The 115,343-nt window shown below is 65.7% G+C and carries 99 protein-coding genes and 1 other RNA gene (1 of these 100 running past the window's edge); 22 read left to right on the forward strand and 78 right to left on the reverse strand.

Annotated elements, in window-relative coordinates; translation table 11 throughout:
* From M3A49_RS19010 to rplM, 4 genes are all read right to left on the reverse strand, one after another.
* A partial coding sequence (locus M3A49_RS19010; RefSeq protein WP_266230463.1) for a transposase domain-containing protein occupies positions 1-203 on the reverse strand: 203 nt, incomplete at its 3' end.
* 126 nt (positions 204-329) lie between these two features.
* Complete coding sequence (erpA, locus tag M3A49_RS19015) at positions 330-695, reverse strand: iron-sulfur cluster insertion protein ErpA (RefSeq protein WP_028201951.1); 366 nt, start codon at positions 693-695, stop codon at positions 330-332.
* Between the two features lie 224 nt (positions 696-919).
* Positions 920-1,312, reverse strand: a complete 393-nt coding sequence (gene rpsI, locus M3A49_RS19020; RefSeq protein WP_028209425.1) for a 30S ribosomal protein S9 — start codon at positions 1,310-1,312, stop codon at positions 920-922.
* 11 nt (positions 1,313-1,323) lie between these two features.
* On the reverse strand, positions 1,324-1,752 hold the full coding sequence (gene rplM, locus M3A49_RS19025) for a 50S ribosomal protein L13 (RefSeq protein WP_028201949.1): 429 nt from the start codon (positions 1,750-1,752) through the stop codon (positions 1,324-1,326).
* A gap of 637 nt (positions 1,753-2,389) precedes the next feature.
* On the opposite strand from rplM, the gene M3A49_RS19030 reads away from it, so the two are divergent.
* Positions 2,390-2,812, forward strand: a complete 423-nt coding sequence (locus tag M3A49_RS19030; RefSeq protein WP_027795839.1) for an OsmC family protein — start codon at positions 2,390-2,392, stop codon at positions 2,810-2,812.
* A gap of 69 nt (positions 2,813-2,881) precedes the next feature.
* On the opposite strand, the gene rnpB is transcribed toward M3A49_RS19030, so the two are convergent.
* From rnpB to pyrC, 3 genes are all read right to left on the reverse strand, one after another.
* An RNA gene (gene rnpB, locus M3A49_RS19035) (RNase P RNA component class A) lies at positions 2,882-3,292 on the reverse strand.
* 70 nt (positions 3,293-3,362) lie between these two features.
* Positions 3,363-4,238, reverse strand: coding sequence for a DUF3025 domain-containing protein (locus tag M3A49_RS19040; RefSeq protein WP_266230465.1), 876 nt, complete (start codon positions 4,236-4,238; stop codon positions 3,363-3,365).
* A 71-nt stretch (positions 4,239-4,309) separates the two neighbouring features.
* The gene (pyrC, locus tag M3A49_RS19045) at positions 4,310-5,365 is read right to left on the reverse strand and encodes a dihydroorotase (protein WP_266230192.1); all 1,056 of its coding nucleotides are present in this window, start codon (positions 5,363-5,365) and stop codon (positions 4,310-4,312) included.
* 367 nt (positions 5,366-5,732) lie between these two features.
* Between pyrC and M3A49_RS19050 the strand changes: the two genes are divergently transcribed.
* A complete protein-coding gene (locus tag M3A49_RS19050) occupies positions 5,733-6,641 on the forward strand; it encodes a class II glutamine amidotransferase (RefSeq protein ID WP_266230193.1) in 909 nt (302 codons plus the stop codon).
* Between the two features lie 67 nt (positions 6,642-6,708).
* Here the strand turns inward: M3A49_RS19050 and M3A49_RS19055 are convergent, their stop codons facing one another.
* From M3A49_RS19055 to M3A49_RS19080, 6 genes are all read right to left on the reverse strand, one after another.
* Entirely contained in the window at positions 6,709-7,434 is a 726-nt protein-coding gene (locus M3A49_RS19055) for an amino acid ABC transporter ATP-binding protein (protein ID WP_028201946.1), read from the reverse strand.
* A complete protein-coding gene (gene gltK, locus M3A49_RS19060; protein WP_133182383.1) occupies positions 7,431-8,108 on the reverse strand; it encodes a glutamate/aspartate ABC transporter permease GltK in 678 nt (225 codons plus the stop codon). Before gltK ends, M3A49_RS19055 begins: the two co-directional genes overlap by 4 nt.
* Positions 8,108-8,848 (reverse strand): amino acid ABC transporter permease, encoded by a 741-nt coding sequence (locus tag M3A49_RS19065; protein WP_254352448.1) that lies wholly within the window; start codon positions 8,846-8,848, stop codon positions 8,108-8,110. The genes gltK and M3A49_RS19065 overlap by 1 nt, the downstream gene beginning before the upstream one ends.
* A gap of 88 nt (positions 8,849-8,936) precedes the next feature.
* Positions 8,937-9,830, reverse strand: coding sequence for a glutamate/aspartate ABC transporter substrate-binding protein (locus M3A49_RS19070; protein ID WP_028201943.1), 894 nt, complete (start codon positions 9,828-9,830; stop codon positions 8,937-8,939).
* 246 nt (positions 9,831-10,076) lie between these two features.
* Entirely contained in the window at positions 10,077-11,363 is a 1,287-nt protein-coding gene (locus M3A49_RS19075) for a Glu/Leu/Phe/Val family dehydrogenase (RefSeq protein ID WP_254352449.1), read from the reverse strand.
* Positions 11,364-11,564: 201 nt separating this feature from the next.
* Positions 11,565-12,521, reverse strand: a complete 957-nt coding sequence (locus tag M3A49_RS19080) for a LysR family transcriptional regulator (RefSeq protein WP_266230195.1) — start codon at positions 12,519-12,521, stop codon at positions 11,565-11,567.
* Between the two features lie 381 nt (positions 12,522-12,902).
* On the opposite strand from M3A49_RS19080, the gene purB reads away from it, so the two are divergent.
* The gene (gene purB, locus M3A49_RS19085; protein ID WP_254352451.1) at positions 12,903-14,291 is read left to right on the forward strand and encodes an adenylosuccinate lyase; all 1,389 of its coding nucleotides are present in this window, start codon (positions 12,903-12,905) and stop codon (positions 14,289-14,291) included.
* A 95-nt stretch (positions 14,292-14,386) separates the two neighbouring features.
* Here the strand turns inward: purB and M3A49_RS19090 are convergent, their stop codons facing one another.
* The 4 genes from M3A49_RS19090 to edd all read right to left on the reverse strand — a co-directional run bounded on the left by M3A49_RS19090 (position 14,387) and on the right by edd (position 19,195).
* Positions 14,387-14,896, reverse strand: a complete 510-nt coding sequence (locus M3A49_RS19090) for a gluconokinase (protein ID WP_028201938.1) — start codon at positions 14,894-14,896, stop codon at positions 14,387-14,389.
* A 79-nt stretch (positions 14,897-14,975) separates the two neighbouring features.
* Entirely contained in the window at positions 14,976-16,337 is a 1,362-nt protein-coding gene (locus tag M3A49_RS19095; RefSeq protein WP_266230197.1) for a GntP family permease, read from the reverse strand.
* 297 nt (positions 16,338-16,634) lie between these two features.
* Complete coding sequence (eda, locus tag M3A49_RS19100) at positions 16,635-17,276, reverse strand: bifunctional 4-hydroxy-2-oxoglutarate aldolase/2-dehydro-3-deoxy-phosphogluconate aldolase (protein WP_266230199.1); 642 nt, start codon at positions 17,274-17,276, stop codon at positions 16,635-16,637.
* 2 nt (positions 17,277-17,278) lie between these two features.
* Complete coding sequence (edd, locus tag M3A49_RS19105) at positions 17,279-19,195, reverse strand: phosphogluconate dehydratase (RefSeq protein WP_266230200.1); 1,917 nt, start codon at positions 19,193-19,195, stop codon at positions 17,279-17,281.
* 290 nt (positions 19,196-19,485) lie between these two features.
* On the opposite strand from edd, the gene M3A49_RS19110 reads away from it, so the two are divergent.
* Positions 19,486-20,343: a MurR/RpiR family transcriptional regulator gene (locus M3A49_RS19110; RefSeq protein ID WP_266230201.1), complete on the forward strand. Its 858-nt coding sequence runs from the start codon at positions 19,486-19,488 to the stop codon at positions 20,341-20,343.
* A gap of 129 nt (positions 20,344-20,472) precedes the next feature.
* Here M3A49_RS19110 and M3A49_RS19115 read toward each other — a convergent pair whose 3' ends face one another.
* The 9 genes from M3A49_RS19115 to M3A49_RS19155 form a co-directional block, all read right to left on the reverse strand.
* Complete coding sequence (locus M3A49_RS19115) at positions 20,473-20,895, reverse strand: CopD family protein (RefSeq protein WP_254352455.1); 423 nt, start codon at positions 20,893-20,895, stop codon at positions 20,473-20,475.
* 75 nt (positions 20,896-20,970) lie between these two features.
* Complete coding sequence (locus M3A49_RS19120; protein ID WP_254352456.1) at positions 20,971-22,242, reverse strand: glutamate-5-semialdehyde dehydrogenase; 1,272 nt, start codon at positions 22,240-22,242, stop codon at positions 20,971-20,973.
* Positions 22,243-22,439: 197 nt separating this feature from the next.
* Positions 22,440-23,654 carry a DNA polymerase III subunit delta gene (gene holA / locus M3A49_RS19125; protein ID WP_266230203.1) on the reverse strand — a complete coding sequence of 405 codons (1,215 nt, stop codon included), beginning with the start codon at positions 23,652-23,654 and terminating at the stop codon, positions 22,440-22,442.
* A 43-nt stretch (positions 23,655-23,697) separates the two neighbouring features.
* Positions 23,698-24,261: an LPS assembly lipoprotein LptE gene (gene lptE / locus M3A49_RS19130; RefSeq protein WP_266230205.1), complete on the reverse strand. Its 564-nt coding sequence runs from the start codon at positions 24,259-24,261 to the stop codon at positions 23,698-23,700.
* A gap of 101 nt (positions 24,262-24,362) precedes the next feature.
* Positions 24,363-26,957, reverse strand: coding sequence for a leucine--tRNA ligase (leuS, locus tag M3A49_RS19135; RefSeq protein ID WP_266230207.1), 2,595 nt, complete (start codon positions 26,955-26,957; stop codon positions 24,363-24,365).
* Positions 26,958-27,111: 154 nt separating this feature from the next.
* Positions 27,112-27,543: an ExbD/TolR family protein gene (locus M3A49_RS19140; protein ID WP_028201927.1), complete on the reverse strand. Its 432-nt coding sequence runs from the start codon at positions 27,541-27,543 to the stop codon at positions 27,112-27,114.
* A gap of 12 nt (positions 27,544-27,555) precedes the next feature.
* Positions 27,556-28,284 (reverse strand): MotA/TolQ/ExbB proton channel family protein, encoded by a 729-nt coding sequence (locus M3A49_RS19145; RefSeq protein ID WP_254352461.1) that lies wholly within the window; start codon positions 28,282-28,284, stop codon positions 27,556-27,558.
* 53 nt (positions 28,285-28,337) lie between these two features.
* The gene (gene dapB, locus M3A49_RS19150) at positions 28,338-29,135 is read right to left on the reverse strand and encodes a 4-hydroxy-tetrahydrodipicolinate reductase (RefSeq protein ID WP_266230210.1); all 798 of its coding nucleotides are present in this window, start codon (positions 29,133-29,135) and stop codon (positions 28,338-28,340) included.
* A 171-nt stretch (positions 29,136-29,306) separates the two neighbouring features.
* Complete coding sequence (locus tag M3A49_RS19155) at positions 29,307-30,245, reverse strand: outer membrane protein assembly factor BamE (protein ID WP_266230212.1); 939 nt, start codon at positions 30,243-30,245, stop codon at positions 29,307-29,309.
* A 136-nt stretch (positions 30,246-30,381) separates the two neighbouring features.
* On the opposite strand from M3A49_RS19155, the gene fur reads away from it, so the two are divergent.
* Positions 30,382-30,810: a ferric iron uptake transcriptional regulator gene (fur, locus tag M3A49_RS19160; protein ID WP_069268417.1), complete on the forward strand. Its 429-nt coding sequence runs from the start codon at positions 30,382-30,384 to the stop codon at positions 30,808-30,810.
* Positions 30,811-30,911: 101 nt separating this feature from the next.
* Here the strand turns inward: fur and M3A49_RS19165 are convergent, their stop codons facing one another.
* The 3 genes from M3A49_RS19165 to M3A49_RS19175 all read right to left on the reverse strand — a co-directional run bounded on the left by M3A49_RS19165 (position 30,912) and on the right by M3A49_RS19175 (position 33,868).
* Positions 30,912-31,424, reverse strand: coding sequence for an ureidoglycolate lyase (locus tag M3A49_RS19165; protein WP_266230216.1), 513 nt, complete (start codon positions 31,422-31,424; stop codon positions 30,912-30,914).
* A gap of 13 nt (positions 31,425-31,437) precedes the next feature.
* Positions 31,438-32,457 carry an allantoicase gene (gene alc, locus M3A49_RS19170; RefSeq protein WP_266230218.1) on the reverse strand — a complete coding sequence of 340 codons (1,020 nt, stop codon included), beginning with the start codon at positions 32,455-32,457 and terminating at the stop codon, positions 31,438-31,440.
* Positions 32,458-32,524: 67 nt separating this feature from the next.
* Complete coding sequence (locus tag M3A49_RS19175; protein WP_266230220.1) at positions 32,525-33,868, reverse strand: C4-dicarboxylate transporter DctA; 1,344 nt, start codon at positions 33,866-33,868, stop codon at positions 32,525-32,527.
* 265 nt (positions 33,869-34,133) lie between these two features.
* On the opposite strand from M3A49_RS19175, the gene M3A49_RS19180 reads away from it, so the two are divergent.
* Positions 34,134-34,859: a FadR/GntR family transcriptional regulator gene (locus M3A49_RS19180; RefSeq protein ID WP_266230222.1), complete on the forward strand. Its 726-nt coding sequence runs from the start codon at positions 34,134-34,136 to the stop codon at positions 34,857-34,859.
* 53 nt (positions 34,860-34,912) lie between these two features.
* Here M3A49_RS19180 and gap read toward each other — a convergent pair whose 3' ends face one another.
* Together gap and tkt are read right to left on the reverse strand one after the other, a co-directional pair.
* Positions 34,913-35,923 carry a type I glyceraldehyde-3-phosphate dehydrogenase gene (gene gap / locus M3A49_RS19185; RefSeq protein ID WP_028201919.1) on the reverse strand — a complete coding sequence of 337 codons (1,011 nt, stop codon included), beginning with the start codon at positions 35,921-35,923 and terminating at the stop codon, positions 34,913-34,915.
* 137 nt (positions 35,924-36,060) lie between these two features.
* Positions 36,061-38,103: a transketolase gene (gene tkt, locus M3A49_RS19190; RefSeq protein WP_254352468.1), complete on the reverse strand. Its 2,043-nt coding sequence runs from the start codon at positions 38,101-38,103 to the stop codon at positions 36,061-36,063.
* A gap of 390 nt (positions 38,104-38,493) precedes the next feature.
* On the opposite strand from tkt, the gene speE reads away from it, so the two are divergent.
* The 3 genes from speE (at position 38,494) to M3A49_RS19205 (ending at position 40,634) form a co-directional block, all read left to right on the forward strand.
* Positions 38,494-39,357, forward strand: coding sequence for a polyamine aminopropyltransferase (gene speE, locus M3A49_RS19195; protein ID WP_266230224.1), 864 nt, complete (start codon positions 38,494-38,496; stop codon positions 39,355-39,357).
* A 103-nt stretch (positions 39,358-39,460) separates the two neighbouring features.
* The gene (locus M3A49_RS19200) at positions 39,461-39,874 is read left to right on the forward strand and encodes a VOC family protein (protein ID WP_254352470.1); all 414 of its coding nucleotides are present in this window, start codon (positions 39,461-39,463) and stop codon (positions 39,872-39,874) included.
* A gap of 19 nt (positions 39,875-39,893) precedes the next feature.
* Complete coding sequence (locus tag M3A49_RS19205) at positions 39,894-40,634, forward strand: 16S rRNA (uracil(1498)-N(3))-methyltransferase (RefSeq protein ID WP_254352471.1); 741 nt, start codon at positions 39,894-39,896, stop codon at positions 40,632-40,634.
* 99 nt (positions 40,635-40,733) lie between these two features.
* Here the strand turns inward: M3A49_RS19205 and M3A49_RS19210 are convergent, their stop codons facing one another.
* From M3A49_RS19210 to M3A49_RS19220, 3 genes are all read right to left on the reverse strand, one after another.
* Positions 40,734-41,291: a barstar family protein gene (locus M3A49_RS19210; protein WP_028201914.1), complete on the reverse strand. Its 558-nt coding sequence runs from the start codon at positions 41,289-41,291 to the stop codon at positions 40,734-40,736.
* Between the two features lie 7 nt (positions 41,292-41,298).
* A complete protein-coding gene (locus tag M3A49_RS19215; protein WP_266230227.1) occupies positions 41,299-41,730 on the reverse strand; it encodes a ribonuclease in 432 nt (143 codons plus the stop codon).
* 271 nt (positions 41,731-42,001) lie between these two features.
* On the reverse strand, positions 42,002-44,296 hold the full coding sequence (locus tag M3A49_RS19220; protein WP_266230228.1) for an NADP-dependent malic enzyme: 2,295 nt from the start codon (positions 44,294-44,296) through the stop codon (positions 42,002-42,004).
* Positions 44,297-44,483: 187 nt separating this feature from the next.
* Between M3A49_RS19220 and thiL the strand changes: the two genes are divergently transcribed.
* Genes thiL through M3A49_RS19245 form a run of 5 tightly spaced genes read left to right on the forward strand, consistent with a single transcriptional unit; the run spans position 44,484 to position 50,539 of the window.
* Positions 44,484-45,473: a thiamine-phosphate kinase gene (thiL, locus tag M3A49_RS19225; protein ID WP_028201912.1), complete on the forward strand. Its 990-nt coding sequence runs from the start codon at positions 44,484-44,486 to the stop codon at positions 45,471-45,473.
* Positions 45,463-46,047, forward strand: a complete 585-nt coding sequence (locus tag M3A49_RS19230) for a phosphatidylglycerophosphatase A (RefSeq protein ID WP_266230230.1) — start codon at positions 45,463-45,465, stop codon at positions 46,045-46,047. Before thiL ends, M3A49_RS19230 begins: the two co-directional genes overlap by 11 nt.
* A gap of 37 nt (positions 46,048-46,084) precedes the next feature.
* Complete coding sequence (locus M3A49_RS19235) at positions 46,085-46,585, forward strand: CinA family protein (RefSeq protein ID WP_110385379.1); 501 nt, start codon at positions 46,085-46,087, stop codon at positions 46,583-46,585.
* 55 nt (positions 46,586-46,640) lie between these two features.
* Positions 46,641-47,189 (forward strand): cupin domain-containing protein, encoded by a 549-nt coding sequence (locus M3A49_RS19240; RefSeq protein ID WP_254352474.1) that lies wholly within the window; start codon positions 46,641-46,643, stop codon positions 47,187-47,189.
* 29 nt (positions 47,190-47,218) lie between these two features.
* Positions 47,219-50,539 carry an ATP-binding protein gene (locus M3A49_RS19245; RefSeq protein WP_266230234.1) on the forward strand — a complete coding sequence of 1,107 codons (3,321 nt, stop codon included), beginning with the start codon at positions 47,219-47,221 and terminating at the stop codon, positions 50,537-50,539.
* Between the two features lie 99 nt (positions 50,540-50,638).
* Here the strand turns inward: M3A49_RS19245 and pyrF are convergent, their stop codons facing one another.
* From pyrF to M3A49_RS19315, 14 genes are all read right to left on the reverse strand, one after another.
* A complete protein-coding gene (gene pyrF / locus M3A49_RS19250; RefSeq protein WP_254352476.1) occupies positions 50,639-51,454 on the reverse strand; it encodes an orotidine-5'-phosphate decarboxylase in 816 nt (271 codons plus the stop codon).
* A 175-nt stretch (positions 51,455-51,629) separates the two neighbouring features.
* Positions 51,630-52,706, reverse strand: a complete 1,077-nt coding sequence (locus M3A49_RS19255; protein ID WP_051481161.1) for an aldose 1-epimerase — start codon at positions 52,704-52,706, stop codon at positions 51,630-51,632.
* A 417-nt stretch (positions 52,707-53,123) separates the two neighbouring features.
* Positions 53,124-54,029, reverse strand: a complete 906-nt coding sequence (locus M3A49_RS19260; protein WP_254352478.1) for an SMP-30/gluconolactonase/LRE family protein — start codon at positions 54,027-54,029, stop codon at positions 53,124-53,126.
* Positions 54,026-54,838, reverse strand: a complete 813-nt coding sequence (locus M3A49_RS19265) for an SDR family NAD(P)-dependent oxidoreductase (RefSeq protein ID WP_266230236.1) — start codon at positions 54,836-54,838, stop codon at positions 54,026-54,028. Before M3A49_RS19265 ends, M3A49_RS19260 begins: the two co-directional genes overlap by 4 nt.
* 33 nt (positions 54,839-54,871) lie before the next feature.
* Positions 54,872-55,900, reverse strand: a complete 1,029-nt coding sequence (gene araH / locus M3A49_RS19270) for an L-arabinose ABC transporter permease AraH (RefSeq protein ID WP_254352480.1) — start codon at positions 55,898-55,900, stop codon at positions 54,872-54,874.
* A gap of 23 nt (positions 55,901-55,923) precedes the next feature.
* Positions 55,924-57,435 (reverse strand): L-arabinose ABC transporter ATP-binding protein AraG, encoded by a 1,512-nt coding sequence (gene araG / locus M3A49_RS19275; protein WP_254352481.1) that lies wholly within the window; start codon positions 57,433-57,435, stop codon positions 55,924-55,926.
* 112 nt (positions 57,436-57,547) lie between these two features.
* On the reverse strand, positions 57,548-58,549 hold the full coding sequence (locus M3A49_RS19280) for an arabinose ABC transporter substrate-binding protein (RefSeq protein ID WP_266230239.1): 1,002 nt from the start codon (positions 58,547-58,549) through the stop codon (positions 57,548-57,550).
* 152 nt (positions 58,550-58,701) lie between these two features.
* Positions 58,702-59,481: an SDR family oxidoreductase gene (locus M3A49_RS19285; RefSeq protein WP_266230241.1), complete on the reverse strand. Its 780-nt coding sequence runs from the start codon at positions 59,479-59,481 to the stop codon at positions 58,702-58,704.
* Positions 59,478-60,155 (reverse strand): 2-dehydro-3-deoxy-6-phosphogalactonate aldolase, encoded by a 678-nt coding sequence (locus M3A49_RS19290; protein ID WP_266230243.1) that lies wholly within the window; start codon positions 60,153-60,155, stop codon positions 59,478-59,480. The genes M3A49_RS19285 and M3A49_RS19290 overlap by 4 nt, the downstream gene beginning before the upstream one ends.
* A gap of 88 nt (positions 60,156-60,243) precedes the next feature.
* Positions 60,244-61,269: a 2-dehydro-3-deoxygalactonokinase gene (locus tag M3A49_RS19295; protein ID WP_266230245.1), complete on the reverse strand. Its 1,026-nt coding sequence runs from the start codon at positions 61,267-61,269 to the stop codon at positions 60,244-60,246.
* Positions 61,266-62,213, reverse strand: a complete 948-nt coding sequence (locus tag M3A49_RS19300; protein WP_266230247.1) for an IclR family transcriptional regulator — start codon at positions 62,211-62,213, stop codon at positions 61,266-61,268. Before M3A49_RS19300 ends, M3A49_RS19295 begins: the two co-directional genes overlap by 4 nt.
* 539 nt (positions 62,214-62,752) lie before the next feature.
* The gene (locus M3A49_RS19305; protein ID WP_266230249.1) at positions 62,753-63,142 is read right to left on the reverse strand and encodes a RidA family protein; all 390 of its coding nucleotides are present in this window, start codon (positions 63,140-63,142) and stop codon (positions 62,753-62,755) included.
* An 84-nt stretch (positions 63,143-63,226) separates the two neighbouring features.
* Complete coding sequence (locus M3A49_RS19310) at positions 63,227-64,708, reverse strand: N-acyl-D-amino-acid deacylase family protein (RefSeq protein ID WP_266230250.1); 1,482 nt, start codon at positions 64,706-64,708, stop codon at positions 63,227-63,229.
* A gap of 22 nt (positions 64,709-64,730) precedes the next feature.
* Positions 64,731-65,669, reverse strand: a complete 939-nt coding sequence (locus tag M3A49_RS19315) for a MurR/RpiR family transcriptional regulator (protein WP_266230251.1) — start codon at positions 65,667-65,669, stop codon at positions 64,731-64,733.
* A 127-nt stretch (positions 65,670-65,796) separates the two neighbouring features.
* Here M3A49_RS19315 and M3A49_RS19320 point away from each other — a divergent pair, with 127 nt between their 5' ends.
* A complete protein-coding gene (locus tag M3A49_RS19320) occupies positions 65,797-67,077 on the forward strand; it encodes an amino acid deaminase (protein WP_254352489.1) in 1,281 nt (426 codons plus the stop codon).
* Positions 67,078-67,100: 23 nt separating this feature from the next.
* On the opposite strand, the gene M3A49_RS19325 is transcribed toward M3A49_RS19320, so the two are convergent.
* Both M3A49_RS19325 and M3A49_RS19330 read right to left on the reverse strand, forming a co-directional pair.
* Positions 67,101-67,574 carry a MarR family winged helix-turn-helix transcriptional regulator gene (locus tag M3A49_RS19325; protein WP_266230252.1) on the reverse strand — a complete coding sequence of 158 codons (474 nt, stop codon included), beginning with the start codon at positions 67,572-67,574 and terminating at the stop codon, positions 67,101-67,103.
* Positions 67,575-67,649: 75 nt separating this feature from the next.
* Positions 67,650-69,245: an MDR family MFS transporter gene (locus M3A49_RS19330; protein WP_266230253.1), complete on the reverse strand. Its 1,596-nt coding sequence runs from the start codon at positions 69,243-69,245 to the stop codon at positions 67,650-67,652.
* 122 nt (positions 69,246-69,367) lie between these two features.
* Between M3A49_RS19330 and M3A49_RS19335 the strand changes: the two genes are divergently transcribed.
* Positions 69,368-70,243, forward strand: a complete 876-nt coding sequence (locus tag M3A49_RS19335; RefSeq protein WP_266230254.1) for an EcsC family protein — start codon at positions 69,368-69,370, stop codon at positions 70,241-70,243.
* Here the strand turns inward: M3A49_RS19335 and M3A49_RS19340 are convergent.
* The 3 genes from M3A49_RS19340 to M3A49_RS19350 form a co-directional block, all read right to left on the reverse strand.
* The gene (locus M3A49_RS19340; RefSeq protein WP_266230255.1) at positions 70,213-71,181 is read right to left on the reverse strand and encodes an alpha/beta hydrolase; all 969 of its coding nucleotides are present in this window, start codon (positions 71,179-71,181) and stop codon (positions 70,213-70,215) included. The two genes, M3A49_RS19335 and M3A49_RS19340, sit on opposite strands and share 31 nt — an antisense overlap.
* Positions 71,182-71,323: 142 nt before the next feature.
* Positions 71,324-71,758, reverse strand: a complete 435-nt coding sequence (locus M3A49_RS19345) for a CHRD domain-containing protein (protein ID WP_254335749.1) — start codon at positions 71,756-71,758, stop codon at positions 71,324-71,326.
* Positions 71,759-71,961: 203 nt separating this feature from the next.
* The gene (locus tag M3A49_RS19350; RefSeq protein ID WP_266230256.1) at positions 71,962-73,092 is read right to left on the reverse strand and encodes a porin; all 1,131 of its coding nucleotides are present in this window, start codon (positions 73,090-73,092) and stop codon (positions 71,962-71,964) included.
* Positions 73,093-73,546: 454 nt separating this feature from the next.
* On the opposite strand from M3A49_RS19350, the gene M3A49_RS19355 reads away from it, so the two are divergent.
* Positions 73,547-74,491: a LysR family transcriptional regulator gene (locus M3A49_RS19355; protein ID WP_266230257.1), complete on the forward strand. Its 945-nt coding sequence runs from the start codon at positions 73,547-73,549 to the stop codon at positions 74,489-74,491.
* A 171-nt stretch (positions 74,492-74,662) separates the two neighbouring features.
* Here the strand turns inward: M3A49_RS19355 and M3A49_RS19360 are convergent, their stop codons facing one another.
* The 6 genes from M3A49_RS19360 to M3A49_RS19385 form a co-directional block, all read right to left on the reverse strand.
* Entirely contained in the window at positions 74,663-79,240 is a 4,578-nt protein-coding gene (locus tag M3A49_RS19360) for an ATP-binding protein (protein WP_266230258.1), read from the reverse strand.
* Between the two features lie 21 nt (positions 79,241-79,261).
* On the reverse strand, positions 79,262-79,993 hold the full coding sequence (locus M3A49_RS19365) for an aquaporin (RefSeq protein WP_266230259.1): 732 nt from the start codon (positions 79,991-79,993) through the stop codon (positions 79,262-79,264).
* 239 nt (positions 79,994-80,232) lie between these two features.
* Positions 80,233-80,916 (reverse strand): response regulator transcription factor, encoded by a 684-nt coding sequence (locus tag M3A49_RS19370; protein WP_266230260.1) that lies wholly within the window; start codon positions 80,914-80,916, stop codon positions 80,233-80,235.
* Positions 80,917-80,942: 26 nt separating this feature from the next.
* Positions 80,943-81,731 (reverse strand): response regulator, encoded by a 789-nt coding sequence (locus M3A49_RS19375; RefSeq protein ID WP_416338978.1) that lies wholly within the window; start codon positions 81,729-81,731, stop codon positions 80,943-80,945.
* Positions 81,728-82,369: a response regulator transcription factor gene (locus tag M3A49_RS19380; protein WP_266230261.1), complete on the reverse strand. Its 642-nt coding sequence runs from the start codon at positions 82,367-82,369 to the stop codon at positions 81,728-81,730. Before M3A49_RS19380 ends, M3A49_RS19375 begins: the two co-directional genes overlap by 4 nt.
* A gap of 214 nt (positions 82,370-82,583) precedes the next feature.
* Positions 82,584-83,906 (reverse strand): MFS transporter, encoded by a 1,323-nt coding sequence (locus M3A49_RS19385; protein WP_266230262.1) that lies wholly within the window; start codon positions 83,904-83,906, stop codon positions 82,584-82,586.
* A 138-nt stretch (positions 83,907-84,044) separates the two neighbouring features.
* Between M3A49_RS19385 and M3A49_RS19390 the strand changes: the two genes are divergently transcribed.
* Positions 84,045-84,920 (forward strand): LysR family transcriptional regulator, encoded by an 876-nt coding sequence (locus M3A49_RS19390; RefSeq protein WP_266230264.1) that lies wholly within the window; start codon positions 84,045-84,047, stop codon positions 84,918-84,920.
* A gap of 6 nt (positions 84,921-84,926) precedes the next feature.
* On the opposite strand, the gene M3A49_RS19395 is transcribed toward M3A49_RS19390, so the two are convergent.
* The 6 genes from M3A49_RS19395 to M3A49_RS19420 form a co-directional block, all read right to left on the reverse strand.
* Positions 84,927-85,898, reverse strand: a complete 972-nt coding sequence (locus M3A49_RS19395; protein WP_254352501.1) for a threo-3-hydroxy-L-aspartate ammonia-lyase — start codon at positions 85,896-85,898, stop codon at positions 84,927-84,929.
* A complete protein-coding gene (locus tag M3A49_RS19400) occupies positions 85,895-86,563 on the reverse strand; it encodes a helix-turn-helix transcriptional regulator (RefSeq protein WP_254352502.1) in 669 nt (222 codons plus the stop codon). Before M3A49_RS19400 ends, M3A49_RS19395 begins: the two co-directional genes overlap by 4 nt.
* 157 nt (positions 86,564-86,720) lie before the next feature.
* Positions 86,721-87,743: a 2Fe-2S iron-sulfur cluster binding domain-containing protein gene (locus M3A49_RS19405; protein ID WP_266230267.1), complete on the reverse strand. Its 1,023-nt coding sequence runs from the start codon at positions 87,741-87,743 to the stop codon at positions 86,721-86,723.
* Entirely contained in the window at positions 87,740-89,428 is a 1,689-nt protein-coding gene (gene hcp / locus M3A49_RS19410; RefSeq protein WP_266230269.1) for a hydroxylamine reductase, read from the reverse strand. The genes M3A49_RS19405 and hcp overlap by 4 nt, the downstream gene beginning before the upstream one ends.
* A 297-nt stretch (positions 89,429-89,725) precedes the next feature.
* A complete protein-coding gene (locus tag M3A49_RS19415; protein WP_266230271.1) occupies positions 89,726-90,268 on the reverse strand; it encodes a single-stranded DNA-binding protein in 543 nt (180 codons plus the stop codon).
* A 151-nt stretch (positions 90,269-90,419) separates the two neighbouring features.
* A complete protein-coding gene (locus tag M3A49_RS19420) occupies positions 90,420-91,595 on the reverse strand; it encodes an MFS transporter (protein WP_266230273.1) in 1,176 nt (391 codons plus the stop codon).
* A gap of 220 nt (positions 91,596-91,815) precedes the next feature.
* Here M3A49_RS19420 and uvrA point away from each other — a divergent pair, with 220 nt between their 5' ends.
* On the forward strand, positions 91,816-94,707 hold the full coding sequence (gene uvrA / locus M3A49_RS19425) for an excinuclease ABC subunit UvrA (protein WP_254352507.1): 2,892 nt from the start codon (positions 91,816-91,818) through the stop codon (positions 94,705-94,707).
* A gap of 111 nt (positions 94,708-94,818) precedes the next feature.
* The gene (locus M3A49_RS19430) at positions 94,819-95,904 is read left to right on the forward strand and encodes an AI-2E family transporter (protein ID WP_254352508.1); all 1,086 of its coding nucleotides are present in this window, start codon (positions 94,819-94,821) and stop codon (positions 95,902-95,904) included.
* Positions 95,905-95,934: 30 nt separating this feature from the next.
* On the opposite strand, the gene M3A49_RS19435 is transcribed toward M3A49_RS19430, so the two are convergent.
* From M3A49_RS19435 to M3A49_RS19495, 13 genes are all read right to left on the reverse strand, one after another.
* Positions 95,935-96,630: a response regulator gene (locus M3A49_RS19435; RefSeq protein WP_266230275.1), complete on the reverse strand. Its 696-nt coding sequence runs from the start codon at positions 96,628-96,630 to the stop codon at positions 95,935-95,937.
* Positions 96,631-96,702: 72 nt separating this feature from the next.
* Positions 96,703-98,721 (reverse strand): type IV pili methyl-accepting chemotaxis transducer N-terminal domain-containing protein, encoded by a 2,019-nt coding sequence (locus tag M3A49_RS19440; protein ID WP_266230277.1) that lies wholly within the window; start codon positions 98,719-98,721, stop codon positions 96,703-96,705.
* A 268-nt stretch (positions 98,722-98,989) separates the two neighbouring features.
* Positions 98,990-99,673 (reverse strand): respiratory nitrate reductase subunit gamma, encoded by a 684-nt coding sequence (gene narI, locus M3A49_RS19445; protein WP_254352511.1) that lies wholly within the window; start codon positions 99,671-99,673, stop codon positions 98,990-98,992.
* Positions 99,670-100,362 (reverse strand): nitrate reductase molybdenum cofactor assembly chaperone, encoded by a 693-nt coding sequence (gene narJ / locus M3A49_RS19450; RefSeq protein ID WP_266230278.1) that lies wholly within the window; start codon positions 100,360-100,362, stop codon positions 99,670-99,672. Before narJ ends, narI begins: the two co-directional genes overlap by 4 nt.
* A 15-nt stretch (positions 100,363-100,377) precedes the next feature.
* Entirely contained in the window at positions 100,378-101,931 is a 1,554-nt protein-coding gene (gene narH / locus M3A49_RS19455) for a nitrate reductase subunit beta (RefSeq protein WP_266230279.1), read from the reverse strand.
* Positions 101,928-105,653, reverse strand: a complete 3,726-nt coding sequence (locus M3A49_RS19460) for a nitrate reductase subunit alpha (protein WP_266230280.1) — start codon at positions 105,651-105,653, stop codon at positions 101,928-101,930. The genes narH and M3A49_RS19460 overlap by 4 nt, the downstream gene beginning before the upstream one ends.
* Positions 105,654-105,822: 169 nt before the next feature.
* The gene (locus M3A49_RS19465) at positions 105,823-107,217 is read right to left on the reverse strand and encodes a NarK family nitrate/nitrite MFS transporter (RefSeq protein WP_266230281.1); all 1,395 of its coding nucleotides are present in this window, start codon (positions 107,215-107,217) and stop codon (positions 105,823-105,825) included.
* A 45-nt stretch (positions 107,218-107,262) separates the two neighbouring features.
* A complete protein-coding gene (locus tag M3A49_RS19470) occupies positions 107,263-108,588 on the reverse strand; it encodes an MFS transporter (RefSeq protein WP_266230282.1) in 1,326 nt (441 codons plus the stop codon).
* 243 nt (positions 108,589-108,831) lie between these two features.
* Complete coding sequence (gene purU / locus M3A49_RS19475) at positions 108,832-109,701, reverse strand: formyltetrahydrofolate deformylase (protein ID WP_254338633.1); 870 nt, start codon at positions 109,699-109,701, stop codon at positions 108,832-108,834.
* A 75-nt stretch (positions 109,702-109,776) separates the two neighbouring features.
* Positions 109,777-110,646 carry an NUDIX hydrolase gene (locus M3A49_RS19480; protein ID WP_266230283.1) on the reverse strand — a complete coding sequence of 290 codons (870 nt, stop codon included), beginning with the start codon at positions 110,644-110,646 and terminating at the stop codon, positions 109,777-109,779.
* 18 nt (positions 110,647-110,664) lie between these two features.
* Entirely contained in the window at positions 110,665-111,279 is a 615-nt protein-coding gene (locus M3A49_RS19485) for a LysE family translocator (RefSeq protein WP_266230284.1), read from the reverse strand.
* 32 nt (positions 111,280-111,311) lie between these two features.
* The gene (locus M3A49_RS19490; protein WP_266230285.1) at positions 111,312-111,878 is read right to left on the reverse strand and encodes an adenine phosphoribosyltransferase; all 567 of its coding nucleotides are present in this window, start codon (positions 111,876-111,878) and stop codon (positions 111,312-111,314) included.
* A 110-nt stretch (positions 111,879-111,988) separates the two neighbouring features.
* Positions 111,989-114,004, reverse strand: a complete 2,016-nt coding sequence (locus M3A49_RS19495; protein ID WP_254352521.1) for a cation:proton antiporter — start codon at positions 114,002-114,004, stop codon at positions 111,989-111,991.
* A gap of 223 nt (positions 114,005-114,227) precedes the next feature.
* Between M3A49_RS19495 and kdsD the strand changes: the two genes are divergently transcribed.
* Positions 114,228-115,214, forward strand: a complete 987-nt coding sequence (kdsD, locus tag M3A49_RS19500) for an arabinose 5-phosphate isomerase KdsD (protein ID WP_028201866.1) — start codon at positions 114,228-114,230, stop codon at positions 115,212-115,214.
* Positions 115,214-115,343, forward strand: partial view of a KdsC family phosphatase gene (locus M3A49_RS19505; protein ID WP_266230286.1) — the 5' end (the start) only. The gene runs 425 nt beyond the window's last position; only the first 130 of its 555 coding nucleotides appear in the window; it begins with the start codon at positions 115,214-115,216; its stop codon lies off the right edge, out of view. The genes kdsD and M3A49_RS19505 overlap by 1 nt, the downstream gene beginning before the upstream one ends.

Genomic DNA, 115,343 nt, shown 5'->3' on the forward strand with positions numbered 1-115,343 from the left:
CTGACCGACTGATGCCGGTACAGCGCCAGCGCGATCACCAGCCACACCACCTGCTGCGCTGGCAGGCGGCGCCGCCGGATGCTGGCGCTGCCGCTGGCCTGAACTGCCTGTTCAATCCATTCATATGGCAGATGCTGGCCCAGCCGATCCCATTCGAACGGCGGGTGCGCATCGACAAGAAGAGGAAGGTCGTCAACCAGCATGGCGACGAAAGTTAACACCGTCGCGCCCTGTTTACAACAGGCGCTCGCCACAAACAAAAATGCCGTTCAGTTGCTTAACTGAACGGCATTAGGGCCGAAGCCCCGTTTTTTATTGCAGCAAATCGATCAAACCGAGAACGACGAGCCGCAACCGCACGTAGTGCTCGCGTTCGGGTTCTTGATGACGAATTGCGCACCGTTCAGATCGTCCTTGTAGTCGATCTCGGCGCCGACGAGGTACTGATAGCTCATCGAGTCGATCAGAAGCTGGACGCCGTTGCGGTTCATCACGGTGTCGTCTTCGTTGACCGTTTCGTCAAACGTGAATCCGTACTGGAAGCCCGAGCAGCCGCCGCCCTGCACGAATACGCGCAGCTTCAGCTCCGGGTTGCCTTCCTCGTCGATCAGTTGCTTGACCTTGTCAGCCGCTGCTTCGGTGAAAACGAAGGGACCGGGCATTTCGGTCGCGGTAGTTTCGGTGACAGCGCTCATTCGAACTCTCCAAAAAAACTTCTAGCCGCTATTGTAGGGCTCTTCCCGATATCGTGCTTAAGCCCGCGAATTCAAGGGTTTCTCCAGACTGTCGCAGCTTGCGCGCCACACGTGGGACACGCCGACAAAAAACGAAAAAAGCCGCCCGGCGCACGAAGCGCGGACGGCTTTTGCAGCAGCGCTGCGCCCCGCGAGGGGCGCAGGCGCAAAGCGCCAATGTGAAATTAACGCTTCGAGAACTGCTTGCGGCGACGTGCCTTGTGGAAACCGACCTTCTTACGTTCCACTTCACGTGCGTCACGGGTGACGAAGCCAGCTTGCGACAGTGCCGGCTTGAGCGTTGCGTCGTAGTCCATCAGCGCGCGCGTGATGCCGTGGCGAACTGCGCCGGCCTGGCCGGTTTCGCCGCCGCCCGTCACGTTCACCTTGATGTCGAACGTCGTGCCGTGGTTCGTGAGTTCCAGCGGCTGACGCACGATCATGAGCGACGTTTCGCGCGAGAAGTAGTCGGCGATGGGCTTGCCGTTGACGACGATCTCGCCCTTGCCCGACTTGATGAAGACACGAGCGACGGCGCTCTTGCGGCGGCCCGTACCGTAATTCCAGTTACCGATCATATGGGCTCCCCTTAGATCTCGAGCGCCTTCGGCTGTTGCGCCGAGTGCGGGTGCGTTGCTTCTGCGTAGACCTTCAGCTTCTTGATCATCGCGTAACCGAGCGGGCCCTTCGGCAGCATGCCCTTCACGGCCTTCTCGAGCGCGCGGCCCGGGAAGCGTTCCTGCATCTTGCCGAACGTCGTTTCGTAGATACCGCCCGGGTAACCCGAGTGACGGTAGTACTTCTTGTCGGTGGTCTTGTTGCCCGTGACCTTCAGCTTGCCGGCGTTGATGATGATGATGAAATCACCAGTGTCGACGTGCGGGGTGAACTCAGGCTTGTGCTTGCCGCGAAGACGGCGTGCCACTTCGCTGGCGACACGGCCGAGAACCTTATCCGTCGCGTCAATCACGTACCATTCGCGCTGCACTTCATGTGCCTTGGCGGAAAAAGTCTTCATGATCGATCCAAAAAAAATGCTGTGCCCTGTTTTGGTCCTGCTTGTATGGTGACGCTCGTTGACGTCGGCGCAGGCTCTCCCTGGTTCGAGTTTCCCCGACTCCGCGCAGGCATGGATGCGGAGAACCTACGATTATAAAGGGAAATTTGACCGTGAGTCAAAAACTTGCTTGCGGCGAGGGCAGAGGCGGGGCAAAACGAGGCCGGCAGACGAAAAAAAGCCCGAACGCGTTTGTTCGGGCTTAATCCACTCTTTGGAGGAGGGTGGAGGAGACATGCTGAGGTATCGTGAAGCACGACCACCAGTGAGACCGATTATACAGATGGGCCTTGTGCGGCGCAAGGGGATTTGCATTGCGAAATCTGACACCATAATGTGAAATTCAATGAAATCAGCGCATCGGTAGAAAATTTCTTAAAAATCAGCGCATTGGAAATCCGATATGCGAAGAGCGTGCGGGACAACTAGAGCGAAACCCCTAATTGCACAACGGAAATCCGGCTTGTTCACAGGATGTCGCGACGCAACATTCAAGCACGTGGCATAAGGCGCGCGCCGCCGTGTCCCCCCGGACATACCAGTAAGGCGCGGGCTACAATGCCGTCTGAATCAAGAAACCGCGCAGGGGCATACGCATATGGAATGCAAAGTTAGCTGGATGGGTCAGGACGGCATGGCGTTCGCAGCCGAAACGGGCAGCGGCCATCTCGTCAACATGGACGGCGCACCGGAAGGCGGCGGCCACAACCTCGCACCGCGGCCGATGGAAATGGTGCTGCTCGGCACGGGCGGCTGCACGGCCTACGACGTGGTGCTGATCCTCAAGAAGAGCCGTCAGGAAGTGAGCGGCTGCAGCGTGACGCTCAAGGCCGAGCGCGCGAGCGAAGACCCCAAGGTCTTCACGAAGATCCACTTCCACTTCACCGTGACCGGCAAGAACCTGAACCCGGCCACCGTGGAGCGCGCGATCAACCTCTCGCACGACAAGTACTGCTCGGCGTCGATCATGATCGGCAAGACTGCCGAGATCACGCATACGTTCGAGATCGTCGCGGCCTAAGGCCTGCGGCAAAAGAAAAAGCCGGCGCGGTTCTTCGCAGAACCGCGCCGGCTTTTTGCATGAATGAGGCTGCAAAGCAGGCCGATAAGCCGGATTCTGTGCACGCGCCGCATCCGAAGACGCGCCGCGCGTGGCAGCCATTCCTCTAGGCGCGCCATTGCTGACGCGCTCAAGCTTCCTACCCGCAGACGGAATGGGGGCCCCATCCTGCATCCCGAAGATGCGCGCCTGCCTACTTGGAATTGCTCCGGGTGGAGGTTACCGTGCCGTCTACGTCACCGCAGACGCGGTGCGCTCTTACCGCACCGTTTCACCCTTACCTGATCCCGACCGAAATCGGGCCATCGGCGGTCTGTTCTCTGTTGCCCTGTTCCGCGTGTCGCCACGGATGGCCGTTAGCCATCACCCTGCCCTGTGGAGTCCGGACTTTCCTCGCCTCTTTGGCCGAAACCTCGGAGCCGCGACTGCCTGGCCTGCTTTGCGAGGCGCGATCTTAGCACGTGCGCGCGCACCGCGCCGGGGGCCGGATCGATTGCCGCCCGCCTGGCTTTTAGCGCGCTCGACGGCCAGTGCGAAAGACTGTGGCGTCGTCGTAGAACGTCGGGTCCTCGTTTTGCGCCCACCAGCCCGGAATGCCGAGCACCGGCAGCGGCGCGAAGCTGCGCCCGTTGAGCGCATCAGGCGTGGCGTCGGCGTCGAGCGTGACGCTCACCGTCTCGTCCAGATACGCGTCGCGTCGCGCGCGCGGCCACGTGAAATATGCGTGCGGCACCTCGACCACCCATGCGTGCGCCGTGCACGCCGCATACGGCGAGATCATCTTTTCGAGCAGCGCATGGCCGAATACGCGGACTTCGCAGCGCGCCTCGCCGATCGCCTCCCCGACAGCCGCTTCCCATCCCGCGCGCTGCGCCACGAACAGCGTGCGCCAGTCGAAGCCGCGCAACGCCGCTACCAGCGTTGCGTCCGATGAGGCAAAGAGCACCGCGTTCTCGTCGAACAGCGTGAGCGCGTCGCGCACGCCGCCGCGCTTGGGGCCCACGCCAAGTACGTCGATCGCCGCGGCCTGGCGCGCGTTCAGCGTCGCCTTGATGCGCGGGAACGCGAACCAGGCGAGCGCGTTGAAGAAGTCGTGGAGGTTGTGGCGCGTCGGCACGCAGCCCGTCGCCGCGATATGCGTCTCGTAGGCCGAGCCCTCAGGCAGGTCGTCCTGGGCGATGAAGCGCAGCGGCTGGCCGCGGCCCGTGCTTTGGGCGGCAGCCAGCGCATCGGCGTTCAGTTCGGCCAGATACGCCGCGTATCCCGCCAGCGCGGCCCGCTGCCAGCGCCGGCCGCGCGTTTCGTGTTGCGCGAACCACGGGCGGGCCCAGTCGATGTCGGTGAAACTGCCCAGCGGCATGGTCCGGCGCGGGGCGCTCGCGGGCATCGGTGCGGGCGCATCGACTGCGCCGGCCGGGCCGACCGTTGCGCCCGCAGCCACACCCGGCCCCGCCTCGTTCAAGCGAGTTTCCAGCCGATCGTCTCGCCGCCGCGCAGCGGCACGACGGGCGTACCGCCTGCCTCGACTTCGGCGGGCAGCGTCCAGCTCTCACGGCGCAGCGTGACCGTTTCGGTCGCACGCGGCAGGCCGTAGAAGTCCGCACCATAGAAGCTCGCGAAGCCCTCGAGCTTGTCGAGCGCGCCGGCGTTGTCGAACGCTTCGGCGTAGAGCTCGAGCGCGTGCAGCGCCGTATAGCAGCCCGCGCAGCCGCACGCGTGCTCCTTCAGGCCCTTCGGGTGCGGCGCGCTGTCGGTACCGAGGAAGAAGCGATGATCGCCCGAGGTCGCCGCGTCCACGAGCGCCACGCGATGCGTCTCGCGCTTGAGTACGGGCAGGCAGTAGTAGTGCGGACGAATGCCGCCCTGGAAGATCGCGTTGCGGTTGTAGAGCAGGTGATGCGCGGTGATCGTCGCGCCGAGCAGGCCGGGCGCGGCGTGATCGGCGCGGATGTAGTCGACGGCGTCCTTCGTCGTGATGTGCTCGAACACCACCTTGAGACCCGGAAAATCGCGGCGCGTCGGAATCATCACGCGGTCGATGAAGACCTTCTCGCGGTCGAACAGGTCGATGTCGGCGCTCGTTACTTCACCGTGCACGAGCAACGGCATGCCCACTTCTTGCATGGCCTCAAGCGTCTTCGCACACTTGCGGATGTCGGTCACGCCGGCGTCCGAATTCGTCGTCGCGCCCGCCGGATACAGCTTCACGCCGTGCACGAAGCCGCTCGCCTTCGCGCGGCGGATTTCCTCGGGCGGCGTGTTGTCGGTGAGATAGAGCGTCATCAGCGGCTCAAACGTCGAGCCCGCCGGCAGCGCAGCGAGAATACGCTCGCGGTAGGCGGCGGCCTGCTCTGTCGTCGTGACCGGCGGCTTGAGGTTCGGCATGATGATCGCGCGGCCGAACTGGCGCGCCGTATGCGGCAGCACGGCCGCGAGCATCGCGCCGTCGCGCACGTGCAGGTGCCAGTCGTCGGGGCGGGCGAGCGTGAGAGTCGTGAGGGAAGAGGCGTTCATGGCAAGAGTCAGGCGCGGTAGTGAACCAACAGCGGTATGAATGAACGGCGGCAAGTTCGCTTAGAACGCGCTCAGGCTGCCGGAAATTCCGGGCATATCACGGGAAAAAGCGCGGCGTCGATCGATGCTGGTCGATGCTAGCCCACGCGCACGCATTGCCCGCACCGTCGCGTGCACACGACAATCCGCGCTGCATCGACCCCGGCACGCGCCCTTCTACGCAAGCCTGCAATGCATCCGACAAATTTCGTATTGGCGACCCGCTGGCCGGTGATATGCTTGGAAAGTCATTATTGTAACGGGTCGACGGCGGGTCCCGCCTACCACTGCAGCCGCTGTCCCAGTCGCGTTACGCACCATCAGCACCATGTGCCAACTTCTCGGAATGAATTGCGCCGCGCCGACGGACGTCACGTTCTCCTTCACAGGATTCGCGGCGCGCGGCGGCGCCACCGATCACCACGCCGACGGCTGGGGTATCGCGTTCTTCGAGGACAAGGCCTGCCGCCTCTTCATCGACAACGAGGCCTCGGCGCGTTCGCCGATCGCCGAGATGGTCAAGCACTACCCCATCAAGTCGCGCAACACCATCGCCCACATCCGCAAGGCCACGCAAGGCAACTGCGCGCTCGAGAACAGTCATCCGTTCCAGCGCGAATTGTGGGGCCGGCACTGGATCTTCGCGCACAACGGCGACCTTCAGGACTTCAATCCGGTGATGTCGGGCGTCTACCAGCCGGTTGGCACGACCGATAGCGAGCGCGCGTTCTGCCAGCTGCTACAAGGCTTGCGCAAGGCGTTCCCCGGTGCGCAGCCGCCGCTCGCCGAGCTGTTCGCCGCGCTGGAGTCGCTCACGCGCGAAGTCACGCAGTTCGGCGTCTTCAACTTCCTGATGTCGAACGGCCAGGCGCTGTTCGCGCATTGCTCGACGCACCTCTACTATCTCGTGCGACGCTGGCCGTTTTCGACAGCCCATCTCGTCGACGCCGATGTCTCCATCGACTTCGCCAAGTACACGACGCCCGAGGACCGCGTGGCCGTGATTGCCACCGCGCCGCTCACCGACAATGAGGTCTGGACGCGCTTCGCCCCCGGCGACCTGCTGATGTTCCAGCACGGCGACGTGATCGCCCAGGCGAGCGTACCCGTGCCGCAGAAGGTGCTCGACAAGCTCGCCAACCCCTCGCTCGACGCTTCGGCCAGCTCACCGTGCGCCGGCCTGCCGGGCGAGATCGACCCGGAAGCCTTGGCCGCCCTGCAGACCTGGGGCGAGTAAGCCGGGCAACGCCCAAAACGAAAAAGCCGCGCATTGAGCGCGGCTTCTTTTCGAATCGTGCGAAGCCTCAGTGCAGGATCTTCGCCAGAAAGTCCTTCGCGCGATCCGACTTCGGGCTCGCAAAGAAGGCTTCCTTCTGGTCGTCTTCCACAATGGCGCCCTTGTCCATGAAGATCACGCGGTGCGCGACCTTCTTCGCAAAGCCCATTTCGTGCGTCACGCACATCATGGTCATGCCTTCCTGGGCAAGCTCCACCATCACGTCGAGCACCTCGTTGATCATCTCCGGGTCGAGCGCCGAGGTCGGCTCGTCGAACAGCATGGCGATGGGGTCCATCGACAGCGCGCGTGCAATCGCCACGCGCTGCTGCTGGCCGCCCGAGAGCTGCCCCGGGAACTTGTCGGCATGCGCGCGCAGGCCCACGCGGTCGAGCAGTTTCAGGCCCTTTTGCGTGGCCTCGTCCTTGCTGCGGCCGAGCACCTTGATCTGCGCGAGCGTGAGATTCTCGGTAATCGACAGATGCGGGAACAGTTCGAAGTGCTGAAACACCATGCCCACCTTCGAGCGCAGCTTCGAGAGATTGGTGCGCTTGTCGCCCACCGACTCGCCGTTCACGAGAATCTCGCCCTGCTGGAACGGCTCGAGCCCGTTGACGGTCTTGATGAGCGTGGACTTGCCCGAGCCCGAAGGCCCGCACACCACCACCACCTCACCCTTCTTCACTTCCGTCGTGCAGTCGGACAGCACCTGGAACTGACCGTACCACTTCGAAACGTTCTTAATTGAAATCATCTTGCGACCTTTTTCTGAAGACCTTTCACAAGGCTCGACGCGATCACACAAATCACGAAATAACACGCGCCCGCGAACAGTACCATTTCGACCATCGTCCCGTCACGGTCGCCGATATTGGTGGACGTGCGGAAGAAGTCGGCGAGGCTGATCACGTACACGAGCGAGGTGTCCTGAAACAGCACGATGGCCTGCGTGAGCAACAGCGGCACCATCGCGCGGAACGCCTGCGGCAGCACCACGTATTGCATGGCCTGGCCGTAGCGCATGCCGAGCGCGAACGCAGCGTTCACCTGCCCGCGCGGCACCGCCTGAATGCCCGCACGAATGATCTCCGAATAATACGCGGCCTCGAACAGCGAGAACGCGATCATCGCGGAAGCGAGGCGAATGTCGATGTCGGGGGAGAGACCCAGCACGTTTTGCAGCACCTGCGGCACGATCAGGAAGAACCACAGCAGGACCATCACGAGCGGGATCGAGCGGAAGATCGTGACGTAACCCTTGGCGAACCATTCGAGCGGCTTCACGCTGGAAAGGCGCATGAGCGCGAGCAGCGTGCCCCAGAGAATGCCGACCACGATCGCGCACAACGTGATCTTGAACGTGATGATCGCGCCCGTCCACAGCGTGGGCAGCGCGCCCGGAATGCCGCTCCAGTCGAAGTGATGCATCACTTGCCTCCGATGTAGCCGGGCAGACGCGACTTCGCCTCGACCCAGCGCATGAGCGTCATGACGACGAGGTTGATGAGCACATAAGCGAGCGTGACGGCGATGAACGACTCATAGGTCTGCGCCGTGTAGTCGACGAGCTGACGCGCCTGGGCCGACAAATCGAGCAGGCCGATCGTCGAGGCGACCGCCGAGTTCTTGAAGATGTTGAGGAACTCGGAGGTGAGCGGCGGCACGATGATGCGATACGCCACCGGCAGCAGCACGTAGCGGTACGTCTGCCACTGCGTGAAGCCCATGGCGAGGCCGGCTGCGCGCTGGCCGCGCGGCAGCGCGTTGATGCCCGAGCGCACCTGCTCGCACACGCGCGCCGCGGTAAAGAGCCCAAGACACACGACCGACGCCGTGAAGAACTGCAGGCCCGGCGGCGACTGCTTGAACGCATTGCCGAGCGCTTGCGGCAGGATTTCCGGCAGCACGAAATACCAGATGAAGAACTGCGCGATAAGCGGAATATTGCGGAAGATCGCCACATAAACTGTGCCGACGCCCGCGAGAAACCTGTTTGGCACCGTGCGCAGCACACCAAAGAACGACCCGACGATGAGCGCGATCACCCACGCGCACAGCGACACCGAGACCGTCACCCAGAGGCCGGAGAGGATCCAGCCGAGGTACGTGGTGGGTTCGCCCGTCGATACCGGGCTGAGCAGAATGCCCCAGTTCCAGTGATAGGACATCAGAGACTCCAAGAAAAAGAACGGAAGAAGCGGCGCTTCTTCCGTTCCGTGCTAAACGCTAAATGCGGGCCGACCGGCCGGGGCCGTATTAATCGATCGCCTTGTCGTTCGGATTCTTGAACAGCGCTTTCATGTCTTCGCTCATCGGGAAGTTCAGGTTGAGACCCTTCGGCGGAATCGGCGACTCGAACCACTTCTTGTAGATCGTTTCGCCTTCGCCCGAGGTCTGGACCTTGGCGATGGCGTCGTCAGCGACCTTCTTGAACTCGGGGTCGTTCTTGCGCATCATGCAGCCGTACGCCTCACGCGACTGCGGCTGGCCGACGATCACGAAGTCGCCCGGATTGTTCGACTTGGCACGCTCGCCCGCGAGCAGCGCGTCGTCCATCATGAACGCCACTGCGCGGCCCGTGGAGAGCGTCATGAACGACTCGCCGTGGTCCTTCGCGCTGATGATGTTCATGCCCATGCTCTTGTCCTGGTTCATCTTGCGCAGCAGGCGCTCGGACGTCGTGCCCGCCGTCGTCACGACGGTCTTGCCCTTGAGGTCGGCGAAGTCCTTGACGCCCGAATCCTTCTTCGTCATGAGGCGCGTGCCGATCACGAAGATCGTGTTCGTGAAGGCGGCCTGCTGCTGACGTTCGGCATTATTCGTGGTCGAGCCGCATTCGATGTCCACCGTGCCGTTCTGCACAAGCGGAATACGGTTCTGCGACGTGATGGGCACCATCTTGACCTTCAGGTTAGGCATGTTCAGCTTCTGCTTGACTGCCTCGACGATTTTCATCGCGTAGTCCTGCGAGTAGCCGATCACATTCTGCTTGTCGTCGTAATACGAAAAAGGAATGGACGACTCGCGGTGCCCCAGCGAGATGACGCCCGTGTCCTTGATCTTCTTGAGGGTGCCCGCGTCCTGCGCGAAAGCGCTGGTGGCGACGAAACCAAGGAGTGCGAGCAGTGCGGCGGTCTTTTTGATTTGCATTGTTTTCTCCGGTACAAGAACCGCCGCCAGTTTATCAAAGTAATTATTCTGAAAGCATTAAGAGTGACCCTGGCACAACGCCTGAATGTGCGAAAGCGGACGCCCCCTTGTGGAGGACGTCCGCTTTCTATGCGCCTTGATGTGCAGCGCAAAAACCTGTCACCGCGCAGTCATTGTTTCGTCACTTCGCGGCGCGCCTTGCCTGGCATGGCGTGCAACGTCGTCACGCCTGCCAACCGGGCGCAATCAGGGATACAGACCGCGCATTTCGCGCGCCATCAGGATGCGCTTACATGCCACGATGAACGCTGCGGTACGCATCGAGACCTTCTGCTCGCTCGACACTTGCCACACCGCCGTAAAGGCTTCGCGCATCACGCGTTCGAGGCGTTCGTTAATTTCGTGCTCGGTCCAGAAGAAGCTCGAGAAGTCCTGCACCCACTCGAAGTACGAAACGGTTACGCCGCCCGCGTTCGCCACCACGTCGGGGATCACGAGCACGCCCTTGTCGTGCAGGATGTCGTCGGCTGCCGTCGTGGTCGGGCCGTTGGCGCCTTCCACGATGATCTTCGTGCGGATCTTGCCCGCGTTCTTCTCGGTGATCTGGTTTTCGAGCGCGGCCGGAATGAGGATGTCGGTTTCGACGCTCCAGAATTCGTCGTTCGCCATGACTTCAGCGCCCGCAAAGCCCGCCACGCCGCCCGTCTTCGCCACGTGCTCGAGCAGCGCTTCCGCGCTCATGCCGCTCGAGTTGTAGAGCGAGCCGGTATGGTCTTGCACGGCGACGATCTTCGAGCCGGCTTCCTGGAACAGGCGCGCAGCAATGCCGCCCACGTTGCCGAAGCCCTGCACCGCAACGCGTGCGCCGTCGATCGAAAGACCCGTGCGGCGCGCGGCCTCGCAGCCGACCACGAACACGCCGCGGCCCGTGGCTTCGCGGCGGCCGAGCGAGCCGCCGAGCGAGATGGGCTTGCCCGTCACAACGCCCGTGGCCGTCTGGCCCTGGTTCATCGAGTAGGTGTCCATCATCCACGCCATGATCTGCTCGTTCGTGTTCACGTCCGGCGCAGGAATGTCCGTGTTCGGTCCGATGATGATGCCGATTTCGCTGGTGTAGCGACGCGTCACGCGCTCGAGCTCACCACGCGACAGCGTGCGCGGATCGACGCGGATACCGCCCTTCGCGCCGCCGTACGGCACGTTCACTGCAGCGTTCTTCACCGACATCCACGCGGACAGCGCCATTACTTCGGAGAGCGTAACGTCCTGGTGATAACGCACGCCGCCCTTGCCGGGACCACGCGACACGTTGTGCTGGACACGATAGCCTTCGAAGTGCGCAACGGTGCCGTTATCGAGTTCGATGGGGCAGTCCACGATCAGGATACGCTTCGGACGCTTGAGCGTTTCGAGCCAGCGCGAGAGCGAGCCGAGATACGGCGCCACGCGGTCGACCTGACGAAGATAGTTGCCCCAGGGGCCGAGATCATCGGCGTGGAGATAGGAAGGAACCGACTGCAGTTGGGATGACATGAACGCTCCGATCGAACAAGTGGTGCCATTGTCAGAAAACGCCCATCTGAAATCCAATGCCGTTTGATCATCCCGTTATGCTTTTCGTGCATAACGTCCCCGAAGTCGAAAAAACATGTCGCGGGCGCCGCGTGCCAAGCCTTACAGACTGAAATAGCCTGACTGTTTGCGCCGCTGTTGTGAGTGCAGCTTGCCGCTTCGTCAGCGCCTGCCCTGCGCAAGTTCCTCGCTGACCGCCTCCCACAGCTCGCGCACGAGCGCCTGGCGCGCGTCGTCGCCCTGCGTCGCGAGCTTGTCGCGATAGAGGCGGATTTCCATGTCGAGCGTGAACTGGCCCTCCGGCACGCCGCGCGTGCCGCGATCGAGGCGAATCAGCTCGCCCTGGGCCACGGCGTCTTCCACCGCGCTGTGCGGCAAGAAAGCGATGCCGTGACCGGCCAGCGTCATCGCCTTGAGGCCTTCTGCCATGTCCGTTTCGTACACGCGGTCCAGATAGAGCCGCACCGGTGCATTGGCAACGATCACCTCGGTCATGCGGCCGAGATACGCGTTCGGCGTATACGAGAGATACGGTGCGGGCGCATCGGGCGTGCCGGGCAGCGTGTAACGCGCACGACCCGCGCGCTGCGGCGCCGAATACGGGCTGATCGACTCGATGCCGAGCGTCAACGTGTCGTAACGCGCGGGGTCGAGCGTCACGGGGTGACTCGGGTGGTGATAGCCCATCACGAGGTCGCAGCCGCCCTCCACCAGCGAGAGCACGGCGTCGTGCACGTTCAGCGCGCGCAGCCGCGTGTGGATGCGGCCGAGCTTCGCCTCGATGCGCTGCAGCCAGCGCGGAAAGTACGTGAGCGAAAGGGTGTGCGGCACCGCGAACTCGATCGTCGCGGCGGGCGTGGCCGTGTGGCCGCGCAACAGGGTGCGCGCCTCGTGAAACTGAGAAAGCATCGCGAGCGCCTGCTCGTAGAAGACCTGGCCCGCCGCCGTGAGGCGCGTCGGATAAACCGAACGATCGATCAGTTCGGTGCCGAGCCACGCTTCGAGCGCCTGGATGCGGCGCGAGAAAGCCGGCTGCGTCACGTGACGCAGCTCAGCCGAGCGACTGAAACTATGCGTCTCTGCAAGCGAAACGAAGTCTTCGAGCCATTTGAGTTCCATGCGGGGCCAGCGAGCGGATGAGAAGACCGCATTCTAGGCCCGCGGGCGCGCACCTGGGCGCTGGTGCGGCGAATATCGCGCGGCGCGCCGGCCGCATGCCTGAGGGCCCCCGGAAAGCGCGGCTTCCAGTTCGGCGACCACGCCGCGCCAGTCGGCGCTGCGCGGCGAGCACCACCCATACCGGTTTGCCCAGAGCGCCGGCGAGGTGAGGCTGGCGCGACGAAATCGCTGAGGGCAAGTGTCGGACCGCACGCTCAGCGTGCTGAAAGCGCCGGCCTCGGCCCCTGTCGGCAAGGTGATAAAATCTCGGGTTCCCGCCGTCTCGAATCTGACTGCAACCGACTGCCAACTGAGCGTAACGCGCCACGTTACGTCCCCATCATGTCCGACACTCGTCCCGATACCCTCTTCGCGCTCAACGCGCTCTCCCCGCTCGACGGCCGCTACGCCTCGAAAACCGAAGCGCTGCGCGACTGGCTCTCGGAAGCCGCGTTCATGCGCAACCGCGTGACCGTGGAAATCCACTGGCTGATCGCGCTCTCGCAGGCCGGATTCGCGGAAGTGCCGCGCTTTTCGGCAGCCTCGGAGCAATTCCTGCTCAAGCTCGCCGAGAACTTCACGGCGCACGACGCCGCGCGCATCAAGGACATCGAGCGCGTGACGAACCATGACGTGAAGGCCGTGGAGTACTGGCTCAAGGAGTCGGTGAAGGGTCAGCCGGAACTGGAGCGCGCAAGCGAGTTCATCCACTTCGCCTGCACCTCGGAAGACATCAACAACACGTCGCACGGCCTGATGCTCGCGGGCGCACGCGAGCACGTGATCCTGCCGGCGCTGCGCTCGGTGCATCAACGTCTCGTCGCGCTCGCGCACACGCACGCCGAGCAGCCGATGCTCTCGCGCACGCACGGCCAGCCGGCCAGCCCCACGACGCTCGGCAAGGAAATCGCCAACGTCGCGGCGCGTCTCGCGCGTGCGATCCAGCGCATCGAGAAGGTCGAACTGCTCGGCAAGATGAATGGCGCAGTCGGCAACTTCAACGCGCATCTCTCGGCGTATCCGGAATTCGACTGGGAAGCCTTTTCGAAGGAAGTCGTCGAGCAGCGTCTGAAGCTCACGTTCAACCCGTACACGATCCAGATCGAGCCGCACGACTACATGGCGGAACTGTTCGACGCCGTCGCGCGCGCGAACACAATCCTGCTCGACCTCGACCGCGACGTCTGGGGCTATATCTCGCTCGGCTACTTCAAGCAGAAGACGAAGGCCGGCGAAATCGGCTCGTCGACCATGCCGCACAAGGTCAACCCGATCGACTTCGAAAACTCGGAAGGCAACCTGGGCCTCGCGAACGCCACGCTGCGCCACCTCGCCGACAAGCTGCCCGTTTCGCGCTGGCAGCGCGACCTCACCGACTCGACGGTGCTGCGCAACATCGGCGTCGCGCTCGGCTACTCGCTGCTCGCGTACGACGCGCTGATCCGCGGTCTGGACAAGCTCGAAGTGAACCCGCAGCGCCTGAACGACGACCTCGACGCCACGTGGGAAGTGCTGGCCGAGCCGGTGCAGACGGTCATGCGCCGCTACGGCATCGAGAATCCGTACGAGCAACTGAAGGAACTCACGCGCGGCAAGGGCATTACGCGCGAAGCGCTGCAGACGTTCGTTAGCGGCCTGGCGATTCCTGAAGACGCGAAGAAGCGTCTGCTGGAAATGACGCCTGCGTCGTACGTCGGCCTCGCGGTCGAGCTGGCGAAGCGGATTTCGTAATCGCGATACCGCAAGGCATAAAAAAAGCGCTCGATTGAATCGAGCGCTTTTTCGTTTACCGCCGCACGATCGCGTGATCGTGCCTGGCCGCGAGATCAGGAGGCCTGATTGCGGCGCGTTTCCATCTGCTTCATCACCTCGTCGACGATCTGCTCGGGCGTAAGCTCGATGCTCACCTCGATCGCCTCGTCCGCGCCCGGCGCTTCGAGCGTGTCGAGCTGGCTTTGCAGCAGCGACGGGTCGAAGAAGTGGCCGGTGCGCGATGCGAGGCGCTCGTGCAGCACTTCGAACGAGCCCTTCAGGTAGACGAAGCACACGTCGCGATCGTTGCCGCGCAGGATGTCGCGATACGAGCGCTTGAGCGACGAGCAGGTGAACACGGCCGTTTCGTGGGCGCGCTGCTTCTCCTCGATCGCCGCGCGAATCGTACGCAGCCAGGGCCAGCGGTCGTCGTCGGTGAGGGGAATGCCGTCGTGCATCTTCTTCTTGTTGGCTTCGCTGTGGAAGGCATCGCCGTCGGTGAAGGTGCACTTGAGGCGCTCGGCGAGCAATTCGCCGATGCGTGTCTTGCCTGCGCCCGACACGCCCATCGCTATCAAAATCATTTACTGCTCCTGTCGAACGGAGTTAGCGCTTTAGCGCTGACTCCGGTCCCATGCAACATGACTGCAACATAGTTGCGCGTTACACCACCGCTGCAAGGGCGAAAGTCAAGCCAAGGCCCAGCAGCGAAATAATGGTCTCCAGCAATGACCATGTCTTAAACGTCTGCACGACGCTCATGCCGAAATACTCCTTGATCAGCCAGAAACCGCCGTCGTTGACGTGCGAGAAGATCAGCGAGCCCGAGCCCGTGGCGAGCACGAGCAGCTCCGGCTTCACGGTCATGGCGCTGGCCGATGCGATCGGCGCGACGATGCCGCAGGCCGTGGTCATGGCGACCGTGGCCGAGCCCGTTGCGAGACGGATCAGCGCGGCGACGAGCCAGCCGAGCAAGAGCGGCGACAGATGCTCGTTCTGCGCCAGCTCGACGATCTGCTTCGACACGCCGCTGTCCATCAGCACGCGGCCAAAGCCGCCGCCCGCGCCCACGATCAGCGTGATGCCCGCGATCGGCGCGAGACAGTCACCGCAGAACTTCTGGATCTGCTCGCGCGTGAAGCCGCGTTGCGCGCCGAAGGTCCAGAAGCTTACCAGCACGGCGATCAGCAGCGCGACGTCCGAGGTGCCGATAAAGTGCAACAGATTGTTCGGCAGCGTCTTGGGCGCGAACACGAGATCGGCCCAGCTGCCGATCAGCATGAGGATCACGGGCAGCAGGATCGTGAAGAGCGTGACGCCGAAGCTCGGCAGTTCGCTATCGGGCTTGGGATCGGCCTTGCTCACGAACTGGTCGGCAAGCGGATTGCTCTCCGGCAGCTTGATGTAGCGGTGAATGAAGAGCGCGAAAAGCGGCCCGGCGATGATCGCCGTGGGCACGCCCACGATCAGGCCGTAAGCGATGGTCCTGCCGATGTCGGCGTGATACGCCTGCACGGCCAGAAGCGCGGCCGGGTGCGGCGGAATCAGCCCGTGCACGACCGAAAGGCCCGCCACCATCGGCAGGCCGATCAGCAGCAGCGACTTGCCGGTGCGCTTCGCGACGTTGAACGCGATCGGGATGAGCAGCACGAAGCCGACTTCGAAGAACACCGGCAAGCCGACGATGATCGCGACGACCATCATGGCCCAGTGAATGTTCTTCTCGCCGAACCAGCGAATGAGCGTCGTGGCAACGCGCTCGGCGCCGCCCGACTCCGCCATCATCTTGCCGAGCATCGTGCCGAGGCCCACCACGATGGCGATGTGGCCGAGCGTGTTGCCGTTGCCGGTCTCGAACGACTTGACGATCTGATCCATCGGCATGCCGACGGCGAGGCCGAGCAGCAGCGAAACGATGATCAGGACGAGAAACGGATAAACCTTGAAGCGCGTGATCAGCAGGATCAGCGCGGCGATCGCGACGAGCGCGTAAATCAGCAGCATGCTGCCGTGGGCCACTCCCATGAGGCTCCTCTCCAGGTAGTTGTTCGAAGTCCTTTTGCCCTGTGCGGCGACGCATGGGCGCAGCGGCGGCCCACGCGGGACAAAAACCGGCCGTCGCCGGGCCGGGGATTGTAGAGCTTATAACGACTTTTGGTGCAGCGTACTTAAAAGACGCGCGAGCCGCGCAAGCGCGCGCCCGAAAGGCGCCGTTTGCGCGGCTCGCTGCACGCCCTCCGTACATGCGGGGCGCGGCATTCCGGTCTTCGTTGCGCCGCAACATGCAGCGCGCGCGTCAGAGCAACAAGCAGACGCGCTCCATTAGCGCACCGGGCGCGACAGCTCGCTCGCGGCGTGCGCAAGGCGCGAGACTTCGTCCCAGTTCTGCGCGGCGATGGCCGCCTTCGGCGTGAGCCACGAGCCGCCCACGCACACCACGTTGGGCAGCGCGAGGAAGGTCGGCGCGGATTCGGCGCTGATACCGCCCGTCGGGCAGAACTTGAGCGTCGGGAACGGGCCGTGGAAGGCCTGCAGCATGTTCAGGCCACCGGCCGGAACCGCCGGGAAGAACTTGACGATCTCGTAGCCCAGTTCCATCGCGACGATGATGTCGGTCGGCGTCATCACACCCGGTAGCAGCGGCAGGCCCGCGTCGAGCGAAGCCTGATGAATCTCGCGCGTGAGGCCCGGCGAAACGCCGAACTGTGCGCCGGCCTGCTTCGCGAGCGCGCAGTGCTCGGGCTTCGTGATCGTGCCCACGCCCACGACGATGTCCGGCGCGATCTTCGCGGCGCGCTCGATCGCTTCGAGGCCGGCCTTCGTGCGCAGCGTGATTTCGAGCACCTTCACGCCGCCCGCGTGGAGTGCGCGGGAAACGTGCTCGCCCTGCTCCGGCGTGTCGAATGCGAGCACCGGGATGACGGGACCGAGGCGAACGATGTCGGCGACTGTGCTATTTGCCATGTTCAGGCTCCTTGATGATGAATTGAGTTCGCGGCGTGGGCCGGCGCGTGGGCGGCGGCCGCAGCGGCCGGTGCGGGCGCGGCCTGCTCGCCCACGAGCGGACCGAACACCGTGGCGCCCAGCTCCGCCGGCGCGGCGGTGGCGCGGAACACGCCGAACAGCTCGCGGCCAAAGCCCACTTCATTGAGTTCCTGATGCGCAGGCTGCGCGACCGGGCGCGCGTCCCACTCGGCGGCATCCACTTCAATGTCAAGCACACCTTCCACCGCGTCGATCACGATCGTATCGCCGTCGCGCACCTTGCCGATCGGGCCGTGCAGCAGCGTTTCCGGCGAAACGTGGATGACCGCGGGCACCTTGCCCGACGCGCCCGACATGCGCCCGTCAGTCACGAGCGCCACGTGAAAGCCCTTGTCCTGCAGCACGCCGAGCAACGGCGTGAGGCGGTGCAGCTCCGGCATGCCATTCGCGCGCGCGCCCTGGAAGCGCACGACGGCCACAAAATCGCGCTCGAGTTCGCCGCGGTCGAACGCTTCCTGCACGGCTTCCTGCGAATCGAACACGATGGCGGGCGCACGCACCTTGCGGCGCTCCGGCGCGACAGCGGAAACCTTAATGACGCCCCGGCCCAGACGCCCCTGCATCAGGCGCAGGCCGCCGTCCGGCTGGAACGGCGTCGGCAGCGGACGCAGCACGGTTTCGTCGGCGCTCTTCTCGACCGCCGGCACCCAGGTGAGCTTGCCGTCGATGAGCTTCGGCTCCTCGGTGTAATGACGCAGGCCATGGCCGGCAACGGTATTCACGTCTTCGTGCAGCAGGCCGCCGTCGAGCAGCTCGCGCACGAGGAAGGCGATGCCGCCCGCCGCGTGGAAGTGATTCACGTCGGCCTTGCCGTTCGGATAGACGCGCGCGAGCAGTGGCACGGTGTCCGACAGCACGTCGAAGTCGTTCCAGTCGATGATGATGCCCGCCGCCCGCGCCATCGCCACGAGGTGCAGCGTGTGGTTGGTCGAGCCGCCCGTCGCCATCAGCGCGACGATGCCGTTGATCACGGCCTTCTCGTCGACCACATGGCCGATCGGCGTGTAGTTGCCGCGCTCGACGGTAAGCTCGAGCACGCGGCGCGCCGCAGCGGCGGTGAGTTCGTCGCGCAACGGCGTATGCGGATGGATGAAGGCCGAACCTGGCAGATGCAGGCCCATGATCTCCATGAGCATCTGGTTGCTGTTGGCCGTGCCGTAGAACGTGCAGGTGCCGTGGCCGTGATACGCAGCGGCCTCCGATTCGAGCAGCGCCGCGCGATCGCACTGGCCCGTGGCGAACTGCTGGCGCACCTTGGCCTTGTCGTCGTTCGTGATGCCGCTCGTCATCGGGCCGGCGGGCACGAAAATGGTCGGCAGGTGGCCGAATTGCAGCGCGCCGATCAAGAGGCCCGGCACGATCTTGTCGCACACGCCGAGGCAGAGCGCCGCATCGAACATGTTGTGCGTGAGCGCGACGGCCGTGCTCATCGCGATCACTTCACGCGAAAAGAGCGACAGCTCCATGCCGGCGTTGCCTTGCGTCACGCCATCGCACATCGCCGGCACGCCGCCCGCGAACTGCGCGACGCCGCCGCCTTCGCGGGCCGCCTTCTTGATGATGTCGGGGAAATCCTTGTAGGGCGCGTGCGCCGAGAGCATCTCGTTGTACGCCGAGACGATGCCGATATTCGGCTCGCGAATCGACTTGATCGAGATCTTGTCGCGGCCTTCGAGGCCGGCGAAGCCGTGGGCAAGATTCGCGCAGGAGAGCGCGCCGCGTGCCGGGAACCGGTCCTGAGCCGCCGCAATACGCGCCAGATAGGCCTCGCGCGTGGGCTTGCTGCGCTCGATCACGCGCTGCGTGACCTTCATCAACTGAGAATGCGGGGAAACCATCGAATCTCCTTCCTTCTTGTCACGGCGGGGACGCTCGGGGCCAGATCAGGGGCGCTTGCAGCGCCACCAGACAACGATGGCGCGATGTTAGTAGAAAAACTACAAGACGACAATCCCGGTAAGACCCTGGGAGCGCGACGTTAAACGAACGCCTAGTCTCATTATTTATGGGCCTTTCGCGTTGATTCGCGTCTGGACTGAAAAGATGCAACCGGCGATCCTGTAGTTTTTGTACATAACGTCCGATCCGTTATAGTCCACGGATCTTTCAGCATAGTGCGAGTTTCCTGATGCTGCTGTCCCAGGTGAAAGCCATGCGCGAGCAATTGCGCCCTTCGGAGCGCAAGCTCGCCGATTACGTGATTCAGGCGCCGCGCGAGGTGCTCGATCTGTCGATGACCGAGGTCGCCGAGCGTGCGGGCGTGAGCCAGCCGACCATCGCGCGGTTTTGCCATGCGTTGGGGTTCTCGGGATTCCGGGAGTTCAAGATTCGCCTCGCGCAGGCCGTTGCCGCCGATCTGCCGAGCGAGCACCCGGCCGTCTACCGCGACGTGAGACCGGACGAGCCCGTGCCGGGCGTCGCGGCCAAGGTGCTCGAGCGCACCATCGGCGCGCTCGTGCAGGTGCGCAACAACCTCTCCACCGATTCGCTCGCCGCGGCGATCGGCCTGCTCGCGCATGCGGCGCGTATCGAGTTCTATGGCGCGGGTGGCTCGGGCATCGCCGCGCAGGACATGCAGCACAAGTTCTTCCGGCTCGGCATGCCGAGCGTGGCGTATTCGGATCCACATACGTTCCTGATGTCGGCGGCGCTGCTCGGCCCCGGCGATGTCGTGGTGGCGATCTCGAACACGGGGCGTACGCGCGACATCGTGGACGCCGCGCGCACGGCGCTCGATCGTGGCGCGAAGGTGATCGCGATCACGCATGGCACTTCGCCGCTCGCGCGCCTGGCGAGCGTCGGCCTGCACGCGAATGTCGACGAGGACACCGACGTCTTCTCGCCGATGACTTCGCGGACTTCGCATCTCGCGATCGGCGACATACTCGCGGTAGGTGTGGCGCTGCAGCGCGGCCCAGAGCTCGCGGAGAAGCTCGCCGATGCGAAGGAGATCATCGCGCGAAGAAGACTGGACGAGAACGGTTGAGCCTCAGACGGCTACCACGGGTACGACATACCGCGGCCGACCGTTGCACCGTCACCGAGGCGTAATGTCAGGCAGCGTCTAATGCCGCCCGTCAGGAAAGGAATGGGAGAGGACGAAGGATATCGAGCGTCAGAAAGGCTTGATGACGGCGAGCGCCACCGCAGCCAGCATGCCGAGCACGGGAAGCTCGTTGAACATGCGATACCACTTGTCGGAGCGGCGGTTTTCGCCGCGCTCGAAGGTCTTGAGCAAACGTCCGCAGTACGCGTGATAGACGATGAGCAGCATCACCACGCCCACTTTCGCGTGGATCCACCCTTGACCGCGTCCGATGCCCACCACGAGCCACAGCCACAGCCCGCACAGCAGCGCGGGCACGGCGATCATCGTCATGAAGCGGTAGAGTTTGCGCGCCATGATGAGCAGACGCTTGACGGCCGCAGGCTCGGTTTCCATCGCGAGATTCACGAAGATGCGCGGCAGGTAGAACAGGCCCGCGAACCACGAGGCGATCAGTACGATGTGAAACGTCTTGACCCAGAGCATCGACATTATTTTTTCTTTTTCGTGAGCGATTGTCCAACGAGGCGGCGCGCTACGCCGTGCTCCGCCTCGTGCGATGCGCGATTATTGACGGCCTTCGCCGTGGCCGAGCACCACGTACTTCAACGAGGTCAGCCCTTCGAGGCCGACCGGGCCGCGCGCATGCAGCTTGTCGTTCGAAATGCCGATCTCGGCACCGAGGCCGAACTCGAAACCGTCGGCAAAGCGCGTCGAGGCGTTCACCATCACGCTCGCCGAGTCGACTTCGCGCAGGAAGCGCATGGCGCGGTCGTGATCTTCGGTGACGATTGCATCCGTGTGGTGCGAGCCGTAGGCGTTGATGTGCTCGATCGCGTCGTCGAGCGTATCCACCACCTTCACCGCCAGCACGGGCGCGAGGTACTCGGTACGCCAATCCTCCTCGGTCGCATCCACCAGCGGACCTACGCCCGCGTCGGCGAGAATCGAGCGGGCCGCAGCATCCACGCGCAGCTCCACTTCCTTCTCGCGATACAGGCGCCCAAGCGGCGGCAGCACGTCGTGCGCAATGCCGCGCGCCACGAGCAGCGTCTCCATCGTGTTGCAGGTGCCGTAGCGGTGCGTCTTGGCGTTGTCGCACACGGTCAGGGCTTTGGCGAGATCGGCGCGGTCGTCCACGTACACATGGCAGATGCCGTCCAGGTGCTTGATCATCGGCACGCGCGCCTCTGCCATCAGGCGCTCGATCAGGCTCTTGCCGCCGCGCGGCACGATCACGTCCACGCATTCCGTCATCGTGATGAGCTTGCCCACGGCCGCGCGGTCGGCAGTCGCGACCACCTGCACCGCGTCCTGCGGCAGGCCGGCCGCCACGAGCCCTTCGCCAATCAGCTTCGCGAGCGCCGTATTGCATTCGAGCGCCTCGGAGCCGCCGCGCAGAATCGTGGCGTTGCCCGACTTCAGGCACAACGCGGCCGCGTCGATCGTCACGTTCGGCCGCGATTCGTAGATGATGCCGATCACGCCCAGCGGCACACGCATCTGCCCCACCTGAATGCCGCTCGGGCGGAACTTGAGGTTGCTGATCTCGCCGATGGGGTCCGCCAGCGCCGCGACCTGGCGCAGCCCCTCGACCATCGTCTTGAGCGCCTTGTCCGAAAGTGTCAGGCGGTCGATGAACGCCGCGTCGTGGCCCTTTTCCTGCGCGCGCGCGAGGTCGCGCGCGTTCGCATCCTTCAATTGCTGCGCGTCGCGCTCGATGGCTTGCGCCACCGCTTCGAGCGCCGCGTTCTTCGCGGCCGTCGACGCCCGTGCCATCGCGCGCGAAGCGTTGCGGGCGCGGCGGCCGAGGTCGGTCATGTACTGGTCGATATCCATGGTGTCTTTCGTCATGCGGCGCGTGAGGTGCAGTCGGATGAGCGCCAAGCGCGGTTTGATTCAAAGCGGTTCAGCCCGATTTTAAGGCCAGCCGCCAAGGTTTGCTGGACGTGGCCGGGCGGCGTGGCAGGTGCACCGGCCGCGCGGCGGGCGTAAAGCACGCGCCGAAGTGCCGGCTCAGGCAAGCGCGGAACGCTTTAGCCTTGCCAGCGCGACGGTCCTGCGGTGCGCGGTCGGGCCGCGGCCGCTGCGGCGGCTGCCGCCGCGGCTGGGCCAGTTGGCTGAGCACCCGGCTGCGCGCGCCCTGGCGCCGCAGCACCACGCGCACCGGCGCCGGCGCGCGCCTGCGGTGCACCGTCGCGCGGCGAGGCCACGGTCATGGCAAGTTCGAAAAGGCCATCCCAGGCATCGGGCGGCAGCGCATTGCGCCAGTCGGCGCGCGATTGACCCGAAAGCCCCTTGACCTGGCGGTCGAGGCGCGCCGCGAGCGCGAGACCGCGCTCAAGCGTCGGTTCGCTCAGGCGCGACAGCGCCGGCCCGATGAGCCGCTCGCGCGGCCCCCACACGCGGTTCTCGCGCAGCAGCATCGCGAGCGGCTTGCCCGCCGCCACGCCCCGCTTGATGCGCAACAGCGTGCGGATTTCCTCGACCACGGCCCACAGCACCAGCACTGAAGCCTCGCCTTCGCCCTGCAGCCCGTCGAGCATGCGCGCAAGGCGGCCAACGTCGCCTGTGAGCATCGCTTCGTTGAGCTTGAATACGTCGTAGCGCGCGACGTTGAGCACGGCGTCGTGAATCTGCTCGAAGCTCAGCACGCCTTGCGGATACAGCAGCCCGAGCTTCTGAATTTCCTGGTGCGCCGCCAGCAGGTTGCCTTCCACACGCTCCGACACGAATTGCAGCGCGCGCCGGCCGTCCTCGCCGGGCGCCACGCGCTGGCCTTGCAGCGCCAGACGCTGGCCGATCCAGTTCGGCAGCGCCGCGCGCTCGACAGGGTCGATCTTCAGCGCGACGCCGCTCTCAGCCAGAGCCGTGAACCACGCAGACTTCTGCGTGGCGGCGTCGAGGCGCGGCAGCGTGACGAGCATCAGCACATCGGGATTCGAGGCGGCGGCGAGCGTCTTGAGCGCGTCCGCGCCTTCCTTGCCGGGCTTGCCCGACGGAATGCGCAATTCCACCAGCTGGCGATCGCCGAACAGCGACATCGACTGGCTCGCGCCGAGCAGCGAGCTCCAGTCGAAGCCGCGCTCGACGGTAAACACCGAGCGGTCGGTAAAGCCCGCCGCGCGCGCAGCCGCGCGGATGCGGTCGCACGCCTCCTGGGCGAGCAGGTGTTCGTCGCCGTAGACGACGTACAGGCCGGCCGGCCCTTTCGCGAGGTGCGGTTCGAGTGCGTCGGGTCGCAGTTGCATGGCGCTCGGTCGAAGATCGCTCAGTAGAGGGAAACGGCGCGCATCACAGCGGCGGCGGCGGCAGCGGTGCGCGCGGCGCGACACCCGGCACGACCTGATCGGGCGTCGGGCTGATCGATTTCAGCACGGCAAGGCGCCGCATGAGCTGGTCGACAGCGTCGTTCTGCATGTCGGTGAATAGCAGATCGGCTTCCTGCGTCTTGGCGGTCGCGAACTGATCGCTGTAGGTCATCGCGCGGTTCAGCGAAATCACGCTCGGCTGGATCAGCACGGTGCCGTCCGGTTTCATTAGCACATAGTTCAGCGAGTAGTTGACCTGATATTCCACCACTGCGCCGAGCGAATTGAGCGTGAGCGTGCTGAAGCCACGCCCTTCGGAAACGCGCAGCACGGCGTCGGCATTGGCCACCGAGTCGACCACCACCGAATCGCTGCCGCCTTCGACCATACGCGAGAGGCGCCCGACGAGCGGCGGCGGCGCGCCGACGACGGCGAGGCGCTTGAAGGCGAAGTTCTCCTCGCCGCGCAGCTGGAAGCCGCACGCCGAGAGGGCCAACGCGCTGCCCGCCACGAGCGGGAACAACCTGAGAAACGATCTGCGAATCACATGGACTCCCTGGGTTCGCGACAGAGTCGCCGGTGTCGGCTGAGCGGCGCCGCGCGGTGCTTCGCGCACTACGCCGCTCAACATGGCCTTGGTTTGCCTCGTTAGACCACGACGTTCACGAGGCGGCCCGGCACAACGATGATCTTCTTCGGTGCACGGCCTTCCGCGAACTTGACGAACATCTCGTGCGCGAGTGCGGCCGCCTCGATCGCGTCCTTCGGTGCGTCCTTTGCCACCGTCACGGCGCCGCGCACCTTGCCGTTCACCTGCAGCACGAGTTCGATCTCGGCCTGCTCCAGCGCCTTTTCGTCGACCTTCGGCCACGGTGCGTCGAGCAGCGTGCCGTATTCGTCGCCGTAGCCGAGCGCCTTCCAGAGTTCGAACGCGATGTGCGGCACGACCGGGTACAGCACGCGCAGCAGCACGCCGAACGTTTCGCGCTGCACGCCAGCACCGGCACCTTTGGCGCCGTCGATGGCGTTGAGCATCTTCATCGCCGCCGAAACGACGGTGTTGTACTGCAGGCGCTGATAGTCGAAGTCGGCCTGCTTGAGCACGCTGTAGACTTCGCGGCGCAGCGCCTTTTCGACGTCCGTGAGCGCCGCCGCGTCGAACAAGGCGCGCGACTGGATCGCTTCGGCGTTCGCGTGGCCGAAGGCCCACACGCGGCGCAGGAAGCGGCTCGCGCCTTCCACACCGGCGCCCGACCATTCGAGCTGCTGCTCGGGGGGCGCCGCGAACATCGTGAAGAGTCGCGCCGTGTCTGCGCCGTACTGGTCGATCAGCACCTGCGGGTCGACGCCGTTGTTCTTCGACTTCGACATCTTCTCCACGCCGCCCAGCACCACGCTCTGGCCGTCGCTGTTGAGCGTCGCGCCAATCGGGCGGCCTTTGTCGTCGTGCGTGACGGTCACGTCGGCCGGGTTGTACCAGGTCTTCTTGCCCGCCGCGCCTTCGCGGTAGAACGTTTCGTTGAGCACCATGCCCTGCGTGAGCAGGTTCTTCGCCGGCTCGCCGAACTTCACGAGACCGAGGTCGCGGGAGACCTTCGCCCAGAAGCGCGAGTACAAGAGGTGAAGAATGGCGTGCTCGATACCGCCGATGTACTGGTCCATCGGCATCCAGTAGTCGGTGCGCTCGTCGACCATGTTCACAGCATCCGGCGCGGCGTAACGGTAGAAGTACCACGACGAGTCGACGAAGGTGTCCATCGTGTCGGTTTCGCGCTTCGCAGCCGCGCCGCACGTCGGGCACTTGCAGTTCAGGAAGGCTTCCGACTTCGCGAGCGGGTTGCCCGTGCCGTCCGGCACGAGGTCTTCCGGCAGCACGACCGGCAGATCCTTCTCGGGCACCGGCACATCGCCGCAACTCGGGCAATGGATGATCGGGATCGGCGTGCCCCAGTAGCGCTGGCGCGAAATGCCCCAGTCGCGCAGGCGCCACGTGACCTGCTTGTCGCCGAGGTCGAGGGCCTTGAGGTCGGCCGCGACGGCATCCACGGCTGCCGTGTAGGCGAGGCCGTCGTACTTGCCGCTGTTCACGCACACGGCGCGGTCCTTGTCGCCGTACCATTCCTGCCAGCCGTCGAGCGAGTACGTCTCGCCTTCTGCGGCGATGACCTGCTTGATCGGCAGGCTGTACTTCTGCGCGAACGCGAAATCGCGCTCGTCGTGGCCCGGCACGCCCATCACGGCGCCTTCGCCATAGCTCATCAGCACGTAGTTGCCGATCCACACCTCGACCTTTTCTTGCGTCAGCGGATGCGTGACGAAGAAGCCCGTAGGCATGCCCTTCTTTTCCATCGTCGCCATGTCGGCTTCCGCCACGCCGCCGCGCTTGCATTCGTCGATGAACGCCTGCAGCTCCGGCTTAGCCAGAGCGAGACGCGTGGCGAGCGGATGCTCGGCCGCGATCGCCGCAAAGGTCACGCCCATGATCGTGTCGGCGCGCGTGGTGAACACGCGCAGCAGCTTCTTCTCGCCATCGAGCTCGTACGGGAAGCCGAAGTTCACGCCGAAGCTCTTGCCGATCCAGTTCTGCTGCATGATCTTCACGCGCTCGGGCCAGCCAAGGCCTTCGAGGTCGTTCAGCAGTTCGTCGGCGTACTGCGTGATGCGCAGGTAGTACATCGGGATTTCGCGCTTTTCCACGAGCGCGCCCGAGCGCCAGCCGCGCCCGTCGATCACCTGCTCGTTGGCAAGCACGGTCTGGTCGACCGGGTCCCAGTTCACCGTGCCGGTCTTCTTGTAGGCGATGCCCTTCTCGAGCATCTTCAGGAAGAACCACTGGTTCCACTTGTAGTAGTCGGGCTTGCAGGTGGCGATTTCGCGCGACCAGTCGATGGCAAGACCCATCGACTGCATCTGGCCCTTCATGTACTCGATGTTGTCGTACGTCCACTTGGCCGGCGGCACGTTATTGGCCATCGCGGCGTTTTCGGCGGGCATGCCGAACGCGTCCCAGCCCATCGGCATCAACGTGTTGTAGCCGTTCATGCGCAGGTAACGGTACATCACGTCGTTGATCGTGTAGTTCCGCACGTGGCCCATGTGCAGCTTGCCCGACGGATACGGCAGCATCGAGACGCAGTAGAACTTGGGCTTGTCGGCCTTCTCGGCCGTCCGGTAAGCGTCGGTGGCGCGCCATTCGCCTTGCGCGGCGGATTCGACGTCGGAGGGAACGTATTTTTCGAGCATGGTGTGGGTGGTGAACGCTGGAAACGGGCGGTTTCGGTGCCGGATGCACCGGGCCGGCCGTTCACGATACCGGCAGATTGCGGCGGTTTCGCTGGGCCCGTTTTTAAAGGAAACGTTGATTATACCGTTGACTGGCGCGCGCTCAGTGGCGTGCTCAATGAGCGCCGGCGGGCGGCTCGGTCACGAAGCCGAGGCGCGTGAGGCCGGCCTGCTGTGCGGCGCCCATCACCTGGGCGATCACGTCGTAGCGCGTCTCGCGCGCGGCGCGCAGCTGCAGCTCGGGCTGCTGCGACTCGGGCTGTTTGCCCGCTGCCGTAAAGCGCGCGCGCAGTTCGTCCAGCGTGATGGGCTGGGCGTTCCAGTAGAGCTTGCCGGCGGCGTCGATGGAGAGCGTGACGGTCTGCGCCGTTTGCTGCGCGGGCTCGGCGGCGACCTTCGGCAAATCGAGCCGGATCGCGTGCGTGAAGAGCGGCGCGGTAATGATGAAGATGACGAGCAGCACGAGCATGACGTCGATGAGCGGCGTCATGTTGATCTCCGACATCGGTGCCGCATCGCGCTTCTTTTCGAGTCCGCCGAATGCCATTGGCGTTGCCTCCTACGACTCGGCGCGCGCGCCTTCGCGCATCGCGCCCTGCGCACCTTCGCGGCGCAGCGGCGCGCCTTCGGGCGCGCAGGCATAGGCGTGCAGGTCGTGGGCGAAGCCGTCGAGATCGTCGCAGAGCTGGCGCACGAGGCGGCCCAGCACGTTGTAGGCGAGCACCGCCGGAATCGCGACGACGAGACCGAAGGCCGTCATGATGAGCGCCTCGCCCACCGGGCCGGCCACATTCTCGATCATCGCCTGGCCGCTCGCGGCGATGCTGCCGAGCGCGTGGTAGATGCCCCAGACGGTGCCGAGCAGACCGACGAACGGCGCCGTGCTGCCCACCGAGGCGAGCAGGACCTGCCCGAACTCGAGGCGCCGCTGCGACGCCTGAAGCGCGCCGCGCAGCGCCCGCAGCACGCGCTCGCCGCGATCCACGCGCGCGAGCATCATGCCGGGCGCGTCGGCTTCCTCGGCGGCGAGCGCCGCCTGCGCCAGCGGCAGGAATACGCGCTCGCGGTCGACCGGACGCATGGCGGCAACGCCGTCTGCGAGCGTGCGCGCCTGCCAGAAGCGCGCAATGGCGCGCGGCCCCTGGCGCTTCGCGCGCAGGAGGATCCAGCTCTTGATGATGAGGAAACACCAGCTCGCGACCGACATGGCGAGCAATACCCACGCAACCGCGTGGGTCACCGCGTCGCCCGTCTGCAGATAGTGAATGACTCCGGAACTCGCTGCCATCGGACCTCGCTCACTGTCGGTCCGGCGCAGGCGCCGGACCGTAGGGGAAACGCTCAGCGCAGGCCGAGCACGTCCTGCATATCGTACAGGCCATGGGCCTTGTCCTGCAGAAAGCGCGCGGCGCGCACGCTGCCCTGCGCATAGGAAAGGCGGCTCGAGGACTTGTGCGTGATCTCGATGCGCTCGCCAATGCCCGCGAACAGCACCGTATGATCGCCGACGATATCGCCGCCGCGAATCGCCGAAAACCCGATCGTCGAGGGGTCGCGCTCGCCCGTCACGCCTTCGCGGCCATACACGGCGCATTCGTCGAGATTGCGGCCGAGTGCGTGCGCCACGGCCTCGCCCATCGCAAGCGCGGTGCCCGAGGGCGCGTCGACCTTGTGGCGATGGTGCGCCTCGATGATCTCGATGTCGTAACCCGTCTCGAAAAAGCGCGCCGCATATTCGAGCAACTTGAGCGTGACGTTCACGCCCACGCTCATGTTGGCCGCGAACACGACCCCGACATTTTGCGCGGCCGCGCCGAGCTGCGCCTTTTGCTGGGCGTCGAAGCCGGTCGTGCCGATCACCATCTTCACGCCGTGGCGCTGCGCCGCCTCGAGGTGCACGAGCGTGCCTTCGGGGCGCGTGAAGTCGATCAGGCAGTCGCTTTGCCCGAAGACCTGCTCGATGTCGTCGGTGATGCGCACGCCGGTGTCCTTGCCGAGGAACGCGCCAGCGTCCTGGCCGATGGCAGCCGACCCCTTGCGCACGAGCGCGCCCGAGAGCGTGACGTCGGGCGAATTCAGGACAGTTTCGATGAGCATGCGGCCCATGCGGCCGGATGCCCCGGCGATTGCGATTTTCATGAGTCTTCCTGCCAATGTGTCGCTGGCCGCGGTGCCGGATGCCACCAGGCGCCACGAAGCGCCGCCGCCAAAAAAACGCGGCGGCCGGTAGTGACACCCCGGCCGCCGGATCGAAGCGTAGCGCGCCTCGCGCGCCACGCCCTGTTTGATTTACCGGCTGGATCAGCCGGGTCAGTTGCTCGGAGCGGCAGCAGCCCCCGAGGCCGGCACCGTGGGCGGCGCGGCGAGCGCCGAATCCCGTGCGGGGCCCGACGGCGCCGTGTTCGTGTCGCCGGTGCCTTGCGCGCCAGCGGTCGGGCCGACCGGGTTGCTCGGCGGCACGCCCTGGATTTGCGGCTGCGGCTTACGATGCAGCTGAACCTGAGAGGGCATCGTGCCGACGTTCTGCGGCAGCGCCGACGACTGCGGATTGCCCACGCGCACCGACGGCGTGAGGCCGTTTGGCGTTTGCACGGCTTCCGTGGCGCGGTTCGCGGCGGCGGCCGCCTGCGCGTTGGCGTCCTGCGGCAGCGCGTTGGTTGCGGTGCCGAGTTCGGACGACGGCGAGCGCGCCGTGTCGCCAACCGTCGGGCCGGTCGCGCCCGAAGCCTGGTCTGGCGCGCCCGCTGCAGCCGCCACCGGCGCCGAAGCACCGGACGCCGGCGCAGCCGCGACGGCCCGCTTCTTGCCGGAGCGGTCGCCGTCGATTTCAGCGAGCAGCTCGAGGTTCGAAGGCAGGTCTTCACCGCCCGACCAGCTCGCTACGCGATCGCCTTCGAACAGCACGACAAAGTCACGCTGCTGGACCACGGCGGTCGAGCCGCGCTTGAAGTAGAAGATGTAGTCCCAGCGGTTCGCATGGAACATGTCGGTGAGGAGCGGCGTGCCGAGCAACTGCTTGACCTCGGCGCGCGACATGCCCACCTTCATCTGCGCCGCGGCTTCCGCCGAGACGAAGTTGCCTTGCACGATGGTAATGCGGTAAGGCGTAATGCTCTGGGCGACGCGCTGCGTCACGCTGTCGTACGTTTTACAGCCGGCGAGCGCGGCGAACGCGGCCGCAGCCAGCAGGGTGCACGCCAGGCGGCCGCCGTGCATGCGCCGGCCGATCGTTGTGAATTCTGGAATCATTTCCCTCACCGTGCGGGCTTTTCGCGAAGCCGCGCGTATTCTGTAGAAGATCGTTCGAAGTTCTGGCGAAAATGCCCGGAACGGCAAAAACGCATTAACATAACAACCTAGCATTGTACTCCAGGGACTTATCGTCATGACCAATCCAACCGATCTCAAGAACATCGGCCTCAAGGCGACACTGCCTCGCCTCAAGATCCTGGAGATTTTTCAGCATAGCCCAGTGCGCCATCTGACCGCCGAAGACGTCTACCGCAACCTGCTGAACGAGGAGCTCGACATCGGCCTCGCCACGGTCTACCGGGTCCTCACGCAGTTCGAGCAGGCCGGGTTGCTCACGCGCAGCAACTTCGAATCGGGCAAGGCGGTGTTCGAGCTGAACGAGGGTAGCCACCACGACCACCTCGTGTGTCTCGACTGCGGCATCGTTGAAGAATTCTTCGACCCCGAAATCGAAAAGCGCCAGCAGATGATCGCCACGGAGCGCGGCTTCAAGCTCCAGGAGCACGCCCTCGCCCTGTACGGCGCCTGTACGAAGGAAAACTGCCCGCACCGCAAGCACTGACCGCTTGCGGCTTGCAGGCTGCGGAAATGGAAACGCCACGGCAGATCTGCCGTGGCGTTTTCGCGTGGGTGAGCCAGTCTTCGGGAAAAGCTGGCCGGACCTCAGGCGGGCACGAGCGCCGTGTCGGCTTGCGCAAGCCGCCAGGGCCGCGCGAGCGCGATCTCGTCGCAGTTCGGCTGCGTGCCGCCGCGGTCGATCACCACGAAGTCGCTCACGCGCCCGAACGCGAGCAACGGGTGATGCCAGACGCCTTTGGCGTAGTTGACGCCCTGCCCGCGCCCGGCCCAGAACGCCCGCAGCCAGGCCGGCTCGAACTCGCCCGCGGGCGCGACCACCACCGCGTAGCCCGCGTCGCCGAGCGGCACGAACGCCTGGCTGCCTAGCGGATGCCGCTCCATCATCGCGATCTCGACGGGCCACGCACGCGGCTGGGCGCGAAACACGCTGACGATGGGCCGGCCGCCCGCCTCGTTCACCTCGATGGCGGCGAGATCGTGAAAGCGCTCGGTCGTGCCGCCGTTGATCGGAAAATGGCGCGCGCCTTCGAGTTCGATGACGTCGCCGAACGGCGCGAACGCCTTGCGCGTCAAGGGTTCCATGTGCAGGATCTGCATCGCGGCTCCTCGCTCAGACAGGTTCGCCCCACAGGCGCAGGCGCGAGACGCCGCCGTCCGGGAAGATGTTGAAACGCACGTGCGTGACCGGGCCGAGCGCGGTGATCCCGCTCTCGAACACGTGCTGCTTGTCCATTTCGAGCTTCTGCTCGCCGAGCAGTTCCGGCCAGAACATCGCCTGGGTGACGAGCGAATCGTCGGTGCCGCCCGTCACGCTGGCCGCCTGCAGCGAGCAGCGGTCCGGGTAGTTGCCCTTGAAGTGCGCCGTGTCGACTTCGATCTTGTGGATGACGCCGGGCCGCGCGAGCGCCACGATCGCCCAGTCGTTGCCAGGTTCGCGACGGCGGCGCGTTTCCCAGCCGTCGCCCATGTTCACGCCGCGGCCCGGCATGAGGATCGTGGAAGCGAGCCCGAAGTGCTGGTTGTTGGCCGCGACGAGATACGCGCCGTTTTCGATCGCCGCGAGATCGACGAGGCTGCCACGCTCCACCGTGCTCCAGTCGCGCCGGGGCTGACCGTACACGCGCAGACGCGCGAGGCCGCCGTCGGGATAGAGATTCACGCGCAAATGCGTGAACGCGCGCGTATCGCTGACTTCGACGTAGTGGTGCTGGTTGCCCTGCAAGGTCGTCGCCGGGACGATGGCCTGCCAGTCGGCGTTGTCACCGGGCGTTGCGTCGTCGCCCAACTGCGCGTAGCACGCCTCGATCGAAGCCGCCGGCGGGAAGTTGCCCGTGAAATGGCTCGTGTCGAGGTCCAGGCCGTAAATCACGCCCGGGCGCGCGAGGCGCACGATGCAGAAGTCGTGGCCCGTCGTGCGCTTGCGGCGCGTTTCCCAGCCGTCCATCCACTTGCCGTGGTCGTCGTACTTGCCGGGGATGAAGACCGCGGGCTGCGGTTCGAGCATGCGCTCCTTCGGCGCGAAGAACTCGTCGCTCGCGTGGAGCGCGCGAGCACCCAGACGCGGATCGGCGAGGTTCATGTAGCGGCGCGTGAAGGCGGGGGCGTTGGGGTCGAGAGTCGGAATGGCCATGATGGTGTCGTTCGCTGGGGTTGCTCAGTTGATCGAAGGAAAATGTCAGCAGATGCGGTGTGGAAGTTCAGGCGTGCGCGTGCTTGCCGCCGAGCGCACCGTCTTCGCCATGCGCCGTGTCTGCATCGGTGTCGCCTGCCGGCACGTAGAGAAAGCCTTCGTCGAGGTTCAGCACGCGCCTGGCGCGCGCCTTGTCGATGTCGTGCTCCCACACCGCGACCACGACCGTCGCCACGCAGTTGCCGATCAGGTTGGTGAGCGCGCGGGCGATGCCGACGAACCAGTCCACCGGCAGGATCAGCACGAGGCCGAGCACCGGAATCGCGGGAATGGCGGAAAGCGTGGCGGCGAGAATTACGATCGCTGAACCGGGAATGCCGTGCGCGCCCTTCGAGGTGATGAGCGACACCAGCACGACCACGATGAGATCGTGCATCGACAGCGGCGTGTTGGTCGCCTGCGCGATGAAGATCACCGCGAGCGTGAGGTAGATCGAAAAGCCGTCGAGATTGAATGAGTAGCCCGTCGGGATCACAAGACCCACCGTGGAATCCTTCACGCCCATCCATTCGAGCTTGCGCATGATCTGCGGGAGCACGGCGTCGGACGAAGCGGTGCCGAGCACGATCGAGAGTTCTTCGCGCAGGTAGCGGATCAGCTTGAACACGTTGAAGCCCGCCAGCCGCATGACGATGCCGAGCACCACCGCGACGAATACGATGCAACTGGCGTAGAACACGATCACGAGCAGCCCGAGCTGCTTGAGCGAAGCGACGCCGTACGTACCGGTCGTGAACGCGATTGCGCCGAGCACGCCGAGCGGTGCGAGCTTGATGATGAAGCCCATCACCCGGAAGAAGACCTGCGCGAGTTCGTCGATCAGGCTGTTCACGCGCTGCGCCTTCGGGCCGAGCAGCGAGAGCGCGCTGCCGAACAACACCGAGAACACGAGGATCTGCAGGATGTCGCCCTTCGCAAAGGCGTCGAAGGCGGTGTCGGGAATGATCTTCAGCAGGAAGCCCGCAGTGTCCTTCAGGCTCTTGGCGTGCTCGGTGTAGGTCGCGAGCGAGGCGGCGTCGAGCGAGTGCAGATCGACGTTCATGCCGGCGCCCGGACGCGTGACGTACGCGAGCACCGCGCCGATCAGGAGCGCGACGGTCGTCATCGCCTCGAAGTACACCACCGACTTGAGGCCTACGCGGCCCACCTTCTTCAGGTCGCCCGCGTGCGCCATGCCGCTCACGACCACGCAGAACACGATAGGCCCGATCACCATCTTGATGAGCTTGAGAAAGCCGTCGCCGAGCGGGCGCAGCGACTGGGCGAAATGGGGAAACACCGCGCCTACCACGATGCCCAGTACGAGGGCGATCACTACGCGGCCAAACAGCGAATTGAAGAACTTCGTCACGACTGTCTCCTACTGAGCAGGGGGGGAGCAACCAACTGTTCTGACTGGTCTGACCAGCACCGTTATGGCGGATAGTAGGAAGCCGATATACCGGAGTCAAGGTTGGGAAGCGCGGTGTTTACCCTTGCGCGGTCTGACCAGTTTGCGGGCCGGAGCGCGATGCCTTATCCCGCGGCGCGCGGGCGTTGACGCGATGCACCATGGGTGTGCGCCGGACGGGACTACAATACCGGTCAGACCACGCGAATACTGCCCGCGCCATCCGATGAAGAACGTTCCGCACACCGTCACCGACGCCGCCATCGCCACGATCCGCGAACGGATCGAGGGCGGCCTGTATCCGGTCGGCAGCCTGCTGCCCGCCCAGCGACAGCTTTCCGGGGAACTGGCGATCAGCCGCGCGTCGCTGCGCGAAGCGCTCTCGACGCTCGAAGCGCTCGGCATGCTGTCGATCCGCGCGGGCAAGGGTGTGTACGTGACGAGCGCGCAGGCCACGACCGCTCACCCGTGGCGTTTCGCCGATCAGTCGTCGCTGCCCGACACCTACCAGATGCGCTACGCGCTCGAAGGCTTCGCCGCGCGCATGGCGGCGCTCGCCATTGGCGACGCCGACGTCACGTGGCTCGAAGCGAACACCGAGGCGCTGCACGAGGCCCTCGCCTGCGACGAACTCGACGAAGCCGCGCAGCTCGACTTCGAGTTCCACATGCGTATCGTGAATCTCGCGGGCAATGGGGCGATCGAATCGATCCTGCGCAGCAGCGCCGACATCATGAAAGAGAGCCAGCGCATGCCGTTCTACCGGCGCGAGCGCGTGCTCTCCACGCATCGCGAGCACGGCCTGATCGTGGTGGCGCTGAAGGCGCGCGACTCGGCAGCGGCCGGCGAGGCGATCGAGGCGCACATCGCCAATGCCGCGCAGCGCGCGGGCGTGTACTTCCCTACGCCGCCCGCGTTCGCCGCCGCCTCCCCAAGCGCCATCGAAAAATAAGGACGAAAAAAAAACCGCCCGATGGGCGGTTTTTCAAGCAGCGTAGAGCGTGCTTACTTCGCGTTCGCGAAAGCCACAGCCGTGTCCAGCATGCGGTTCGAGAAGCCCCACTCGTTGTCGTACCAGCTCGACACCTTCACGAGACGGCCCGAGACCTTCGTGAGCGTGGCGTCGAAGGTCGACGATGCCGGGTTGTGGTTGAAGTCGATCGACACCAGCGGTGCGTCGTTGTAGCCCAGGATGCCCTTGAGCGCGCCTTCCGAAGCTTCCTTCATGATGGCATTGACTTCTTCGACCGTCGTGTCGCGCTTGGCGATGAACGACAGGTCGACGATCGACACGTTGATGGTCGGGACGCGGATCGCGTAGCCGTCCAGCTTGCCGTTCAGTTCCGGCAGCACGAGGCCGACAGCCGAAGCCGCGCCCGTCTTCGTCGGGATCTGGCTGTGCGTGGCCGAGCGCGCGCGGCGCAGGTCTTCGTGGTACACGTCGGTCAGAACCTGGTCGTTCGTGTACGCGTGGATCGTCGTCATCAGGCCGGTTTCGAGGCCGATCTTGTCGTTCAGCGGCTTGACGAGCGGTGCCAGGCAGTTGGTCGTGCACGATGCATTCGAGATGACCGTGTGTTCGGCCTTCAGCACGTTGTGGTTCACGCCGTAGACGATGGTCGCGTCGACGTCCTTACCGCCCGGCGCCGAGATGATGACCTTCTTTGCGCCGCCCTTCAGGTGCGCGCTCGCCTTTTCCTTGGTCGTGAAGAAGCCGGTGCACTCCATCACGACGTCGACGCCCAGCTCGCCCCACGGCAGTTCGGCCGGGTTGCGGTTGGCCAGCACGCGGATCTTGTCGCCGTTCACGACGAGGTAGTCGCCGTCCACCGTCACTTCACCGGGGAACTTGCCGTGTGCCGTGTCGTATTGCGTCAGATGCGCGTTGGTCTTCGCGTCACCCAGGTCGTTGATCGCAACGATCTGGATGTCGTGCTTCTTGCCGTTCTCGTAGAAGGCGCGAAGCGTGTTACGGCCGATGCGGCCATAGCCATTGATAGCGACGCGAATCGTCATGGTTTATCTCCTAAGGGCTGAAAAATTCTGAAACCAGTGCTGCGCTGGCGTCGACGCCTGGCTGGGGCGGCCTGGCGGGGCGCTCAAGGCAGCGGGCCCGCCAGATCTTGCCGATCAGGCGGGCCCGTTACGCATGCTTAGTTGTCGAGCGCGGCCTTGGCCGTCGCGACGACATGATCGACCGTGAAGCCGAAGTGCTTGAACAGCACGCCAGCCGGGGCCGATTCGCCGAACGTGTCGATGCCGACCACGGCGCCTTCGAGGCCCACGTACTTGCGCCAGAAGTCGGTCACACCGGCTTCGATCGCGACGCGGCGCACGCCCTTGGGCAGCACGCGCTCGCGGTATTCGGCGTCCTGCCTGTCGAACACGTTGGTCGACGGCATGGACACCACGCGGGCGCCGATGCCTTCGCGCTGCAGCGCTTCGACGGCCTTCATCGCCAGTTCGACTTCAGAGCCCGTGGCGATCAGGATGATCTTGCGGCTCGGGATGTCGTCGTTCCAGTCCTTGAGGACGTAACCGCCCTTGGCGATGTTCGCGATCTGGGCATCCGTGCGCTCGTTGAACTGCAGGTTCTGGCGGCTGAAAATGAGGCTCGACGGACCGTGATGCGAGATCGACTCGGTCCAGGCCACCGCGGTTTCCACGGTGTCGGCCGGACGCCAGAGCGTCATGTTCGGGATCAGGCGCAGGCTTGCGACCTGTTCGATCGACTGGTGCGTCGGGCCGTCTTCGCCGAGGCCGATCGAGTCGTGCGTGAACACGAAGATCGACGGGCACTTCATCAGCGCGGCCACGCGCAGCGCGTTGCGGCTGTAGTCCGAGAACGTGAGGAACGTGCCGCCGAACGCCTTGTAGCCGCCGTGCAGGTTCAGGCCGTTGAGCGCCGCGCTCATGCCGAACTCGCGCACGCCGTAGTTGATGTGGTTGCCCCACTGGATGCCGGTCTCGCCTGCCTTGGCGGCGCGCACGGGCTTCGAGGCCTTCCAGTTGGTGAGGTTCGAGCCGGTCAGGTCGGCCGAGCCGCCGAGCAGTTCGGGCAGTGCCGCGGCGAGGCCTTCGATGGCCTGCTGCGAAGCCTTGCGCGTGGCGACCGTTTCCTTGCGCGAATCCGCGCCGGCGACGATCGCGGCGGCCTTCTGCGCCCAGTCGGCGGGCAGCTTGTGGGCCATGCGGCGCTCGAACTCGGCGGCTTCGCTCGGGTACTTCGACTTGTACGCGGCGAACTGCTCGTTCCATGCGGCTTCGAACTTCGCACCGGCGTCCTTCGCGTCCCAGTCTGCGTAGACTTCTTGCGGCAGCGTGAACGGCTCCCACTTCCAGCCCGCGGCTTCGCGCCACTTGGCAATTTCTTCGGCGCCGAGCGCCGCGCCGTGCACGTCGTGGCCGCCTTGCTTGGTGGGCGCACCCTTGCCGATGATGGTCTTGCAGCAGATCAGCGTGGGCTTGTCCGAGGCCTTGGCCTTCTGGATGGCCGCGTCGACCGCGTCCACGTCATGGCCGTCCACGTGCGGGATCACGTTCCAGCCATAGGCTTCGAAGCGCTCCGGCGTGTTGTCGTGGAACCAGTTGACCACGTCGCCGTCGATCGAGATGCCGTTGTCGTCGTACAGCGCGATCAGCTTGTTCAGCTTGAGCGTGCCGGCGAGCGAGCAGGCTTCGTGCGAGATGCCTTCCATCAGGCAGCCGTCGCCCAGGAACACATACGTGTGGTGATCGACGATCTTCGCGTCGGCCTTGTTGAACTCCGCTGCGAGCAGCGCTTCGGCCAGCGCCATGCCGACCGAGTTCGCCAGACCCTGGCCGAGCGGGCCCGTGGTCGTCTCGACACCCGGCGTGATGCCGAACTCGGGGTGACCCGGCGTCTTCGAGTGCAGTTGACGGAAGTTCTTCAGTTCCGCCATCGGCAGGTCGTAGCCCGTCAGGTGCAGCAGCGAGTACAGCAGCATCGAGCCGTGGCCGTTCGACAGCACGAAGCGATCGCGGTCGCTCCAGAGCGGGTTCGTCGGGTTATGGCGCAGATGGCGCGACCACAGCGCAACGGCGATCTCGGCCATGCCCATGGGCATGCCGGGGTGACCGGAGTTCGCTTGCTGAACGGCGTCCATGGACAGCGCACGAATAGCGTTGGCCATCAATTGGGTGGTAGCGGGGGAGGCGGAGGACGAGGTCGTCATGTCGAGTCCGGAAGTGTGCAAAAAGCGGCGTGGGCGGCGCAGGTCGCGAACAGCGCAAATTGCGAGGGCAAACTGCGGCACACACAGCAGCGCGGGAGTCCGGAAGCTCGGCAAATCGCCCGCTCAGGCGCACATGCGGCGCCAGGAGACGCGAAACGGCCGGAGCAAACGGAGAGGGCTGCAAAGCGGAATATTCTAGCAGATCGTGGGGATTATCCCTGGCCATTGGGCGAGGGGTATGCGCCGTGCGCGCCGTCACCCCGCCGTTGTCCTCTCGTTGGCCTTTGCCGCGTTCGAGGTGCGGTTCACACCCCCTATAATGTCTCTGTTGGCCCTATTTCTGGGCGATTTTCGCGCACTCCGGCGCACCGGCAGCGCCTCTCGACCTCCGTGACCGACTCCCTCCTCTTCCATCCTGCGGCAGATGCGCTCTACGGCTTTCCTGGCGCGCGCCGCCTCGCCGCGGCCGATACGCCGTGGCAGCGCATCGAGGTCTGGGACACGCCGCAACTGGGCTGCCTGTTCACGCTGGACGGCCGCCCGATGACCTCCGCGGGCGACGAGTTCATCTATCACGAGTGCATGACGCACCCGGCCGCGCTCACGCATCCCGCGCCGCGCGCGGCGCTCGTGCTGGGCGGCGGCGACGGCGGCGCGGCGCGCCAGTTGTTGCGCCACCCGGCCATCGAGCGCATCGTCGTGGCCGAACTGGACCCGGACGTGGTGCGCCTGACGGGCGACTATCTGCCCCAAGTCCGCGGCAACGCCTTCGAGGATCCGCGCGTGGAACTCGTGATCGGCGACGCGGCCGCGTTTGTCGCCTCGGCGCAGGAACGTTTCGACCTTGTCGTATTCGATCTGACCCCGCCGGATTCACCGGCTGCCGGGCTCTACACGCCGGCGTTCTATGCCGCGCTCAAGCGCCTGATGAGCGCCGACGCTCTCGTCTCGCTCCATCTGGGCTCGCCGTTCCATCATGCGCAGCGCGTGGGCGCGCTGCTCGGCGGACTGCGCGCGGCCTTCGCCGTCGTGCGACCGCTTGCCGCCTACGTGCCGCTCTACGGCTCACTCTGGCTCATGGCGATCGCGAGCGACGCGCTCGACCCCGCCGGCATCGACGAGAGCACGTTGCGGGCGCGCGCAGCCGGGCGGCAGCTCGAGGGCCTGCGCTACTACGACCCGCGACTGCACGCGGCGCTCCTAAAAAGTTCATGCACAGCCCGCGATAAACTAGGCGAAGTCCTGCAGCTTTAGGGTCCTGCTCGTGGATAACGGCCAGTCCCAAGCGCTTTTTCATGCGCGCCTTCGCCCGGAGCGGCACGGCGCCTCATTCGAACCGCGAATCTGGAGAGACTCGATGACCGCACCCCGCCCCGCCGGCGTGCCGTGGCTGACCCCGTATCTGACGGTGCGCGACGCACGCGCGTCGATGGACTTCTATCGGGCAGCGCTCGGTTTTGCGGTACGCGACAGCGTGGAGGACGACGGCGCGATCATGCACGTGGAAATGACGTACCACGATCAGCTGATTGTCATGTTTGCGCCGGAGGGCGCATTCGGTTCGACGGCGCGCACGCCCAAAAGCGCACAGAATGTCGCACCGCAATCTTTTTATCTGTATGTCGACGATGTCGACGCGGTTTATGCGCGGGCGCTCGAAGCCGGCGCGAAATCGCTGAGCGAGCCACAGGACCAGTTCTGGGGGGACCGTTTCGCGCAGGTCGAAGACCTCGACGGTTACCGGTGGGCGCTTGCTCGGCACTTGTCCTGATTCAATGAGAAATAGTTCTATGCCCCGCTTTTTCGTCGGCAGCGCCCTGCAATCCGACGAGGTTGTCACCCTTCCCGACGAAGTCACGCGCCATGTCCAGGTGCTGCGCCTGCGACCCGGCGACACCATCGTGCTGTTCAACGGTGTTGGCGGCGAGTACAGCGCCGAGATTCTCGGCATGGAGCGCCGCGACACGCAGGTGCGCATTGGCCCTTACCGCGATTTCGAAGCCGAGCCGCCTTATCGTGTCACGCTCGCCCAGGGCGTTGCCAGCAACGACAAGATGGACTGGCTGATCGAAAAGGCCGTCGAACTGGGCGCGACGAACTTCGTGCCGCTCACCGCCTCGCGCAGCGTCGTGCGCCTTTCAGGCGAGCGCGCCGTGCGCCGCCAGGCGCACTGGCAGCGCATCGTGCAGGCCTCGTGCGAACAATGCGGCCGCAACCGCCTGCCCGACGTCGCGCCCACGCGTGACATCGCCGCGTGGCTCGGCTCCCTGCCCGAGCACCCCGGCGACGGCGAACTGCGCCTGCTGCTCTCGCCGCGCGCCGACGTCGCGTTCTCGACCTTGCCGGTCGAGCCGCCTTCGGGCGAAGTGACGGTGCTGATTGGGCCTGAGGGGGGATTCTCGGAGCAGGAAGAGGAGGCGGCGCTCGGCCACGGCTTCATCGCCGTGGGGCTCGGGCCGCGCGTGCTGCGCACCGAAACGGCGGGCATCGCCGTGCTCGCTGCGCTCGCCGCGCGCTGGGGTGGCTGGTAAGAGGAGCGGATCGAGCGGCGGGTAAAAATGACAAAGCCCGCCTTTCGGCGGGCTTTGTCATTTTCTGTCGCATGCGCGCGACGGAACGTGAGCCGAAGGTCAGGCGAACGAATAAAAAACGCGGAACGGCACCTTGCGCTCGGCCCAGTATTCCGAAGCCTCGCGAAAAACGTCGAGCAGCGTCTCCCGCCCGTCCTTGTCGAACTTCTGGGCAATCGGCAGTCCTTCCAGCACGATCACGAAACCCGGCTGCTCGCCGGCCTTCTGCACCAGATCGGTCAGGCAGTCGTACAAGCCATCGTAGTTCTTGCCGAAATGCTTCGGAAACAGAAACGACGTGGCAATGGTCTCGAGCACTTCCTGCTTGGTTTGCGCATTCGCACAGAACGCATAGAGGAAATGCTCCTGCAGCCGCTGGGCTTCGTCCGAGAGATCCTGAATGCGAAACGCCCGGATCGACTGGACAATATTCGGCTGCACGGTCGAAAACAGGCTCATGGCCCCCTCGTTCGATGAAAGCCCCGCCTCATCCTGGCGCGCCTCGCTGTCTTGCTTCAACTGCATGACGCGCTGGAACAGGTTGCCTTCCCCGGACGCGAACAGATCGCTCGCGACCCGGGGGTCGTGCGCGTAAACGTTATCGCTCATGCCGCTCATCCCGGTGTCAATCAATAATTCGCCTGAAACTGGCGTAGTGGTCGTCGGAGTAGTAACAGTTGTCGGTCCGCTTGCGTGGGCCGCCGCAAACGATGCGCTTGGCACCGCGGTTGTGCGCGCCCGGCGTCGGGACCGTGTACTCGTGATAGTAGCCCCGCCGCTGCGGTGGCAATATCCGCTCAAAATTCCCGAATACGACGCCGTCCTTCTCGTAAGGAAACGGGCCGCCTGCCGCAATCAGGTTCAACGTGCCCACCGCCTCACGCGGAAGTTCGTTGACCGAAATGCTGCCGGGCGAATTACCCGTATCTTCCGGCTGACTCGTGCGCGCCTGAGCGCCACCTGCCGCGAGCGCTACGGTTGCGACCAGCGCCACCGCCGCGGCGCGCCGCAAGCCAGACAAACTGCCGCCGAAACAATGAGTTAGACGAGGCGCCATCCCCTGGTTCCCGCTTCCCTGGTTACGCGTTCGACGACCATGAAAGGTGTAAGCGTATCGCTAATGATGCCTGGAAGCAACGTTAGTCAGGCGAGGACGACCACCGCTTGACTCCGCACAAGGGCCAGACTGGTAAATTTTACAATCTCATTTTGCGCGATTTTGCTCGATCGAGCCGGGTTGCGCGGGCAAAAAAATCGGCGCGCTAATCGGAGCACGCCGATTGTTGGAACCACGTCGCCGGCGCCGCCGGCAACCTGCGCGAACGAGCTTAACGTGCCGCGTTCACGTCTGCGACGAGCAGCGCCGTCATATTGACGATGCGGCGCACCGTCGCGGAAGCCGTCAGCACGTGCACCGGCTTGGCCGCGCCCAGCAGGATCGGCCCGATGGCGATGTTGTTGCCGGCCGCCGTCTTGAGCAGGTTGTAGGAAATGTTCGCCGCGTCGATATTCGGCATGACGAGCAGATTCGCTTCGCCTTCGAGCGTCGACTCGGGCAGGATCTCCTTGCGCAGGTTCGCGTCGATCGCCACGTCGCCGTGCATTTCGCCGTCCACGTGCAGGTCCGGCGCGCGCTCCTGGAGGATTTCGAGCAGGTCCCGCATCTTCTGCGCGCTAGGCGCGTTGCTCGAACCGAAGTTCGAGTGCGAGCACAGCGCGATCTTCGGCTCGATGCCGAAGCGGCGCACTTCCTCGGCCGCCATGATGGTGATTTCCGCGAGCTGCTCCGGCGTCGGGTCGACGTTGACGTGCGTGTCGACGATGAAAATCTGCCGGTTCGGCAGCACGAGCGCGTTCATCGCTGCGTAGACGTTGCAGCCCGCCTTCTTGCCGATCACCTGATCGATGAAGTGCAGGTGGCGGTGCGTCGTGCTGACCGTGCCGCAGATCATGCCGTCGGCTTCGCCCTTTTCCACGAGCATCGAGCCGATCAGCGTGGTGCGGCGGCGCATTTCGAGCTTCGCCATTTGCTGCGTGATGCCCTTGCGCGCCATGAGCTTCGCGTAGCTCTGCCAGAACTCGCGGTAGCGCTCGTCGTGGTCGGTGTTGACGACCGTGTAGTCCTGGCCGGCATGCAGGCGCAGGCCGTAGCGCGCGATGCGCTGCTCGATCACCGAAGGGCGGCCAATCAGGATGGGCTTCGCGAGCTTTTCGTCGACCACGATCTGCACCGCGCGCAGGATGCGCTCCTCTTCGCCCTCGGCGAACACGATGCGCTTCTTCTCCGGCTCCACGGCGCGCGCGAGCTGGAAGATCGGCTTCATGGTCGTGCCGCTGTGGTAGACGAACTGCTGGAGGTGCTGCTCGTAGGCGTCCATGTCCTCGATCGGACGGGACGCGACGCCCGAGTCCATTGCCGCCTTGGCCACAGCCGGCGCGATCTTGACGATCAGGCGCGGGTCGAAGGGCTTCGGAATCAGATACTCAGGCCCGAACTGCAGGTCCTGGATGCCGTAAGCCGTGGCCACGACATCGCTTTGTTCCTGGCGCGCCAGTTCCGCGATCGCGTTCACCGCGGCGATTTCCATTTCGCGCGTGATGGTGGTCGCGCCCGCGTCGAGCGCGCCGCGGAAGATGAACGGGAAGCACAGGACGTTGTTCACCTGGTTCGGGTAGTCCGTGCGGCCCGTGGCGAGCACGGCGTCCGGACGCACTTCGAGCGCGAGCTCCGGCAGGATTTCCGGGGTCGGGTTGGCGAGCGCGAGAATGAGCGGCTTGGCCGCCATCTGCTTGACCATCTCCTGCTTGAGCACGCCGCCCGCGGAGAGGCCGAGGAAAATGTCGGCGCCTTCGATCACTTCGGCAAGCGTGCGCGCGTGGGTTTCGCGCGCGAATCGCTCCTTGTCCGGGTCCATCAGCTCGGTGCGGCCCTTGTAAACCACGCCCGCCAGGTCGGTGACGACGATGTTTTCGAGCGGCAGGCCCAGGTCGACGAGCAGGTCCAGACACGCCAGCGCGGCCGCGCCGGCGCCCGAGGCAACCAGCTTCACGTCCTTGATGTCCTTGTCCACGACCTTCAGGCCGTTCGTGAAGGCGGCCGCCACCACGATGGCCGTGCCGTGCTGGTCGTCGTGGAAGACCGGAATCTTCATGCGCTTGCGCGCTTCGCGCTCCACGATGAAGCACTCGGGCGCCTTGATGTCTTCGAGGTTGATGCCGCCGAACGTGGGTTCGAGCGCGGCGATCACGTCGACGAGCTTGTGCGGGTCCGTCTCGTTGAGTTCGATGTCGAACACGTCGATGCCGGCAAACTTCTTGAAGAGCACCGCCTTGCCTTCCATCACCGGCTTCGAGGCGAGCGGCCCGATGTTGCCGAGGCCGAGCACGGCCGTGCCGTTCGACACAACGCCCACGAGGTTGCTGCGCGCCGTGAAGCGCGCGGCGTTGAGCGGATTCTCGACAATTGCCTCGCACGCGAACGCGACGCCCGGCGAGTACGCGAGCGACAGATCACGCTGATTGATCATCTGCTTGGTCGGCGCGATCGCGATTTTCCCGGGGGTGGGGAACTCGTGATAATCGAGGGCGGCTTCGCGAAGCTTGTTCGTAGCGGGATTCGACATGGGAGGCAGGACGTTAGTGCGGATTAGAATGACAACTCGAACGCTAAGTTGACCGATTGTAGCGCCAATCCTTGACAGCATTCCTTTCAGTTCGGGCGCAAGTGCCGCGACCGCGATGGGGGGAAAAGCCATGCCAGGGCGCCCTATGCGGCGACGGCCATACCCCAACTGTCATAACCCTTTCGTCATGCTTTCCGAGTTCTCCCTGATCGACCGATATTTTGCGCGGCGAGCGCGCACGAATACGCAACGCGCCACGCTGGGCATTGGCGACGACTGCGCGCTCATCGCGCCCGCCGCGGGCGAAATGCTGGCCATCTCGACCGACATGCTGGTGGAAGGCCGCCACTTCTTCCCCGACATCGCTCCGCACGCGCTCGGTCACAAGGCGCTAGCCGTGAATCTGTCCGACCTCGCCGCGATGGGTGCCCAGCCGCTCGGCTTCACGCTTGCGTTCGCGCTCCCCAGGGCGGACGAGGACTGGCTAGCTGCGTTCAGCGCGGGACTCTTCGAGCTGGCCGACCGCTTCGACTGCGAACTGATCGGCGGCGATACCACGGCAGGGCCGCTGAACCTGTGCCTGACGGTGTTCGGCTCAGTGCGTCAGGATGCCGCACTTCGGCGCGATGCGGCCCAGGCGGGCGACGACATCTGGGTCTCCGGCACGCCCGGCGACGCGCGCGCGGGCCTCGGCATGATGCGCGGCGAATGGCAGGTGAGCGAGCCCGACGCCGCCCATTTGCGCCGGGCGCTCGAATACCCTGAACCGCGCGTGGCGCTGGGCCTCGCGCTGCGCGGCGTGGCGCGCGCGGCGCTCGACGTATCGGACGGCCTGGCCGGCGACCTGCGCCACATTCTGGAACGCTCGAGCCTCGCCGCGACGATCGACGTCGACGCCCTGCCGCTCTCGCCTGCGCTTGCGCGCCTGCCGCGCGATGTGCAGCTGCAATGCGCGCTTGCGGGAGGCGACGATTACGAACTGTGTTTCTCGGCGGCGCCCGCGCAACGCGACGCGGTCGAGGCGGCGGCGCAACAGGCGGGTGTGCGCGTCACGCGCATCGGTACAATGACTTCCCGCACTTCGCCGCAAGCCGCCCCCGAGATCGCCTGGCGCGACGCGGGTGGCACGCCGCTCAATCTGACGTTGCAAGGTTTCGATCACTTCCATGCAGACTGACCCCACGCCCTCGCCCGCCGGTCAGCCGGCTCCTCCGGTAGGCCCGGCACGCAACGCCGCCACACCCGGCACGGGCGGTCAGCCCGCCGGCCCGCGCCGCGCCGACGCGCCGTTCATGCTCACCCATCCGCTGCACATCGTTTCGCTCGGCTTCGGCTCGGGGCTCTCGCGCCTCGCACCCGGTACGGCCGGCACGCTGTTCGCCTGGGCGGCCTTCGAGGTGCTCAACCGCTACCTCACGGTGACCGAGTGGGGACTGCTGATCTTCTTTGGCTTCTTTGCGGGCATCTGGATCACGGGATTCACGGCAAAGAAGCTGCGCACGGAGGATCCCTCGGCCATCGTCTGGGACGAGATCGTCGCGTTCTGGCTCGTGCTGCTCATGATCACGCCCGTCGGTTTCGAGGGTCGGCTGTGGGCCTTCGTCGTCTTCCGGTTTTTCGACATGGTGAAGCCGCCGCCCATCCGCTATTTCGACCGGCGCTTCAAGGGCGGCCTCGGCATCATGCTCGACGACATCGTCGCCGCTTTCTTCACGCTGCTCGTCATCGCGCTCTGGCGCATGTCGGTGTAACCCCACCTCGCCGCCGCCAACCCAACGGATTGCTGCAATGTCTACCGATTCCGTCGTTCACCAACTCGCCATCCGCGTCGGCAACAAGCTGCGCGACGGGCGGCTCATGCTCGCGACCGCCGAGTCCTGCACGGGCGGCATGGTCGCCACCGCCATCACCGACATTTCCGGCAGCAGCGTCTGGTTCGAACGCGGTTTCGTCACCTACTCGAACCAGGCGAAGACCGAGATGATCGGCGTTCCGCCCGAGCTCATCGAAAAGCACGGCGCCGTGAGCGAGCCGGTCGCGCGCGCGATGGCCGAAGGCGCGCTCAGCAACAGCCGGGCACAAGTTTCGCTCGCCATCACCGGCGTCGCTGGACCGGGCGGCGGCACGCCGGAAAAGCCGGTTGGCATGGTGTCGTTCGGCTGGAGCAACCGGCTGCATACGAGCGTCGAGACGCTGGTCTTCAAGGGCGACCGCGAACAGATCCGCGTGCAGGCCGCCGCGCACGCGTTGCGCGGGCTGCTCGCCTTCATCGACGAACAGGAACGCTAAAACCGGCCCGCGCCTCGCTGGAGCGCCGGCCGGGCCCACCAAGGAGGCCCATGCCATGGCAGCCGCGAATACCGCAGTCGAAGAATTGATCCGCCGTTTCGGGCTCGAACCGCACCCCGAAGGCGGCTACTACAGCGAAACCTATCGAGCCGACAAGCTTGTGCGGCGCGACGGCGCAGCCGTCGCAGAGGGCACGCGCGCAGCCTCGACGGCCATCTACTTCCTGCTGGCGGAAGGCGCCTATTCGGCATGGCACCGCATCCGCTCCGACGAGCTCTGGCACTTCTACGCGGGCTCGCCCCTCGAGATTCATTCGATCGACGAACGTGGCGTGCTCTCGACGCGCAAGCTGGGCCACGCGCTCGACCATCCTGGCACCGTGTTCCAGGCGGTCGTGCCGGCCGGACACTGGTTCGCGGCGCGCTGCTGCGATCCTTCGACCTACGCGCTCGTGGGCTGCACGGTGGCGCCTGGGTTCGAGTTCAGCGAGTTCGAGATCGCCGATGCGAACGCGCTCGCCGAAAAATACCCGCTGCATCGATCGATCATCGAATTGTTCGGCAAACCGGCGTCCGTTGCGGCTGCAGCCGCGAAGAAAGATTAGGGGCGCGGCGTCGAGGAGCGCGGATTCGCATGATGCCCAGCTTCGGCCGCCGCAATGCCGCCCCTCCCACTTCGCCGTTCGCAGCGCTCGAGGCGCTCCAGCGCAACCTCAGGCGTGAACGGCGCGTCTTCGCACTGCTGACCGGCCTGCTGATCTTTGCGGCGCTGTGCATGGCCGCTGCCGCGCTCGGCGACATCGGGTTCAGCGCGCTGCGCGCGCAGGCGCTGGAGGCGAACACGCTCAGTGCGAAGGCCAACGCGCGGCTCGACCGGCTGTACACGCTGCTCGGCAGTGCGGGCGTCGTCCTCGTGCTCGAGACCGCCTCGACATCGACGGCACAGTTGAACGCCGAGCCAACCTCACGCTGCGCGACGACCTTCGAAGGCATGGACGGGTCGACAGATCTGAGGGCAGTGTGCGAGCACATGGCGGGGGTGCTCGACATCGTCTCGTCCGATGTTCCCATCATGTTGCTACGCGCCGACGGCAGCGCGGCCTATAGCCGAGGTATGGCGCCCAAGGGATCGCAATTGCGGCCGGCCGAAGCCGCGCGCACGCTGGCCGATGCCGCGCTCCTGCAGATCACGACGCACGGCCTGGATCCGGTCGCGGCAGCCAGAGGTATCAAGGTCGCCTGGTTCCGCCCACCCGAAGCGCTGGGCTTCCCGCCCGATCTCGTGCTCGGTGCGTTGCCGGTGCTCAGGAACGGCACGCTCTACGCGTTCACGATCACCAGCGTCGATCTCGACTCGCTCCTCCTCTCCCCCAGCACCAGCGTCCCGTCGATCCCCCCCACGCTGTTCGGCGCTGACGGCATCATGCTTGCCGGCCCGCTGCCCCCCGCTGGCGCGCAGTATCTCGACCGACTCCTTGCGAACCTTGCCCCCGGCAACTTCCACGTACTGCCCCGCTTCGGCGTCGCGCTGCGCGAAGCGCCGCTCGTGCATGGCTTTGGGCACTTCATGGTGGCGCTGTCGTGGGGCGAGCTCTTCGCGATCACGCGCACACCCGTCATCATCGTCCTGATCCTGACGGCCGCCCTCATTGCCATGCTCACCGTGCTGTCGCGCTACTGGAATCGCCGGATGCTGACGCGTATCTACGACGAAGCCACTCGCGCGCTCGAAGGGGAGTTGCTCAATCATCTGCTCGTGCACGCCACGCCGGTAGGCCTGTGCATCGTCAGGCGCAGCAACTTCGAGATCGTCGTGGCGAACCAGATCGTGCGCAATGTTCTCGGCATCGACGAGCACGCCACGCATTTACCGAGCGCGTTGTGCGTCGAGTTCGAGAAGCACGGGCCGTGGCCTGCCCCAGCGAAACACGAGGACGAGACCACGGTGTATGAGTTGCCGTACTCGCTGGAGCGGCCCGGCAAGGAAGCGCTCCATCTCGCCATCACCTATGCGCCGGCCACGATGAACCACGAAGCCGTCCTGTTCTGCGCGATCGCCGACATGTCGGAGCGTTACGAAGCGGAGCGCCTGCTGCGTGAAGCCAAGCGCATGAGCGACGAAGCTGCACGCGCCAAGGTGAGCTTCTTCGCGGCGATGAGCCACGAGATCCGCACGCCGCTCGCTTCGCTCGTCGGCAATATCGAACTCGTCGCGCGCGGGCCGCTCGCGCCGGAACAGGGCGCGCGCGTGCAGGCCATGCAAAACTCCTCGGCCGAACTGCTGCAGATCGTGAGCGACGTACTCGATTTTTCGAAAATCGACGTGGGTCAGATGAAGCTGGTCGAAGAACCTGGCTCGATTGCGGCACTCCTTGTCCGCATCGCGCTCGCCCATGCGCCGCTCGCCGTGCGTCAGCACCTGCCGTTCTATCTCGTGATGGATCGAGCCATTCCGGCGCAGGTTCGCTTCGACGCCGTGCGCGTCGCGCAGATCGCCAACAACCTGCTCAGCAATGCCTTCAAGTTCACCCGCTCCGGGAAGATCGTCCTGCGCGCGCGCTGGAGCGAAGGTGCGCTGGAGATCAGCGTGAGTGACTCCGGCGACGGCATTGCCGAAGACCTCAAGCCACACCTGTTCCAGCCCTTCACGCAAGGCGACGCTCATCGGTTCACACAAGCGCGCGGCACCGGCCTCGGGCTTTCGATCTGCGCCCGGCTCGCCCAGTTGATGCACGGCCGCGTCGAACTCGACAGCACGCTCGGCGTGGGGACGCGCGTGGCCGTCACGCTGCCGCTGCGCCCCGAGGGCGAGGCCACGGCTGGCAATGAATGGACGCTGCCCGATGCGCATCCCGCCATCCTGTGCCGCGCGCCGGAGAACCGCGAGTGGCTGGCCAACCTGTTCGACAGCCGCAGCAGCACGCCGACCTTCCTGAGCCTCGACGCGCCGCTGCATGACGGCACGTTCGACTACCTGCTCGTGACCGACGAGTTCGCCGGCGACGACATCGCTTCGCTCTGGCCCGACAACGAGAAAATCGTATGGCTGCGCCAGGACGGGCCACTCGTCCCGCTCGAACTCGACGGCGGCGCAGTCGTGGTGAGCCTGTACAGTCTCGCGGGCATACGCGCCGCGACGCAGAAGCGGGTTCGCAGCCGTGGGCCGGCCGTCAATGCACAGCAACCCGCGGCGGACCAGAGCGCGACTGATGAGAGTTTCGCATCGCTAACTGTGCTGATCGCCGAGGACAACCGGCTCAATCGCGCCCTGCTGCGCGACCAGTTGCGCATACTCGGCGCCACCGTCATCGAGGCGAAGGACGGCGAGGAGGCGCTGGCGCGACTCGACGAGCGGCCAATGGACCTCGTTCTCACGGATCTGAACATGCCGGCCATGAACGGCTACGCGCTGCTGGACGCCGCGCGCGCCAAGTGCCCTCATCTGCCGATTTACGCGGTAAGTTCGGACGCGCTGCCGGAGCAGATCGCACAAGGGCGCGCGTTGGGCTTTACCGACTACCTCACCAAACCGGTCCCGCTCGCGGAACTCGCCCGCGTGCTGGCCGCGGTGTCGGCGCAGATCAGTGCTGCGCCAAGCGAACGCGCAACCGCGTCAAACGTGACACTCACAGAGGACTTCGCATCAGATCCACAACCCGGGCTGCCCCGCTTCCCGCCGCTGCCGCCCGCGCTCGCCGATATTGTCATCGCACAGGTGGAACACGATATCGCCGATTACGCGCAGATCGCCTCGCAGCGCGACTACGCGCGGATGAGCGAGTGGGCGCACCGCGTGTCCGGCGGACTGGCGGTGCTGGGTCCTTCGATGATCAATGAAGCCTGCCTCGAGTTGCGCGCGACGATGCGCGAAGCGGGCCAGTGGACTAGCGAAGTCGGCGAGCTGGCGGCCGCCGTGGCGGCGGAACTCGAAGCGCTGCGCTCGCATTCGGGTTAGCCGCGCGGGCGTCGTCAACGTGACGCCCGCGGGAAAAGGCAGTGACGGTAAGGGCGAAACCCGTTCAGGAACGTCTACCTGCCATGGAGCAAACCCGTCTCAACGATACGCGTTGATCCGGTCGCGCGTTTCTCTCGCGGCCGTTGCAGCCGCCTGCGCGTAGTCCTCGCCCTTGCTCGCGTAGATGATCGCGCGCGACGAGTTGATGAGCATGCCCGCACCGTTCGCCGTGCGGCCCGCCTTCACGGTGGCCTCGACGTCGCCGCCCTGCGCCCCGATGCCGGGAATCAGCAGCGGCATGTCGCCCACGATGCCGCGCACGGTTTCGATTTCCTTCGGGAACGTCGCGCCCACCACGAGGCCGAGTTCGCCGCTTGCGTTCCATTGGTTCGCAGCAAGGTCCGCCACCACCTGATATAGCGGCTTGCCGCCGGTTTCGAGGAACTGCAGGTCCGAGCCGCCGGGGTTCGACGTACGGCACAGCACGATCACGCCCTTGCCCTTATGCGCGAGCCACGGCTCGATCGAATCGAAGCCCATATACGGATTGACCGTGACGGCGTCGGCCTTGAAACGCTCGAAGGCTTCGCGCGCGTACTGCTCGGCGGTGCTGCCGATGTCGCCGCGCTTGGCGTCGAGGATCACGGGCAGGCCCGGGTGCTTCTCGTGGATGTGCGCGATCAGCGCTTCGAGTTGGTCTTCGGCGCGGTGCGCGGCGAAGTAGGCGATCTGCGGCTTGAACGAGCACGCGTACGCCGCGGTGGCGTCGACGATCTCGCGGCAAAACTCGAAGATCGCGTCGCTGCGGCCGGCCAGCGCGGCGGGAAACTTCGTGGGCTCAGGGTCGAGGCCCACGCACAACAGCGAGCCGGTGCGCTGCCAGGCGGCGCCGAGGGTCTGGATGAAGGAAGTCATGGTGGTTGCTCGCGGCGAGCCAATAAGGGAAAACGGCGCGTATTTTACCCGCCCCGGAAGATGAGGCCGCGTCGCGGCTCCCGAATCGGCCTGCGCCCGGCGCTTCCGCGAGATGAATCGCCGGGAGAACTGAGCGCGCGTGGCCGACGCGCGCTACGCCCAGCTCACGACCGCCTTACGTCCGTGCGCGCGCGCCCTTGCCGCCTCTCGCGCCCGTGCGGCCGCGCGCGCCGGCCCGGTGCGGGCTGGCTGGCGCGCGCATGTCCATGCGCTCCACGGTGAAGGAAAAGCGCCGCACGAGCCGCTCGCCATGCGCGAGCACGGTCATGCCGTTCGCATCGCCGCCGCCGCGCAGGTTCACCGCGTTGATCGGATGATCGACGGGTTCGAAGCAGAAGAAGTCTGCGCCGGGAGGCGTGTAGAGCACGTAGTAGTCGGTGTTCGCGCAAATCGAAAGCGAGAGCCTGCGACGCTCCCACACTACCGCCGCGCGCCCGCTCCAGCCGCTGAACGCGTGATTGACGAGTTGCGCAGGCAGCGGATAGGCCACGCCGAACTGCCAGGCGGGCGGCGCGGGCACGTGGCGCACCGGCAGCCAGTCCTGGCCCGAGAGCCACAGGCCGCTCGCGGGCGCCGAAAGCTCGGTGCTCGTGTCGCGCGCAAGAAACGGATGCACGCCAAGGCCGAACGGCAGCGCCTCGCGGCCCGTATTCTCCACTTCCAGCGTCATCGCGAGCGTCGCGCCGTCGAGCGCATAGGTGAGCGCTGCACGGTACGAATACGGTTCGCCGTCGCTGCGATCGAGCACGAGGCGCACGTTCTCGCGATCGGCGCTTTCGATGCTCCAGGGCGCGAGCCAGCCGTCGCCGTGAATCGGCAGCGGTTCGCTTGCGCGATTGCGCGGCACTTCGATATCGCGGCCGCCAAAGTGAAAACGCCCTGCGCCGATGCGGTTCGAGTACGGCAGCAGCGGGTAGCACGCAAGTTCGTTCGGGTCCATGCGCGCGCTCACGCGCTCGCACCGGCGAAACACGGGCTCGAACGCGCCTTCGCTGCGCCAGTCGAAACGCGTGATTCCGCCGCCCAGTTGGGGCGCGACGTCGAGCCTCAGATACGCGTTCGCGAGCGTCACGCACGCCACATCGCTCGAACCCGCCGCGCCGATCGCGACCGCCGAAGTGCTCGGCCCCGGCAATACCGGATGCGTGGCAGCTTCGAGCCGCGCGCGGCGTGCGGCGGCTGCTGGTGACACAACCGGTGACACAACCGGTGACACAGACGGAGCGGATGTAGCGGTGGGCGGCACGCTCGCAGCAGCGGCGCCTGCAGAAACGGTGGAACGGGTAGGTCGACGCACAGCGGAATTCGCGACGCTCATAAGATGCTCCTCGAGAGGCATGTTTGATTGCCGCCGCAAAAGGCGGCTCACCGGTGGCCTGTCGACACCGCGCTTGCGCACGGGCCTGTGGCCGCTTCTTGTGTTCGCCCTTCTAGTGGTACTGGCAAAGCCAACTGCACACTATCGATCGACTGCATCTGTTGCCGAACTGCAACGACTGTCCGTCTCTTCATGCCGCCTGCCGCCAGCGGCGACTTGCACGGTTCGCGCGCGCATATCGTCTGATGAAAATCCACGCGCGCCCTTGTGCAAGCGCCTGATACACCGGACTCAAGCGCGCCTGCGCCCCTGAAACCGCGGTTCTTCAAGGCCCTGGCGGCCTATTCGAACCGAAAACACGCCGCCTGCATGCGGCTCGCGCGCGAGGGCCTCCTCCTCCATTTCCTCGCGCGCGCTCGTGACATAAAGCGTGTCCAGAAGCGCACCGCCGAGCGTAACGCAGCTTGGCTGCGCTGTGGGAATCTTTACGCGCTCGGTTTCGACGCCGTCGGCGCCATAACGCACCACGCGCTCGCCGCCCCACTGCGCGTTCCAGAGGCCGCCTTCCGCGTCGACGGTCGAGCCGTCCGGCACGCCGGTGTCGTCGGTGAGCGTGACGAAGGTACGCTCGTTTGCAATCATTCCGTCGGCGCCGTAGTCGCACGCGCGAATCTCGCGCGTGAGCGTATCGGTGTAGTACATCGTCGATCCGTCCGGGCTGAACGCGATGCTGTTCGAGATCGCGGGTGCGGGCAGCGGCAGACGTTCGAGCGTGAGATCGTGGTTCAGACGATAGAAACCGCCGATGGCTTGCCTCGGCGTTCCCTCATACTTCGTGCCGAACACGAAGCGGCCCTGGCGGTCGCAGCGTCCGTCGTTCAGGCGCGTCGGCACGCCGGGTTCGACTTCGACGATGGTTTCGATCGCGCCCGTCTCCAGGTCGAAGAACGCCAGTTGCGAGGCGAGGCCGAGGAGCAGCGTGCGCTCGTCTTCGCACAGCGCGAAGCATGCGAGGCGCTCGGGCATCTCCCACGTGACGTGTTTGGCGCCGGACGCATTGGCGTCGTAGCATTGCAGGCGTTTGCCCGAAATATCGACCCAATAGAGCCGGCCGCTGCGCGCGCACCACGTCGCGCCTTCGCCCAGCTCGCATTTCGCGTGGACGAGCAGTTCCGCCACCACGTCGTCCGCGCTCATGCCCAGCCTCCGTCAACGACGATGTCCTGCGACGTGATCATGCGGCTGTCGTCGGCGGCGAGGAAGAGCGCCATGCGCGCGAGGTCTGCGGGCAGCAGCTCCGCGTCGATGCACTGGCCGCGCTTGATGGACTCGCGGCCTTCGTCGGTGAGCCACAGGCGGCGCTGCTTCTCAGTCATCACCCAGCCCGGCACGAGCGAATTGACGCGGATGCCGTACGGGCCGAGGTCTCTCGCGAGACCGCGCGTGAGACCCTGCACCGCCGACTTGCTCATCGTGTAGACCGGCATTTCCGACTGCTTGAGCATCCAGCTGATCGAGCCCAGATTGATGATCGAGCCCGCGCGTGCGGCCTTCATGTCCTCCGCCACGGCCTGCGCGGCGAACAGCTGATGCCGCAGGTTCACGGCCACGCCAGCGTCGAACGACTCGGGCGTGACTTCGGCCAGCGTATGGCGTTTGTCGTTGGCCGCGTTGTTCACGAGCACTTCGATTGGTCCGAGCGCCGCCTTCACATCGGTGATGGCGGCGCGCAGCGCCGAAATATCGGTGAGATCGACATTGGCGAAGAGCGGCTTGTGGCGCGAATCGCCGAGTTCGTCGGCGAGCGCCTGGCCTGCGCTCGCGTCGATGTCGAAGAACGCCACGCGCGCGCCCTGCGCGGCGAAGTGCTCGACGAACGACGCGCCGATGCCGGTCGCGCCCCCCGTGATTAGCACCACCCGGTCGGTCAGGCTCGGATAGCGCGCGTAGTTTTCGTGCGCGTGGCGCGTGAGCGCGTTAGCGGGCGAATTTGCGTTGAGCGACATCGTTTTGGTTTCCTTATGAAACTGTCAGCAAACTCAATCGCGTGCGCCGCGGTTCTTGAGCTGGTCGAGCAGCACCGCCGCGAGCAGGATCGCGCCGCGCACGAGGTACTGGTAGAACGCGTCGATGTTGAGCAGGTTCATGACGTTCTCGACCGTGCCCATGATCAGCACGCCGATCACCACACCCGAGATCGTCGCGCGGCCGCCCAGCAGCGAGACGCCGCCCAGCACGCACGCTGAGATCACGTTCAGCTCGAAGCCTTCGGCCGCATTCGGCTGGCCCGACGTGATACGCGAGGCGAGAATCACGCCCGCGAGCGCCGTGACCGCGCCCTGGATCAGGAAAATCCATACACGCGTGCGCTCGACCTTGATACCGGCGAGACGCGACGCTTCCGGATTGCCGCCGATGGCGAGCGTATTGCGCCCGTACACCGTCTGGTTGAGCATTACCCCGAACACGATGAAACAGATGAGCGTGACCCAGATCGGCAGTTGCACGCCGAAAAGCGAGGCCGTGCCCATGGCGATGAACGTGTCCGACGACACACCCACGGCCTGGCCGTGCGAGACGATGAAGCCGAGGCCGCGCACGATTTCCATCGTGGCGAGCGTGGTGATCAGCGCGTTGATGCGCAGATACGCGATCACCGCGCCGTTCACGAAGCCGATCGTGGCACCCGCCGCAACGGCCGCGACGATAGCGAGGAACGTGTTGTTCGTCGCGTTGAGCACCATCGCACAGAGCACGCCCGCGAATGCGACGATCGAGCCCACGGAAAGGTCGAAGTCGCGCGAGGCGAGACAGAACATCATCGTGCAGGCCACCATGCCGATCTGCGAGACCGACAGTGCGAGGCCGAGCATGTTCTCGATCGAGAAGAAGTGATCGACGGTCAGCGACATCACGATGAACATGATCGCGAAGATCACGATCAGGCTGTACTCGGTGATCTGCTGCCACCACTTCTGCTTGTCGGTGGGACTCGGAATCAGTGCGTCGGCGACGCTCTTGGCGGCGCTGTTGGCAGACTCCGCCGCCAGGTTTTCTCTTGCTTGCATTTCAGTCACTCCTCCCCGTCCACTCATGCGGCCCTGGCCTGCGTGCGCTTGGGCAGCGCGAGGTCAAGCACCGCGTGTTCGCTCGCCGCGCTGCGCGGCAACTCGCCCGATATACGGCCTTCGCGCATCACCACGATGCGATCCGACACGCCGAGCACTTCCGGCAACTCCGACGACACCATCACGATCGCGCAGCCGCGCGCGGCGAGCTGATAGATCACGTTGTAGATTTCATGCTTCGCGCCGACGTCGATGCCGCGCGTCGGTTCGTCGAGAATCACGACCTTCAGGTCGGGCTCGGCGAGCCAGCGCGAAAGAATCGCTTTCTGCTGGTTGCCACCCGAGAGAAAGCGGATTTTCTGGCGGCGGCTCGGCGTCTTGATCTTCAGCAGCTTGATGAAGCGGTCCGCCGTTTCCGCTTCTTTCTTGCGGTCGAGGAACATGCCCGCACGCAGAAAGTGCCGACGGCAACTGATGTTGATGTTCTCCGAAACCGTCGCCATCGCAACGATGCCCTGCTCCTTGCGGTCTTCCGGGCACAGCACGATGCCGTGGCGAATCGCGTCGCTTGCGCTCTTTACGCGAATGGTCTTGCCGTCCAGCTCGATCTCGCCCGCGCGCCGCTTGTGCGTACCGTAGATGAGCTGCATCAGCTCGCTGCGCCCCGCGCCCACGAGCCCGAAGAAACCGACGATCTCGCCTGCCTTCACCTCGAAGCTCGCCGCCTCGTTGAGCGGATGCCCTTCCACGCCGCGCACGGCGAAGCGCACGCCGCCGTGCTCGCGCGGCGAATAGTTGTAGATGTCGCTGATTTCGCGGCCCACCATTTCGGCCACGAGCGTTTCGCGCTTCACCTCTTCGAGCTTCTCGTGCGAGGCGACCTTGCGGCCGTCGCGGAAGATCGTGCAGGCATTGCACAGCTCGTAGATCTCGTCCATGCGGTGCGAGATGTAGATGAGCGCGCGATTGTCGGCGCGCAGCTCGCGCACGAGCTTGAACAGCACCTCGGTCTCGCGGTGCGAGAGCGAACTGGTCGGCTCGTCGAGCGCGATCACGCGCGCGTTGCGCAGCAGCGCCTTGCAGATTTCCACCATCTGGCGCTGCGCGATGGAGAGCTTGCGCAGTTTCGCGGCCGGATCGAGATCCACGCCCATCGCAGCAAGACGTTCGCGCACGAACTTGCGCGCCTCGCCGCGCTTCACCCAGCCGAGCGCATTGGGCAACGCGCCGAGCAGCAAGTTTTCCGCGACGGTCAGGTCAGGCACGTACTGCAGTTCCTGGTGAATCACCGCGATGCCCGCGCCAATCGAGGCCGCCGCATCGGAGAAGTGCACGTCGTTGCCGTCCATCAGGATGCGGCCGGAATCGGGCTGATACTCGCCGCCGAGAATCTTGAGGAGCGTGGACTTGCCCGCCCCGTTCTCGCCCATGAGGCCATGCACTTCGCCTGCGTTCACCTCGAACGACACGCCGTCGAGCGCACGCACGCCTGGGAACACCTTGCCGATATTGTCAAAACGCAGTGTCGCTGACACTTCGGTTTCCTCTCATTCGATACGCCGCGGGCGCGGCCTTCGCCCTTCATACCCGTCGGCCTTGCCGGCCGCCCCGCAGCGGGAAACACCCTGAACCACTTCTATCCAGCGCTTACTTCGAAGCGAGACCCATCTGCTGACGCACGCTCTCCACGTTGTCGCGCGTGGCCAGCATGCCGGTCGTCAGCGTGAGCAGCGGCGGCTCCTTGCCTTGCGTGATCCACGTGTACATCAGGTCCGACGTTTCCTCGCCGTGGCGCTTCGGGCTGATGATGACGGTACCGTAGAAGCCAGTCGGCTGCGGCTTCTTGAACTCGTTGAGCGCCGAGTCCGAGCCGCCGATGCCGATGCCGATCATGTTGTCGGCCTTGAAGCCACGGCCTTCCGCCGCGCGCACCGTGCCGAGCACGGCTTCGTCGTTCAGGCCGTAGGCCACCCAGTGCTTGTACCGCGGGTTCTTCGTGAGCGCGATGTTGGCGGCGTTGAAGGCGTTTTCCGTGTCCGTCTTGGCCTGCGGCGCGGCAATGATGTTCGCCTTCGGGAAGCCCGCGGCCACGAGCGCGTCGGTCGCGCCGCTCGTACGGTCATGCGCCGTCGGCAGCTGCTCGTAGGTCACGTCGATGGCGCCGACGTCCTTCATGTCCCAGCCGCGCTTCTTGATTTCGGCGGCGATGCCGTCACCCACCTGCTTGCCGATGTTGTACGCCGAGATGCCCATGTGCGGCACCGACTCGATCGGCTTGCCCGCGCCATCCACGAGGCGGTCGTCCACCGTCATCATCTTGAGGTTGTCGGCCTTGGCTTTGGCAACGATGCCCGGTCCGAGCTTCACGTCAGGCGTGCAGATGATGAAGCCCTGTGCCTTTTGTGCGGCCAGGTTGTCGATCGCGCTCATCACCTTCTCACCCGAGGGCGCGCCGATCTTTACCAGCGTGAAGCCCTTTTCCTTCGCGGCCGTTTCCGCGAACTTCCATTCGTCCTGGAACCACGGCTCTTCGGGCTGCTTCACGAGGAAGCCGATCTTCACCTGGTCGGCGGCCTGCGCGACGGGCGCTTGCGCGAACATGGCAGTGGCGGCTGCAGCCACCAGCGTCAGAAAGATGCGTCGTTGCATGTTGCTAGTCTCCTGTCTTCTTCAGTCACGGGAAGGGTATCGGCCGCCTCTTCTTTTACCCGCCGATGCGCGCGGCCAGCGCTCCGGCGGATTCCTGCGTATTCGTTCTAACCTCGCGTTCCTTCGTGCTGCGAATTACTTTTTCAACGCCCTCATTCGTGATGGAGCGCCGTGCGGCCGCCATCTATCGTGATACAGCTCGCGTTGATGAACGGCGCTTCGTCCGAGCCGAGGAATACCGCCGTCATCGCGACTTCCTCCGGGCGGCCAATGCGCTTCATCGGCGGCAACTCGAGCGTGGCCTTGCGCGCCGCTTCCGGATCGGGCTGCGCGTTCCACCAGTCGTGCGTGAGCTGCGTTTCGATGTAACCCGGCGCGATCGCGTTCACGCGCACGTTCTTCGGCGCGTACTCGATGCCGAGCGCACGCGTGAGCCCGATTACGCCGTGCTTCGCCACCGGGTACGGGAAGCAGCCCGGAATGATCTGGAATGCGTGCGTCGAAGCGATGTTGATGATGCTGCCCGCGCGGCGCTCCACCATGCCCGGCAGCACCACGCGGCAGCCGTTCCACACGCCGTCCAGATCGACGGCGAAGCAGCGGCGCCAGTCGTCGTCGGTCATCGTCAGCGGGTCGGCGAACACGTTGATGCCGGCATTGTTCACGAGCACGTCGACCGGGCCGAAGGCGCGTTGCGCTTCTTCCACGGCGGCGCGCAGCGAGGCGGGCTGCGTCACGTCGGTTTGGACGGCGAGCGTTCGCGCGCCTTCGCATGCGTTCGCAATCTCGCGCGCCGTCGCAACGGCCGTCGCGCCGTCCAGTTCCGCGAGCACGACGGCGGCGCCCTCGGCCGCGAACGCGCGCGCGATCGCCGCGCCGATGCCGCGTCCGGCGCCGGTTACGAGCGCGACCTTGCCCGCGAGGCGATTCACTTCTGCGCTCCTTGCACAGCTTTCCAGCCTTCGATGAAGGCCAGCGCGTTCGCGCGCGTGGCCGCCGCGTCCTGACCGGGCTTGTAGAGCGCGGAGCCGAGGCCGAAGCCGCTCGCGCCCGCGGCCAGCTGCGGGCCCATGTTGTCCGGCTTCACGCCGCCCACGGGCAGCAGGGGCACGATCGGCGGAATCACGGCGCGCCATGCCTTCGTGACGGCGGGCCCGAGCTGCTCGGCGGGGAACATCTTGAGCGCGTCGGCGCCGTGCTTGAGCGCCGCGAAGGCTTCGGTCGGCGTGGCGACGCCGGGCACGCACGCGAGGCCCTGGAGCTTGGCGGCGAGGATCACGTCGGTGTCGGCGTGCGGCATCACGATCAGTTTGCCGCCCGCTTCGCGCACGTCGCGCACGCGCTCAGTGGTGAGTACGGTGCCCGCGCCGATCATCGCGTCGTCGGGCAGCGCCTGGCGCAATGCCGCGATGCTGTCGAGCGGCTGCGGCGAATTGAGCGGCACTTCGATCATCCGGAAGCCCGCGTCGTAGAGCGCGCGGCCATGCTCGGCGGCCTCGGCGGGCTTGATGCCGCGCACGATCGCGACCATGCCGCACGCGCCGAACGCGGCGACGAAGCCGGCGTGTGGCGTGTACGGGGCGGGCAGGTTCAGTTCGGGTTCCATGTCGGCTTCCTGTTGCTTGGCTTCGTGTCTGGTTCGGTTCAGCGGGTTTGCAGCGGGTTCGCAGCGGGTTCGGTTGATCGGCACGCGTTTAGCGCGGCGCGACGAGCCCGGCCTGCACGGCGATGCGCCAAAGCCCGTGTTCGGTCGCCTGACGCACGAGATGCGCGCCGCTGCATCCGAATGCGGCAAGCGCCATGCGGTAACGCTCGCACAGCGCCTCGGCGCCGATCAGCTGCGGCGCGCAGCCGGCGAGCGCCACGTCGCGCCGCGCCAGCGCCGCTTCGAGGCCCGCCAGCTCGTGCCCGATCACGAGGCCCGAGAGATAGTCGGGCTGCTCGTCGGCGGCGAGCTGGGCCGTGAGGCCGAGCGTGCGCGTGCTGAACGCCGTGGCCAGCAGTCCGACGCAGCCCTGCTCGCGCGCCACGCCCACGCCGCGCAGGAACGCTGCGGTGTCGGGCTCGACGGGATGCTTCATCGTGCGGCCGAGGATCGTATGCGCGCACAGCGCCGCGTAGACCTCGCCCGTCATGAAGGTATAGAAGCGCGCGATGCGCTCGCCCTCCACCACTACCCATTTCGCGTGGGTGCCGGGCAGTCCGACGAGCGCCGTTTGCGGCTCAGACTCGTCGCCCGTTGCCCCAAGCGCGCCAAAAATTTGCGTTTCCTCGCCGCGCATCACGTTGGGCAGCGCACCCGGCTCCAGCACGCCCGGCACCACGGCGACTTCGGCGCCGCACGCGGCGCTCACGCGCACGATGCCGGCCACCAGCGCCTGGGCGCTCGCGGGCGTTTCGACGTAAGGCGCCTGCACCCAGCCCTGGGCGCTGCCGACCATCCCCGCGGCCAGCACCGGCAGCGAGGGCGTTTGCGCGAGCCACACGCCGCACGCTTCGTCGAAGGCGGCGTCGAAGCCGCCTTCTTCGGCGGGCACGGGCAGGTTCATGATCCCCGCCGTCGAAACACGCGTGGCGATCACCTTGCCCGCCGCATCGAACAGATACGCGCGCAGCGAGGTCGTGCCCCAGTCGAGCGCGATGAGCGCGGCTTCGCGAGCGATCGCGCCGTCCCCGGCGTCGATGGCCGCGCCGCTTACAGGCTTCCCGCGCGCTTTCATCGACGAATCCTGCGCGTGGTGGGCTGCGGCGCACGCCAGCCGAGTTCCTGCGAAATCGCACGCGCCTCGCGCTGCACGACTGGAATCAGTTCGTCCATGCGCTCGAGCGGCATGTAGGGAATCGTGCTCGCCACCGAAAGCGCCGCCACGATCGCACCAGAAGCGTCGCGCACGGGCGCCGCCACGCAGCGGATCGAAATTTCGTTCTCCTCCAGATCGAACGTGTACCCGCCCGCCGCGTAAGTCGCCATGCGCTTGAGGAAGGTATCGGGTTCGAGGCTGTGATCGGGACGGAAGCTCACGCCCGCGAGCGTGCGGCGCGACGCGTCGAACAGGTCGCGCCACGATTGCGGCGCGAGGTCGAGCATCATCGCCTTGCCGATGCCCGTGGACGCGAGCGGCATGCGGTGCCCCACGCGCGAGCGCATTTCGAGGCCCCGCTGGCCGGGAATCTTGTCGATGTACAGCACGTCGTCGCCGTCGCGCACGCCGAGGTGGATCGTGTCGAGCGTTTCGTCGGCGAGCGCCTGCAGATGCGGCCGCGCAACGGCCGTGAGCGGCATCTGCTCGAGCGCGATGGTGCCGAGTTCGATGAGCTTCGGCCCGAGCAGGTAGCCGCCCTGCACCTGGCGCAGGTAGCGCGCCTGCACGAGGCTCGAAACGAGACGGTGCGTGGTGCTGCGCGTCGTGCCGAGCACCGCGCCGAACGAGCGCAGGTCGCGCACGCCGGCGGCGGCCGCTTCGAGGATCGCGAGGCCGCGCAGGAGCGTCTGGGTGCCGGCCTGCTGCATCGAGCCGTCGAGCAACGTGCTCGCGACGCCGATTTCATCGGCGGCGGGGCGGGCTTTGGGCTGCGCTTGCGCGGAGGTTGCCGCGGCGTTTTGCACGGGCGCGGCCTCGTCGGGGAGATTCGCGGCGAGTGTGGAAGACATCGCTTTGTTCATGGCGAGGGCGATGAAAGGAGACGATCGAAAGGCGCGTGCCGTCAGGCGGCGCGCGAACCGTGCTTCGGGAGACGGCCCGGCGCGTGGGCGGCCGGAACTCGGACAGGTAGCGGCGGGCGGCGCGTGGCCGCGCAAAGCGCTGGCTGAAGCATGGCGAACGTCTCCTTTGCGGTCCGGTTCGCTCCGCGTCTTGCGCGTGCGCCGGATTTATCTGGGTCTGCCGACGATGTTTGCCGCGCGGTGCAGTCGCGGCTTATCGGATGGACTGGATTGTAGGCAGGTTTTTTCGAGTTCTCCAATATGTGATTGGGTCGCTCATATATTGGGAAAATCGACGAACACGAGGGCGATCTGCCGAATGGCTAATTAGGGACGGAAATGGACGCAGTGCTGCCCCGCCCATGGAGGTCAAGCTTCGCATTACCGCCGCCACCCAGTGCGACGGCAGCACGCAAGAAAAAACGGCTGCCGGGATGACTCCGACAGCCGTTTTGCGCCACACTCGATGAGGCTTTCGCGTATCGCCAGAAGGCGCGCCCTTAGTTCCCGGCCGGCGCCTTGTAAGCCACGCAGTCGACTTCGACCTTGCAGTCCACCACCATGCTCGATTGCACGCAGGCGCGTGCCGGCGGATGCTCGCCGAAGTACTCGCGGAACACCTTGTTGAACGAGGTGAAGTCGCGCGCGTCGTCGAGCCACACGCCGCAGCGCACCACGTGCTCCGCGCCATAGCCCGCTTCCTTCAGGATCGCGAAAAGATTCTGGATGGCCTTGTGCGACTGCTCGACGATCCCGCCGTTGATCACCTCGCCGCCTTCCATCGGCGTTTGGCCCGAGACGTACAGCCAGCCATCGGCTTCCACGGCGCGCGCGAACGGCAGATGTTGTCCGCCCTGGCCCTTGCCGCCTTCCGCTCCAATTCGTTTCATCGTTTGCTCCTTTGAGATCGTGCGGCGCGCGCGGCTTTTTGGGCCACGTGCGCCGGGGTTCGAAATTCGATAGATAAAGCCTGTTTAAAAGTCCGTCGCCTCGGCCTGCGCCTCGCGTTTGCCGCGCGCGACGAAATGGCCCGCGCGCTCGCCCGTGGGCTGCCCGTCGCGGTACGAAAGCACGCCATTCACCCACACTGCGTCGATGCCCTCCGCCACCTGCTGCGGCTTCTCGAACGTCGCCGCGTCGCGCACGCGGGCGGGGTCGAACAGCACGAGGTCGGCGTGCCAGCCCACATGCACCTCACCGCGCTGCGAAAGACCGAAGCGCCGCGCCGACAGGCCCGTCATCTTGCGCACCGCTTCTTCGAGCGGCAGCAACGCCGCGTCGCGTGCGTAGTGCCCGAGCACGCGCGGAAACGCGCCCCACAGGCGCGGATGCGGCAGCGGATCGTTGGGCAGTCCATCCGAGCCGACCATCGTGGCCGGATGCGAAAGAATGCGGCGCACGTCGTCTTCGGACATGTTGTGGTACACGGCGCCCGCCGGCTGCAGACGCTTGCCCGCTTCCTGCTGCGACACGCCCCACTCGGCCGCGATGTCCTTGATGAGCTTGCCCGCCTGCTCCGGGTGCGGCGTGGACCACGTGATCGTGATGTCGATGTCGCCCGTCACCTGCTTGAGATCCAGCGTCGAAGAGCTGCGGCTATACGGATAGCAGTCGCAACCGACCGGCTGATACTTGCGCGCGCTTTCGAGCGACGCGAGCACCTCCGTGCTGCGCCCCCAGTTGGAGGGGCCCGCGCACTTCAGATGCGAAATCACCACCGGCACGCGCGCATGCTGGCCGATGTGGTACGCCTCGTTCATCGCTTCGAGAATCGCGTCGAACTCCGTGCGCATATGCGTCGTGTAGAGCGCGCCGGCGGCGGCAAGCGGCTGGGCAAGCGAGGCGACCTCTTCGGTCGATGCCTCGAACGCCGAACTGTACGCGAGGCCCGTGGAAAGGCCGAGCGCGCCGTGCGCGAGCGCGTCTTCGAGTTGCGCGCGCATGGCCGCGATCTCGTCGCCGGTGGCGGCGCGCTTCAGGTCGTTCATGTGGTTGTTGCGCAGGGCCGTATGGCCGATCAGCGCGCCCACGTTCACGGCAGGCCGCGCTGCGTTGACCGCGTCGACGTACGCGGTGAAAGTCGGGTAGCTGAACGCGTCGCGCTCGCCGAGCAGGTTCATCGGGTCTGGCGGATCGCCCTTGAGCGTCACCGGCGACGCGCTGATCCCGCAGTTGCCGACCACCACCGTCGTCACACCCTGGCTGATCTTGGGCAGCATTTGCGGCGCGCGGATCACGTGCGTATCGTCGTGCGTATGGACGTCGATGAAACCCGGCGCGAGCGCGCGCCCGTTGGCCTCGATCACCTCTTCCGCGAGCCAGTTCGACAGATTGCCGATTGCGACGATGCGTCCGTCGCGCAGCGCCACGTCGCGCTCGACGGGCGGCGCGCCGGTACCGTCGTAAAGCATGGCGCCGACGATCAGCGTGTCGGCGGCTTCGGGGTGCGAATGCATACGCGTCTCCTCAGGATGGCTCTTAGTCACCGAGCGGCTGGCGTTCGCCGCCGCCGCGATGCGCGTCCAGCGTGTGCTTCATGCGGCGCAGCAACTCGCGGCTTTCTTCGGGTTGCGCGAGCGCCAGCTCGGTCACGAGCACGTCGAGTGCCATCATCATCGCGTAACGTGACGACGACGGCTTGTAGATGAAATCGGTCTCGCTCGCGACGATCGGCACGAGCCAGTCGGCGAGCGCGGCGAGCGGCGAAGCCGGCGCGGTGAGCGCGACGAGCTTCGCGCCGTAATCGCGCGCGATGCGGCACGCGTCGACGAGTTCGGGCACGCGCCCTGTTACGGAAAGCGCGACGACCACGTCTTCGGGCGAGAGCGTGCTCGCCACCATGCGCTGCAGCAAGCTGTCCTGGTACGAAGCCACCGGACGGCCCAGGCGCACGAGGCGAAAGCGCATTTCGTCGGCGAGCGCGCTCGAGCCGCCACCCATGCCGAACACGTAGATCATGCGGGCCTGCGCCAGTGTCGCGGCGGCCTGCGCTAACGGCGCCTGGCAAAGCAGCTCGTGGTTGCGCGCGAGCGCCGTGTGAATTTCGTCGTAGACGCGCGTGGCGAGCGGTTCGGCTTCGCCATTGGCATTGGCATTGGCGGCGCGCGGCTTGCCCTCGCCTTCGGAAGCGCCGGCGGCCCCGCCGCGCAGGAAGCGGTCGCCCACGGCGGCCGCCTGGGCGAGCCTCAGCTTGAGTTCGCGCACGTCGTGGCAGCCCACCGCCTTCGCAAAGCGCGTAACGGAGGCAACGCTCACGCCCGCGCGCTGCGCCAGCTCGCCGATGCTCGCGCGCGCGGCGCGGGCAAGATCGTCGAGAATCAGCGCGGCCACGTCGCGCTCGGCCGGACGCAATTCGGGCACGCTTTGCGCAATACGCGCGACGATGTCGAAGCGGGCCGGATCGGCGGCGGTGTTCATTGCAGGGAGTCTGTTAATAAATAACAATTCACGAAGCGATGTTACTTTGTGTACTATCTCCGAGTCAACGCTGGTTCGTAAGACTCCGGCGCAGCTGGGACGCATGAAGCATATGGAGCGAAGGGAAATGAAAGTTACAAACTATCAGAGCGCAACGATCGACCCGAACAGCAAGGGCCTTGGCAACGTACCGGGCGCGAGCGTGCCGCTCGGGGACGCAGGGCGCCTCGAATGGAATTTACTCGAAGAAGACGTGAGCCTGCCCGCTGCGGTGCTTTACGCCGACCGCGTCGAGCACAACCTCAAGTGGATGCAGGACTTCGTCACGCGCTATGGCGTGAAGCTCGCCCCGCACGGCAAGACGACGATGGCGCCGCAGCTCTTTCGCCGCCAGATCGAAACAGGCGCGTGGGGCATCACGCTCGCCACGGCGCACCAGACGCGCGCCGCCTACCGCGGCGGCATTTCGCGCGTACTGATGGCGAACCAGCTCGTAGGCCGCCGCAACATGGCGATCATCGCCGAGCTGCTCAGCGACGCGAGCTTCGAGTTTTTCTGCCTCGTCGATTCGGTGGAAGGCGTGGAGCACCTGGGCGAGTTCTTCCGCGCGTCGGGCCGCACGCTGCAGGTGCTGCTCGAACTGGGCGTGCCGCGCGGCCGCACGGGCGTGCGCGACGCCGACACGCGCAACGCCGTGCTCGCGGCGATCGCGCGCTATCCCGACTCGCTCAAGCTGGCGGGCGTGGAAATCTACGAGGGCATCCTCAAGGAAGAAAGCGAAGTACGCACTTTCCTGCGCGACGCGCTGAACGTCACCCAGGAACTGGCCGCCGCCGGTCGCTTCGCGCGCACGCCCGCGCTGCTTTCGGGCGCGGGCTCGGCCTGGTACGACATCGTCGCGGAAGAGTTCGCGCCGGCCACGCAGGCAGGCACGATCGACGTGGTGCTGCGCCCCGGCTGCTACGTGACGCACGACGTGGGCGTCTACAAGCAGGCTCAGTCGCAGATCCTCACGCGCAACCCCGTGGCGCGCGAGATGGGCGTGGCGCTCCTGCCGGCGCTGCAGCTTTGGGCCTACGTCCAGTCGATTCCGGAGCCTGGCCGCGCCATCATCGGCTTCGGCAAGCGCGACGCCGCATTCGACGCGGGCTTTCCTGAGCCGTCGCGCCACTATCGCCCCGCGAATGGCGGCGTGCCGCGCGAAGTGGCGGCAAGCGAAGGCTGGGAAGTGTTCCAGATGATGGATCAGCACGCCTACCTGAAGATTCCGGCGGGCGCGGACCTCAAGGTCGGCGACATGATCGCGTTCGACATCTCGCACCCCTGCCTCACGTTCGACAAGTGGCGTCAGGTGCTGATGGTCGATGCGAAATATCGCGTGACGGAAGTGATCGAGACGTTCTTCTGAGCGCAGCGTGCATCGGTGCAGGCTCAACCTGCTTCGGGCTCGGCCTCCTGAGCCCGCGCGAGCGCCGCCGCCGTGGCCGCCTCGCCGATGCGCGCCTCCATCATCCCCAACGCGCCCGACAGCGCCGCGAGCACGTCATCGGGCAGCGACATCGTCACGTTCAGGAACGCGTTGCGGCGCGGCAGGCCCTCTTCGATCACGGCACGGCCGGCGCCGGTCAGCGTCACGTTGGTGATGCGGTTGTCGCGCTCGTCGGCGCGGCGCGCGATCCAGCCGAGCGCCTCCAGCGCCTTCAGTTGGCGCGTGAGCGCGCCCGGGTCCACCCGCAGCCGCTCGACGAGCCGCTTTTGCGACGACTCGCCGTCCTGCTCGTAAAGCGCCAGCAGAATACGCCAGCGCGGCAGCGGATGGCCGACCTGCGCCTCGAACGCCGACATGAACGTCCGGTAGGTCCGTCCAAACTGCTGCACGATGGCGATGCGATCCTGAATTTCCATGCTTTGTTTTCCTGCCGGCTTGATTGCCGCGCGTTTGCCGGTGTCCGTGCCGGTACCCGCCAGGGGCGGAACGTCTCAATCCGCGTGAATCACGGGTTCCACCTTGCGCTGCAGCTTGACCGGCGGCACACGCCGGGTTTGCCAGATCGACACCACCGCGATCGCCGCCGCCACGGCAATGCCCAGGTGAATCGCGCCCACCAGCGCCTCGCGCGCGGCTTCGAGCAGCGGCGCGCCATTATGCCCGGCGTGTGCCAGATCGGCGATCAGCGAAGCCTGCGCGTCCCGGTTGATGAGGATCTGCGGGTCGGCGAGTTGCGGCAGCCAGTGCGTGGCGTGATCGGCGTCCAGTGCGCGTTGCACGCCGCTCGAATAAAGCTGCGTGACCATCGTGCCGGTGAGCGCCGTGCCGATCATGCCGCCGATCATCCGCAGCGACTGCAACAGCGCTGTGGCGATGCCCAGATGCTCGCGCCCCGCAGTCTGCTGCGCGAACACGGTGAGGTTCGGCATGACGAAGCCAAGGCCGATGCCGGCCACGATCATGAACGCCATGAGCAGGCCGCGCGGTGTGCTGCGCGTGGCGAGCGCCACGGCGAAGCAGGCCACCGCGAGCATTGCGAAGCCGATATAGAGCATCAGGTTCGGATTGCGGATGCGCGAGACGATGCGCCCGTTCGCGATACTGCCGATCGTGATGAACACCACGAGTGGGGTGATGACGACGCCCGCTTCCTTCGGCGTCATGCCGAAGCCGCCCTGGAACAGGAGCGGCGCGTAAAACAGCAGCGAAAACATCGTGAAGCCGCCCAGCACGGCGAGCGTGAAGAGTGCATTCAGACTCGCGTTGCGGAACATGTCGACGGGCAGGATGGCCTGCGGGCAGCGCCGCTCCCATTGCCAGAGCGCCCAGCCGGCCGCCAGCGCGAGGGCGAGCAGGCCGATGGCCGAAGCGCTGAGACCGTGCCCCGGCAGACGCTCCACGAAAAGCTGCAGGCTGCCGAGCGCGACCGCGATGAGGAGCGCACCCGGCCAGTCGAGCCGCATGCGCGCCTCGTGTGCGACGTGGCGCAGATGCGGCAGATACTTCCAGACGAAAAACAGCGAAAGCAGGCCAACGGGCAGATTCACGTAAAACACGGAACGCCAGCCGTAGTACTGCGTGAGAAAGCCGCCGAGCGACGGCCCGACCGCATTGGCGATACCGAACGCAGAACTCATGAGCACCTGCCAGCGCAGGCGCACGACCGAATCGGGGAAGAGGTCGGGAATGCAGGCGAACGCCGTGCCGACCAGCATGCCGCCGCCGATGCCTTGCAGCCCGCGCGCGATCACAAGGAACAGCATGCTGTTGGCCGCGCCGCACAGCACGGAAGCGGCGGTGAAGACGACGATCGACGCGATCACGAACGGCTTGCGCCCGTAATAGTCGCCGAGCCGCCCGAAAATGGGGACGGTGATGACCGAAGTGAGCAGATAGGACGTGGCGACCCACGCGTAAAGCTCGAAGCCGCGCAGTTCGGAGACGATGGTCGGCAGCGCGGTGCCGACGACGGTCTGGTCGAGCGCGACGAGCATCGTCACGAACGAGACGCCGAGCATCGCGAGCAGCGACTCCCGGAACGGCAGAACCTGCCCGCTCGAATGTTGGGCAGCAGTATGAACGGCCATTTTTTGATCCAGCAACGATTGACGCGTCAAGGATTGGTCATCATAGCACGGCGCGATCCACTACACTGGGGCGTCGAACGGCGGCGATGCCCCGTCGTCGTTGCTGAAAATCCGGGAGCGCAATGGAACACACAACCGAACCCACAGCCGCAGATCCGGCCCGCGCGGTCGCCGCCGCGGCCTTCACCGAGACCGATCTCGAAGCGCTGCGGCGCGCCAAACATCAGCTCGAAACGCCGCCGCTCGGCATGAAGCTCGCGGCGATCGTGGGGGCGCCGGTGGAAAAGTTGATCGCGCGGCTACCCGGCGTCGCGAACGACAAGGTGACCGACGCGACGCAAACCGCGCTGCGCAAGTGTCTGCAGCTCGCGCTGAAGACGCTCGGCAAGCAAGGCGCCCTCTCCACGGCCGAACCGCGCACGAGCACGAAGCCGAGCAACCTGCTGCACAAGTTCGCGGTGGCGACCACGGGCGCGGCGGGCGGCGCGTTCGGCCTGTTCGCGCTGCCGGTCGAGTTGCCCGTCACGACCACACTGATGTTTCGCTCGATTTGTGACATCGCGCGCAGCGAAGGCGAGAATCTCGCCAGCACCGACACGCAGCTGCAATGTCTGACCGTGTTCGGCATGGGCGGCCGCTCGGCCGCCGACGACGAAGCCGACTTCGGCTATTTCATCGTGCGCGGCGCGCTCGCGAAGGCGGTATCGACGGCGTCGTCGGAAATGGCGACGAAGGGCTTCGCCGCCCACGGCTCAACGGCGCTCCTCAAGCTCATGCAGACCGTGGCCGCGCGCTTCTCCGTGCAGGTGAGCGAGCAGGTCGCGGCGAAATCGATACCGGCCATCGGCGCGGTGCTCGGCGCCATGGTCAACACCGTGTTCATCGACCATTTCCAGCAAGTGGCGCATGGGCACTTCACTGTGCGCCAGCTCGAGCGCCGCTACGGCGAAGCCGCCGTGCACGCGGCCTATGACGCGATCGACGTCTCACTCGATTGAGGCGGCTGCGGTTTCTCGTCGCCGCGCGCCGGCACAGAGGTCACGCGGCGCACGAAGCTCGCGGCGACGTCGAGCGTGCGGCGCGCTTCGGGCATGAACGGCGCATAGATCGGCCAGATGTGCGGCATGCCGCTGGCGATCTCGCACTCCACCGCCACGCCGGCGGCGCGCGCGCGCTCGGCGACGCGGCGCGTGTCGTCGAGCAGCGTTTCGGAGCTGCCCACGAAAAGGCTGAGCGGCGGCAAGCCGCGAAAGTCGGCATAGAGCGGCGACACGTAGGGATCGGTCGCACTGGCCGCGCCGAGGTAAAACGGCGCGATGCGCGCGAATACCGCGCCGCTGAACATGGGATCGCGCCCGTCGTTCTCGCGTATCGAAGCGCCCGTCGCCGCAAGATCGGTCCAGGGTGAAAAGAGCACGGCGCCGGCAGGGAGCGCGTCGCCTGCGTCGCGCAAGGCGACGAGCGTCGCAAGCGCAAGCCCGCCGCCCGCCGAATCGCCGCCAATCACGATCGAGCCGGCCTGCGTTCCTTTTGCCAGCAATTGGCGATACGCGGCCAGTGCGTCGTCGAGCGCGGCGGGAAACGGATGCTCGGGCGCGAGGCGATAGTCGAGCGAGAAGACATCGGCGCCGGCGCGCTTGCCCAGACCAAACGAAATCGCGCGCTGCGAGCGCGGCGAGCAGAAGTAATACCCGCCGCCATGCAGATAAAGGAGCGTGCGCTGCGCGGGCGAGCGCTCGCGGATGAGCCACTCGCCGCGCATCGGGATATCGGCAGCGTCGTACTGTTCGCGCAAGCGCCAGCCGCTCGGCACGCCCGGCGTCCAGATGCGCCTCGCCGTCAGCATGCGCACACGTGCGACGTTGATCGACTTGCGCGTTTGCGGCAGAAAAGTGCGGCGCAAGAACCTGCAGATCAGCCTGCTTTGCCAGCTCATCGGCTCAGTCCTCCGCAGCACTCAAACTGGGCTCAACTAGCACTCAGCGGCGGTCAATCGATATCGTCCCGCAATCAGACTTCGATTGCGGGAACGCGCGGCGCGCGCAGTACGGCGAGTGAGGCGAACAATCGAGCGCCGGTCAATTGGCGGGCAGCACCTGGCCGCGAATCTCGCCTGACGGGTTCTGCGCCGTATGAATGTTGAAATACCACTGGCCACCCATCAGCTGGGTGACCTGCTGCTCGTTGAGCGTGGCGTGGCCCTTGATCGGACTCGCCAGTTCGCCCTTCGGAATCGGTACCTGCACGTCAGCGTTCTGCCCCACGGGCGCCGGGCCGTGGAAGTGCGCGGCGGCTGCCGGGCCGGAGAGGCCTTCGTAGGTGATCGTCCAGTTCAGCGCTTTCGTGGACGTGTCGAAGGTGGCGTTGAGCATGCCGTGGCCCTGGCTCACGCGCGGCGGGACTTCGCTGGAAGGTTCGAGATCGGCTTTCAGCGCAACGGTATCGGCATACGCGGCGCCGGACGCGAGCACACACAGAGCGAGAGCGAGCTGCAGCGGACGAAGCAAATTCATGGAATTTCTCCTGTTTTTGTGGCGCGCTGCACCAGAAGGCGCAAAACCGCGCTCTCACATGCTAGAGCAAATCCGCTGGGCGCGTCCGCTGCGCCGATGTCGGCCCAACGTAAGCTGCCTGCAATAAAAAAAGGCGCCGCAAGCAGCGCCCTTCAACCCAAGTACTACCTTCCTGCCATCCGGTGTACGACGCCACCGAATTCCTAGAAGCGGTGACGAAGACCCGTCGTGATGATCCCCTGGTTCTTGCTCGACGAGACGCCGCCGTCCGACGTGTAGCCGACTTGCGTCAGGCCCACGGCGTTCGCGCCTGCACCCCACATGCCGACGCCTTCGAGGTACACGTCGGTGCGCTTCGACAGCGCGTAGTCGGCTTGCAGCGCGAACTGGTGCCAGTGCGCCGAGTCGCTGCCGTTCGCGTCGAGCACCGAGCCGTTCGCGTTCGTGTAGGTGTACATCGCGCCGATGCCAAGAGCCGGCGTCAGGTTGTAGCGGAGGTTGCCTTCGATGTTGTTGAAGCGCAGCGAATTGCCGAGCGGGTCATTGACGCGCGACTGCGTGAACACGACGCCGCCGATCATCGGACCATAGGTGTAGCTTGCCCCCGCCCCCCAGTTGCGCTGGCGCTCATTCCCACCGAGCGCGCTGAGCACGCCGAGCGTGTTCGAAATCGGCGAACCCTGGACAGCGCCGCCGCCGTTGGCATTCACGCCGTTGATCTGCGTGTAGGCCGCGCCAAGACGCAGGCCCTGGTACGCGTAGCTCATGCCGGCGCTATACGCGCGGTTGACCGCGAAGCCGCCAGCCTGGTTCGAGAACGCGTAGAGGCCGCCGAACTGGAAGCCCGAGAGGTTCGGGCTTGTGTACTTGACCGAGTTGTTGAGCGAGAACGTGCCGTTCAGGTCATCGTTGTCGAGCAGGTGCGCCGTGTAGGTGCCGCCCCACGTGCCCACCGCGGTGAGCGGACCGACGTAGTCGATCATCGAGTCGAACTGGCGACCGAACGTGAGCGTGCCGTACTGGTCGTGCGTCAGACCGACGTACGCCTGACGATTGAACAGGCCGCCGTTCAGCTGGCCGTTCGCGACGTCAAAGCCGCTTTCGACGGTGAAGATCGTCTTCAGACCGCCGCCGAGATCCTCGACGCCACGCAGGCCCCAACGGCTCGCCTGAACGTTGCCGCTCGTCATCGCGAAATTGCGGTTGCCGTTGATGTTGGTCGTGTAGGTAAGACCCGCATCAACAATTCCGTAGAGCGTGACGCTGCTTTGCGCGTACGACGCCGATGCAAAAGTCGCAGCGACTGCCGCCGCGATAGCCAGTTTCTTTTTCATATGCTTCCTTCGATGCAAGGCCTTTCGGCGAACCTGAATGCCGGTGCCGGCCTCACGCCGGCATGGCGAATCCGCAGCGCGGTGAATGAAGCGCCGCATTGATTTGCATAGCGAAGTTTATGGGCACCACTATTGGCGAAGCACCCGCCACCTCGACAAAAGCCTTTTCGAATTAATCGAATTCGCTGGCGACAAAACCCTCAAACCCTTGCGACTCAAAGCTCCCGACTTATCTTGTTTTTCTCTTTCCCGATCATTCCATTCGGTATCCCGATAAAGCGTTGCAGTCGGGCAACACCCCCAATTCGGGATAAAGCATCATTCGGACGAGTCCCATTCCGCTCGCCCGACGTGCATCGGTAATATCCGTCCCGGCAAACACCAGTCCGTCTCTTCCAACTTCAAAGTTTTCATCGCAGCACCCATCCCCCCCGTGTCCGCGCTCCCCAAAAACATGAATCAGCTTCAGGCCATGCGCGTGTTCGTCAGCGTTGCCGAGCACGGCTCGTTCGGCCGCGCGGCGATGAGTCTGAACATGTCGAACGCGGTGGTCACCCGCTACGTGGCGTTGCTCGAAGCCCATCTGGAGACGCGGCTCATCAACCGCAACACGCGCAGCGCGTCGCTTACCGAAGCAGGCGCCGCCTATGCGCAATGCTGCCGGCAGGTCCTCGACGATCTGGCACGCGTCGAAACGCATATCGCGCATGGCGTGTCGGTGCCGTCCGGTACGTTACGCGTCGTTGCGCACGCATCGTTTTCGCTGCACGATCTCACGCCGATGTTCAAGTGCTATCTCGACGCGTTCCCGAAAGTCCGACTCCTGCTGACGCTGCTGCACCGTCCGGTCGACTTGATCGAGGAAGGATTCGACGCCGGCATCGTGGCGCCCCGTCAGGTGAGCGGCGGCACGCTGATCCGCCGCCCGCTTTTGAGCGTCGCGCCGGTCGCCGTCGCCTCGCCCGCCTACCTCGCGAGCCGTGCGGCGCCGCAATGCCCCACCGATCTCGCCCGCCACACGCTGCTTGCGCCTTCCGCCGATATTCACGGCAACGAATGGCACTTCGAAGGCCCAGGCGGCGAGCGCAAACCCGTGCTGATCGAGCCGGCATATGCCGTGAACAATTCTGTGATGCTGCGCCAGGCCGCGATCGCGGGGATGGGCATCACGATCCTGCCAGCAAACCAGGTGGGCGCCGATCTCGCAACCGGCCAGCTCGTGCGCGTGCTCGCCGGGTGGGAGATCCGCGACGCCGACAAGGAACTCTCGCTCGTCTACCCCGGCCGCCGCCACGTTCCGGCAAAAACACGCTCGTTCGTGGATTTCACCGTCGAATGGTTTCGCCGGCACGACACTGCCGCAGCAAGGGCGATTACCCGCACTTCCGGTAATAGTTAATTGATCGAAATTATCTCGATTTCTCGTCGCGCGGCGACTAAGCTAGGAACTGCGAGAAGTGACTCTTCATCGAAGGGTCTCCAAGCTTGAACGCGGCTTCGGCCGCGTTTTTTTTCGCCCGCTTTTTGCCCGCTATTCCCCTGTGCCCATCGATTTCCTGATGTAGATCATTCACGCGAGCAGCGCGGCCTGCTGCTCGATTCCAACCAGCATCGCCTGACAAGTGCGCATGAGCGCATAACCCTCCTCACGCAGTTGCCCGGCAGTGTGACTGTTCATGTGACCGCGAAACGTTTCGAGCTCGGCGAGCAGCGCAGGGTATTGCAGCACGCCCACCGCACCGGCAAGCCGGTGATGCCATTCGCGCAGGCGCGCGACGTCGGCTTGTTCGAGGAGCGGCGGCAAGGCGTCCAGGTCGTCGCGCATCGCCGAAACGAACGAGCCGAGCAGTGTCTTCACGGTCGCCTCGCCGCCCCAAACCTGGATCATGTGCGTGAGATCCAGCGGCTCGAACGTCCGTGCGTTTGCAGGCTTTTCCGCGAGCTTTCCGCCGCAACCGCCGCGCCCCTGGGAAGCCGATTTCGAGGCCCCCAACGCTGTTTGCCCCGCCCCTTGTCCGTTCGCGCCTGCCTCGCGCGTGGCTTCGTCCTGCAGGGTGCGCTGCATGCCCTCCACGCCGAACCAGCGCGCGAGATGCTCGCGAAGCGTGGCCACGCGAGTGGGCTTGACGAGGCAATCGTCCATGCCCGCTTCGCTGCACTGACTCATGTTCTCGGGCGCCGTATTGGCCGTGATGCCGAGTATCGGCAAGCGCCGCGCGCCTTGCGCCTTCTGCTCCATTTCGCGTACACGCCGCACGAGATCGTAGCCCGATACGTTCGGCATATGACAGTCGGTGATCAGGCAGGCGTATTCGCATTCGGCCAGCGCGTCGAGCGCCTTCGCACCGTCGTCGACGACGTCGCACGCGAAGCCGATCAACGCCAGTTGATGGCGGATCAGCTCCTGATTCACGGGATGGTCCTCCGCCACGAGGATGAGGCGGCCGGCAGCGCGTTCCTGCTCGCGATCGGGTGTGGGAAGTGTCGTTTCGACATCGGTGGCGGGACGCGACGGGCTGGCAGCCTTGACCGGCAGCCCCGCCAGCGCCAGCGCGCAAACGGCGCTCAAGCCCCGCCAGGACAATGGGTTGACGCTCACGCGCACGCCGCTCTCAGCCACGCGATAACCGCTGGGCTTCGGGTTGTCCGTCAGGCAAAGTACAGGCGCACCGAGCTTGCCCAACCGCCCGGCCAGCGCTTCCGACACGAACACCAGATCGGCCTTGTCCGCGCTCGCGGCGCGGGCGAGGTCCGCTGGCGCGACGCGGCGCATTTTCATGCCGAGCGCCGAGCCGAAATGCATCAATGTGTCGGCGACGTTCGCGTCCTCGCACGCCACGAGCGCGCGCTTGCCGCGCAGCCCGGCGGCCGTGCCGCTACGCACCTCGACGGGCAATTCGATATGCAGCGTCAGGCAGGTGCCGCGATCCACTTCGCTCTTCAGTTCGAGCGTGCCGCTCATCAGCGCCGCGAGCTTGCGGCAGATCGTGAGGCCGAGCCCCGTGCCGCCGAAGCGTCGCGTGGTCGAGGTCTCGGCCTGCACGAACGGCTCGAAGAGCTGCGCCTGCGCTTCGGGCGCAATGCCGATGCCCGTGTCGGCCACCGCGATCGACAGCCGCTGGCAGAGAGGCGCGCCGCCGTGAGCGTCGACATCGCGTGCGCGAACGTGCACGCTCACCTCGCCCGCCGGCGTGAACTTGATCGCATTGCTGAGCAGATTGAAGAGGATCTGCCGCAGCCGCACGCTGTCGCCGCGCAACTGCGCCGCGACGTCCGGCCCCACATCCACGCGCACCTTCAGCCCCTTCTCGTGCGCACGCGCGGCCAGCAGCCCGACGGCGTTGTCGACGAGTTCGCGCACGTCGAGCGGCTGCGAGTCAATGACGAGATGGCCCGCCTGGATCTTCGAGTAGTCGAGCAGATCGTCGAGTATCTGCAGCAGCGCCCCCGCCGATTCGTGAACCATGTCGACCATTTGCGCCTGGTCCGGGTTCAGCGGCGTGCGCTCGAGCACTTCGACGAGACCCAGCACGCCGTTCATCGGCGTGCGGATCTCGTGGCTCATCATGGCGAGAAAATCGTCCTTCGCACGAGAGGCCGCCTCTGCGATATCGCGTGCGTGCTCGAGTTCGTCTGCGCGCGCGTGCTCGACGCTCGCATCCAGCGCGTAGCCGCTCCAGACGATCGCGCCGTCTTCGGCGCGGCGCGGCGCGAACTCCGCGCGCACCCACACGAACCCGGCCGCGCCCTGAAAGCGGAACTCGGCGTGCACGGGTATGAACCGGCGCGCGGAGCGTTCGAGCCGCGAGGCAAGGCGCGCGCGATCATGTCGACCCACCCGCGAGAGATCGACCGAATGAGCGCGGCGAAGCTCCTCGACGGTGTCGCCAAGGAGCCGCTGCGTGTCGCCGCCAATGTACGGAAACGAGTAGCGGCCGTCGGGCGAGCGGCGCAGCTGGAACACGATCGCCGGCAGCGAACCCGTCACCTCCGAGAGAAGCCGCTCCGATTCGCGCTCGCGCAACTCGGCGCGGCGAATGTCGGTGACATCGATCATCGTGCCGAGCACGCAGAACGGCGCGCCCTGCGGGTCGCGGCACAGGCGCGTCCAGAAAATGCCATGACGAGCCTCCCCGGACGCGTTCTCGAACGTCAACTCGACGCGCTGGCACTCCCCCTCGACGATCGTGAGCCGGTAGAGATCGTCCATGCGGCGGCTGTTTTCGGGCCCCCACGCCATCACGGCCGAACCCGTGCGCCCGAGCACCCGGGCGCGCGCCAGGCCGGTCGATTCTTCGTAGGCGCGATTGATCGCGAGATAGCGGTTTTCGAGATCCCGTGCGCCGAGCGGATACGGGATCATCTCCATCATCGTGTCCTGCAGTTCCACCTGGCGCGCGAGCACCTGCTCCGCGCGCCGTCGCCGGTGCATCTCTCGCTGGAGCAGCACGTAGGCGCGCAGCGTGACGAGCAGCAGCACGCCGAACACGATCAGGAGCGGCAGGAGCCGCAGCGCGTTTACAGTCCAGCCGCCGGCCTGGGTGGAGACGGCAGCGGTCCAGCGATTGCGGATGCGCTGCTGTTCGACGTGTGGCATCGCGTCGAGCGCGCGATTGATGAGCCGCGCGAGCGGGGCAAGGTCGCAGCGCACGGCGAATGCCGTCGAATCGTCGACACCCACCGCTCCCAGCACCTTCAGCGAGTCGAGATAGGTGCCGCTGAGCGGCTCGTCGAGAGCGGCCGCGTTGCCCACCAGCACATCGGCCTCGTGGCGACCGACCATTGCGAGCCCCGCGTCGAGGCTTGCGGTACGCACGACCTGCGTACCCGGCAGCTCCCGCATGTCCGGCGTGTGCGGCGCCAGCACGATGCGGCGTCGCGCAAAGTCGGCAAGCGAACGCGCCATCGGCTCGTCGCGGCGCCCCACCATGACGAGCGGATAGTGCTCGAACGCTTCCGTGTAGGCCACGCCGGAGCCGAACACGCCATCGCCCAATGAGGTCGCGGCGAGCGCGATCTCGCCACGCTCCATTGCGTCGCCGGCGCTCGTCCAGGGAGAAATAGGCACTCGCTCGAAGGTAATGCCGAGGGTGAGCCCCAGATAGCCGAGATAGTCGGCGGCCATGCCCGACGGCTTGCCAGCCTTGTCCGTGAAGCTGAACGGGAGCCAGCCGCTGTCGTAGCCCACTTTCAGCGGCGACAAGGCGCGCAGCCACGCGCGCTCGTCGGCGCTCAGGCTGAACCCGGACGGCAACGCCTCTCCGGGCGCGTCGCCTTTGAACCAGCGTGCCCGCTCGGCGGCCGCCGCGGCAGGCCGCACGCCAGCAAGCAGGAGGTCCAGCCGATCACGCAGGTCCGACCTGGAGACCGGCACGGCATAACGCAACTCGCGCACGCGCTCGCGCTCCTCGAAGGCGACGCGCAGATCGCCGAATTCTTCGAGCGTGAGCTGATAGCGCGCCATGGGCGAAAAGCCCGCATAGACGTCGACCTGACCCTGAGCGACGGCGCGCAGCGCCGCCTGCGTGCTCGCGAAGGCTTCGAGGCGTGCCTGCGCGAAACGCTCGCGCAATACCGATTCGAGGGCGTCGCCACGCTCGACTGCAAATGTCGCACGCGCGAGGCGCGCCGGCTGGGTCGCGAGCGCGGTGTTCCCGGCTCGCGCGACAAATGCCGTGGTGCCGTTCAGATACGGCACCGTGAAAGCGAGACAGCGCTCGCGCGACGGCGTCCGCGCGACGCTCATCACGATGTCGATATCGCCTGCGCAGGCCGCCGCGAGCAACGCCGGCATGTCTGCAAAGACGCGCGGCTGAAGCATGACGCCGGCACCGGCGAGAAGGCGCAGATAGTCGGCGCTGAAGCCGGTGAGCGTGGCGCCGTCGAGCACTTCGAGCGGCGCCCGGCCCCCCTCCACCACGCCGACGACGAGCTCTCGCGGCAACGTCGCGGCGACCTGCCGCGAGAACGCGACGCCCTCGTTTATCCGCTCACACGAAGTCGCAGCGCTCGCCGCCGCCGCGGAGAACGCGAGCAGCCATGCCGCGGTAAGCGCGCCGAGGTACGCGATCACGCACGCGAGTCCGCGCCCCCGCCACGATGCAGCCGGGCGCGCGCGAACACAGAAGATGCGGTGAATCGACTTCATCGGCGCACGGCAGACTGGATTTCAAAGGTCGTCGCGAGATGACGTGGCGCAAATGCGCGAGCGCCGGCTCACGAGGCGGTAAACCACGCCAGCCGCAGCTCCCCCCAGCAACGGCGCCGCCCAGAAGAGCCAGAGCTGATCGAGCGCCCATTCGCCGACGAACAGCGCGGGACCGGTCGAGCGCGCCGGATTCGCGCCCCCGTTGCTGACCGGGATGGCGATCAGATAGATGGCGGCAAGGCAGGCTCCAACGGCGAGCGCCGCCGTCTTGCGGCGTGCGACCGTACTCGACATCAGCAGATGGAAGAGGACGAACACGAAGGTCGCCGCCAGTTCCAGGAGGAATACGGCGGCGAGGGCGTAGTCGGTCGGCGAATGATCGTCATAGCCGTTGCTGCCGAGATCGGACACCGCGACGGAGAAACCCGGGCGCCCGCTCGCCACGCGTACGAGCAAGGCCGCGCCGAGAATGGCCCCGATGGTTTGCGCCGCGAGATAGGGCCCGGTATCGCGCACCGGAAAGCGCCCGGAGACCGCATAGCCAATCGTGACGGCGGGGTTGAAGTGGGCGCTCGCCGCGCGCGCGGCGGCGTAGTTTGCCACCGTGAGCGCGAGCCCGGATGCCGCCGCCATCTCGAAAACGTTGAAGCCCTGGGAGGGCGGGCTCGCGTTGAGCGCCGTGGCTGCGCAACCCGCGAACACGAGCCACGCGGTACCCGCACCCTCGACCGCTAAACGCCTACCGAACTTCATCGTTTCCTCTCCACATCCGGACTACATCCCGGCCTGGGTCCGACCTGACCGTCGTTCGATCGCATTCCCGGGTCGGCAATATCTGACGAGCCATGCGTCGAACTTGGGATTATGGAGAGACGATTCCCGCAATCAGATAGGAGAACTCTTAAAATGCTGGGCGCATTGCGCAAGACAAGGCCAGGGAAAATCCGGCCGACGCAGGAATAACCTGGGGACGCGCGCCACCTGGGGATGAATCAGGTCAGCCCCACCTGCATGGCGAAGTCGCTCAGATCGCGCTCTGTGACGAGCCCCAGCTTGCGCATCGTGCTGCGCTTTTGGGCGCTGATCGTTTTGCCGCTGCGCTGAAACCGCTGCGCAATCTGACGCACCGACATACCCTGCGCGTACAGCTGGAAGACCTCCCATTCGCGCGCGCTCGGCACACCCGAGCACGGGGCGCACGCGGCGCCGGCGCGCGCGAGCGTTGCGCGTGCGTGGCCCGAAAGATACGGCGTGCGCTCGCGAGCGGCTGCAACGGCGAGCAGGAGATCGTGCGCGACGTCGCGCTTGTCGACGATGACGTTCAGGCCGTGATGCAACAGGCCTGTCAGAACGGGCGGCGTCGACACCATGCTCAGGACGACGACGGCAGGCGTGCCTCGTGTTTGCGCGAGGCGCCGCAGCAAGGTGAGGGAGCCATATTCGCCGTCCAGCCCCGGCATGCAGAGGTCGGAAATGACGACGTCACAGTCGGTCGTATCGAGCTGCGTGGCAAGCTCGAGCGTGTTGCCGGCTTCGCCGACGACGAGGGCTCGATCCGTTGCGTGCAGCAGGCTGGCCACGCCGAGCCGGATGCACGCGTGGTCGTCGGCAACGATCACGCGCAGCGGCTTGCCCGTGCGAAGCGCGCCTTCTCGACCGACCCGGATAGCGTGCATGGGAGATCTTGCGTGCGAAGAACCGCTCAGGTTTGCTCGCCTTGCGTCACGCCGCATTCGACCGCGAAGCGATAGAGCTCGATATCGTTGCTGAGCGCGAGCTTCTTCATCGCCGCGCACTTTTGCGCGCTGATCGTCTTGACGCTGCGCCCAAGCAGGCCTGCAATCTCCGTTACGCCGAGTCCAGTTGCGTAGTGCTTGATCACCTCGAACTCACGCCGCGTGAGAATGCGGTGCACCTCTTCGCGCCGCTCGGCGCGCGCCGCTTCCGTGAGCAGGTCGCGCACGACCGGCCCGACGTATTGCTCTTGCGCCATTGCCGACATGATCGCAACCGGGATCAGGTCGATGCGGTCGCGCTTGCTGAGCAGCGCATCCACCTCCATCTCGATGATCTTGCGCAGCACCGAGGCCTCGCTTTCCATGGTGAGGACGACCACGGCCTTTTGCGGGAACCCGGCGCGAAAGGCGCGGATGGCCTCGGGCCCGTCCAGCTCGCCGGGCAACGCCATGTAGAGGTCCATCAGGACGAGATCGAACGCGTTCTGCGCCGCGACTTCGAACAGCTCGGGCACGCTGCGCGCACGCGCGACGATCTGCACGTTGGGATAGTTGGCGAGCATGCTCTCCAACGCATACACGACGAGCGGATGGTCGTCGGCGATGATCACGCGCACCGGCGCCGCGAGGTCGGCCGTATCCGTCATGTTGCGCGCCGCGAGGCAGGCGCGCTGTTCGTCATGGTCGCGCATGGCGCGCTGGGAAGCGGTCGCCGCAGCGGCATGGTCCGGCAGCGATGAGGGAAGCAGGTTCATAGAAGTCCGTACGCCCTGACATAGGCGAAGAGTCCCGCGTCGTTGCTCACGCCGAGCTTCGCCATGGCGTCGCGCTTCTGGCAGCTCACCGTGCGCACGTCGCGGCCGAGGGCGCGCGCAATTTCCGTGATCGAACTGCCGCTCGCGAATTTGCGGACCACCTCCGATTCGCGCGGCGTCAAGCGCGGCAAACACAGGTCGGACGGCCCGGCGGCGGCCGCGAGTTCGCGCTCGATGGCCGGGCTGAGATGGGCGAGACCCAGGGCGGCGGCGCGCACGATGGCTGGGAGATCGTCCATCGGCTCGGTTTTGCGCAACATGGCGACCACGCCCGCGTGCGCCACCGCGCGCAGGAGGACAGCGTTCGCAACGCTGGTCAGCACGACCACGGGGATATGCGGCCAGTCGCGGCGCAAACGTTGCACGAGGCGCAGGCCGTCCTCGGCTTCGCCGGAGACAGTCGGCATATTGAGGTCAGTGACCACCACGTCGCACGAGACAGTTTCGAGCGTCTGCAACAACTCGCGCGCGCCGCACGCTTCCCCCACGACCTCGATATCGTCTCCCGCGAGGAGCGCCGAGCGAACGCCAAGCAGAACGAATGGATGATCGTCTGCGAGAACGACACCTAGCTTCACACTGAATCTCCTTCGAGGTGGATTTGCGTGGTTGCGATGCGGCAAGTTCGTTCATCTGACCATTGAAAAGCCGCCGTCGAAATCGGAGATTTCCGAAACGTTAAATATTGCTTATGTTCCGCTTGCTCACGAGTTATGTCTGATCGTGACGACTTTGTAGAATCATTTCGCACCTCGATCCGACTTCTTGAGACAAATCCTATACAAGGTCCTGTCAAGCCGCGGCACGCGCGCGAGCGCGTTGTCGACTCCCGCCGGTGCGCCCGGCGTCGCTGCGCTCGTGCGGCGCCGCGAATGCCGGCCATGCCAGCGCGGCGCAAAGCGCGGCCGCCGACCAGACCGCCGGCCACCCGAACCACGACAACAGCAGCGGGATCGCCGAAGGCGCGACGAAGAACGCTACGAACGCGCCGGTGTTGCCCATGGCGAGTGCAGTTCCCACCCGACCGTTGCCCGCGAGCATCGCGAGTTCCGTGAAGGCAACGCCGTGCCAGGCGGAAGCGGCGATACCGCCAAGCACGATCACTGCGGCGAGTAGCGTGACGAACGCAGCGCTTGCGCGATGCGCTGGCGAGGCAAAAGCCGTCAACGCCGCGAGCCCAACAAACAGCGCGACGGTGAGCGCCGCGCAGCCGCGCAACCAGATGCGCCGATCGCCGTGCCGGTCTGTCCATCGCCCGCCGTACACACGCATGAACGCGGCACCGCCCTGCACGGCAGCAAGCGTCGCGCTGACTGCCGCCGTACCCGCATGGCCGACGTCATGCAGGAAAATGCTCGCGAACGAGAGCACGGCCACCTGGGGAATGCACAGCACGCCAATGCCCGTCACCATGCGCCACACGGTGACGCTGCGCAGCGGCGAGACTGCGCGTTGTGCCTGCGCGAGCGCTTCGTGAGCGACAAGTGACGCATGCGCGGCGTCCTGTTCGTGCGCGGGTTCGTGCAACCAGACGATCGTGAGCACGGTGGAAATCAGACACATCGCAGCGAGTGCGCCGTACACGGCTGCGAATCCCGCATGCTCGGCGAGCGCGGGCAGCACGAGCGCGCCAAGGCCGCCGCCGGCCGGCACGGCGGTTTGCCGAATGCTCATCGCAAGGCCGCGCTCGTGGCTGGCGAACCACGCCATCACCGCTCGCCCGCTCGAGCCGTTCACGCTTCCCCCAAGCAGGCCGAGCGCGAGCAGGCCAACCGCGAGCGTCGTCGCGCTGGGCGTGTGTGCGCCCGCCGGTGCGCCCCAGAGCGCCATCGCAACGAGTGCGAGCGCTGTCGTGGAAAGCCCCGTGAGCAGCACGCGCCGGTCGCCCCAGCGGTCCGTCAGGAGTCCCCATGGAAGTTCGCTCAGCACGATGCCAAGTCCCAGCATGCCGAGCACGACGCCCAGTTCGCCCGTGCCGATGCGGTAATCCGAGCGGATCAACACGCCCGTTGCGGGAATGCCGCCGAGCGCTGCCGCAAAACTGGCGTTGGCCGCCACGCCCACCGCGAGCACTTTCCAGCGGTGTGCCGCGCCCCGCGTCGTACTGCGTCCCATGATGACCTCCAGAAAAACGGTTGACTGAGGGCATCGTAGAGGCGCAACATCTATCGGAAAAGCGGGAAATTCCAATTCGTATATTCGGAATTTCCGAATCATGAAATTGCATGAAACGCACCGGATCAAGCTGAACCAATGAACGCACGCGGTTTCGATCTCGCGCAACTGCGCACGTTTATCGCCGTGACAGAAGCGGGCAGTGTCTCCGCGGGTGCGCAGCGGGTGTTCCTCTCGCAGTCGTCGGTGAGCGAGCAGCTCAAGAAGCTCGAGGAGCGCGTCGGCCAGCCGCTTTTCGTGCGCAGCAAGCAGGGCATGACCGCCACGCCCGCGGGCGCGAAGCTGCTCGACCATGCGCGCCGCATCGTCGCGCTTTGCGACGCCGCCTTCGACGACATGCTCGGCCGCACGCTCGACGGCGAAGTGCGCATTGCGATCACGGACTATTACCGGCCGCACGACGTCGCCGAGATCATCCGGCGCTTCGCGAACCAGCATCCGCGCCTGCGTCTGCACGTGACCGTGCTGCCGAGCGCCGTGATCGACAGCAGCGCCGACGATAACGCCTACGACATCGGCTTATCGCTGCGGCTGATGGAGGAAGGCCGCGGCACGCACAAGAGCACGTCGATACGGCGCGAAAAACTGGTGTGGGTCGGCGCGACGCAAACGCTGCGCGAGCGGCCCGCGCTCACCCCGCCCTGGCCGCTCGTGCTGCTGCCGGCGACCTGCCAGTTGCAGCGTCGCGTCGTGAGGTTGCTCGACGAAGCGCGCATGCCCTACCTGATTTCGCATTCGGCTTCGGGTGTGGCCGGGCTGCAGCTCGCGCTCAAGGCGGGGCTGGGGATCTCGTGTCTGAACGAGTCGGCGATCGGCGAAGGACTGATGCCCTGCCCGGCTTCATTCGGCTTACCCGCGCTGCCTGCGGCCGAATTCCATTTGCTGCCGGGCCAGCCTGGCGAGTCCGCGCACGTGACGAACGCGCGCGCGGCGCTCGCGGAACTGCTCGTTTGAGGCGCTTTAGCCGGCGGCCTGAACCAGCTCGGCAAAGCGCAGCAGATCGACGTTGCCCCCGGAGATGAGCACGCCCACGCGCTTGCCGCGCACGTCCACCTTGCCGTGCAGCACGGCCGCCGCCGCGAGGCAGCCGGTGGGTTCGACCACGAGCTTCATGCGGCTCGCGAAGAACTTCATCGTATCGACGAGTTCCGCGTCGCTCACCGTGACGATCTCGCTCACGCGTTCGCGAATCACCGCGAAGGTCAGGTTGCCGAGATGCTGGGTTTGCGCGCCGTCGGCAAGGGTCTTCGGCGTGTCGATGTGGACGATCTCGCCCGTGCGCAGGCTGCGCTGACCGTCGTTGCCGGCCTCGGGCTCGACGCCGATCACCGTGCATGCGGGCGAGAGTGCATGCGCGGCAGTCGCACAGCCCGAGAGCAGCCCGCCGCCGCCAAGCGGCGTGAGCAACAGGTCGAGCTCGCCCGTTTCCTCGAACAACTCCTTGGCGGCGGTGCCCTGGCCGGCCATCACGTGCGCGTGGTCGTACGGCGGAATGAGCGTGAGGCCGCGCTCGGCCGCGAGCCGTTTGCCGAGCGCCTCGCGGTCCTCGGTATAGCGATCGTAAAAGACGACCTCGCCGCCATAGCCGCGCGTGGCCTCCACCTTCACGGCGGGCGCGTCGTGCGGCATGACGATCACGGCCTTCACGCCGAGCAGACGCGCCGACAGCGCGATCGCCTGCGCGTGGTTGCCCGACGAAAACGTGATCACGCCGCCCGCCTTCTGCTCAGGCGTGAATTGCGCGATCGCGTTATAGGCGCCGCGGAACTTGAACGCGCCCATGCGCTGCAGGTTCTCGCATTTGAAGAAAAGCTGCGCGCCCGTGCGTTCGTTCGCGGTACGCGAAGTCAGAACCGGCGTGCGGTGCGCGACGCCACGCAGGCGTTCGTGGGCGGCTGCGACGTCTTCGAAGGTAATAGGCAGAGGGCTCATGGTCGTTCTTCGGCTGGCAGGTAGGTGTAGACGGTCGAGCGCGCAACGCCGAGCGTGGTGGCCACGTCGGCGAGCGCATGACGCAGGTTCAGCATTCCGTTTGTCGCGAGTTCGCGCACGGCCTCACGGCGCTGCGCGAGCGTCATGCCGATGGGCGTGGTGTTGCGCGTGGCGGCGAAGCGTTCGAGCGCCTCGCGCACGCAGCCCACGCCGCGCGGCGCGAGCGTTTCGGCGACAGGCGCAGCCGCGCTGGTCTGGATCAGCTGGCCGAGGCCAGCCGTCACCGCGCCGATCAGCGACACATCCATGTTCAGGCAGAGGGCCGCGACGTACTCGCCCGCGCTGTTCTTCAGGCCGATGGATGTGCTTTTAGCCGGACGCCCGTCGGGAAAACGGTTCGGATAGTTGGCCACGACTTCGGGAAAGCCGGAGTCGGTGATGCGCGCGAGACCCATTTCGGTGGCGGCGTCGCCAACTTGCCGTCCTGACAAATTGTTCGCGATCGCCACGACGGAGTGCTCGGGCCGCGTGAGGTCGTGCAGCACCACCTCGACGAGCGGCGCGAGCGTCTGGCCGAGCGCCGCGACGATCTTCCCGCCTTCGCGCAGGAGCAGCGCGTTTTCGTCAGTGGATTGGCCGGAACGGGTTTTGCGGGTGGGCATCATGATATTGGACATTTTGACAGTTAATGACTGAATGTCAATCGCTTGAACTGATCGCTGAGAGAGTTGCCGTGCCTGGCCGCCCGATGCGTGAAAAAAAAACCCCGCCCGAAGGCGAGGTCAATCAGACACGAAGAAACACTACACACTGCATTGCGACTCAGACCGTGAAGCGCTCGCTGACGAACTGCGTGGACGGCACGCGCGCGCGCGCCGCCACCGCCTGCGCAGCGCTCACCATCGCGGGCGGACCGCAAACATAGAGGTCGGGCGCCGCGCCACCCTCCGCGAGCGCGGCGGCGAGCGCGTCGACGGGGGTGCTGTGCGAGCCTTGCCAGCCATCACCCGCTTCGCGCACGCAAAGCTCGACGTGCAGTTGCGGCAGCGCCGCGCGAAGCGCCTCCAGTTCGTCGAGCAGGAAAAGCTCGCTCTCGCGATTTACGCCGTAAAAGAGCCGCGCGTCGTTCATTTCCCCGAATTCGGCCATGCGGCGCAGCATCGAGAGCACGGGCGCGAGACCCGTGCCGCCCGCCACGAACCAGCGCGGGCGCAGACTGTCGGCGATCAAACCGAAGCCGCCCTGCGGGCCGTGGACGGTGAGCACGTCGCCCGGCTGCGCCCGCTCGCGCAGATACGCCGAAAACTCGCCTTGCGGCCGCAGCCGGATGAGGAACTCGAGGCGCCCCTCCCAGTTGCTCGTGTTGGAAAGCGAAAATGGGCGCTTCACGCCGCCTTCCGGCAACTCAAGCTCCGCGAACTGGCCCGCCTCGAACTCGGCGGCGCTGCCGCTCGTGTCGTCGGCATCGAGCAGCAGTTCGAGACGGCGCGTGTCGTCGGCGATCGTTTCCAGCGCGGCGATGCGCGCCGTGCGCGCGGCAACCGGCTGCAGCAGCACCTTCGTGCCTTCGTACGGCGCGGCGACGCGCAGGTCCGCCGAAGGTCTCGTGCGGCACAGCAGAACCGCCTGCGGATCGCCGGACGGCAACGCGTCCGCACTGTGGTCGCCGAACGTGTACGCCCCTTCGGTCACGGTGGCGTGGCACGCGCCGCAGCTGCCGCGCCGGCACTGCGAGGGCAGCGTGATATCCGCCGCCGCCGCCGCGCTCAGCACGTCCTGCCCCGGCTCGCACGCGAAGCCGAACGCCTGGCCGTCGCGCGTGGTGAGCTCGATTTGATAACTCATGACGTTTTCACCCGCGCTCGCGCGGCCTTGCGTGAGAGGGCCGCGGCGAGGTCCGCTTGCACCTCGCCGATCGGCGAGATCCCGAACTGCTTGACGAGAATGTCGAGGACGTTCGGCGTGAGGAAGGCGGGCAACGTCGGTCCGAGATGGATGTTGCGCAGGCCGAGCGCGAGCAGCGTGAGCAGCACCGCGGCGGCCTTCTGCTCGAACCACGACACCACGAGCGTGAGCGGCAGATCGTTCACACCGCAGTCGAAGGCCTTCGAGAGCGCGATGGCGATCTGGATCGCCGAGTAGCTGTCGTTGCACTGGCCCAGATCGAGCAGGCGCGGAATGCCGCCGATGTCGCCGAACGCGTGGCGATTGAAGCGGTACTTGTTGCAGCCGAGCGTCATGACGACGGTGTCGTCGGGCGCGCCCTGGGCGAACTCGGTGTAGTAGTTCCGGCCGGGCGCAGCGCCGTCGCAGCCGCCGATCAGGAAGAAGTGGCGGATCTGGCCGGCCTTCACCGCGTCGATCACCTTGTCGGCCACGCCGAGCACCGTATTGCGCGCAAAGCCGATGGTGATGGTTTCCTCTGGCGCCGTTTCGCGGAAGCCCGGCAGCGCGAGCGCGGCCTGCACGACGGGTGCGAACGCGTGATGCTCGAGATGGCGCACGCCGGCCCAACCTACCGGCCCCGTCGTGAAGATGCGCTGACGGTACTGCGGCAGCGGCTCGATCAGGCAGTTGGACGTCATCAGGATCGGGCCGGGGAAGTTCGCGAAGTCCGATTGCTGGTCCTGCCATGCGCCGCCGCAGTTGCCGGCCAGATGCGGATAAGCCTTGAGCTTCGGGTAAGCATGCGCGGGCAGCATCTCGCCGTGCGTGTAGATCTGCACGCCGGTGCCCTGGGTGGCTTCGAGCAGCGCCTCGAGATCGCCGAGGTCGTGGCCCGAAACCAGGATGGCTTTGCCCGCCGCCGGCGTCACGCGCACGGCAGTGGGTTCGGGCATGCCGAAGCGACCCGTGTTCGCCGCATCGAGCAGTTCCATCACCTTGAGGTTCAGGTTGCCGAGCGCGAGCGCATGTTCAAGGATATCGCCGGCCTGCGTGGGTTCGCTCGCGAGAAACACAAGCGCCGCCTCCACGCCCGCGTAGACCTCTTCGCTCTCGTAACCGAGCACGCGCGCGTGATGGGCGTAAGCACACACGCCTTTGAGACCGTAGAGCACGAGGGCGCGCAAGCCCACGACATCCTCGCCCACCTTCGGGAGTCCGGCCCTGATGCCGACGAGCGCAGCCTGCGCCTGCAGTTCGGCGAGATCGTTGCCCGGTTGCCAGAGCGCGGCGCCGCCCGGCTGCGCAGCGGCAACGCCTTGCGCAAGCGCGAGCGCCTCGCAGGTCGACTTCACGCGATCGCGATGTTGCGCGGCCTCGCGCAGCATTGCCACGAAACGGCTGGCGTTGAAATTGACGTTGGTGAGCGTTGTGAACAGCGCGTAGAGCATGAAGCGGTCGGCTTCGCGATCGGGGCTGCCGAGGCCGCGCGCGCGAGCGCCATACTGTGCGATACCCTTGGCCGCGTAGATCAGCAGGTCCTGCAGATCCGCAGTGGTGGCGTCCTTGCCGCAGTTGCCCTTGGCCGAGGCGCACCCCGGTGTGGCCTGGGTGCGGTCGGTCTGTTCACATTGATAGCAAAACACGGCTTTCTCCTTTTCCTTGTGGGGCGACGGCGCGAGCAGTCTTGTAAGATGCAGAACTAATACATCTTTTAAATGGTGACGCGCCGGCGGGAGTTTTGCCGTGACAAAAATCAGAAAACGTGTCGCTCGAGGCGGATAAGCGACTGTGTGTGCGAAAACGTCGCTGCGGGTCGGCGCTCGACTCGCTCATTTGCTACGTTCGCTCAGTTCGCTCGGTCCGCACGCCGAAATGAAAAGCCCCGGCTCGACCGCGAGGTCGAGCCGGGGCTTCAGGTCCTGCAGATGCGTTCGGACGCTTTAAAACGGAATATCGTCGTCCATCTCGTCGAAGCCGCCGCCGGCCGGCGCGCTCGAACGGCCGCCACCTGCGCCGCCGCCAGCGCCACCACCGCTCGAACGCGGCGCGCCGCCACCGCCCGAAGCGCGGCCGCCGCCGCGCGGTGCGGACTGCTCACGGCTGTAGCCGCCGTCGTCGCCCATGTCGCTGCCCGCCGAGGCGCCGCCGCTGCGGCCACCCAGCATCTGCATCTGGTCGGCGACGATTTCCGTCGAGTAACGGTCGGTGCCGTCCTGCGCTTGCCACTTGCGCGTGCGGATGCGGCCTTCGATATACACCGACGAGCCCTTCTTCAGGTACTCCGAGACGATCTCGGCCAGGCGCCCGAAGAACGACACGCGGTGCCATTCGGTCATTTCCTTGAACTCGCCGGACGCCTTGTCCTTGTAGCGGTCGGTCGTGGCGAGGCGAATGTTCGCCACGGCATCGCCGCTCGGCAGATAGCGCACTTCCGGTTCGGCGCCGAGGTTGCCGACGAGGATCACCTTGTTCACGGATGCCATGAATTTCTCCTGTTTAATTCCGTTGCGAGGAGCGGCCGCGCGGTGCGTGCCAGGGAGCGCCTGAGGTGTCTCATGCGCCTGCACCGGTCACGGACCGCCTCCGCGAATTGCGTTGCTGTGAACCTTTGGTTCTAACTCAGGCCCGCCTGGGTCAAGCCCGCCTGGCTTCTGCCCGCTTGGGCGGCGCCTTCATATTGGCCGCGATTATAAGCCAGCACAAGACGAGCCCCGAGCACGTGTAAAACACGGCGCTCGCGCCTTCGTGCTTGAGGATCCATCCGCCCACCACGCCGCCGAGCGCGAGCCCGATCGACTGCGTGGTGTTGTACACGCCCGTGGCCGCGCCCTTGCGGTTGCCCGGCGCGAGCTTCGATACGAGCGAAGGCTGCGAAGCCTCCAGGATGTTGAAGCCGAGGAAGTACACGAACAGCACGGCCGACACGATGACAAGTGTATGCGCGAGCGAGCCGAGCAAAAGCTGGCCGATCAGGATAAGACCGATCGCAGAAACGAGCACGGCCTTCATCTTGCCCCGCTTTTCCGCGACGATAATGGCCGGCACCATCATGACGAACGCGAGGCCCATGACCGGCAGATAGATCATCCAGTGCGACGCGACCGGCAGGCCCGCGTCCACGAGCAGGCGCGGCACGACGAGAAAGAGCGCCGTCTGCGTGGCGTGCAGCACGAGCACGCCGAAGTTCAGGCGCAGCAGTTCGACGTTGTGCAGCACCTCGGCGAACGGGGCGCGCACGTGCACGGGCTTGCTGGGCGCGTCGGGCACGACCCAGATCACCACGCCCACCGCGAGAATCGAGAACACCCCGACCAGCGCGAACAGGCCGCTCATGCCGACCCAATGGAACACGATCGGCGCGCCGACGATGGCCACGGCGAACGACATGCCGATCGAGCCCCCCACCATCGCCATGGCCTTGGTGCGGTGTTCCTCGGCGGTCAGGTCGGCGATGAACGCCAGCACGGCCGACGATACCGCGCCCATGCCCTGGATCACCCGCCCGACGATGATCCACGTCATGTCGTGCGCGCCCGCCGCGACAAAGCTGCCGATCGCGAAGATGACAAGGCCGGTCGCGATGACGGGCTTTCTGCCCACCATGTCCGAAACCCAGCCGTAGAAAATATAGAGAAGCGACTGCGTGACGCCGTACGCGCCGAGCGCGATGCCGACCAGCAGAAGGTTGTCGCCGCCGGGAATGGTTTTCGCGTAGACGGAAAACACCGGCATGATCATGAAGAGACCGAGCATGCGCAGCGCGAAGATCGCCGCGAGCGAGACGGTCGCGCGCAACTCGGGCGCGCTCATGCGTGAGGATGTAGCGGGTGAATTGGAGGACATCGGAGCGTTATGTGTTTGGACCGCAAGTGCCCGCACGTTTGTTGACCGGGACGCTCCCTGACGCGCCTCTTTCGAGGCCCTTGCACTCGCCGCTCCGGGCCCTTTCAAAGACCGTCAGCAAGCCGTAACGGCGGTCTGGAAAAGTCGTTATAGTAGCAGGTTTGGTTTCCCTTTCTCCCGCAGGTTCATGGAACAGATCCGTATCCGTGGGGCCCGAACCCACAACCTGAAGAACGTCAATCTGGACCTGCCGCGCCACAAGCTCGTGGTCATCACCGGGCTTTCGGGCTCGGGCAAGTCCTCGCTGGCGTTCGACACGCTCTACGCAGAAGGCCAGCGCCGCTACGTGGAAAGCCTCTCGGCCTACGCGCGCCAGTTCCTGCAGCTCATGGAGAAGCCCGACGTCGACCTGATCGAGGGTCTGTCGCCGGCGATTTCCATCGAGCAGAAGGCCACGTCGCACAACCCGCGCTCCACCGTCGGCACCGTCACCGAGATCCACGACTATCTGCGGCTGCTTTACGCACGCATCGGCACGCCCTACTGCCCGGACCACGAGATTCCGCTGGAGTCGCAAAGCGTCTCGCAGATGGTGGACGCCGCGCTGGCCCTCCCCGAAGAAACGAAACTGATGATCCTGGCTCCCGTGATCGTGGACCGCAAGGGCGAGCACGCCGAGCTGTTCGACGACATGCAGGCGCAGGGTTTCGTGCGCTTTCGGGTGCGCTCGGGCGGCGGCACGGCCAACGAAGGGGAAGCGAAGATCTACGAGGTGGAGTCGCTGCCCAAGCTCAAGAAGAGCGAGCGCCACACCATCGACGTGGTGGTGGACCGCCTGAAGGTGCGCCCCGACATGAAGCAGCGCCTCGCGGAGTCGTTCGAAACCGCGCTGCGTCTGGCCGACGGCCGCGCCATCGCACTCGAAATGGACACCAACCGCGAGCACCTGTTCAGCTCGAAGTTCGCCTGCCCGATCTGCTCGTATTCGCTGCCGGAGCTGGAACCGCGCCTCTTCTCGTTCAACAACCCGATGGGCGCGTGCCCCGAGTGCGACGGTCTGGGCCAGATCACGTTTTTCGATCCGAAGCGCGTGGTCGCGCACCCGTCGCTGTCGCTCGCGGCGGGCGCCGTGAAGGGCTGGGACCGGCGCAACCAGTTCTACTTCCAGATGCTGCAGAGCCTGGCCGCGTTCTACGACTTCGACATCGACACCGCGTTCGAGGACCTGCCGGAGAAAGTGCGCAAGATCCTGCTCTACGGCTCCGGCAAGCAGGAGATTCCGTTCTCGTACATCAACGAGCGCGGCCGCACTTCAGTGCGCGAGCATGTCTTCGAAGGGATCATCCCGAACCTGGAGCGCCGCTACCGCGAGACCGACTCGGCCGCCGTGCGCGAGGAGCTTTCGAAGTACCAGAACAACCAGGCCTGCCCGCACTGCGAAGGCACCCGTCTGCGCCGCGAGGCGCGCTTCGTGCGCATCGGCGCAGGCGAAGAGGCGCGTGCCATTTATGAAGTGAGCGGCTGGCCGCTGCGCGACACCCTCGGCTACTTCCAGACGCTGCACCTCGAAGGTGCAAAGCGCGAGATCGCCGACAAGGTGGTCAAGGAAATCGTCGCGCGCCTCATGTTCCTCAATAACGTCGGGCTCGACTATCTCTCGCTCGAACGCAGCGCCGAGACGCTTTCCGGCGGCGAGGCGCAGCGCATCCGCCTCGCCTCGCAGATCGGCTCGGGCCTGACGGGCGTGATGTACGTGCTCGACGAGCCGTCCATCGGCCTGCACCAGCGCGACAACGACCGCCTCATCTCCACGCTCAAGCATCTGCGCGACCTCGGCAATTCGGTGATCGTCGTCGAGCACGACGAGGACATGATCCGCATGGCCGACTACGTGGTCGACATGGGTCCGGGCGCGGGCGAGCACGGCGGCATGGTGATTTCGCAAGGCACACCAGGCGAAGTCGAGCACGATCCGGCCTCGATGACGGGCCAGTACCTCTCGGGCGCGCGCCGCATCGACTATCCCGACGAGCGCCTCGAGCCCGGCGAGCGCCGCCTGCGCATCGTCGAGGCCCACGGCAACAACCTCAAGCACGTGACGCTCGACCTGCCCGTCGGTCTTTTGACCTGCGTGACGGGCGTCTCGGGCTCGGGCAAGTCCACGCTCATCAACGACACGCTTTATCACGCCGTGTCGCAGCATCTGTATGGATCGTCTGCGGAACCGGCGCCGTTCGAGGCGATCGAGGGCCTGGAGCACTTCGACAAGGTCATCAACGTCGACCAGTCGCCGATCGGGCGCACGCCGCGCTCGAACCCGGCCACCTACACGGGCCTCTTCACGCCCATCCGCGAACTGTTCGCGGGCGTGCCGGCCGCCAAGGAACGCGGCTACGAGTCGGGCCGCTTCTCGTTCAACGTGAAGGGCGGGCGCTGCGAAAGCTGCCAGGGCGACGGCGTGCTCAAGGTGGAAATGCACTTCCTGCCCGACGTGTACGTGCCCTGCGACGTCTGCCACGGCAAGCGCTACAACCGCGAGACGCTGGAGATTCAATACAAGGGCCGGAACATCAGCGAAGTGCTCGACATGACGGTGGAAGCCGCCTACGAGTTCTTCAAGGCGGTGCCGGTGGTGGCGCGCAAGCTCAAGACGCTGCTCGATGTGGGCCTCGGCTACATCCGCCTCGGCCAGTCGGCCACCACGCTCTCGGGCGGCGAGGCGCAGCGCGTGAAGCTTTCACTCGAGCTTTCCAAGCGGGACACCGGCCGCACGCTGTATATACTCGACGAGCCGACCACGGGCCTGCACTTCCACGACATCGCGCTTTTGCTGGAAGTGATTCACCGGCTTCGAGATCAGGGCAACACGGTGGTCATCATCGAGCATAATCTCGATGTAATCAAAACCGCCGACTGGGTCGTGGACATGGGACCGGAAGGCGGCGCGGGCGGTGGGCAGATCGTGGCCCAGGGGACGCCCGAACAGGTGGCGAAGTCGAAGGCAAGCTTCACGGGCCGCTATCTCGCGCCGCTGCTCAAGCGCCAGATCGCCGCGCTGGACACGGCCTCGGGCAAATGACCCGCCAGGCGGGCTGACAACCGGGCCGGAAATTTAGCAGTAGAAATAGCTGCAGCGACAACGGGTCGGGGGCGCTTGCGCCCCCTAGTTTGGAGACGGAATACACCCAACATGGTCAAGCGCAACGAAGCGACCGAAGATAAACAGGTGCGCGACCTGCGGCCACGGCCGGTCAGGCTCACGAGCGACATGAGCCTGCCGAAGCTTTCGGCAGTGGAAATCGGCAGCTATGTGGCCGCGCTCGCCGGCATGCTGGCAATCCTGCACCTGAACCTGCTCGGCGCGCTGCTCGCGGGCATGCTCGTGTTCCAGCTCGTTCATACCATTTCGCCGCTCATCGAGCGGCGCATGTCGAGCAGCCGCGCACGCTGGCTCTCCGTGGTGCTGGTTTCCATCGTGATCGTGGGCGTGCTCACGGGGCTCACCGTGGGCGTCATCGAGCAGTTCGAAAGCGACGTGCCGAGCGTGCAGAAGGTCATGGCGCAGATGATGACGTTCGTCGACCAGGCGCGCGGGCGCATTCCCGAGTCCATCGCCGCCTATCTGCCCGTGGACGTCGCCCAGATGAAGCTCAAGGCGCTCGCGCTCATGCACGAGCACGCCACCCAGCTCGGCCAGGGCGGCAAGAACGCCGCGCGTATCTTCGGACATATCGTGATCGGCATGATCATCGGCGCGATCATCGCCATTGGCGCGCAGAAGAACGCCACGCGGCTGCCGCTTTCCACGGCGTTCGTCGCACGCGTGTCCCGTTTCGCCGACGCGTTCCGCCGCATCGTGTTCGCGCAGGTGAAGATTTCGTCCATCAACACGGTGTTCACCGGCCTCTTTCTCCTGCTCGCGCTGCCGTTGTTTCACGCGCCGCTGCCGCTCGCGAAGATGCTGGTCGTGGTGACCTTCGTGGTGGGCCTCTTGCCCGTGATCGGCAACCTGATCTCGAACACGCTGATCGTCGCCATCGCGCTCACCGTGAGCCTGCCCGCGGCGGTCACGGCGCTCGTGTTCCTCATCCTGATCCACAAGCTCGAATATTTCCTGAACGCGCGCATCGTGGGCGGCCAGATCGAGGCGCGCACGTGGGAGCTGCTCGTCGCGATGCTCGTGATGGAAGCCGCGTTCGGCATTCAAGGCGTGATCGCCGCGCCGATTTTCTACGCGTATATCAAGCGCGAACTGATTTATCTGCGGCTCGTCTGAGCCGCTCTCTCCCAGGCCCGCGCGCGGCCTTCAGCGCCCGCGCGGCTCGCCGGGCACGTCGGTCATGCCGTCGTGCCCCATGGCGTAGATCGCCACCTGCACGCGGCTCGTGAGATTGAGCTTGCGCAGAATGTTGCGCACGTGAATCTTCACCGTGCTCTCCGCCAGGTCGAGCGTACGCGCAATCTCCTTGTTGCTCGCGCCGCGCGCCAGCTCGCGCACGATGTCGCGCTCGCGCGCCGTGAGCGTCTCCGCGCTCGCACGCGCGGCGCCAGTCGCGCCGGTCACGCCGGTCGAATGCGCAGGCTTGCGCATCTGCTCCACGAGTTTCGCCGTCATGTGCTCGGTAATGACCGGCTGGCCGCTCGCGGCCTTGCGGATCGCCGCGACCAGCGCGTCGGCGTCGATGCTCTTGAGCAGGAAGCCACGCGCCCCCTCGCGCATCGCGGCGGTGAGTTCGTCGGCTTCCTCGGAGACGGTGAGCATCACGACCGCCGTGTCGGGCAGGTCTTCCACCAGCAGTTGCAGCGTTTCGAGCCCCGAGAGGCCCGGCATGTTCAGGTCGAGCAGGATGACGTCGGGCAGGTGCTGCTTCGCGCGCTTGACGCCTTCCACGCCGTCCGACGCTTCGCCCACCACTTCCAGGTCGGGCTGGCGCTGCAGGAGCGCGCTCACGCCCGAGCGAAAGAGCGTGTGGTCGTCGATGAGCAGGATGCGTATGGTCATGGGGATCGTTATCTTGTCGCGATGTCTTCCAATTCTGATCGTGACGCCGTCGGCCAGGTTCATTGGCCACATTCACGCGGCCATGCGGCTCGCGGCGGGCAGCACCAGTTCGACGCGCGCGCCGCGCCCCGGCGCGCTCTGCAGCGTGAGCACGGCGGCTAGACGTCTCGCGCGCTCATGCATGATGTGAAAACCCACGTGCGATTCGCCGCGCGAGGCGATATCGGCGGGATCGTAGCCCACGCCGTCGTCTTCGATTGTCAGGCGGAAGTCGCGCGCATTCACGACACTCACCTGTACGTGCAGCGCCTGGGCATGCTTGCGCGCATTCGAGAGCGCCTCCTGCAGCACGAAGAGTACCTGCAGCTGCTGGTCGGGCGGCAGCGGCGGCCCGTCTTCGTCGCGATAGTCGAGCGTCAACTCGGCGTCCGACTGGCGGCGAAAGCGCGCCACGGTGTCCTCCACGGCGAGGCGCAACTTGCCCGGGCCGAGCTTCGTGCGGAAATTCAGCAGCAGTTCGCGCACGTCGTCGTAGCTTTCCTCTACGCCGCCCGCGAGCAGCGGCACGATCTCGCGGATCTCGTCGAGGTCGCCCCGCCCGGCCGCCCCGTCGAGCAGGTGTACCTGCATCTTCAGGAAGCTCAGGCCTTGCGCGATGCTGTCGTGCAGCCCCTGAGCGACGAGATTGCGCTCCTCGGACACGGCGAGCTGGCGCCCGAGCGCCACGAGCCGACGGTTCATGAGCGCGACGCCCAAGTGGCGGCCGAGCGTCTGGAGCAGCTGAACGCCCGACGGCGCAATCTCCCGCTCGCGCCGGAAGTGCAGCGAGAACGTGCCGAGCGTCTCGTTCTGCGCGACGATGGCCGACACCGCGACGCTCACGAAGCCTGCCTTCAGGCAGCGCTGCGTGAAAGCCCCGCTCAGGCCGCTTTCTCCACTTTCTGCGCCGGCTGCGCGCGCGCCTGGCTGCGCCATCAGGCCGAATACGACTGGCGCCTCGGCCGTGGCGCCCCCGCACGCACAGTCCGCCGCCGGCATGCACTGCTCCGCGCGCGTGATCGATTCGGGCATGCCTTCCGAGACGAGCAGATGCAGATTGCCGTCGTCAGGCGAAACGACGCGCACCGTGCCGCCATCGGCGTCGAATTCGCGCATCACGCGCGTGAGGAAATCGTGGCACAGGCTTTCCGCCGGGCCCGGCGTGTTGAGAAACGCCGCCATCTCGTAGAGCGTGGCGAGTTCGCGGTTTTGCGCCGCCAGTTGCGCGGTCTTGGCGTCCACACGCTCGGCAAGGTCCTGGTACAGCGCCTGCAGCTCCGCGACCATGCGGTTGAAACCTTGCGTGAGATGACCGAACTCGTCGTACGTTTCGACCGGCAACCGTGTGTCGAACTCGCGCGCCTCGATGCGCGCGAGCCCGTCCTGCAAGCGCTGCACGGGCGCCACGAACCACTGGTAAAGCAGATAGACGATTGCCATCGTGCCTACACACGACAGCGCCGCGAGCGCGACCTGTGAAATGCGCAGCCACGCGGTCTTGCGCGCGTTCTCGCGCTCGATCAGGCTGACGAGCCGGTTCGCGTCGTCGACGAAGCCGGGCAGCAGGCCGATGTACGTCGAGGGCTCGCCCCCGCTGGCGGCGAGGTCGCTCAGCGCAGCGGGTTTGAGCGTGTGGTTCCAGGCAGCCGCGACCCGTTCGAACTGCGCGTGGATGCCCGCATCGGCGGGAAGAAAGAGCGGCCGCGCCGGATCGCCGTCGCGCAATTCGCGCAGCGTCTCGTCGAGCTGGCGCATCTGGGCGTCGACTTGCGAAGGCTTGCCGGTGCGGCCTTCCCACAGTGCGATCGCCACCGCGTTCGCGCGCATGCGCAGGCTGCCCGCGTCGTTGATCGCGGCGGCGCCGCCCTCGAGCTGCCAGGAAAGCCAGAGCGTGCCGCTGATCATCGCGAGCACGAGCGCGAGCGCGACCGTGGAAAGCACAACGATGCGCGTGGAGAGCCGCTTCGGGAACGGCGCTTCCTGCGCGGCGGCAGAAGCGGCAGAAGCGGCAGATGCGGCAGATGCGGTTGCGGAGTCGGAAGACGGAGTCATGGCCGGGACCGGGAATCGGCTGCGCCGAAACGGCGGCGCCTATACCGACATTATCTGACGGAGTGCAGCCGATCGCGCGCTATGTCGCGGTGTGCACCGCCAACTGCGACACTATGCGTCAGATCGCCTGCCTCGCGGGCGAGTCCCGGCGAACCACGTTGCGCGCCCCCGGCGTATGCACATCGTGAAAAAAGCGGGGAATGCGAGTGAGCTCGCTCCCCGCGAAGAACGGCCATCCCCACGGCCGTCCAGAGGCAAACGTTGGCCGCTAGCGGCTGCGCACGAGCTGCCAGGCGCGCGAGAGATAGGTGATCGAGGCGAACCCGCTCCACACGTGCACGAGCCGCGTGAACGGGAAGATCACGAACAGCGTCATGCCCATGAAGAGGTGCATGCGGAAGATGAGCGGCGCGTCTGCCACGAAGCTCGCGGCGTCGCCGCGGAACGTGACGATGTGCTGCGCCCAGGTCATGAGCCGCACCATCATCGCGCCGTCCATGTGGCTAGCCGATTCGCCGATGGTGCTCAGCCCGAGCAGCAGCGTGACGAGCAGCCACAACAGCAGCACCTTGTCGCCCACGCGCGTCACGGCCGAAACGCGCGCGTTCGAAAGCCGCCGGTGCAGCAGGATCGCGAGGCCCACCAGACACATCGAGCCCATCACGCCGCCGGCGACCATCGCCACGAGCTGCTTGACCGCGTGCGGCACGCCGAGCCAGTCCCACACAGCGACGGGCGTGAGCAGACCGAACAGATGTCCGAAGAAAAGCCCGAGCACGCCGACGTGGAAGAGGATATTGCCAAGGCGCAAATGCCCGCGATAGAGCAGCTGCGAGCTGTCCGCCTTCCACGTGTACTGCTCGCGCTCGAAGCGCGCGAGGCTGCCGAACAGGAAGATGGCGGCGGCAATATACGGATAGATGCCGAACAAAAACTGATTGAACGTGTTCATGGCGATTCCTTTGCGCAGGCAGCCGCAGTGGTCGCGGCAAACTGCGCTCGCGGGTGGAACTGAACGACCTGCGGCGAGTTGCTCGCGCCGAACGCGTGCGTGAGCGGCTCCACGCCGTCCGCGCCGGTGCCGAAACGTTCGAGCGCCTCGTCCATGTCGCGCACGGGCGCGCCCACGAGCGGCAGCGGCTCGACATCGGTCAGCTCGCACAGCACCGTGAAGATGCCCGCGTAGGGGCTTTCACTCTTCTCGAGCTGATTGCCGAGCGCGGCGAGCACGTGAATCGCCTCGCCGAGCAGCGCGCGCGCCTCGTCCTCGCCGATCAGGCCGAGCACTTCGAGAAAGAGCGGCACGTAGTCGGGCAGTTCGCTCGTCGCGACGTCGAGGCCGTGGTTGCGGTATTCGTCGAGCAGATCGACCATCGCCTGGCCTCGCGCGCGGCTCTCGCCGTGCACGTGCTCGAACAGATGCAGCGAGTGGCGCGGATTGCGGTCGAAGGTGGCCACGTACGCTTCCTGCGACTCGACGAGCGAGCACTCGCGCAGCGCCGCGATGAGCGGCGTCAGTTCGCCCGCGGCGAATGCGCCGTTCGGCAGGGCTTCGAGCGCGGCTTCGATCTCGTCGAGCGCGTCGAGCAAGGGCTGCTCGGGATAGTCGAGCAGCGCAGAGAGAACCGGATAAATCGACATGATGGTGTCCCCCGCTCAAGCTTCAGACGGCGTCTTGCGACGCGACTTCGGCATATCGACATACACCACGCTGCCTTCGACCTTCGAGCCGAACAGCGAGCCCTCGGAAACGCCGCCCGAACACCCGTTGCCGAACGAGAAGCCGCAACTGCCCTTTTCGTTGAACGAATCCTCGACCATTTCCTTGTGCGACGACGGCACGACGAAGCGGTCCTCGTAGTTTGCTATCGCCATGGTGCGGTACATGTCCTCGACCTGCTCGGGCGTGAGGCCCGCGCGCGCGAGAACCGCGTTGTCGTTCACGCCGTCCACGGCCTGGGTGCGCTTGTAGGCGCGCATCGCCAGCATGCGGTTGAGCGCCGAAATCACGGGCTTTTCGTCGCCGGCGGTGAGCAGGTTGGCGAGATAGCGCATGGGAATGCGCAGGCTCGCCACGTCGGGAATCACGCCGTCCATGCCGATATGGCCCGCGTCCGCGGCCGACTGGATCGGCGAAAGCGGCGGTACGTACCAGACCATCGGCAGCGTGCGGTACTCGGGGTGCAGCGGGAACGCGATCTTCCACTCGACCGCCATGCGGTACACGGGCGAGCGCACGGCGGCGTCGAGCCAGCTCTGCGGCACGCCCTGGCGGCGCGCCTCGGCCTGAATGGCGGGATCGTGCGGATCGAGGAATACGTCGAGCTGCGACTGATACAGATCCTGCGTCGATTCGACCGATGCCGCCTCGCTGATGCGGTCCGCGTCGTAAAGCATCACGCCCAGATAACGGATGCGGCCCACGCACGTTTCCGAGCAGACGGTAGGCTGCCCCGCCTCGATGCGCGGATAGCAGAAGATGCACTTCTCGGCCTTGCCGCTCTTCCAGTTGAAGTACATCTTCTTGTACGGGCAACCCGAGATGCACATGCGCCAGCCGCGGCACTTGTCCTGGTCGACGAGCACGATGCCGTCGTCTTCGCGCTTGTACACCGAGCCCGAGGGGCACGACGCCACGCACGCGGGATTCAGGCAGTGTTCGCACAGGCGCGGCAGGTACATCATGAAGGTATTCTCGAAGGTCGAATACATCTCCTTCTGCACGTTCTCGAACAGCTTGTCGCGGCTGCGCGAGGCGAACTCGCCGCCCAGGTCGTCTTCCCAGTTGGGACCCCAATGGATCTTGTCCATCTTCTTGCCAGTGATGACCGACACGGGGCGCGCGGTGGGCGGCGTCTGCGAGAGGCGCGCCTTCTGCAAATGCTCGTAGTCGTACGTGAACGGCTCGTAGTAGTCGTCGATGCCGGGCAGGTTCGGGTTGGCGAACAGGTTGGCCAGCACCTTGAGCTTCGGGCCCTGGCGCGGCTCGATCTTGCCGTTCGGGTTGCGGACCCAGCCGCCGCTCCACTTCTCCTGGTTCTCCCATTCCTTCGGATAGCCGATGCCGGGCTTCGTCTCGACGTTGTTGAACCACGCGTACTCGACGCCATCCCGCGACGTCCACACGTTTTTGCACGTGACGGAGCACGTATGACAGCCGATGCACTTGTCGAGGTTCAGGACCATCGCCACCTGGGCGCGGATTTTCATGATGCGGCTCCTTCCTTCATCGGGCCTTCCAGCCACTCGACCTTCTTCATCTTGCGCACGATCACATACTCGTCGCGATTGCTGCCGACGGTGCCGTAGTAGTTGAAGCCATACGCCAGTTGCGCGTAGCCGCCGATCATGTGCGTGGGCTTGAGCACCGTGCGCGTGACCGAGTTGTGAATGCCGCCGCGCATGCCGCTCGTTTCCGCGCCCGGAACGTTGATGATCTTTTCCTGCGCGTGATACATGAGGCACATGCCACGCGGCACGCGCTGGCTCACCACGACGCGCGCAGTGAGCGTGCCGTTCACGTTGAACGCCTCGACCCAGTCGTTATCGACGAGACCCGCCTCCTTCGCTTCGGCTTCCGAGACCCAGACGTGCGGGCCGCCACGCGACAGCGTGAGCATGCGCAGGTTGTCCGTGTACGTGGAATGGATGCCCCACTTCTGGTGCGGCGTGATCCAGTTCAGCACGAGTTCGTGCTCGCCGTTGGGTTTCGCGCCGAGCATCGGCGAGGTCGTCTTCGTGTCGATGGCGGGCTTGTAGTTGCAGAGCCCCTCGCCGAAGTCGAGCATCCAGCGGTGATCCTGATAGAACTGCTGGCGGCCCGTGAGCGTGCGCCAGGGAATCAGCTCGTGCACGTTCGTATAACCCGCGTTGTAGCTCACCTCTTCCGATTCGAGGCCCGACCACGTAGGCGCGGAGATGATCTTGCGCGGTTGCGCCTGCACGTCGCGAAAGCGGATCTTGTCGTGCTCGCGGCCTTCGGCCAGATGCGTGTGATCGCGGCCCGTGATCTTCGAGAGCGCGTCCCACGCCTTCACCGCTACGTGGCCGTTGGTTTCCGGCGCGAAGGTCAAGATCATTTCGGCGGCGTCGATGGCCGTTTCCAGACGCGGGCGTCCCTCGGCCGCGCCGCGGTTCTGCTGGATGCCCGTGAGCTGTGCGAACTCGCCCACCTCGTGCACGGTGTTCCAGTTGATGCCCTTGCCGCCGTTGCCGAGCTTTTCGAGCAGCGGCCCGACGGAGGTGAACTTGTTGTAGATCTCGCGATAGTCGCGCTCCACGAGCGTCATCGAAGGCGCGGTCTTGCCGGGGATCAGATCGCATTCGCCAAGACGCCAGTCCTTCGGCTCGAACTCCTGGCCGAGTTCGCCCGGTGTATCGTGCATGAGCGGCGTGCACACGAGGTCGGTGCGCTTGCCCAGAAGCGCGCCGCCGATCTCCGAAAACTTCTTCGCGATGGCCTTGTAGATCTCCCAGTCGGTCTTGCTCTCCCACAGCGGCTGCACCGCCTCCGAAAGCGGATGGATGAACGGGTGCATGTCCGACGTGTTGAGGTCGTCCTTCTCGTACCACGTGGCCGAAGGCAGCACGATATCGCCGTACAGGCACGTCGTGCTCATGCGGAAGTCGAGCACCGTGAGCAGGTCGAGCTTGCCTTCGGCCGCTTCGCGCACCTTCACTTCGGCGGGCTTGATCGCATCGGCTTCGTCGCCGAACAGTGCGTTCTGCGTGCCGAGCAGGTACTTGAGGAAATACTCGTGCCCCTTGCCCGAGCTGCCCATGATGTTCGAGCGCCACACGAACATGTTGCGCGGAAAGTTCGCGGGATTGTCGGGGTCGTCGCAGGCGAAGTTCAGGGCGCCCGACTTCAATTGATCGACGGTGTACTGCACCGGCGGCACGCCTGCGCGCTGCGCGGCGTCCACCACGTCGAGCGGATTGGCGCCCAGTTGCGGCGCCGAAGGCAGCCAGCCCATGCGCTCGGACTTCGCGTTGAGGTCGAGCATCGACAGGTTCTTGTAGCGTTCGCGGTCCGCGCCCGGGCCAAGAATCTCGTCCAGACTCACCTTCTCGTGACGCCACTGGCTCGTGTGGTTGTAGAAGAACGATGTGCCGTTCATCTGGCGCGGCGGGCGCGACCAGTCGAGCGCGAACGCGAGGGGCGCCCAGCCGAACTGCGGACGCAGCTTTTCCTGGCCCACGTAGTGCGCCCAGCCGCCGCCGCTCTGGCCGATACAGCCGCACATCATCAGCAGATTGATGATGCCGCGGTAGATCATGTCGTTGTGGTACCAGTGATTGAGCGCCGCGCCGACGATCACCATGCTCTTGCCGCGCGTGCGGTCGGCGTTGTCGGCAAACTCGCGCGCCACCTGGATCACGAGCTTGCGCGGCACCGTGGTGTGCTTCTCCTGCCATGCGGGTGTGCAGGGCACGTCGTCGTCATACGAGGACGCGACGTTCGGGCCGCCGAGCCCCTGGTCGACGCCGTAGTTGGCCATCTGCAGGTCGTAGACGGTGGCGACCAGCACGCTCGTGCCGTCCGCCAGCGCGACGCGCTTCGCGGGCACGCGGCGCGCGAGCAGCGCGCCATGTTCGCCGCCGAAGTACGGGAAGCCCACCTCGACCACTTCGTCATGCTGATCGACGAGCGAAAGGCGCGGATCGATTTCGCGGCCGCTGCCGCCGTCCCTCATTTCGAGGTTCCAGCGGCCCACCTTCTTGCCGCCGTCGTGCTCGCCTTCGCCCCAGCGGAAACCGATCGAGCCGTTCGGCGCGACGACGTCGCCCGTGGTCGCATCGATGGCGAGCGTCTTCCAGTGCGGGTTGTTCGCTTCGTCGAGATTCGCGGCGAGTTGCGACGCGCGCAGGAACTGGTCCGGCACGAGCGCGCCATCGCGCTTCGCGAGCGTGACGAGCATCGGCATGTCGGTGTACTGCTTCACGTAATCGCGGAAATACGCGGACTTCGCCGTTGCGTGAAACTCCTTGAGCACCACGTGGCCCATCGCGAGCGCGAGCGCCGCGTCGGTGCCCTGCTTCGGCGCGAGCCAGATATCGCCGAACTTCACCATCTCGCCGAAGTCGGACGACACTGCGACCGTCTTCGTGCCCTTGTAGCGGACCTCGGTGTAGAAGTGGGCGTCGGGCGTGCGCGTTTGCGGCACGTTCGAGCCCCACACCATGAGATACGTGGAGTTGTACCAGTCGGCCGATTCGGGCACGTCGGTCTGCTCGCCCCATACCTGCGGCGAGGAAGGCGGCAAGTCGCAATACCAGTCGTAGAACGACAGACACGCCCCGCCGATCAGGCTCAGATAACGCGCGCCCGCGGCGTACGAGACCATCGACATTGCTGGAATGGGTGAGAAACCCACCACGCGATCGGGACCGTACTTGCCGATGGTGTAGGCGTTGGCCGCCGCGATCATCTCGGTGGCCGTGTCCCACCCGGCGCGCACGAAGCCGCCCTGGCCGCGCGCGCTCTTGTAGTGAGCCGCCTTCTTCGGGTCCTCGACGATCGAAGCCCATGCCTTGACCGGGTCGAGCGTCTTGCGCGCCTCGCGCCACATTTCGATCAGGCGCCCGCGGATCATCGGGTACTTCACGCGCTGCGCCGAATACACGTACCAGCTATACGATGCGCCACGCGGGCAGCCGCGCGGTTCGTGATTGGGCAGGTCAGCACGCGTGCGCGGATAGTCGGTCTGCTGCGTTTCCCACGTGATCAGGCCGTTCTTCACGTAAACCTTCCACGAGCACGAGCCCGTGCAGTTCACGCCGTGGGTCGAGCGTACGATCTTGTCGTGCTGCCAGCGGCTGCGATAGCCGTCTTCCCACTTGCGGTCCTCGTTCACCACCGCGCCGTGGCCCTTCGAAAACGTCGACTTCACGCGCGACATGAACTTCAACCGGTCCAGAAAATAACTCATCAGGTTCTCCGGGACTGCTGCTGGAATCGATCGATCGCGCCTGTCGCCGTCCGCTTGCGTTGCAAGCCTGGCGACGGGCAGCTGTATCGTTCCAAGTATGGCGAGCAGGTGCGTGCCTGCCCATTCATCAACGGGAGAGTTCGCACTACTCCCAAAGGACTAATCCGATTCAGCAAGGCGTGGACGCGTTGCGGCGCGCATAGAAGAACCACGTCACCGCCGCGCACACCACGTAGAAGCCGATAAAGCAGACGAGCGCGCCGACCGGTGACCCGCTCATGTCGAGCGACGAGCCAAAGCTCTTCGGAATGAAGAAGCCGCCGTACGCGCCCATCGCGCCCGCGAAGCCGAGCACCGCCGCCGATTCCTTGCCCGCTTCGGCGAGCGCGCTGCGCTGCGCCTCATCGCCCTTGCCCTTCTCGGTGCGTTGATGGTGCGTGAGAAAGATCACGGGAATCATGCGGAAGGTCGAACCGTTGCCGATGCCGGTGAGCGCGAACAGCACGACGAACATCGCGAGGAAGCCGGCGAAGCTGCCCTGTGCGCCGCCCAGCGCGCCGCCCGGCAGGAACACGATTACGCCCATCACCGCGATGATCATCGCGAGGAAGGTCCAAAGCGTGACGCGCGCGCCGCCGAGCTTGTCCGAGATCCAGCCGCCAACTGGGCGCGTGATCGCGCCAGCGAGCGGCCCGAGGAAGGCCCATGCAGTCGGGTTGATGGCGGGAAACTCCGCCTTCGTGAGAAGCGCGAGGCCAGCCGAGAAACCGATGAACGAGCCGAACGTGCCGACATACAGAAAGCACATGATCCAGTTGTGCGCGCGGCGGAAGATCACCGCCTGCTCACGGAACGAGGCCTTCGCATCGGCGATGTCGTTCATGCCGAACCACGCGGCGAACGAAGACACGACGATGAGTGGAATCCACACGAAGCCTGCGTTCTGCAGCCAGATGCTGTGCTCGACGCCGTCCTTCACGTAGGTCTGCCCGTCGCCGAGCAGGCCAGCGAACACGGCCGTCGAGATGACGATCGGCGTGACGAACTGCACGAGCGAGACACCGAGGTTGCCGATGCCCGCGTTGAGGCCGGTGGCAAAACCCTTGCGCGCCTTCGGGAAGAAGAAGCTGATGTTCGCCATCGACGAGCTGAAGTTCGCGCCGCCAAGACCGCACAGCAGGGCAAGCACGAGCAGCGTCGAATACGAGGTGGACGTATCGCGCAGCGCGAAGCCCATGCCGAAGGCCGGGATCAGGAGACTCGCCGTGGAGATCGCCGTGAAGCGGCGGCCGCCGAAAATCGGCACAAGAAACGAATAGAAAATGCGCAGCGTGGCGCCCGAAAGCGCGGGGAGCGCCGTGAGCCAGAAGAGTTCGTTCTTCGTGAAGTGAAAGCCGCCCTTGTCGAGATTGACGACCGTGACGCTCCACAGCGACCACACCACGAACGCCAGCATCAGCGCGGGAATCGAAATCCACAGGTTACGGGTGGCGATCTGCTCGCCAGAAGCCTGCCAGAACCGGGGGTTCTCGGGCTCCCATTGGGTCAGGAGATACTTGGACATGATTGTGCTCGTTCGGTAGGCGCCGCACGCGCGGCGCAGGTTGGATCATTCGGAGTACGTGGTTTCCTTCGGCGCCAGCGTCGCGGCGCTAACCTTGCGCGCGAGCTTCGCGCTGCCGTGGGCGAGCGCTTCGGGGCGGAACGAGAAGTGCATGAACAGCAGGCTCACCACGGTGGCGCCGAACATCAGCATGAAGCAGGTGGTGCGCACGCCCGTGAGGTCGACGAGCAGGCCGAACAGGATCGGCAGCACGAAGCCCGCGAGACCGCCCGCCAGCCCCACGACGCCGGAGACGGCGCCGATGTTGTCGGTGTACTCGTCGCCGATGAACTTGAAGACCGAGGCCTTGCCCACCGCCATCGCAATGCCGACGACGAACATCAGCACCGTGTAGAACACCGGTCCCGTGCTGATATGCAGACCGAGCGGGCCATGCGCGCCGTGGACCGTGAAGTCGGTCGGCGGGTAGCTCAGCAGGAAGAAGCACGCGAGCGCGACCCACATCACGGCCCACGTCGTGCGATAGGCGCCATAGCGGTCGGAGAGCCAGCCGCCTAGCGCACGCAGCACGCCGCCGGGCAGCGAGAAGCACGCAGCGAGAAACGCGGCCTGCTCGATGCCGAAGCCGTACTGGTTCACGTAGTACTGCGGCATCCACAGCGACAGGCCGACATAGCCGCCGAACACCACCGAGTAATACTGCGCGTAGCGCAGCACGCGCGGGTCGGCAAGCACGCGCATCTGGCTCGCAACGCTCGCCGTGCCGGGTACGCGGTGCGCAGGGTTGCTCGCGGAAAACATCCAGAACAGCAGCGCCGTCGCGAGCATCGCAACGGCATAGACCTTCGGCACGATGGTCCACGTACCGGCCGCGACGATCAGCACCGGCGCCACGAACTTGTTGAGCGCGGCGCCCGAATTGCCTGCGCCGAAGATACCCATGGCGAAACCCTGGCGCGACTTCGGGAACCAGCGCGCGACATAGGGCGTGCCGACTGAGAACGATGCGCCGGCGAGTCCCACGAACAGGCCGAGCGCGAGGAATTGCCACAGTTGCGTCGCGTACGTGACGAGCCAGATCGGCACGACGGTCACGAGCATGGTGATGAAGAAAACGATGCGCCCACCGAAGCGGTCGGTCCAGATGCCGAGCGGCACGCGGGCGAGCGAGCCGGTGAGCACGGGCATCGCGGCAATCAGGCCGAATTCGGTATCGGTGAGGTGAAGCTGTTTTTTGAGCGGAATGCCGAGGATCGCGAACATCATCCAGACGGCAAAGCAGATCGTGAACGCGAAGGTGCTCGAACCCAGCACGCGCCAGGCTCGGCTATCGGCTACAGGTTCCGCCTGCGGGGATGGGGCGGCTTTCATGAATTTCCCTCTTGTCGTTTAGTTGACGTGACAAGAGTAGGAAAGACGAAAGGTGCGGACTATTCTCCGCAGGGAGTGCGCGACGATGCGCCACTAGAACTTAAGGAGTAGTACCGAGGGAACGAGTTGGCGCGGAAGAAAAATCGCATGCATGCGAACACGCCGGAGAGCAATGCGATTAGTTCGAAAAGCCGTAGCGTGTCATGAAACACGCTACGGCATGGTGTCGCACGCGATCAACGATCAGCGGAACACGACCGTCTTGTGCCCGTTGAGCACGATGCGATGCTCCACGTGCCACTTCACCGCGCGCGCGAGCGTCACGCATTCGACGTCGCGGCCAATGGCGGTGAGCTGGTCCGGCGTCATGTTGTGATCCACGCGCTCGACTTCCTGCTCGATGATCGGGCCTTCGTCGAGATCGGACGTCACATAATGCGCCGTTGCGCCGATCAGCTTCACGCCACGATCGAACGCCTGGTAGTACGGCTTCGCGCCCTTGAAGCTCGGCAGGAACGAATGATGGATATTGATCGCGTGGCCTTCGAGCGCCTTGCAAAGCTGCGGCGAGAGGATCTGCATGTAGCGCGCGAGCACCACGAGATCGGCGCCTTCGCGGTTCACCACTTCGAGCACGCGCGCTTCCTGCGCGGCCTTGTCGGCCTCAGTGCCGCCGAGTAGCGGGAAGTGATGGAACGGAATGTTGTAGCTCGCGGCGAGCTGATAGAAGTCCTTGTGATTCGAGATGATCGCCGGAATCTCGATAGGCAGCTGGCCGGTGCGATAGCGGAACAACAGGTCGTTCAGGCAATGGCCGATCTTCGAGACCATGATGACGACGCGCGGCTTCACGTTCGCGTCATGCAGTTCCCAGCGCATGCCGAACTCCTGCGCGAGCGGCTCGAACGCGCTGCGCAGGCCGTCGAGGCCCGGGTCGCCGCCCACTTGCTGGAAGTGCACGCGCATGAAGAACTCGCCCGTGTGGCTGTCGCCGAACTGGGCCGAGTCGAGAATATTGCTGCCGCGCTCGAACAGAAAGCCCGACACGGCATGCACGATGCCAGGCCGGTCGGCGCACGACAGTTTGAGGATGAAGCTGTGATCGGTCGACATGACCTTGGTAACTCCCGTCAATACTTTGGTGTTGCTAAAAGGGCTTGAGGCCTTGCTAAGAGAACCGCCGCCCTTTCACAGCGTCGGCGGTTCGAAGATCGCGGCAATGCCCTCGCACGCGTCTTCGTCTATCCATTGGCGGCGCAGCAGGCAGTCGAGTGTCGCGAGGCTCGCGTCCACCGTCATCGCGCCCTCTTCGATCCAGCGCGCGGCTTCGTCGATGCGCGCGAGGCGATGCTCGCCGACTTCGCCGTCCTGGTTGTGCGGCACGAAATCGGCCGGGAGCACGAGGTCGTAGATGAAGATCTGCTCGGCCTGCGTGCCTTCCGGCAGCGACTGCAGCACGTGCACCGTGCGGCCCGCGCGCGCCTCGCGCGCCAGGTCCTCGGCAATGCCAGCCTCTTCCCAGCACTCCTTCACAAGCGTGGCCTCGATGCCGAAGCCCCAGCCGATGCCGCCCGCCACGACGTTATCCAGCATGCCGGGGTCGGTGGCCTTGGTGTGGCTGCGCCGCGCGATCCACAATTGCGGCGCACCGGGCGACAACGGATCCGCGTATTCTACGACGCCGTTCAGATGCACCGCGTACGTCATCGTGCCGAAAAAGCGCGAGGCCGCGCGTTCGATAAAGGCGAGCGGCGGCGCGTCGAAGGCGTTGCGGATCGCGTAGGTTTCGTTGCGCCAGCCCGGAATATGCCCTTCCGCCGCAAGTGCGCCAATCACCGAGCCGAGCGCCGCGCTGCGTGCATCGACACTATCGAAGTGCGGGGCGAGCGTCACGCGGGCGCTATCCGCATCGCCGTCGATTTCGAACACGTCGGGCCAGCGCGCGAGCCGCGCCACGTCGTTCTCGCGTATCCAGCCCACGCGCTCGTCGCCGATATGAAACGGCAGATGCGCGCCGGCATCGAAACGCCGCGCGTCGGTAATGCAAGGCAAGGTCATCGATCAGGACTCCGTTGATCAGTCGCGCAAGGCGACGCGAATGCCGATGGCGATGAAGGTGACGCCGGCGAGACGGTCCAGCCACACACCCGCGCGGGGCCGGCGCTTCAGCCAGCCGCCGATCGTGCCCGCGCACAGCCCGAAGACGGAGAACACCACGACCGTCTGCGCCATGAACACGAGGCCGAGCTCGAGCATCTGCAGCGTGACGTGCTGCGCGCCATGCGGGTCGACGAACTGCGGCAGGAACACGACGAAGAACAGCGTCACCTTCGGATTCATGATGTTGCCGAGCACGCTCTGGCGAAAGATCGCGGAGAGCGGCTGGCGCGGCCTGTCGCCGGCGGCGGCGAGACCCTGGCTGCGCAGCGCCTTCACGCCGATCCACACGAGATACGCGGCGCCGGCGAGCTTGAGGATCTGGAACGCGAGCGGCGAAGAGCGCAGCACGGCGGCCACGCCGAGCGCGGCGAGCGTGGTGTGGAACGTCACGCCCGCGGCGAAGCCGAGCGCGGCAACGAGACCGGCGGCGCGGCCCTGCGAAATGCCGCGCGCGAGCACCTGGAGATTGTCGGGACCGGGCGCGAACGTGATGGCGATGGAGGTGGCGAGAAAGAGCGCGAAATTCGGCATGAGATCGACTCGTGGCGGTGTGCGTTCGGGTTTCAGTGCCCGCCGAAGGCGGTCACGGTGAAGAGCGCCAGGCCTGCATCGGAGAGCAGCTTCGAGCCGCCCAGATCCGGGAGGTCGATGATCGCGGCACCCTCCACCACGCTCGCGCCGAGGCGTTCGAGCAGCAGCTTGCCGGCCATCATGGTGCCGCCGGTGGCGATCAGGTCGTCGACGATCACGACGCGATCGCCCTTGCTGCAGGCGTCCTCGTGAATCTCAACGGTCGCTTCGCCGTATTCGAGCTTGTAGGTCTCGGAAACGGTCTTGTACGGCAGCTTGCCGATCTTGCGGATCGGAATGAAGCCCACGTTCAGCTCATACGCGACGATCGGCCCGATGATGAAGCCGCGCGCGTCGAGCCCTGCCACGTAGTCGAGCTTCGCATCGACATAGCGCTCGACGAACAGGTCGATCAGCACGCGCAGGCCCTTCGGATGGCCGATGAGCGGCGTGATATCGCGGAACTGCACTCCCGGCTGAGGCCAGTCAGGCACCGTGCGGATCAGGCTGTTCACGAACTGGGCGGCTTCAGCGCTCGGGTTCGCAGGCGCGTTGGACATGATTTCTCCGGGCAGTGGCTGGATAAAGAACGGTAGAGCTATTTAAACGGGGCAGGACCCCCTTGGCGCAGTCTCGCGATTGCGGCAGCGACGGTGACAACGACGGCGTATCAGACCGCCGCCGCGCCCGCGCCGGCCGCACCCGGCTTGCGATGCCGCGAAAGCCGCTCCTCGGCCTGCGCGAGCTGCTCGGGCAGACCGCGCAGCACGACGATGTCGGCCTCGCGCAGCTTGGTCGATGGGTCCGGTTCCACCCCACGAATGCCGTGGCGGCGGATCGCCGTCACCTCGACGCCGAGCTCGTACAGGCCCAGTTCCGCGAGCGTGCGGCCCACGGCGTCGGCCCGCTCGTCGACCGGTACGGATTGTAGCCGCACCTGCTCGTGACCGTCCTCGCCCACATCGTCGGTGCCGTGGAAGTAGCCGCGCAGAAGGCTGTAACGCTCGTCGCGCAACTCTTCCACACGGCGCACCACGCGCCGCATCGGCACGCCCATGAGCACCAGCATGTGCGAGGCGAGCATCAGGCTGCCTTCCACGATCTCCGGAATCACCTCGGTGGCGCCCGCGGCGAGCAGGCGCTCGAGATCGGCGTCGTCCACCGTGCGCACGATCACGGGCAAGGTGGGCTCCAGCTCGTGAATGTGATGGAGCACGCGAAACGCCGATTGCGTATTGGCGTACGTGATCGCCACGGCGGCCGCACGGTGGATGCCCGCCGCGACGAGCGACTCGCGCCGCGCCGCGTCGCCGAACACCACCGACTCGCCCGCCGCCGCCGCGGCCGCCACACGATCGGGGTCGAGGTCGAGCGCGACGTACGAAAGGCCCTCGTATTCGAGCATGCGCGCGAGGTTCTGCCCCGCGCGGCCGTAGCCGCACACGATCACATGGCCGCTTTGCTTGATGCTTTGCGTGGCGATGCGCGTCATCATCAGCGACTGCTGCATCCATTCCGTCGAGGAGAGGCGCAGCACGATGCGGTCGGCGTTCTGGATCAGGAACGGCGCGGCGAGCATCGACAGCAGCATGGCCGCGAGGATCGCCTGGAGCAGCGTGGCATCGACGAGGTGCTTGTCGAGAATGAGGTTCAGCAACACGAAACCGAATTCGCCGGCCTGCGCGAGGCCGAGACCCGTGCGCATGGACACGCCCGGCGAGGCGCCGAAAATACGCGTGAGCGCGGTGATGAGCACGGCCTTCAGCACGACCGGCCCGAGGAAGAACGCCGCCACCATGATGGGGTGCTGCCAGATCACGTGCGGATTGAGCAGCATGCCCGTGGTCACGAAGAAGAGGCCGAGCAGCACGTCGCGAAACGGCTTGATGTCTTCTTCCACCTGGTGCTTGTACGGTGTTTCGGCGATCAGCATGCCCGCGATGAAGGCGCCGAGCGCGAGCGAGAGGCCGAACTTGTCGGTGATGAACGCGGCGCCCAGCGTGACGAGCAGCACGTTGAGCACGAACAGTTCCTGCGAGCGGCGCCGCGCGACCACGGTGAACCAGCGCGTCATGAACTTCTGCCCGACGATGAGCAGAATGCCGAGCGCGAGCACGATCTTCACGGCCGCCGTGCCGAGCGACTCGACGAGCGACGCCGACGAACCGCCAAACGCCGCGATCACGATGAGCAGCGGCACCACGGCCAGATCCTGGAACAGCAGCACGCCCATAATGTTGCGGCCATGCTCCGATTCGATCTCGAGCCGCTCGGAAAGCATCTTGCTGACAATGGCCGTGGACGACATGGCGAGCGCGCCGCCCAGCGCGACGCAGGCCTGCCACGTGATATGCACCCACGGCTCCAGCACGAGCCCGAGCAGGAGCGCCACCACGATCGTGCCGAGCACCTGCGAAAGCCCGAGGCCGAACACGGCGTGGCGCATGGCGCGCAGCTTCGAGAGCGAGAACTCGAGGCCGATGGAGAACATCAGGAACACGACGCCGAACTCGGCCAGGTTCTGCGCGCCATGCGTGTCCGGCACGATGCCGAGCGAGCGCGGGCCCACGAGAATGCCCACCGTGAGGTAGCCGAGCATCGGCGGCAGATTCAGATAACGAAACAGCACGACGCCAACCACCGAGGCGAGCAGCAGGAACAGCGTCATTTCCAGCGGGGAGATCATCGTGTGAAGCGTCCTCGTTCGTCTGCGGTACCGGCGATGCGAATTCTGCCCCGCGCCGGGTCACTGATCGACGCGAAGGCGGCTAGGGCCTGTTTACATTAATAACGGGCTAAATGGGAAGGGCTACGGAGAAACGACTGGGCAAGCCCGGCGGCTCGCGCACGGGGTTTTGGCGCTGGGGGGCGCTGGCGCGGCGCGCAGACGCCTTTGCTATACTCCGCGGATGATAGCGAAAATCAATGGCGACCGGGCGCTGAAGCTCGCTCGCAACGTGCTCGACATCGAAGCGGACGCCGTGCGCGGGCTTCGCGACCGGCTCGACGACAACTTCGTAGGCGCGGTCGACCTTATCCTCAGCTGCCGCGGACGCGTGGTCGTGTCCGGCATCGGCAAATCGGGCCACATTGCCCGCAAGCTCGCGGCCACGCTGGCCTCCACGGGCACCCCGGCGTTCTTCGTGCATCCGGCGGAAGCGAGCCACGGCGACCTCGGCATGGTCACCGCCGACGACGTCTTCATCGGCCTGTCGAACTCCGGCGAATCCGAAGAACTCGTGGCGATCCTGCCGCTCGTCAAGCGCATTGGCGCGAAGCTCATCGGCATGACGGGCAATCGCCCGCAGTCGACGCTCGGCCAGCTCTCCGATGTGCATCTGGACGCCGGCGTGGAGAAAGAAGCCTGCCCGCTGAACCTCGCGCCCACCGCCAGCACGACGGCGGCGCTCGCGCTCTCCGACGCGCTCGCGGTCGCGGTGCTCGACGCACGCGGCTTCGGCGCCGACGACTTCGCGCGCTCGCATCCGGGCGGCGCGCTCGGCCGGCGCCTGCTCACCTACGTGCGCGACGTGATGCGCACGGGCGACGAAATCCCGAAGGTGCGCGACGACGTCACCGTGCGCGACGCCCTCTTCCAGCTCACGGCCAAACGCATGGGCATGACGGCGGTCGTCAACGCCGACGGCCACGTGCAAGGCATTTTCACCGACGGCGACCTGCGCCGCGTGCTCGAGCGCGTGGGCGATTTCCGCGACCTGCCGATCGCGCAGGTCATGACGAAAGGCCCGCGCACCATCGGCCCGGACCAACTTGCCGTCGAAGCCGTGGAACTGATGGAGCGCCATCGCATCAATCAGATGCTGGTCGTCGATGCCGAGGGCACGCTGATCGGCGCCCTCAACATGCATGACCTGTTCTCCAAGAAGGTGATCTGATGGCTATCCCACTCGACGCAACCGCGCGCGCCGCGCGTGTGCGCCTCATGATTTTCGACGTCGACGGTGTGCTCACCGACGGCGGCCTGCTCTTCACCGGCGCGGGCGACACGATGAAGGCGTTCAACT

It is taken from the genome of Paraburkholderia sp. CNPSo 3076, assembly GCF_026343935.1.
GTDB classification, from domain to species: Bacteria; Pseudomonadota; Gammaproteobacteria; order Burkholderiales; family Burkholderiaceae; genus Paraburkholderia; species Paraburkholderia nodosa.

Bases quoted from the DNA above. Each gene is read 5' to 3' on its own strand.
- erpA (WP_028201951.1), bottom strand. From the start codon at position 695: ATGAGCGCTGTCACCGAAACTACCGCGACCGAAATGCCCGGTCCCTTC.
- rpsI (WP_028209425.1), bottom strand. From the start codon at position 1,312: ATGATCGGTAACTGGAATTACGGTACGGGCCGCCGCAAGAGCGCCGTC.
- rplM (WP_028201949.1), bottom strand. From the start codon at position 1,752: ATGAAGACTTTTTCCGCCAAGGCACATGAAGTGCAGCGCGAATGGTAC.
- M3A49_RS19030 (WP_027795839.1), top strand. From the start codon at position 2,390: ATGGAATGCAAAGTTAGCTGGATGGGTCAGGACGGCATGGCGTTCGCA.
- M3A49_RS19040 (WP_266230465.1), bottom strand. From the start codon at position 4,238: ATGCCCGCGAGCGCCCCGCGCCGGACCATGCCGCTGGGCAGTTTCACC.
- pyrC (WP_266230192.1), bottom strand. From the start codon at position 5,365: ATGAACGCCTCTTCCCTCACGACTCTCACGCTCGCCCGCCCCGACGAC.
- M3A49_RS19050 (WP_266230193.1), top strand. From the start codon at position 5,733: ATGTGCCAACTTCTCGGAATGAATTGCGCCGCGCCGACGGACGTCACG.
- M3A49_RS19055 (WP_028201946.1), bottom strand. From the start codon at position 7,434: ATGATTTCAATTAAGAACGTTTCGAAGTGGTACGGTCAGTTCCAGGTG.
- gltK (WP_133182383.1), bottom strand. From the start codon at position 8,108: ATGCATCACTTCGACTGGAGCGGCATTCCGGGCGCGCTGCCCACGCTG.
- M3A49_RS19065 (WP_254352448.1), bottom strand. From the start codon at position 8,848: ATGTCCTATCACTGGAACTGGGGCATTCTGCTCAGCCCGGTATCGACG.
- M3A49_RS19070 (WP_028201943.1), bottom strand. From the start codon at position 9,830: ATGCAAATCAAAAAGACCGCCGCACTGCTCGCACTCCTTGGTTTCGTC.
- M3A49_RS19075 (WP_254352449.1), bottom strand. From the start codon at position 11,363: ATGTCATCCCAACTGCAGTCGGTTCCTTCCTATCTCCACGCCGATGAT.
- M3A49_RS19080 (WP_266230195.1), bottom strand. From the start codon at position 12,521: ATGGAACTCAAATGGCTCGAAGACTTCGTTTCGCTTGCAGAGACGCAT.
- purB (WP_254352451.1), top strand. From the start codon at position 12,903: ATGTCCGACACTCGTCCCGATACCCTCTTCGCGCTCAACGCGCTCTCC.
- M3A49_RS19090 (WP_028201938.1), bottom strand. From the start codon at position 14,896: ATGATTTTGATAGCGATGGGCGTGTCGGGCGCAGGCAAGACACGCATC.
- M3A49_RS19095 (WP_266230197.1), bottom strand. From the start codon at position 16,337: ATGGGAGTGGCCCACGGCAGCATGCTGCTGATTTACGCGCTCGTCGCG.
- eda (WP_266230199.1), bottom strand. From the start codon at position 17,276: ATGGCAAATAGCACAGTCGCCGACATCGTTCGCCTCGGTCCCGTCATC.
- edd (WP_266230200.1), bottom strand. From the start codon at position 19,195: ATGGTTTCCCCGCATTCTCAGTTGATGAAGGTCACGCAGCGCGTGATC.
- M3A49_RS19110 (WP_266230201.1), top strand. From the start codon at position 19,486: ATGCTGCTGTCCCAGGTGAAAGCCATGCGCGAGCAATTGCGCCCTTCG.
- M3A49_RS19115 (WP_254352455.1), bottom strand. From the start codon at position 20,895: ATGTCGATGCTCTGGGTCAAGACGTTTCACATCGTACTGATCGCCTCG.
- M3A49_RS19120 (WP_254352456.1), bottom strand. From the start codon at position 22,242: ATGGATATCGACCAGTACATGACCGACCTCGGCCGCCGCGCCCGCAAC.
- holA (WP_266230203.1), bottom strand. From the start codon at position 23,654: ATGCAACTGCGACCCGACGCACTCGAACCGCACCTCGCGAAAGGGCCG.
- leuS (WP_266230207.1), bottom strand. From the start codon at position 26,957: ATGCTCGAAAAATACGTTCCCTCCGACGTCGAATCCGCCGCGCAAGGC.
- M3A49_RS19140 (WP_028201927.1), bottom strand. From the start codon at position 27,543: ATGGCATTCGGCGGACTCGAAAAGAAGCGCGATGCGGCACCGATGTCG.
- M3A49_RS19145 (WP_254352461.1), bottom strand. From the start codon at position 28,284: ATGGCAGCGAGTTCCGGAGTCATTCACTATCTGCAGACGGGCGACGCG.
- dapB (WP_266230210.1), bottom strand. From the start codon at position 29,135: ATGAAAATCGCAATCGCCGGGGCATCCGGCCGCATGGGCCGCATGCTC.
- M3A49_RS19155 (WP_266230212.1), bottom strand. From the start codon at position 30,245: ATGATTCCAGAATTCACAACGATCGGCCGGCGCATGCACGGCGGCCGC.
- fur (WP_069268417.1), top strand. From the start codon at position 30,382: ATGACCAATCCAACCGATCTCAAGAACATCGGCCTCAAGGCGACACTG.
- M3A49_RS19165 (WP_266230216.1), bottom strand. From the start codon at position 31,424: ATGCAGATCCTGCACATGGAACCCTTGACGCGCAAGGCGTTCGCGCCG.
- alc (WP_266230218.1), bottom strand. From the start codon at position 32,457: ATGGCCATTCCGACTCTCGACCCCAACGCCCCCGCCTTCACGCGCCGC.
- M3A49_RS19180 (WP_266230222.1), top strand. From the start codon at position 34,134: ATGAAGAACGTTCCGCACACCGTCACCGACGCCGCCATCGCCACGATC.
- gap (WP_028201919.1), bottom strand. From the start codon at position 35,923: ATGACGATTCGCGTCGCTATCAATGGCTATGGCCGCATCGGCCGTAAC.
- tkt (WP_254352468.1), bottom strand. From the start codon at position 38,103: ATGACGACCTCGTCCTCCGCCTCCCCCGCTACCACCCAATTGATGGCC.
- M3A49_RS19200 (WP_254352470.1), top strand. From the start codon at position 39,461: ATGACCGCACCCCGCCCCGCCGGCGTGCCGTGGCTGACCCCGTATCTG.
- M3A49_RS19205 (WP_254352471.1), top strand. From the start codon at position 39,894: ATGCCCCGCTTTTTCGTCGGCAGCGCCCTGCAATCCGACGAGGTTGTC.
- M3A49_RS19210 (WP_028201914.1), bottom strand. From the start codon at position 41,291: ATGAGCGGCATGAGCGATAACGTTTACGCGCACGACCCCCGGGTCGCG.
- M3A49_RS19215 (WP_266230227.1), bottom strand. From the start codon at position 41,730: ATGGCGCCTCGTCTAACTCATTGTTTCGGCGGCAGTTTGTCTGGCTTG.
- M3A49_RS19220 (WP_266230228.1), bottom strand. From the start codon at position 44,296: ATGTCGAATCCCGCTACGAACAAGCTTCGCGAAGCCGCCCTCGATTAT.
- thiL (WP_028201912.1), top strand. From the start codon at position 44,484: ATGCTTTCCGAGTTCTCCCTGATCGACCGATATTTTGCGCGGCGAGCG.
- M3A49_RS19230 (WP_266230230.1), top strand. From the start codon at position 45,463: ATGCAGACTGACCCCACGCCCTCGCCCGCCGGTCAGCCGGCTCCTCCG.
- M3A49_RS19235 (WP_110385379.1), top strand. From the start codon at position 46,085: ATGTCTACCGATTCCGTCGTTCACCAACTCGCCATCCGCGTCGGCAAC.
- M3A49_RS19240 (WP_254352474.1), top strand. From the start codon at position 46,641: ATGGCAGCCGCGAATACCGCAGTCGAAGAATTGATCCGCCGTTTCGGG.
- M3A49_RS19245 (WP_266230234.1), top strand. From the start codon at position 47,219: ATGATGCCCAGCTTCGGCCGCCGCAATGCCGCCCCTCCCACTTCGCCG.
- pyrF (WP_254352476.1), bottom strand. From the start codon at position 51,454: ATGACTTCCTTCATCCAGACCCTCGGCGCCGCCTGGCAGCGCACCGGC.
- M3A49_RS19260 (WP_254352478.1), bottom strand. From the start codon at position 54,029: ATGAGCGCGGACGACGTGGTGGCGGAACTGCTCGTCCACGCGAAATGC.
- M3A49_RS19265 (WP_266230236.1), bottom strand. From the start codon at position 54,838: ATGTCGCTCAACGCAAATTCGCCCGCTAACGCGCTCACGCGCCACGCG.
- araH (WP_254352480.1), bottom strand. From the start codon at position 55,900: ATGCAAGCAAGAGAAAACCTGGCGGCGGAGTCTGCCAACAGCGCCGCC.
- M3A49_RS19280 (WP_266230239.1), bottom strand. From the start codon at position 58,549: ATGCAACGACGCATCTTTCTGACGCTGGTGGCTGCAGCCGCCACTGCC.
- M3A49_RS19290 (WP_266230243.1), bottom strand. From the start codon at position 60,155: ATGGAACCCGAACTGAACCTGCCCGCCCCGTACACGCCACACGCCGGC.
- M3A49_RS19295 (WP_266230245.1), bottom strand. From the start codon at position 61,269: ATGAAAGCGCGCGGGAAGCCTGTAAGCGGCGCGGCCATCGACGCCGGG.
- M3A49_RS19300 (WP_266230247.1), bottom strand. From the start codon at position 62,213: ATGAACAAAGCGATGTCTTCCACACTCGCCGCGAATCTCCCCGACGAG.
- M3A49_RS19305 (WP_266230249.1), bottom strand. From the start codon at position 63,142: ATGAAACGAATTGGAGCGGAAGGCGGCAAGGGCCAGGGCGGACAACAT.
- M3A49_RS19310 (WP_266230250.1), bottom strand. From the start codon at position 64,708: ATGCATTCGCACCCCGAAGCCGCCGACACGCTGATCGTCGGCGCCATG.
- M3A49_RS19315 (WP_266230251.1), bottom strand. From the start codon at position 65,669: ATGAACACCGCCGCCGATCCGGCCCGCTTCGACATCGTCGCGCGTATT.
- M3A49_RS19320 (WP_254352489.1), top strand. From the start codon at position 65,797: ATGAAAGTTACAAACTATCAGAGCGCAACGATCGACCCGAACAGCAAG.
- M3A49_RS19325 (WP_266230252.1), bottom strand. From the start codon at position 67,574: ATGGAAATTCAGGATCGCATCGCCATCGTGCAGCAGTTTGGACGGACC.
- M3A49_RS19330 (WP_266230253.1), bottom strand. From the start codon at position 69,245: ATGGCCGTTCATACTGCTGCCCAACATTCGAGCGGGCAGGTTCTGCCG.
- M3A49_RS19335 (WP_266230254.1), top strand. From the start codon at position 69,368: ATGGAACACACAACCGAACCCACAGCCGCAGATCCGGCCCGCGCGGTC.
- M3A49_RS19340 (WP_266230255.1), bottom strand. From the start codon at position 71,181: ATGAGCTGGCAAAGCAGGCTGATCTGCAGGTTCTTGCGCCGCACTTTT.
- M3A49_RS19345 (WP_254335749.1), bottom strand. From the start codon at position 71,758: ATGAATTTGCTTCGTCCGCTGCAGCTCGCTCTCGCTCTGTGTGTGCTC.
- M3A49_RS19350 (WP_266230256.1), bottom strand. From the start codon at position 73,092: ATGAAAAAGAAACTGGCTATCGCGGCGGCAGTCGCTGCGACTTTTGCA.
- M3A49_RS19355 (WP_266230257.1), top strand. From the start codon at position 73,547: ATGAATCAGCTTCAGGCCATGCGCGTGTTCGTCAGCGTTGCCGAGCAC.
- M3A49_RS19360 (WP_266230258.1), bottom strand. From the start codon at position 79,240: ATGAAGTCGATTCACCGCATCTTCTGTGTTCGCGCGCGCCCGGCTGCA.
- M3A49_RS19365 (WP_266230259.1), bottom strand. From the start codon at position 79,993: ATGAAGTTCGGTAGGCGTTTAGCGGTCGAGGGTGCGGGTACCGCGTGG.
- M3A49_RS19370 (WP_266230260.1), bottom strand. From the start codon at position 80,916: ATGCACGCTATCCGGGTCGGTCGAGAAGGCGCGCTTCGCACGGGCAAG.
- M3A49_RS19375 (WP_416338978.1), bottom strand. From the start codon at position 81,731: ATGAACCTGCTTCCCTCATCGCTGCCGGACCATGCCGCTGCGGCGACC.
- M3A49_RS19385 (WP_266230262.1), bottom strand. From the start codon at position 83,906: ATGGGACGCAGTACGACGCGGGGCGCGGCACACCGCTGGAAAGTGCTC.
- M3A49_RS19390 (WP_266230264.1), top strand. From the start codon at position 84,045: ATGAACGCACGCGGTTTCGATCTCGCGCAACTGCGCACGTTTATCGCC.
- M3A49_RS19395 (WP_254352501.1), bottom strand. From the start codon at position 85,898: ATGAGCCCTCTGCCTATTACCTTCGAAGACGTCGCAGCCGCCCACGAA.
- M3A49_RS19400 (WP_254352502.1), bottom strand. From the start codon at position 86,563: ATGATGCCCACCCGCAAAACCCGTTCCGGCCAATCCACTGACGAAAAC.
- M3A49_RS19405 (WP_266230267.1), bottom strand. From the start codon at position 87,743: ATGAGTTATCAAATCGAGCTCACCACGCGCGACGGCCAGGCGTTCGGC.
- M3A49_RS19415 (WP_266230271.1), bottom strand. From the start codon at position 90,268: ATGGCATCCGTGAACAAGGTGATCCTCGTCGGCAACCTCGGCGCCGAA.
- M3A49_RS19420 (WP_266230273.1), bottom strand. From the start codon at position 91,595: ATGAGCGCGCCCGAGTTGCGCGCGACCGTCTCGCTCGCGGCGATCTTC.
- uvrA (WP_254352507.1), top strand. From the start codon at position 91,816: ATGGAACAGATCCGTATCCGTGGGGCCCGAACCCACAACCTGAAGAAC.
- M3A49_RS19430 (WP_254352508.1), top strand. From the start codon at position 94,819: ATGGTCAAGCGCAACGAAGCGACCGAAGATAAACAGGTGCGCGACCTG.
- M3A49_RS19435 (WP_266230275.1), bottom strand. From the start codon at position 96,630: ATGACCATACGCATCCTGCTCATCGACGACCACACGCTCTTTCGCTCG.
- M3A49_RS19440 (WP_266230277.1), bottom strand. From the start codon at position 98,721: ATGACTCCGTCTTCCGACTCCGCAACCGCATCTGCCGCATCTGCCGCT.
- narI (WP_254352511.1), bottom strand. From the start codon at position 99,673: ATGAACACGTTCAATCAGTTTTTGTTCGGCATCTATCCGTATATTGCC.
- narJ (WP_266230278.1), bottom strand. From the start codon at position 100,362: ATGTCGATTTATCCGGTTCTCTCTGCGCTGCTCGACTATCCCGAGCAG.
- narH (WP_266230279.1), bottom strand. From the start codon at position 101,931: ATGAAAATCCGCGCCCAGGTGGCGATGGTCCTGAACCTCGACAAGTGC.
- M3A49_RS19460 (WP_266230280.1), bottom strand. From the start codon at position 105,653: ATGAGTTATTTTCTGGACCGGTTGAAGTTCATGTCGCGCGTGAAGTCG.
- M3A49_RS19465 (WP_266230281.1), bottom strand. From the start codon at position 107,217: ATGTCCAAGTATCTCCTGACCCAATGGGAGCCCGAGAACCCCCGGTTC.
- M3A49_RS19470 (WP_266230282.1), bottom strand. From the start codon at position 108,588: ATGAAAGCCGCCCCATCCCCGCAGGCGGAACCTGTAGCCGATAGCCGA.
- purU (WP_254338633.1), bottom strand. From the start codon at position 109,701: ATGTCGACCGATCACAGCTTCATCCTCAAACTGTCGTGCGCCGACCGG.
- M3A49_RS19480 (WP_266230283.1), bottom strand. From the start codon at position 110,646: ATGACCTTGCCTTGCATTACCGACGCGCGGCGTTTCGATGCCGGCGCG.
- M3A49_RS19485 (WP_266230284.1), bottom strand. From the start codon at position 111,279: ATGCCGAATTTCGCGCTCTTTCTCGCCACCTCCATCGCCATCACGTTC.
- M3A49_RS19490 (WP_266230285.1), bottom strand. From the start codon at position 111,878: ATGTCCAACGCGCCTGCGAACCCGAGCGCTGAAGCCGCCCAGTTCGTG.
- M3A49_RS19495 (WP_254352521.1), bottom strand. From the start codon at position 114,004: ATGATCTCCCCGCTGGAAATGACGCTGTTCCTGCTGCTCGCCTCGGTG.
- kdsD (WP_028201866.1), top strand. From the start codon at position 114,228: ATGATAGCGAAAATCAATGGCGACCGGGCGCTGAAGCTCGCTCGCAAC.